The sequence below is a fragment of the Aeromonas sp. s9 genome (assembly GCF_040907765.1).
GTDB classification, from domain to species: Bacteria; Pseudomonadota; Gammaproteobacteria; order Enterobacterales; family Aeromonadaceae; genus Aeromonas; species Aeromonas caviae.
In genome coordinates this window covers 1-111430 of the sequence record NZ_JBFOCK010000104.1, presented here as the reverse complement: position 1 = coordinate 111430, position 111430 = coordinate 1, and the positions used below count along the sequence as shown (strand labels likewise).

The following is a 111430-nucleotide window of genomic DNA, read 5'->3' as shown; positions in this document are numbered from 1 at the left end:
TGAAGCCGGCCGCCACTATCTCCTTGACCGGCACAGCCTGCGCCGCCTCCAGGGCCTCGGCGACATAGTCCGGCTGACTGTAGACCTTCTCTTCGAAGCCGGTACGACCGTGGAAGTCGGCGCGACAGGCATCGAGCAGCTGGGCAAAGCGCTCCGGTCTGCGCCAGGCATCGGCCTTGTCGAATACCTTGAGCAGGGTCGCGGGCTTGAGCTCGAAGGCAATGTGGATATGGGTGTGCAGGTCGCTCACCAGCAGTGCCAGATCGCGACACTCGTTCGGCACCCGGAAGCGCTCGCAAAAATCCCGAATGAGCGGCAACCCCTTCTGACCATGGCCGTGATGGCTCGGCCAGAAGGCGGGCGGGGTCAGCCCCTTGCCAAAGTCGTGGCAGAGGGACGCGAAGCGCACGGTCAGTTCGGGGGAGAGACGACATGCCTGCGCCAGCACCATCATGGTATGGATGCCGGTGTCGATCTCCGGGTGCCATCTGGCAGGGGCCGGCACCCCGAACAGGGCATCGAGCTCGGGGAAGAGCGCCTTGAGGGCGCCGCATTCGCGCAGCACCTCGAAGAAGATCTGGGGTGTCGGCCCCAGCAGCACTTTTTCCAGCTCCTTCCAGACCCGCTCCGGGGTCAGGTGGGCCAGCTCCCCAGCCTCCGTCATCTCGCGCATCAGCCCCAGCGTCTCGGGGGCCACCACGAACCCCTGGGCATGGAAACGGGCGGCGAAGCGCGCCACCCGCAGGATGCGCAGAGGATCCTCGGCAAAGGCCGGCGAGACATGGCGCAGCAACCGCGCCTCCAGATCCTGCACGCCGCCGTAGGGATCGTGCAGTTGCCCGTCCTCATCTTCGGCGATGGCGTTGATGGTGAGATCCCGGCGCAGCAGATCCTGCTCCAGCGTCACCTCGGGGGCGGCATGGCAGACGAAGCCGGTGTAACCCTGCCCCTGCTTGCGCTCGGTGCGCGCCAGGGCGTACTCCTGCTGGGTTTTGGGGTGAAGAAAGACTGGAAAGTCTCGGCCCACCTGGGTGAATCCAAGACCCAGCATCTGCTCCACCGTGGCGCCGACCACCAGGTGATCCCTGTCCCCCTGGGGCAATCCCAACAGGCGATCCCGCACCGCCCCTCCGACCAGATAAATCTGCACGCGCACTCTCCCTCGATAAACTTGCCCCGATGATACCGCTTTTGGCCAAGAGAGACGATGTGCACCCGTCGCACCGGGCTCTCCATCACTCGGCCGGGCGGCTGCTTCCCGCCATCGTCCCGGGCGACTCAGCCCGTGGTTCGAGCCAGCTCCCCTTATGGTATCCGGGTCTTTGACATCCCTTTTGGGAGGCTTTAACCTGCCGCCCATAACAATGGAATGGATCCTTATGTACACACAGTTCTTCGGTCTGTCGGAGCCCCCGTTCTCCATCTCGCCCAACCCCAAATACCTCTATATGAGCGAGCGTCACGGGGAGGCCCTCGCCCACCTCAACTACGGGTTGCAGGACGGTGGCGGCTTCGTGCTGCTGACCGGGGAAGTGGGTACGGGAAAGACCACCGTCTCCCGCTGCCTGCTGCAGCAATTGCCCGCCGACACCGAGATCGCCTACATCCTCAATCCCTCTCTGACCGAGCGGGATCTGCTGGCCGCCATCTGCGACGAATTCCAGTTGCCCTACGGCGAAGAGGCCAGCCTCAAGCAATTGTTCGACCTTATCCGGGATCATCTGCTGGCGAATCTGGCGGCAGGCAAGCGCAGCGTGGTGCTGGTGGATGAAGCCCAGCACCTGCTGCCCGGCGTGCTGGAGCAGTTGCGACTGCTCACCAATCTGGAGACAGACGAAAAGAAACTGCTGCAGGTGGTGCTCATCGGCCAGCCCGAGCTGCAACAGATGCTGCGCCAGCCCCTGCTGCGCCAGCTGGCCCAACGGATCACCGCCCGCTATCACCTGCTGCCGCTGTCGCGCCAGGATGTGGATGCCTATGTCCGCTTCCGGTTGCAGGTGGCAGGCTGCGTCCAGCCCATCTTCACCCCCAGGGCCATCCAGACCCTGCATCGCCTCTCCGGAGGCATTCCCCGTCTCATCAACCTCATCTGCGACCGCGCCCTCATCGCCGCCTTCGCCCGTGGCAGCCACAAGATAGTGCACGGGGACATCAGCCAGTCCGCGTATGAGGTGAGCGGCATTCGCGACGAGGGAAGCTGGCAATCCGGCCTCACGGTCGCCCTGGTGGGCGCCCTGCTGGTCGCCACCGGCTGGTGGGGCTGGCAATTCTTCGGATTCTTCCCAGCCCGCCCCCTGGTCAAGGTCGAGGTACCGGTCAAGGTGGATGACACGCCGGAGCAGCAGGCCCAGCTGACCCGCGCCATCAATCAGGCGCTAGAGCCGGACGTCGCCATGCAGAATCTCTACAAGGTATGGGGCTACCAGGCCGAGCTGGAGGAGGCAACCTGCGACAATGCCCCCCGTGCGGGCCTGCGCTGCCAGGAGGGAGAAGCCTCCCTGGCGCAATTGCAGGCGCTGCAATACCCGGCCCTCATCAGTCTCACCGACGAGACCGGCGGCCTCTATTACGCCACCCTGGTCAGCCTGGGGGCGGACAAGGCTTCCCTGCTCATCGGCAACCAGAGCTGGCAGGTGGACAGGCAGTGGCTCTCCGACGCCTGGGGCGGCAGCTACACCCTGCTCTGGCGCATGCCCAGGGGCAACGTGCCCCTGATAGCGAGCAATGCCGGGGCTGCCCAGGTGCAGTGGCTGGACAACGCCCTTAGCCGCGCCATGCAGCAACCCGATCGCAAGGTGAGTCGATTCGATGCCACCCTCAAGAACAAGCTGCAACAGTTCCAGCGCGAGCAGGGACTGACCCCGGACGGCATCGCCGGCAGCAACACCCTGCTGCGGCTGAATGTGGCCTCCGGCGAACCCATGCCCAGGCTGGAGGATGAATCCCTGCGAGCCAGTACGCCGGTCGATCTCGACAGCGTGGCGGATGATGAGACGGATCCCATGGTCGAGGAGGCCTCCTGATGTCCACCCTGCTCAAGGCCCTGCGCCGGGCCGACCAGCCCCAGTTCACCCCCCATATGCCGCTCATGGGTCTGCCCGTGAGCCAGGAAGAGGAGCCCAACCGCCGCTGGATCTGGTGGGCCCTGGTGCCCCTGGCCCTGGTGATGGGCGCCGCAGCCAACTATGGCTGGCACCTCTATCACCTCAAACCCGTGGAACAGCAGGTCGAAGTGAAGGAAGTGGTGACTCCCCCCTTCGTGCGGGTCGAACCCAGGCCCATGATCACCCGGCCGCTGCCGCCCCCCTTGCCGGAGCCCGTGGTCGCTCCAAGACCTGCCGCAACCCCGGCTGCGACTACCGCAAACCAGGGGGGACAGAGTCTGGCAGAACGGCTGATGGCCGCCCTCAACAACACGCCGCTGGTGGAAGAGAGTGCGCCACAGGCTCAGGTCCAGACCAGTGCCATCCCCCTCGGCGCCCTGGCCCCGCCCCTGAAACAGCAGGTACCGTCCCTGACCTATGGTGCCCACAACTACTCCTCCGACCCGGCCAAGCGGGCCGTCGTGCTCAATGGACGGGAGTGGCGCGAGGGCAATGAGATCGCCCCCGGCGTCATCCTGGCAGCCATCGCCCAGGACTACATCGTCCTGCAGGTCGGCGGCCAGTATGCCAGCCTCAAGGCGCTGCAAGACTGGCGCGGCTGATCTGCCGGCATCCGGTGGCCCTCCCCCGGGAGGGTCACCGCCTATTCAGAGGGAGCCCGAGAGCTCCCCTTTTTAATCAATAACCTACACTCGACCTTTGCCATGCGCCGGGTCGGGGATCGCCCTCCTGATGGCGGGCGGACTTATCATCAGAACATGAGCACACTGTGAGCCACTCAGACAACACCACCTTCGCCACCCGTATTCTGGACTGGTACCAGATCCACGGCCGCAAGACCCTGCCCTGGCAGCAGGACAAGACCCCCTACCGGGTCTGGGTCTCCGAGATCATGCTGCAACAGACCCAGGTTGCCACTGTCATCCCCTATTACGAGCGGTTCATGGCCCGCTTCCCCGACGTGCTGGCCCTGGCCAACGCCCCCATCGACGAGGTGCTGCATCACTGGACCGGGCTTGGCTACTACGCGCGCGCCCGCAACCTGCACAAGGCTGCCCAGCAGATCCGCGATCTGCACGGCGGCCTCTTTCCGGAACAACTGGAAGAGGTGATGGCCCTGCCCGGCATCGGTCGCTCCACCGCCGGGGCCGTGCTCTCCCTCTCTCTGGGCCAGCCCCACGCCATCCTGGATGGCAACGTGAAGCGGGTACTTACCCGCTGGCTGGCGCTGGCGGGCTGGCCGGGCCAGAAGCCGGTCGAGCACGATCTCTGGGAGCTGGCGACCCGCCTCACCCCGCGCGTCGGGGTGGCCCAGTACAACCAGGCCATGATGGACATGGGGGCCACCGTCTGCACCCGCAGCAAGCCCGCCTGCGAGCGCTGCCCGGTGCAGGCCGATTGCCAGGGGCTGTCGCAGGGCAACCCCACCTCCTACCCTCACAGCAAGCCGAAGAAGAGCATTCCGGCACGCAACGGCATTATGCTGATCATCCGCCACGGCGATCAGCTGCTGCTGGAGAAGCGTCCGCCGCAAGGGATCTGGGGCGGGCTTTACTGCTTCCCGCAGGTGGAATCCCTCACCGAGGTGACCGGACGACTGCGGGAGTTGGGGCTGGAGGATGCCGCCTATCAGGAGCTCGCTGGATTTCGTCACACTTTCAGCCACTTCCACCTCGATATCCGCCCTTTGCTGATCGAAATGGCTGTTCCGCCCGCCCCCCTGCTCATGGAAGCGGATACCCGACTCTGGTATAACTTACGCCATCCTGCCGAGGTGGGATTGGCGGCGGCCACGGCCCGTCTGCTCGCCTACCCGGACTTACAACCAGACTTGCAACCACAGAGGTCAACATGAGCCGTACCGTATTTTGCCTGCGCCTGAAGAAAGAAGCGCCGGGTCTCGATTTCCAACTCTACCCCGGTGAACTCGGCAAGCGGATCTTCGACAACATCAGCAAGGAAGCCTGGACCGAGTGGCAGAAGAAGCAGGTCATGCTGATCAACGAGAAGAAGCTGAACATGATGAATCTCGAGCACCGCCAGTTGCTGGAAAAAGAGATGGTCAGCTATCTGTTCGACGCGGGTGAAGTCCAGATCGACGGTTACACCCCTCCCAGCCAGTGAGCGGGAATCGAGTCAAAGGGCCAGCGTCCCCCTGAGTCGTCAATATGCCGCAGGGTGACACCAATCCTGGCTCAGGCCAGTCAGTGACGGGCGGCCCCACCGCCCGGTTTGAGGATCTTATGGGTCGTTTTTTTGGGCTGCTGTGCGCCCTGCTGTTTCTCTCTGCCTGTTCATCCACACCCCAGACCAGCGGGAGTGGCGATGATGACCTGGTCAACGGCAAGGACGTGCGCGGTTTTGAACATATGATCAGTGCGCTCTCCCATAACGTGAACGAGATATGGGGGCGCGAGGCGCTGTTCGCGGGCAAGTTTGACTACGTCAAATACACGGATCAGTACAAGAGCCGCGCCCACATCGATTTCTCCAGCGGTCACATCATGGTGGAGACCGTCTCGGGTCTGGATCCCCGCGCCCACCTGCGTCGCGCCATCATCGAAACCCTGCTGACCCCGGACGATCCGGCAGAGGTCGACCTCTATTCGGACCGTGAGATCATGCCAGGTGGCGAGCCCTTCCTCTATGGCCAGGTGCTGGACAACCAGGGACAAGCGATCCGCTCCAGTTGGCGTGCAGAGCGTTATGCCGACTATCTGATCGCCAACGCGATGAAGAAGCGCACCCTCGGGATCCGCAACATCTTCTTCATCGACATTCCCATGGTGGCCAACCACGAAGACAGGCGCGGCTACAAATACGCCAGCATCATCCGCGACGCCTCCCGCAAGTACGGGGTCGCCGAGAGTCTCATCTACGCGGTGATCAAGACCGAGAGCAGCTTCAACCCCTATGCGGTCAGCCACGCCAACGCCTATGGCCTGATGCAGGTGATCCCGGCTACCGCTGGGCGGGATGTCTATGTGAGGGTCAAGGGCAAGGATGGCCAGCCGACCAGGGAAGATCTGTTCAATCCGGCCTACAACATCGATGTGGGGACCGCCTACCTGCACCTGCTGCAGACCGTCTATCTGGCGGATATCCAGGATCCCCAGTCCCGCCGCTATGCGGTGATCTCCGCCTACAACGGTGGTGCGGGAGGGGTGCTCAACACCTTCTCCAACGATCGCAAGGCGGCCCCCGGCATGATCAACCGCCTCTCCCCCGAGGCCGTCTATCAGGTACTGACCGAACAACATCCCAAGGCAGAGGCTCGCCGCTATCTCTACAAGGTCAATCAGGCCGAGAAGGGGTTCAAGCGAACCGTCGCAAGCCGGGCTGGCTGATGGCATGCAAGAAGGGCGCTCCTGGAGCGCCCTTCTCATTTACTCTGGCCTGAAAGCTTACTTGGCGATGAAGCCGCCCTTGCTCAGGGGCGCTGCCCCCACCTTCTCCAGGTGTTCCACCTCGACTTCGGTCTTGTTCCAGCTGTGGTCCACCTCGCCGCGCACGCGGATCAGATCGTCAGGGCCTACCTCGGTACCGCGCCACACGTCACCGTCCACCTCCACTTCCACCTCGCCGCTGTCGTCACGGAACAGGTAGTTTTCGCCACCCAGGTGTTTGACCAGTTTGCCTTCCAGGGTCACCCACTGATCATCGGCCACGTCTTTCAACTGGGCGACCGATACCTTGTTCTGCTCCTTGGGGCCGGTGTAGGCCGCCATGGCGAAGGAAGAGACGGACATCAGGGCCACCAGGGCGATTGCTTTTGCGTTGTTCATTTCATGCTCCTGTCTTTGCGGTATGAGGGCATCTTGCCCGGGGGCGCGTGAAACAAACGTGAAGCCTCCCCATTCAGGGAGGAGTGATGTGATCGCAAGCGATTAAATGGCCACGGCATGCTGCAAAAATGTATTCGAGTGGATACCTTTTCACCTGGCCATGCGGGTTCCCAGCCCGCCGCCATCGAGGAACAGCCCGCAGGCCCGCCCTGCCCCATCCATGAGAACAGCTACATGAACAAATGGCTTTTGTGTTTATTGGGTCTCTTCGCCCTCACGGCCCATGCCGCCGAGACGCGTCCCCCCTTCTCCCGCATCGTGATGTTCGGCGACAGCCTCTCCGATACCGGCAAGATGTACGACAAGATGCGCGGTTACCTCCCCTCCAGCCCGCCTTACCATCAGGGCCGCTTCTCCAACGGCCCGGTCTGGCTGGAGCAGCTCACCCAGCACTTCCCGGGCCTCGCCATCGCCAACGAGGCGGAAGGGGGCGCCACTGCCGTGGCCTACAACAAGATCTCCTGGAATCCCAAGTATCAGGTCATCAACAACCTGGATTACGAGGTGACCCAGTTCCTGCAAAAGGACAGCTTCAAGCCCGATGACCTGGTGATCCTCTGGGTCGGTGCCAACGACTACCTGGCCTATGGTTGGAACACCGAGCAGGATGCCAAGCGGGTGCGCGACGCCATCAGCGATGCGGCCAACCGCATGGTATTGAACGGCGCCAAGCAGATTCTGTTGTTCAACCTGCCGGATCTGGGCCAGAACCCCTCGGCCCGCAGCCAGAAAGTGGTCGAGGCGGCCAGCCATGTCTCCGCCTACCACAACCAGCTGCTGCTGAACCTGGCGCGCCAGCTGGCACCCACCGGCATGGTGAAATTGTTCGAGATCGACAAGCAGTTCGCCGAGATGCTGCGCGAGCCACAGAACTTCGGCCTGAGCGACACCGAACACGCCTGCTATGGCGGTGGCTATGTGTGGAAGCCGTTTGCCTCCCGCAGCGCCGACACCGACAGTCGGCTGGCCCCCTTCAATCCCGAGGAGCGCCTTGCCATCGCCGGCAACCCTCTGCTGGCTCAGGCCGTCGCAACGCCCATGGCGCGCCGCAATGCGGGCGAGCTGAACTGTGAAGGCAAGATGTTCTGGGACCAGGTTCACCCCACCACTGTGGTACACGCCGCCCTGAGCGAGCGGGCTGCCGCCTTCATCGAACAGGAGTATGAATTCCTCCCTCGATAACGGAGGCCATCCTGCCAGGGCCGGCGCTTCGCCGGCCCTCTTGCCGACAAGGGTAAGCAACCCCATATGACACCCATCACAGATTCGAGTCACGGTTCCCCGGCGGTCTTCTGTCTCCACTATGATGCAGATGGATATCACAATATGTTTTATATCAGTTGCTTGTAGATCGAGAAAAGCGAGCTACGTTTAAACGTGTTGTGGTCGAACACAGGCCCAACCCACGAGGCGAGGCGACATGAATTCGCGCTCCCCACACACAAGATTGCAGAGGCATCTATGAACAAAACACTGATTACCTTGCTGGTTTCAGGCTTGCTTGCGGCCAACGCCCAGGCAGCCGGACAAGACAACACCTGGTATGGCGGTGCCAAACTGGGTTGGTCCAACTTCTACGGTGTCGATGAAAGCAACGCCATCGCCATCACCGACAAAGACGACGATGAAGTCGGCGCCGGTGCGTTCGCCGGTTACCAGATCAACCAGAATCTGGGTGTCGAACTCGGTTATGACTACCTTGGCAAGCTCAAGTACAGCGGCACCCGCAATGGCGCGGCCTTCAATGACTCCGTGCAAGCCCAGTTGGCTCAGCTCACGCTGAAACTGGGCTTCCCGGTTGCGGACAATCTGGACCTTTACGGCCGTGTCGGGGGCGGCTATGGCTGGACCGACAGCGATCAGCTGGAAAACGACAGCCGCTTCACCTTCGTCGGCGCGCTCGGTGCGGAGTATGCCCTGAACCTGGATTGGGCAGCCCGCCTCGAATACCAGTACAGCACCCCGTATGGCAGCCGTGACGATACCGGCCTGCGCATGGACAACGGCCTGCTCTCCCTGGCCGCCGTCTACCGCTTCGGTCAGGTTGCACCGGCTCTGCCGGTCGCAGCTCCCGCCCCCGCGCCCGAGCCCGTGATGGTCGACAAGCAGTTCACCTTGAGCTCGGACGTGCTGTTTGACTTCAACAAGGCCACCCTCAAGCCCCAGGCCGGGCAGGCGCTGGATACCCTCTACAGCCAGATTGAAGAGGAAAGGCCTAAAGACGGGTCGGCCACCGTCATCGGCTATACCGACCGCATCGGCTCCGAGGCCTACAACCAGAAGTTGTCCGAGCAGCGTGCCCGGACCGTGGCCGATTACCTGATTGGCAAGGGCCTGCCGGCCGGCAAGGTCAATGTGGAAGGGCGTGGCAAGCAGTCTCCCGTCACCGGCGACAGCTGCACCAGCAAATCCAAGCGCGAGCTGATCGTCTGCCTGGCCCCGGATCGCCGGGTAGAGGTCAAGGTACAGGGCGTCTCGGAAGTACAGCAATAACGACGACCCCAAACAAAACGGGAGGCCATGGCCTCCCGTCTTTTTTTATGCTTCCTCAGATGCGCGTGCGTACATCCGCCGCAATCTGATCGAGCAACAGTTGCCAGCCCTGTCCCAGCTCGTTCACCAGGGCGCCATACCCATCGGCAGGCAGCACCCGCTCCTGCTGGAAGGGAACATCTCTCAACACGACCCCCTCCTCCGTCAGCAGGCGCCAGCGACCGCTGAGCAGGGCGCGGCCGTCGTGCCGCCCCTGGAAACGCTCGACCGAGATGCTCAGCACAGGCCCCTTGCGGGCCCCGTCCTGACGCACCACCCAGCCAGGCAAGCGGCTGGAGAGGCCATTGAGGGTCAACTGGTTCAACTGGGCATCGAGGGAACCTGCCCAGCGATGGTACTCGGCAAAGTGCAACTCCTTGCCCTCCAGCTGATAGACCAGGCTCATCCGGTCAAGCTGACCGGACAGGGCGACGGGGCGCAGCACCAACTGGTGCTGCGGCTGCGCCGTGGTGACACTCGACGGCGCCGTGTCAGCATCCAGCGAATAGTAATGCAGCGTCGTCGGCGCACTGCCACATCCCGCCAGCAGGCCCAGCAAGGCCAGCGTCAACATCCGTTTTTTCATCATTTTCCTCGCTTGGGCTCGGGATCCCGCGGACGAGCGCGGTCAAAGATCAGCGAACTCGGCTGCTCGTTCAGTGAATGGACCAGAGGTTGCAACTCACTCATCAGCTGGTTGAGTGATTGCACCGACTGACGCAGCTCCTGATTGGTCTGGGAACCGGCATCATAGGTCTGCAACGTCTCCTGCAACTGCTTGAGGCTCTGGTTGAGGGAGGCCGGCAACTGCTGGGTCGACTGCTGACCGGTAAACTGCTCCAGATTCGCACTCACGGCACTGACATGCTTGAGCGTCTTGTCCAGTGTCATCAGGGTGCTGTTGACCTGAGTGAGGGTGGTGGCCATGTCCATGTCGACGAACTTGTCGAGGATGAGGTTCACCTTGCGTTCGATCTGATCCAGCCCGGCCTGGGCGGTCGGGAAGACCTGATAGCCCGCCATCTTGAGCGGCTGATAGACTGGCGCATCCGGATAGAAGTTCAGATCGATCACCTTGCCCCCCGTCAGCAGGCTGGCGGTCTTGAGGCGGGCCCTCAGCCCTTCCTTGAACTGCTTGTTGAACAGGGCCCGCCACTGCTCCTTCTCCGCATTGGCATAACGGTGGGAGAGACGCTGCACCTCGATGCGCGCCAACACCGGGATCTGCCGGCTCTTGAACAGCTGGACGCCCTTGTCGTCGATGAGATAGGGAGCCGAGATGACGGTACCGACCCGGATGCCGCGATATTGTACCGCCGCGCCGGGATGCAGCCCGCCCACATCATTGTCGAACAGGAAGACATAGTCGATGAACTGATCCAGGCTACCGGCCAGCACGCTCTCCTCGTCCTTGAACAGCACGAACTCGTCGTTCTGTTTCACCGGTTCCCCCGGCAACCAGCCGGGAGGCAGCCCCATGGTGATGCCGCCGTTGATCAGGCTCTCCAGCGAGTCCATCTTCACCTTCATCCCCTCGCTGCTCATGGAGACCTCGAAGCCGGGCGTCAACCAGAACCGGGAGTTGCTGCTCACCAGGACGTCATAAGGCGCGTTGATGAAGAGCTGGTACTGCATCTCGCTCTTCTCGGGCAGGAACTTGGCCTCTTCGACCTGACCGATGGTGAATCCCTGATAGCTGATGGGGGAACCCGCGCCCAGCGCGTTGGCATCCCGGCTGGACAGGGATAGCCGCAATCCCCTGGCATCCAGGGATGCCAGGGGCGGCCTGTCCAGCATGGCGTATTCGCTTCGCGCCGTGCCCTTCTTGCCGGGAGAAAGCTCGATATAGGCACCGGAGAGCAAGGTGCCAAGACCGGAAACGCCCTCACGCCCGACCCTGGGCTTGACCACCCAGAACTGGCTGTCTTTCTTGAGCATGCCGGCGGCGGCATTGGTCAGGCGAGCCTTGAGCACGGCATGGCTATAGTCCTCGCTGAGCTCCACCGTCTCGATACGGCCCACCTCCACTTCACGAGAACGGATCACCGTCTTGCCCGCCACTATGCCCTCGGCGGTCGCCACCGTCAGGGTGAAGCTCGGCCCTTGTGAATACCAGTGCTGGAACAGCATCCAGGCGCCGATGAAGAGGGCCAGCAAGGGCACCATCCAGATAGCGGCAGCCGAACTCATGAAATCAGAGCCCGGTTTCCACCTTGTCTTACGCTCACTCACGTTCGCGTTCTCCTTGTTGTAAATCCCAGATCAGGCGGGAATCGAAACTCATGGCAGCCACCATGGTGACCAGTACGACCCCGGCAAAGGCGACGGCCGCAGGGCCAGGGTAGATGGTCATCAGATTGTCCAGGCGGATGAGGCCGGCCAGGATGGCCACCACGAAGACGTCGATCATCGACCAGCGCCCCACAAATTCGGTCATGCGATAGAGCTTGAGCTTGCGCAGCGGCGAGGCCGACTGGCCACTTTGCACCGCAAAGCAGAGCCACAGCAGCGCCAGGATCTTCACCAGGGGTACCACCACGCTGGCGAAGAAGATGACGGCGGCGATGGGGTAGGACCCCATGGCCCACAGCAGTACCACCCCCCCCATGATGGTCGAGGGACTGTCATCCCCCAGAAAGACGGTATCCATGATGGGGTAAAGGTTGGCGGGAATATAGAGGATGATCGAGGTGACGAGCAGAGCCCAGGTGCGGTTCAGGCCACCCGGTTTGCGCTGGTGCAGGTGATCGCCGCAACGCACGCAGGTATGGGCATCCCCCTCATTCAGGGCGCCGCAAATGTGGCACCCCACCAGCCCGGACGCCAGGGCGCTGGCCTCGGGATCCACCTCTCGGGCGGCGGTCGGCCCGAACAGTCGCTGCCACAGCCACATCCGATCCAGAGAGGAGATCATCTTGATGAGCAGCAGGGTGTAGCCAACGAAGGCCCAGAACGACAGCCCCATTTTGATGTCGGCCATCCCCATCAGCTTGACCAGAGAGATGAGCACACCGATGAGGAAGACGTCCACCATCAGCCAGGGCTTGATCCGGCACAGCAGGCGGCCAAGGGAGCGCAGGGCCTTGCTGTGCAGATCATTGTCGAGGCGCCACAGCACCAGCATGATGGAACCGATGTAGACCAGCGGCAGGCCGATCAGGGTCAGGCTCAGCACCACTCCCAGAAACAGGTAACCCTGATCCACCAGGGTGGTGATGCACTGCAGGAAGGTCATCTCCTGCCCCACCCCCTTGGCCGAGAACGACATGAAGGTAAAGGCGTTGGAGAGCACGAACATGATAAGGGCGGCAAAGCCATAGGCGATGGGCCTGCGCTCCTGCTCCGGCAGATGACGAGTCAGGGTATGGCCGCAGCGCGGACAACTGCTCGTCTCCCCCACGGCCAGCTCGGTGGCCGGCACCAGCAGGTCACACTCTTCGCACGCCGTTGCGTCATGGGTATAGGTGGTTGGATGTTGGTGTGAAACCGGATGCAAATTGAGACCCCAGCGTGAGGCCCGCCACGGGGCCAGAACCGCCAATTATTGCAGCTGTTGCCCACGCCCACCAGCCCTGTCGTTGCACCATCCGCGGCGGGGATGAGAATGACTTTGACAAGGCAGTGACCATTTAGCACAATCAAACGCCACTTTTTTTCCGCGGGACAATAATTTATGACAACCGAATCCCCAAGCTACTCCACTATCGAGCAGGCCTTCTCCCTCGGGAACGGGCAAGATTCTGCCCTCAACTGGTTGCGCAAAAACCGTAGCCAGGTCGCCATCTTCCTGGTGAGCGGCATCAAGCTGGAGGGGACCATCAGCGGTTTTGACCAGTACAGCGTGCTGTTGACCGATGCCCATGGCAATCAGCAACTGGTCTACAAGGCCAAGATTTCCACCATTGCCATGCACTCCGGCCGTCCTGCCGTCAGCATCCAGCGGGCCCGCAAGCCACGGGTTTCCATGGCGCCGCGCCCCCATGGCGCACCCAGCCGTTATGACGACAACCAGGGTGGTGGCAGCGAGCAGTAAATCTCGCCCCCGCCCATCCTGACGGTGTCGCTGCGTCAGCCAGTGACATCTGCTCCCCACTCTCATGTTTCGCCTGTCCCGTATGAGAGTGGGGCTTCTCTCCCGAGCAGGTTGTTAACCCGCTCGTCTTCGTTACTCAGTAGGTCAACCCGACCGGTTTTCCCTCTCTGACCATGCAGACCTGCATGCCGGCCGCTTCACCGGCCTGTGCGCCTATGCCCGTGTCCTCGAACACCAGACATTGACCGGGCTCGGCCCCCAGGCGTCGCGCCACCAGCAGGAAGGTGTCTGGATGGGGTTTGTGCAGCTCCACGTCGTCGGCGGTGACCACCACGGGGAAATACCGATCCAGCCCTGTGTTACGCAGCACCGCTTCGGCATTGATACGGGGAGAGCCGGTCCCTATGCCCATGGGGATCCGGCCGTGATAGCGTTCCACCAGATCCAGCATGGCCGGGAAGGAGGTGGCCTTGTGCAGGTTGGCGACATAGTGTTCGGTCTTGCAGCGTGTCACCACCAGGGGATCCAGCGCGATCTGCTGCACTTCGGCCACCAGCAGGGCTATCTTGCGGCTGGGCATGCCTCCCAGCTCATAAAACCAGTCGGCGTCGAACCGAAAGCCAAACTCGCGGGCGGTGTGCTCCCAGGCGGCCAGGTGCAAGGGCATGGAGTCCACCAGAGTGCCGTCGAGGTCGAAAACCAGGCCTTGAAATCCGGATAGGGTCATGGTGCAGGATCTGTCTGTGAAAAATGGGCCCCCATTCTAGCCAGAGCGCGGGCGCATCGCCATGCGCCAGATGGCGAGAAACGCTTGCCACCTCATTTATACAGGGCGGCGTGGATCTGAAAGCCCGCACGTATACAGATCAGCATGGATCTGATGCCGGGCAGGCAGCCTCCACGCAGGTGTCAGCGATAGGCCAGGGTACAGGCCCGCCCTTGGGATTTGGCGTGATAGAGTGCCTGATCCGCCTGCTCGGTCAGGGTTTGCCACTCCTTGTCCGATGACGGGACCAGATAGCTGAACCCGATGCTGACGGTGAGTGTCGCCGCCACCCGGGAGGCCGGATGGGGAATCTGCAAGGCGTCAAGGCCGTGGTGGATCTGCTCCGCCAGCCGCTCCGCCTCTCCCGGCTGCGGTGAACACAGCAGGATGACAAACTCCTCCCCCCCATAGCGGGCCACCAGGTTGGTGCGCCGCCGCTCGGTGTCCTGCAGCAGTGCCGCCACCCGCTGCAGGCACTGATCCCCCTTGCCGTGGCCGAAGTGATCGTTGTAGGACTTGAACTCGTCCACATCGATCATCAGCACCGCCAGCACGCCCTGATGGCGGCGAGCCCGCTCCCACTCCCGTTCCATGGTGATGTCCCATTGGCGGCGGTTGGCGATGCCAGTCAGGGGATCTTCCAGAGACAGCAGAGAGAGGCGCCGGTTGGCCTCCTCCAGCGCCCGGTTGGTATCGGCCAGTTGCCGGGTCCGCTCCTGCACCCTCAGCTCCAGCTCCCGATTGAAGCGCTCAAGCTTCTCCTGGGTGCGCTGGCGGATCAGCAACTGGGAGAGCACGGCGGCATACTGCTTGAAGATCTCGCTCTGATACGCCTTGAGGGGGCGCCGCCAGAGCAGGTTGTCGGCGGCGATCCAGCCGATGGGGGTACTCCCGTCCCAGAGCGACACCATGGCGTTCCAGCCGCGACCCACCTCCTGCTTCTCGTAATAGAGAGGCGTGTCCTCCAGCACCAGGACATAGTCCTTGCGACGCAGCGCCTCCTGCACCGTGGGGTGATCCGGAATGGGGCTGATGAAATGGCGCTCGTCGATGAGCTCACCCGCCTCGTTGGTACCCCAGGTACCGTGCATGGTCTTGAATTCACTGTCAGTCAGGAAGATGGCGATGCGATCGAACTGCAACTCCTGGCGGGCCAGTGCCACCGCGTCGTGCAGCAGACGATCCTCGCTCTCGCAGCGGGAGAGCTTGACCCCCACCTGATGCAGCGCCTGCAGCATGCTGAGGAAGGAGTCCTGCAGGGCCTGGCTGCGCACGAGGTCTGCCTGGGTGTGGAGCCGCTGATCCCGCTCCAGATCCACCTGTCCCGCGAGTCGCCGACTCTCGAGCTCGGCGGCGAGATAATGCATGAGCAGCTGGATGCTCTGTTGCTGGCGTCTTGGCAGGCGATCGAGACGACGGCGGGTTTCCAGATAGACCACGGCCTCCAGCCCCTTGTGACGCTTGAGGGGGAAGCTGGCGCGCAGGCGCGGGATCTCGGGTTCGACGCTCTCCCGCTCCCAGATGGCACGGGTCGGCGCGATGGGCTCCACCAGCAACTGGCCGAGCGCAAGGGAACGTTCGATGAAGAGGATGGGCAACTCGAGGGAAGAGAGGACGTCAGCGCTCAGGCAGAGCAGACCCTGTTCCGGGCGATAGTGATAGAGCTGGGGCGTCGGAGCACGCAGCCACAGATAGATCTGTTCAGCCTCTGTTTTTTCCCTGACCGCAGACAAGGTCACTTCACAGAGATGTTCAAAACTGGTGAAGTGCTCCGGATCCCATTCTTCCATGCCAAATCATCCTTGGTTGTATCCAAGCGAGTATATCGGCAAAGCCCGGCCATTAATTGACCGGGCAATCAAAAGCGAGATCCAGAGCCCAGTTTTTACAACAGATTCAATGCCTGCATGGCACTGCGGATGCGCTCGCGGGTGGCCTCGGAGAGCGGCATCACCGGCAGACGGCACTCTTCGCTGCACAGACCCAGCAGAGAGACCGCATACTTGGCCCCTGCGGGGCTCGGCTCGGCGAACATGGCCTGGTGCAGCGGAATGAGCTTGTCCTGCAATTCGCGGGCAGCTTGCCACTCACCGGCCAGCGCCAGGTTCTGCACCTCGGCCACCAGCTTGGGGGCCACGTTGGCCGTCACCGAGATGCAACCCTGGCCACCACCGATGTTGTAGGCCACGGCGGTGGCATCTTCACCGGAGAGCCAGGCAAACGGCTTCTTGATGAGCTGGCGTTCAACCCAGGGGCGGGCCAGATCACCGGTGGCATCCTTCACGCCGGCAATGCGCGGCAACTCGGCCAGACGGGCCAGGGTCGCCGGCTGCACGTCAACGATGGCGCGGGGCGGAATGTTGTAGACGATGATGGGTTTGGTGGTGGCGTCGTGCACCGCCTTGAAGTGGTGATAGAGCCCTTCCTGATTGGGGCGGTTGTAGTAACCGGCCACATGCAGGGTGGCATCCGCCCCCATCTGCTCGGCATAGCGGGTGTATTCAATGGCTTCAACCGGGTTGTTGGAGCCTGCACCTGCGATCACGGGAATGCGCCCGGCCACCAGCTTGACCACCAGCTCCACCACGCGGCAATGCTCATCGTGGGTCAGGGTCGGGCTCTCCCCGGTCGTGCCGACCGGCACTATACCATGGGTTCCCTGCTCTATGTGCCACTCCACCAGGCGAGCCAGTGCGGCCTCGTCCAGCTGGCCCTGTCGAAATGGGGTGATCAGGGCAACTATCGAACCTTGAAACATGGGATTTCCTTCTCCTAAACAGATGGATTGGTCAATAAAAAGCCCCGGTACGGGAGTCGCTACCGGGGCTTGAATCGTCTCAGGGATGAGAGGTTACGCGCGCACGCCAGCAGGCCCGATTGTCAGGCTGTGTTTATGCTTTCGTTTCGATACGCATGACCGCATTGCATCATCTCTGGGTAAATAAGGCGTCTGGGCATATTTCGGGAACACGGCATAAATGTCAAGGCGAAAGCGGCCATGTATAATGGCCGCCCAAAAATGCGTGGAGAGACCCAATGAGCCGTCCTGTCAGTGCCGTCAGTCAGATGCTGGAACGTAACCAAGCCCTCTTTGTCGGCAAGCGGCTGTTGGTGTGCGGTGCCCTGGAGGATGATTATCCTCGTCAACTGGCCGAGCTGGCACAAAGCCTGACCGTCTTCACCACGGATTACTGCTATTACCGCACCCAGCAGGCCGTTCTGGGAGACGCCATCCTGTTCGATCACCAGCTGGGTGGCGCCCCCCGATTCGATGCCCTGCTGCTGCTGATGCCCAAGGCCAAGGCCGAGGCGCAATACCTGCTGGCCATGATGACGCCGCAGCTCGCAAGCGGGGCCGACCTGTTCCTCGCCGGCGAGAACCGGGGCGGCATCAACGGGGCAGACAAGCTGCTGGCACCTTATGGCGAGAAACCGATCAAACGCGACTCTGCGCGCCGCTGCTCTCTCTACCACGGCACGTTCGACAAACCGGTTGTCCCCTTCGAGCTGGACGCCTGGTTCAGTCGCTATGAGTGCCAGGCGGGCGACACCACCCTGACCGTCATGGCCCTGCCCGGGGTCTTCAGTGCAGACGGCCTGGATCTCGGCACCCAGATGCTGCTGGCGAGCCTCCCCCCCGTGACGGGCAAGCTGCTCGACTTTGGCTGCGGCGCCGGCGTCATCGGTTCCGTGCTGGCCAAGCGCAACCCGGCCCTGGCTGTCACCATGGTGGATATCAATGCCCTGGCACTGGAGTCCAGCCGCCGAACCCTGGCGGTCAACGGTCTGAGCGGACGTGTTCATGCCTCCGATGTCTATTCCGACATTGCCGAAACATTCCAACAGATTGTCTCGAATCCCCCCTTCCATGCCGGGCTCAAGACCTTCTACGCCGCCACCGAAACCTTCCTGGCAAAGGCACCTGAGTACCTGACCGCAAATGGCGCCCTGACCATAGTCGCCAATGCCTTCCTGCGATACCAGCCTATACTCGATGCGCACTTCAAACAGACCGAGGTGATCGCGGGCGATGCCAAATTCAAGGTGTATCTGAGCAAAGCTTAAAGAAGTGCAACGGTTGTAATAAAACAAGTAGAGAGTGCCAGACGGGATCTGTTAAGGTACCAAGAAAACGTTTACCACCCCTTTAGGGGTGTTTTTTTTCGCAGCAACATGAAAACCTTTTCAACATCATGATCTCAGGGAGAGAACGACGATGGCAGGCATACTCACCATGATACTGGCAGGCGGTGAAGGTACCCGACTGCAACCGCTGACCACCACCCGCAGCAAACCCTCCGTACCCTTTGGCGGCAGTTACCGGTTGATCGACTTCGTGCTCAACAACTTCGTCAACGCCGACTTCCTGCGCATCTATGTACTCACCCAGTTCAAGTCCCAGTCCCTTTACCTGCACATGAAGAAGGGCTGGAACATCGTCGGCATCACGGATCGCTTCATCGACCCCATTCCGGCCCAGATGCGAATGGGCAAACGCTGGTATGACGGCACCGCAGACGCCATTTACCAGAACCTGCGCTTCATCGAGATCTCCGACCCCGAGCACGTCTGCATCTTCGGCTCCGATCACATCTACAAGATGGACGTGAGCCAGATGGTGAGCTTTCACAAGCAGAAAGCGGCCGCCCTGACCGTCGCGGCACTGCGCATGCCCATCGAGGAAGCAAGCGCCTTCGGGGTGATCGAGGTGGATCAGGAAGGGCGCATGATTGGCTTTGAAGAAAAGCCCCGTCACCCGAAACACATCCCCGGCGACCCCACCCAGGCCCTGGTCTCCATGGGCAACTACATCTTCGAGACCGAGGCCCTCTATCGGGAGCTCAAGCGGGATGCCGCCGAGGAGAACTCCAGTCACGATTTCGGCAAGGACATCATTCCCAGCCTGTTCCCCCGTGCCCCCGTCTATGTCTACGACTACAGCACCAACGTGATCCCGGGCGAGAAGCCCAACGTCTACTGGCGCGATGTGGGGACGCTCGACTCTTACTGGCAGGCACACATGGACCTAGTGGCCGACGATGCCCCCTTCTCTCTCTACAATCGCAAGTGGCCGCTGCACACCCATTACCCGCCCCTGCCCCCCGCCACCTTCATCGATACCGACGACTGCAAGGTCAAGATCGCCAACTCCCTGATCTCCGGTGGCTGCTTCATTCAGGGCAGCCAGATCCAGCGATCCATACTGGGATTTCGCTGCAACATAGGCCCCTGCAGCCACATCAGTGAATCCGTGCTGCTGGGGGATGTGAAAATCGGCGAAGGTTGCTCCATTCGCCGCGCCATCATCGACAAAAACGTTGAAATTGCACCCGGCACCGTGATCGGTGAGAATCTGGACCATGACAGAGAGCGGTTTACCGTATCCGAAGGCGGTATCGTCGTGGTACCTAAGGGAGCAAGAGTTGGCTATTAACCCACTGAAAATCCTGTTTGTAGCCTCGGAGGTTGAGGGGCTGGTGAAGACCGGGGGCCTGGCGGATGTGGCCAAGGCCCTGCCGCAGCATCTAGCCCGTCAGGGGCACGATGTGCGCATCATTATGCCCTTCTACAAGACCATCAAGCGCCGGGACGAGGCCACCCTCCTCGCCTCGCGCTGGCTCCCCACCCCCCAGGATCGCAGTGATATAAGCTATCGCATCCATCAGCTGGAACTGGACGGGATCTGCGTCTATCTGCTCGATTGCCCGCACTATTTCGACCGCCCCCAGCTCTATGCCGAGAACAACCAGGCCTATCCCGACAACGGTGAACGCTTTGCCTTTCTGGCCGCGGCGGCCCTGCATGCGTGCGAACAGCTGGGTTTCGCTCCCGACATCGCCCACTGCAACGACTGGCACACCGGTCTGCTGCCGCTGCTGCTGAAAACCCGTCATGCCCACAACCCCTTCTTCCAGCGCACCCGGTCGGTCATCAGCATTCACAACGCGGCCTTTCAGGGGGTATTCGATCGCCAGCAGTTCTGGGCCGTGCCGGAAATCCACGACTACGAGCAGCGCATCAACTACGACTATGGTCACATCAATCTGCTCAAGTGCGGTGTGCTCTACGCAGACAAGATCAATGCGGTCAGCCCCAACTACGCCAGCGAGCTGCTGACGCACCTGGGCGCTCACGGCATGGCCAGCGTATTCCAGCAGCGGGCTGCTGACCTGCGTGGCATCCTCAACGGCTGTGACTATCAGGACTGGGATCCCGCCTTCGATCCTCTGTTGCCCGCCACCTATGATGCCGACAACCTGGATGGCAAACACACCTGCAAGCGCATCCTGCAGCAGGAGACGGGGCTCCCCGTCGGCAACCTCCCCATCTATGGCATGGTGTGTCGACTGACCGAGCAGAAAGGAGTACACCTGCTCATCCCGGCGCTGGACAAGTTCTTGCAACATCAGGTCCAGGTAGTGATCGTGGGCTCCGGTGATCCCTCTCTCGCCGCCCAGTTGCAAAGCATTGCCCAGCAGCATCCCGACAAGTTTGCCTTCATCAATGCCTATGACGACCGTCTGGCCCACCTGGTGGAGGCCGGCGCCGACTTCTTCCTGATGCCTTCTCTGTTCGAGCCATGCGGGCTCAACCAGATGTACAGTCTGGCCTATGGCACCCTGCCCCTGGTTCGGGCTGTCGGCGGATTGAAAGATACCGTCGTGGACTGGGATGCCGACCCGACGCACGCGACCGGTTTCTGCTTCAACGATCCCACTGCCAGCACCTTGCTCGATGCCATGCGCCGCAGCCTGCTCCATTATCTGCAGGAGCCGGCACGTTTTGCCCGTGTGCAGCACCACGCCATGAACACCCGCTTCGACTGGGCAGACTCCGTCATCCTGTACGAACAGATGTATCAGGATGCGCTGGCCACCGTCTGACGCCGATTGCTGAAGTTTTGTGCCCTTGGCACGCCTTTATCCGTCAACAGCGAAAAAAGTCCCCTTTGGCTGTTGACGCCCCCCCAAAACTCTATAGAATCCCCCACCGCAGTGATGCGAAGGTGGCGGAATTGGTAGACGCGCTAGCTTCAGGTGTTAGTGTCCCACGGATGTGAGGGTTCGAGTCCCTCTCTTCGCACCATACTGCAACATGCTCTTATCAGACGGCATGTAAATTCAGACTGATAACCCGATGTGCGAAGGTGGCGGAATTGGTAGACGCGCTAGCTTCAGGTGTTAGTGCCCCCCGGGTGTGAGGGTTCGAGTCCCTCTCTTCGCACCATGCTTTTGTCAGACAGCATGTAAATCCAGACTGATAACCCGATGTGCGAAGGTGGCGGAATTGGTAGACGCGCTAGCTTCAGGTGTTAGTGCCCCCCGGGTGTGAGGGTTCGAGTCCCTCTCTTCGCACCATGCTTCTGGCATGTAAAACACAGAAAATGCGCTCCAACCGCATTTAAAAACCAGCTGGAGAAAATCAGTGTGCGAAGGTGGCGGAATTGGTAGACGCGCTAGCTTCAGGTGTTAGTGTCCCACGGATGTGAGGGTTCGAGTCCCTCTCTTCGCACCATCATTCTGCAAAGGCCCGTTACGAGAGTAAGGGGCCTTTTGTGTTTTCATGCCCCATGGCTATGCTGTTGAAGATGCTGCGCCACCACGGGGGTTTTCCCATGATCCTGGATACCGATATTCACAACTTCTATGAGCATCTGGTGCTCAAGGAGATAGAAAAACAGGGGTTGGCTCGAACATTGACCCCCTATCAGCTGGCAGACCTCTGCTGCCTGACACTCAACCAGCTTCCTTCCCACTACATCCGCCACGATGTCGACATGATCTACTTCACGACAGACGCCGAACGCAGCGAAATGGAGAAGAAGGTCATCGCCTCCCTGCGCCAGGCCTACGACAAGATCCAGGCCGTCCCCACTCGCCAGGCTTAATGCCAGCCCTGCTGCCAGAGCAGAGTGACGACCCCTGTCATTCCCGCAACCGGCAGCAGGATCAACACCGGTCTCAGCCTGGGTTCCAGCATGACCCAGGCAGCCAGCAAGAACCCCAGGCTCCAGAACCCGTATTCCTTCTCCTGACCCCAGACCAGCACCGCCAGAAGGGCGGCCAAGAGCAGAGCGCGTGCTATCCAGTTCATTGGCATTGGTCCGAAAAAGATTAATGATAACTATTATCATCTTTGGTGTTGTCATCTGCAATCGAACTTGCCTATGGATCTCCGGCTATCAAACGGTGTCGATTGAACAGTGAAAAATGCCGATTAGATCAACTATTTTGTGGGATTTTAAAATTTTAAAGCTGTTTTGCCGAATGAGCAGGGATTTTACACCTCTGCTTTATGGTAGATTGCGCCCTCTTTTGGTAAGCCTCTCGGGATCGACACATCCGCAGGACGAGAGGGGCTGACCTTGGCGAGCAAGAGTTTAGGGAGCGTCTATGCAAAACCAACAACACCACATCCGATTGCCGGGTATGTCGCAAGTATTTGCCTGCCTGGCCATTTTCCTGGCCCTGGCCTTCTCCTTCACCAGCGTGCTGGATCTGCCAATCCAGCTGGCACTGTTCATCGCCTGGTTCGTCATCATGGGACTCGGCATCAAGCTCGGCCACGATTACAAATCCCTGGAGCAGGCGGCAGTCGACGGCGTCGCCAAGGGGATGGGGGCCATCCTGATACTGATCTCCGTCGGTGCTCTGGTGGGCACCTGGATTGCCGGCGGCATCGTCCCCAGCATCATCTACTTCGGCCTCAAGGTGATACACCCCTCCATCTTCCTGCTGGCGACCCTGATCATCTGCTCTCTCACCTCGCTGGCCACCGGCACCTCCTGGGGCTCGGCGGCCACCGCCGGCATCGCCATGATGGGCATAGGCCACAGCCTGGGGGTACCCGCGCCGCTGGTAGCCGGTGCCGTGCTCTCCGGAGTCTACTTCGGTGACAAGCTCTCCCCGCTCTCCGACTCCGTGGTGCTGGCCTCTACCATGTCCAACGTCGACGTGATGGAACACATCAAGGGGATGCTGCCCATAAGCCTGTTCTCCTACGTCATCACCGCCGCCCTGTTCACCGTGGTCGGCATGCAGTATTCCGGCAACGTCAGCCTGGAGCAGGTCAATCTGGTGATGGACGCCCTCGACAAGCAGTTCAACATCACCCCCATGGCCATAGTGCCCGTTGTGCTGGTGCTGGGCCTGTTGGCCAACCGCAAGCCCGCCTTCCCGGTGATAAGCTTCGGCGCCTTGCTGGGTCTTGTCTGGGCCATCGTCTTCCAGGACATGGATCCGGTGAAGGCAATGCACTCCGCCTACAGCCCGTTTGCCATCACCTCAGGCGTCGACTTCATCGACAACATCCTGGGCCGTGGCGGCATGGAGTCCATGCTGGGTTCCGTGGCCGTCATCATCTTCGGCTTGGGCTTCGGCGGTCTGCTGGAGAAGGTCGGCATCCTGGAAGTGATCGCCAGCGCCTTCGAGAAGCGCATCAACAGCGCCGGCAGCCTGACCAGCCACACCATCGGCACCGCCTTCCTGGCCAACGTGTTCGGTTCCGCCATGTATGTATCGCTGATCCTGACCCCCAAGATCATGGCCAAGAACTACGACAGACTGGGGCTTGCGCGCAAGAACCTCTCCCGCAACGCCGAGTTTGGCGGCACCCTCACCTGCGGCATGGTGCCCTGGAGCGACAACGGCATCTTCATGGCAGGGGTCCTCGGGGTAGCGACCCTCGACTACCTGCCCTACATGTGGCTCAGCTTCACCTGCATCATAGTGACCATCACCCTCGCCTATCTGGGCAAGGGAGTGAACCGTGTACCGGTCACAGAGGCGGTGACAACCCGCTAATTTCCGTAAAAACAACGACAAAGGCGCCATCACGGCGCCTTTTGTCTGGGTGCGATTCGAGGTTAAGCTGGCACCCACCTTGATCCCACGTGGCAGGACGCCCAGATGAACTTCACCTTTCGCCAGATCCGCTATTTCGTGGCGGTGGCCGACAGCTTCTCGGTGAGCCGGGCAGCCGCCGAGCTGCACATCTCCCAGTCGGCGGTCACCAGCGCCATCCGCGAGCTGGAGACCGAGCTCGGCGCCGCCCTGTTCGAGCGCAACCCGCGCGGCGTCAGCCTCACCACCCAGGGCCACCAGTTTCTGCTGCACGCCCGTCGCATCCTAAGCGCCATGACCGAAGCCAGCCACTCCCTCAAGGCGGTGGCCCAGCAGGATCAGGGGCGGCTTACCATAGGCGTAACCCCCCTGGTTGCTGGCTACTACCTGTCGGAAGCGCTCGGCCGCTTTCACCGCGCCTTCCCGGCGGTACAGATCGAGGTGAAGGAGGATGAGCAGCCCTATCTCGAACACCAGATCGTCAACGGCGAGGTGGATGTGGGGATCCTGATGACCAACCGCACCATCCGCCAGGAGGCGTTCGATACCGAGCTGCTGACCCGCTCGCCGCTGCGGGTCTGGCTCGCCGCCAACCCCCCCTCTGCGCCGAGTCGACCCTCTCCCTCAAGGCGCTCGGCGAGGAGCCCATGATCTCGCTGACCGCCGACCAGCTGGACCAGATCATCGGCGGCGGCCTGCGCCGCTACGGCATCTCGCCGCGCATCGTGCTGCGTACCGCCTCGGTGGAAGCGGTGCGCAGCCTGGTGGCGAGCCAGCTCGGGCTCGCCCTCCTGCCGGACTTTGCCTACCGCCCCCCGTCGCTGGAGCAGGAGCGGGTCGAGGCCCGCGCCATCAAGGAGCCCATCCCCGCCATCGACATCGGTCTGGTGTGGCGGCGCGGCTCGCGCCTTGACTGGGCCGCACGCGAGTTCATCGACATCGCCAGAGATCAGAGCCGGCTGCGGGCCCGCCAGCACCTCCCCCGCTAGGACTGAGCCTGAACAGCCGTGACTCCGGCAAAAAAATCAGATTCATCTGCACTCGATATCGATTTTACAGATACCAAAGCCGCTAAAAATTGAAATTCTCATTGCTCACGGCTTCTCCTACGCTCATGACTGGTTAACAGGATGTTAATTGTCAGCGTGGCATCACAACCGTGCCCGCCCCAGCAAGGAGAGCAAGATGAAACTGACCCCCCTCACCCTGGCCCTGATCCCCGCCCTGCTGGCAGGCCAGGTCCAGGCTGCCCCCACCACCCTCGGCAAGGGTGAAGGCCAGCTCAACATCGTGGCCTGGGCCGGCTACGTGGAGCGCGGCGAGACCGACAAGAACTACGACTGGGTGACCGGCTTCGAGAAAGAGACCGGCTGCAAGGTCAACGTCAAGACGGCCGCCACCTCGGACGAGATGGTGGCGCTGATGAACGAGGGGGGCTTCGATCTGGTGACCGCCTCCGGTGACGCCAGCCTGCGCCTCATCGCCGGCGGCAAGGTGCAGGCGCTCAACCTGGCGCTCATCCCGAGCTACAGCAAAATTGATCCCCGCCTGCAGAATGCCCCCTGGCACACGGTGGACGGCAAGCACTACGGCGTGCCCTACCAGTGGGGCGGCAACATCTTGATGTACAACACCAAAGTGTTCCCCAAGGCGCCCGACTCCTGGAGCGTGGTGTTCGAGGAGCAGACCCTGCCGGACGGCAAGTCCAACAAGGGGCGGGTACAGGCGTTCGACGGCCCCATCCACATCGCCGATGCCGCCCTCTATCTGATGAGCCACCAGCCGGCGCTCGGCATCAAGGATCCTTACGAGCCCAACGAAGATCAGTACAAGGCCGCCCTCGACCTCCTGCGCCAGCAGCGCAAGCTGGTGGGACGCTACTGGCACGATGCCTTCGTCCAGATCGACGACTTCAAGAACGAGGGGTGGTGGCCTCCGGCTCCTGGCCGTTCCAGGCCAATACCCTGATCGCCGACAAGCAGCCTATCGCCACGACGGTGCCCAAGGAGGGCGTCACCGGCTGGGCCGATACCAGCATGGTGCACAGCGAGGCGAAGAACCTCACCTGTGCCTATCAGTGGCTGGAGCACTCCCTCAACAACAAGCTGCAGGGGGATCTCGCCTCCTGGTTCGGCTCCGTGCCCGTGGTACCGGCCGCCTGCGAGGGCAATGCCCTGCTCGGGAAAGAGGGGTGCAAGACCAACGGCATCGACAACTTCGATCGGGTTCACTTCTGGCGTACCCCTGTCTCCCAGTGCAAGAGCCAGGGAACCTGCGTGCCCTACTACCGCTGGGTCTCGGACTATATCGCCATCCTGGGTGGCCGCTGAGGTGCCTCAGTAAATGCCGATATGGGGCCGGACAGGAGTCCGGCCCGCTTCCCACACAGACAAGGACGTCCCATGAATGCCGTACAATTTGACCGGGTCAGCCGCCACTATGGCGAGGTGAAGGCGGTCGACGACATCTCCTTCCAGATCCCGGCTGGCGAGTTTTTCACCCTGCTGGGGCCGAGCGGTTCCGGCAAGACCACCTGCCTGCGGATGATTGCGGGCTTCGAATACCCGAGCGAGGGGGAGATCCGGCTGTTCGGCGAGCCCTGCTCCACCGTGCCCCCCTACGATCGCAACCTCAATACCGTGTTTCAGGACTACGCCCTGTTTCCCAACATGGATGTGCGCGACAACATCGGCTATGGCCTGATGCTCAAGGGCGTCGCCAAGGCGGAGCGTTACCGCAAGGTGGACGAGATGCTGGAGCTGGTGCGCCTGCCCGGCGTCGGCAACCGCAAGCCGGGCCAGCTCTCCGGCGGCCAGCGCCAACGCATCGCCATCGCCCGGGCACTGATCAACCAGCCGCGCATCCTGCTGCTGGACGAACCGCTCGGGGCGCTCGACCTCAAGCTGCGCGAGCAGATGCAGCTCGAACTGAAAGCCTTGCAGCGCCAGCTCGGCATCACCTTCATCTTCGTCACCCACGATCAGCAGGAGGCGCTCTCCATGAGCGACCGGATCTGCATCTTCAATCAGGGCAAGATCGAGCAGATCGCCGCGCCGGATACTGTCTACGACGCCCCCGCCACGCCCTTCGTCGTTCGCTTCGTCGGCACCGTCAACCTGTTCGAGGGGGAGCAGGCCCGCCGTCTGTGCGGCGATGAGCGCCAGATGATGGTGCGCCCGGAGCGGATCCGCCTCGCCGAGGCCGGCACACCGGGCTGGTCCGGGGAAGTGCGCGAGGTGGAGTATCTCGGCCCCTTCGTGCGCTACCGGGTCGATCTCGGCGAGCAGCTCGAGCTTATCGTCAACCACCCCAACGAGGGCCAGGCCCGCCTGCCCCGTGGCGCCCGGGTCAGCCTCAGCTGGCCGGAGCAGGCGATCCATCGCCTGCACACCGCCCCTCAGAGAGCTCAACCATGAGCGCCCCCCACAGTGCGAGCCTTGCCATGAGCCAACCCACTGCCCCCCTCTCCTATCGGCCGCTGCGGCGCCTTTCCACCCTGCTCTACGGGCGGCCGGGTCTGTTGCTGGCCGTCCTGCTCGGGCCGCCGCTGCTCTGGCTTGGCATCATCTATGTCGGCTCCCTGCTGATGCTGCTCTCCAACGCCTTCTTCGGGCTGGACGAGTTCAGCGGCCAGATCCGCCACGAACTGGGGCTGCAGAACTTCGTCGCCCTGCTGCGGGCGGAGAACCTGGACGTGATCCTGCGCACCGTCGGCATGTCGCTGCTAGTGACTCTGGCCTGCGCCCTGCTCGGCTTTCCGGTGGCCTACTACATGGCGCGCTACACCAGCGGCAAGACCCGGGCCCTGTTCTACGTCGGCATCATGCTGCCGCTCTGGTCCAGCTATCTGGTGCGGGTCTACGCCTGGAAGCTGATCCTGGCCAAGGAGGGGGTCATCAGCTGGCTGGTAGATACTCTGGGACTGGACTGGCTGCTGGACGCCACCCTCTCGCTGCCGGTGATCGGGGGACCGTCGCTGTCGTTCTCGCGCATCGGCACCTTCATCGTGTTCGTCTACGTCTGGCTGCCCTTCATGATCCTGCCCATCCAGGCGGCGGTGGAGCGGATCCCGCGCTCCCTGCTGGAAGCGAGCGGCGATCTCGGCGCCACCCCGGCCCAGACCTTTCGTACCCTGATCCTGCCGCTGGCCCTGCCCGGCGTGGTGGCGGGCTCCATCTTCACCTTCTCCCTGACGCTGGGGGACTACATCATCCCCGGCATCATAGGCAACTCCACCATGTACATAGGTCAGGTGGTCTACATGCAGCAGGGCACGGCGGGCAACCTGCCCTTCGCCGCCGCCTTCTCGCTGGTGCCGATCCTCATCATCGCCATCTACCTGACCATCGCGAAACGCTTGGGGGCCTTCGATGCGCTCTAATACTTCCATGAAACGGGACCATGGCAGCCAGCCCTCCGGCCTGCTCAAGTACGCGGCCATCGGCGGCCTCTTGTTCCTGCACTTCCCGATCCTGTTCATCTTCCTCTACGCCTTCACCAGCGAGAGCAAGAGCTATCAGTTCCCACCGCCCGGGCTCACCCTCAAGTGGTTCGAGGTGACCCTCAACCGCCCCGACGTATGGCGCGCCATCCAGCTATCGCTGGAGGTAGCGGGGCTGGCGACGCTGGCCGCCATGGTGCTCGGCACCCTGGCGGCGGGGGCCATCGCCCGCAGCCGCTTCTTCGGCCAGGAGGTGGTATCGCTGTTGCTGGTACTGCCCATCGCCCTGCCCGGCATCGTCACCGGCATCGCGCTGCGCTCCGCCTACGGGGTGATGGAGATCCCTTTCAGCTTCTGGACCATCGTGATCGGTCACGCCACCTTCTGCGTGGTGGTGGTCTACAACAATGCCCTGGCGCGCTTTCGCCGCACCAACCAGAGCCTCATCGAGGCGTCGATGGATCTCGGTGCCGACGGCTTCCAGACCCTGCGCTACGTGATCCTGCCCAATCTGGCCACGACACTGCTGGCGGGGGGCATGCTGGCGTTTGCCCTGAGCTTTGACGAGGTGATCGTCACCACCTTCACCGCCGGCCAGCAGACCACGCTGCCGATCTGGATGTATCAGGAGCTGATCCGGCCACGGGACAGGCCGGTCACCAACGTGGTGGCCCTCATCATAGTGGCCTTCACCACCATTCCCATTCTGCTTGCCTACTATCTCACCCGCGACGGCCAGGACGTTGCCGGCAGTGGCAAATAACGACTCAACGCGTGCGCAAGGATGCAACCATGAAACTCTCTACCCAACTTTTGATCGACGGTCAGTTCGTCACCGGTGACGGCCAGGCCGAGCCCATCCTCAACCCGGCCACCGGGGAGTTCATAGCCTCCGTGCCAGAAGCCTCGTTCGAGCAGGTGAACCGGGCGGTGAACGGCGCCCAGCGCGCCTTCGCCCAGTGGAGCCGCACCACCCCGGCCCAACGCAGCACCCTGCTGCTGCGCCTGGCCGATGCCATCGAGCGCCACGCCGAGGAGTTTGCGGCGCTCGAATCCCTCAACTGCGGCAAGCCCTATCTGGCGGTGCTCAATGACGAGCTGCCCGCGGTGGTGGACTGCTTCCGTTTCTTCGCCGGCGCCGCCCGCTGCCTGCAGGGGCCACTGGCGGGGGAGTACATCGAGGGGCACACCAGCATGATCCGCCGCGACCCCATCGGGGTGGTGGGCAGTATCGCCCCCTGGAACTATCCGTTGATGATGGCGGCCTGGAAGATGGCCCCGGTGCTCGCCGCCGGCAATACGGTGGTGCTCAAGCCCTCCGAACAGACCCCGCTCACCGCCCTGCGCCTGGCGGAGCTCGCCAGCGAGCTCTTCCCGCGCGGCGTCATCAACATCGTCTGCGGCCGGGGCGAGAGCGTGGGGGCGCCGCTGGTGGAGCACCCGCTCGTGCGCATGGTGTCGCTCACCGGTGACATCGCCACCGGTCAGAAGATCCTGCAGAGCGCCGCCCGCACCATGAAGCGCACCCACCTGGAGCTTGGCGGCAAGGCGCCGGTCATCATCTTCGACGATGCAGACCTGGAGGCCGTGGTGGCGGGCATTCGCACCTTCGGTTTCTACAACGCCGGCCAGGATTGCACCGCCGCCTGCCGCATCTACGCCCAGGGCAAGATCTACGACAAGTTTGTCGCCGCCATGACCGAGGCGGTCGCCTCCATCAAGGTGGGCGGTCCGCGCGAGGAGGGGGTGGAGATGGGGCCGCTCATCTCGGACCGGCAGCGCAACCGGGTGGCCAGCTTCGTGGAGCGGGCCCAGAGCAGCGGTCACGTGGAGGTGACGGCGGGGGGCAAGATCCGCCCCGGCAACGGCTTCTTCTTCGAGCCGACCCTGATCGCCCACGCCCGTCAGGAGGATGAAATCGTGCGCCGGGAGGTGTTCGGCCCGGTGGTGTCGGTGACCCGCTTCAGCGACGCCGAGCAGGTGGTGCAGTGGGCCAACGACTCGGACTACGGCCTCGCCAGCTCGGTCTGGACCAAGGATCTGAGCCTTGCCAGCAAGGTGGCCAGCCACCTGCAGTACGGCTGCACCTGGATCAACACCCACTTCATGCTCACCTCCGAGATGCCCCATGGCGGCATGAAGATGTCCGGCTACGGCAAGGATCTCTCCCTCTACGCGCTGGAGGACTACACGGTGCCGCGGCATATCATGGTCAAGCTCTAGGCTCCACTCCGTCCCCCTGAAAACAAGATGGCCCCAAGGGGCCATCTTGTTTTGCATCAGGTCTGTGCATCCCTGCTGTGCACCGACGCAGCGTCACCATTCACCCGACCTCGACCCGCATCAACGTCATGACAGCCGCCACAACCAGTGGTGATCCAGAATCAGCAGACCAAACAGCAGCATCAGGTGATAGATGGAGAAACGGAAGGTGCGCATCGCCTGGCCGGGGCGCTTCTCATATTTCAACAACCAGCCATGCCAGCAGAATCCGAGGTTCAGCCCCAGACTGCCGACCAGGTAGACAAGCCCCGACATGCCGATCAGATAGGGCAGCAGACAGACGAGCGTCAGGATCAGCAGATAGAGCAGGATGGCGGTCTTGGTGAAATCGGCGCCGTGGGTGACGGGCAGCATGGGAATGTCGGCACCGGCATAGTCATCGCGCCGATGGATGGCCAAAGACCAGAAATGGGGCGGCGTCCAGGTAAAGATGATCATCACCAGCAGCCAGGGCTCGGCCGAAAGCTGCCCCGTGATGCTGGTCCAGCCCAAGAGCGGTGGCATGGCTCCCGCCAATCCGCCGATAACGATATTCTGCGGCGTGGCCCGCTTCAGCAGCAGGGTATAGACGACCGCATAGCCGAACAGGCTGGCCAGGGTTAGCCAGGCAGTCAGGGGATTCACGCCCCAATGGAGCAGAACAAACCCCGACAGCGCCAGACAGATCGCAAAACTCATCGCCTGCCCCGGCGTGATCCGTCCCATGGCGACCGGGCGCCAGCGCGTTCTTGGCATCCGGGCATCGATGCCGCTATCCAGAGAATGGTTCATGGCCGCCGCCCCGGCAGCGAGCAGTCCAATCCCCGCCAGGCCCAGTATCATTTCGTCCAGAGAGGCGCGTGTCGGCTCGGCCAGCAGCATGCCCACCCAGGCGGTCAGGAGCAGCAGGGCGACCACCTTTGGTTTGGTCAACTGACAATAATCGCGCACCCGACGGAGGGCAAAGCGCTGTGCCCGCCCTCTCCCATTCATGTCCGGCTCCTGACCATCCCAGGGGGTCGCAAGGGGTCGTGATGAGGCACAGAGAGCCTCCCGCGCGCCAGCACACAGCAAACCAGAAGGTGGGCTGCCACCAGATTGTGCGCAAGGGCGTTGGCCAGTGGCAGGGCCAGATGGACGTTCGCCAATCCCAAGGCAATCTGCACGGTCAGCAGACCCAGCAACAACCAGCCAAACCCTCTCAGGGGGGTCCGCTGGCAGAGCAGCGCGAGGGCGAAAGCCCCCACCAGCAAGGCCGTGGTCAGCGCTCCCAGGCGATGGGCGATGTGAATGGTCTGGCGCGCCTCCTTGCCCAGCACGCCGAACTCATAGCTGGCGTGCCCCAGGGGGAGGTGAAAGGCTTGCGCCCAATTCAGCTCTGCCTGCCAGTTGCCCTGGCACAAGGGAAACTCCACACACGCCATGGCCGCATAGTTCGCCGACGTCCAGCCCCCCAGCGCGATCTGCAGCAGCAGCACGCCACAGGCCATGCTGCCAAGCCAGGACACACCCTGGTGTACGGGCGGGGGTGAAGGGAAGCCTGCCAATTCGGCCCGATAGAGCCAAAGCAAGGTCAGGATGGCGAAGCCACCCAGCAGATGAGTGGTCACCACCAGGGGATGCAGGGCCAGGGTCACCGTCCACATACCCAGCGTCGCCTGACCCGCAACCAGCACCAGCAAGATAAGCGAGAGGTGGCGCAGTCGGCCGCCTGTACGCCAGCCCAAGCCGGACAGGAGCACAATCACGCCTCCCAGCACCCCGGCGAAGTAGCGATGCACCATCTCGCTGCGCGCCTTGTGAGGAACAAGCGGGCTGGCCGGATAGCGCTGTGCCGCCAGTTCCGCATGCTCGGCGCGGGGAATGGCAAGGGAACCATAGCAACCTGGCCAATCGGGGCAAGCCAGCCCGGCATCCGTCAACCGGGTATAAGCACCGAGCGCGATGACCAGAACTGCCAGCACAATGGCCGCGGAGGCCAGCCTCTTGTGCATCTTCATATGCCGCCTCGCTGACCGTGCAGTAACCAGAAGATGCGAGTCCCATGCCGGCTGCATCGTCACTGCACCCCACGCTGATACTTGAGCAGTTGCTGCAGATCCGACAGTACCGCCTTGCCAAGCAACGGCCAGGTCGTCGTGCTGCCGGGTACCTCGTAACGCAAGATGGCCAGCCCGCGGGCGTCCACCAGCAGTATATCCCCCTCCCTCATTTCACTGTTTGCCTCGTGAGGTGGCGTCAACTGGACCAGCTCCAGCTTGTCCAGGTTGCGGCCAAGTGCGGCCTGGATGCGCACCATCAGCACAGGGACCTGCCGGCATTGTCCCTCGCAGCGAGGGGCCACCAGATAGACCAGTCGCCATTGGTGCTGATGGGCAGGAAGCGGTTGCAACAGGTAGATCTCCTGGTGCAGCCAGTGCCCCTTGCTGCGCGTGCCGGGTTCATACCAGCCCTGGTGAAGAGTCAGAGCCGCCAGCACCACAGGCAGCAGGATCACCGCAGCAAAGAGCGCTGGCACCCGCCAGCGTCGCCATCCACTCATGGGGAGCACCTCCTTGTCAGCATGACCCCCCCTGACAGAACCACCAGCGCCAAGCCGAGCCATTGCACCGCATAGGCCCGGTGTTTTTCAGGAGGCATGACATTGTGCTGGTAGTGATAGAGGAATGGGGTTCGTCTTTGATAGAACACGGCGTCTGCAAGCGGGGCTCCGATTGCCTGTCGCAGGGTCTCGACCCTGATGGATTGCAGCCGGTTCGGGTAGGGGCCTGGTTCTATGTTCTGTCCCAACAGGAAGCCGCCGGGAGCCATGCGCAGAACACCTTCAAGGGTCATTGCGGCGGGGATGGCGGGATTGGGCAATTGCGACCTGTCGGATGGCGCGGGCACCCATCCCAGGTTGACCAGCAACAGTGAGGATCCCCCCTCTGCGCGTACCGGGATGAGCACGTCATAGCCAACCTCCCCGTTGACGATCTGGTTGTCCAGCAACCAGACATAAGGGCTGACCCACTCGGCTTTCCCTTGCAGAGGCTGGCCATCCAGTGACTCCGGGTGTTGCCAGTCGATCTGGGCCAATGTCCTTGGCCCGGCCTGCTGCATCTTTGCCATCTGCGCCAGCCAGGCCGTTTTTTCCATTCCGCGCTGCCACTGCCAGAACGCCAGCTTGCACAAACCGGCCGTCACCACCAGAGTGAACAACAAGACAAACCAGCGTCTGTGATGCCATGGTCGTCGCTTGTCTCGTGCAGCCGAATCGCGCATATCGAGGAGGATCCCAAGATGTTGATCAAGGTCGTTCTGGTACTCATGCTGCTGCTCATCATCGGCCAGCTGTTTCACGCCCTCTGGCTGATGCTCAGTGCAGGCAATACGCAAAAGATGTCGGTACCTCTGGGCCGGCGCGTCTTCTTCTCCCTGCTGGTGGTCATCATGCTGCTGCTCTCTCTCGCGATGGGCTGGCTGGAACCCAACCCGCGCCCCTACTGAGCACGGCATCAAAGCAGGTAGACAAAGACGAACAGACAGAGCCAGACCACATCGACGAAGTGCCAGTACCAGGCCGCAGCTTGGAAAGCGAAATGACGCTGTGGGGTGAAATGATCCCTCAGCATGATGCGCAGCCAGATGATGGTCAGGAAAAGGGTGCCCAGCAGCACGTGCAGTCCATGGAACCCGGTCAGAATGAAGAAGGTATTGCCATAGATGCCGGAATCCAGCCGCAGTCCGAGATCCCGATAGGCATGCAGATACTCATAGCCTTGAAACCACAGGAATGTCAGCCCGAGCACCACGGTGGCCAGCAACATCCCCTTGAGCCGCATGCGTCTGCCGTTTTCCAGACTCATGTGTGCAAACAGCAGGGTCACGGAGGAGCCAAGCAGGATCAAGGTATTGATGAGGGGGATCCCCTGCCAAGGCATGGCCTGGGTCGTGGCCCCGCCGGGCGTCTTGAGCAGGGGCCAGTGAGCGGTGAAATCCGGCCACAGCAGCTGGCCCGTCATCACCCTGTGGCCCGCACCATCCAGCCAGGGCACCGCAAGCTGGCGGGCATAGAACAGCACTCCGAAAAAAGCCAGAAAGAACATCACTTCGGAGAAGATGAACCAGACCATGCCCTGCCTGAAGGATCTGTCCATCTGGGCGCTGTAGAGCCCGGTCATGGACTCCCGGATGATGTGACGGAACCAGCCAAACAACATGAATGCCAGCAGGGCGACACCAGCCATCATCAGATACCGGCCGAAACCGGTCTGCCCACTCGTCACTTCATTGACCAGATGTCCCGCCCCCAACGCCAGGAAAAACAGTGCAATGGCACCAATGATGGGCCAGCGACTCTGGTCCGGGACATAATAGGTCTGGTTCACCTTGGCCATGGTCATTTCCTCTGTGCGAGTGCCGGTGCAGGTACGGACGCCGTGATGTCATAGAGCGAGTAGGAGAGCGTGATGGTATTGATGCTGTCCGGTAGTGCCGGATCGATATAGAACTTGAGCGGCATCAGCTTGCTCTGCCCTGCCCTCAGCTCCTGGCGATTGAAACAGAAACACTCCACTTTCTTCAGATAGGCCGCGGCGGGACCGGGAGAGACCGACGGGACCGCCTGACCCACCATGGTCCGCTCCGTGGGATTGAACACCCGAAAGTTGACCATCTTCACCTCCCCCGGCCGCACCGACAGCCGAGCCGTCTCACCGCTGAACTCCCACGGCATCCGGGTATCCGCATGAGCAAGAAACTCGATCTGGATGCTCCGCTTGCTGTCGATCACCGCCCGCTCCGTACTGGCCGCTTGATCAGACGTCTTGCCATTGAGGCCGGTGATCCGGCAGAAGACGTCATAAAGCGGCACCAGCGCAAAGGCAAAACCAAACATGGCGAGCACGACCAGACCCAGTTTTCTGAGCAAGGGGGCATGACTGACCTGGGTCATATGACCTCCCTAACGCTCTTCCGACCGGATATCCGGCGGAGTCTGGAAACTGTGACAAGGAGGGGGAGAAGAGAGCGTCCATTCCAGCCCCTCGGCCCCCTCCCATACCCGATCGCTCGCCTTGGCTCCGCCTCTGATGCATTTGATCACGCCCCAGACAAACAGCAATTGGGACAAGCCGAAGGCAAAGCCCCCCAGGCTGATCAGCATGTTGAAGTCGGCAAATTGCAGGGCGTAATCGGGAATGCGGCGAGGCATGCCCGCCAGCCCGACAAAATGCATGGGGAAAAACAGCACATTGACCGAGACGAGCGAACACCAGAAATGCCATTGGCCGAGCCGCTCGTCATACATGTGCCCCGTCCATTTCGGCAACCAGTAGTAGGCAGCGGCCAGGATCGAGAAGACGGCACCGGTCACCAGAACATAGTGGAAATGGGCCACTACGAAATAGGTGTCGTGATACTGAAAATCAGCCGGTGTCATGGCCAGCATCAGCCCGGAGAAACCGCCAATGGTGAACAGAGTGATGAAGGCGATGGCAAACAGCATGGGGGTCTCGAATGTCAGAGAACCACGCCACATGGTGGCAAGCCAGTTGAACACCTTTACCCCTGTCGGCACCGCGATCAGCATGGTGGTGTACATGAAGAACAGCTCCGCCACCACGGGCAATCCGGTAGTGAACATGTGGTGAGCCCAGACCATGAAGGAGAGCAAGGCGATGCTGCTGGTGGCATAGACCATGGAGCGATAACCGAACAGCTTCTTGCGGGAGAAGGTCGGAATGATGCTGGAGACGATGCCGAAAGCCGGCAATATCATGATGTAGACTTCCGGGTGCCCGAAGAACCAGAAAATGTGCTGAAACAGGACAGGATCCCCCCCACCGGCCGCATCGAAGAAACTGGTCCCGAAATACTTGTCCGTCAGCACCATGGTCACCGCAGCCGCCAGCACCGGCATGACAGCGATGAGCAGAAACGCCGTGATGAGCCAGGTCCAGACAAACAGCGGCATCTGCATCCAGTCCATGCCCGGCGCCCGCAGGTTGAAGATGGTCACGATGACGTTGATGGCCCCCATGATGGAGGAGATCCCCATGATGTGAATGGCAAAGACAAACAGGGCCGTGCTGTTGCCGCTGTACTGGGTGGACAGGGGGGCATAGAAGGTCCAGCCAGAACTGGGGCCGCCTCCCTCCATAAACAGGCTCGACAGGAGGATGAGGAAAGCAAACGGCAGGATCCAGAAGCTCCAGTTGTTCATGCGGGGCAGCGCCATGTCAGGGGCCCCAATCATGATGGGGATCAGCCAGTTGGCGAGGCCGGTGAAGGCGGGCATGACGGCACCAAAGACCATGATAAGGCCGTGTACCGTGGTCATCTGGTTGAAAAACAGGGGTTCCACCAGTTGCAGTCCGGGCTGGAACAGTTCTGCCCGGATCACCATGGCCATGGCGCCACCGGTAAAGAACATGGTGAGGGCAAAGCACAGATAGAGAGTACCGATGTCCTTGTGATTGGTGGTGTAGAGCCAGCGCCTCAGACCGGCCGCTGGCTGGTGGACATGTTCGCTGTGCGGGGTATCCGTGATTCCATCACTCATGCCGACGCCTCACTTGTCCTTGTCCGGATTGGCCGGGTTGAGAAGGGACTGCACCTCGGCTGGCTGTACAAGGTCGCCGGTCTTGTTATCCCAGGCATTGCGTTCATAGGTGATGACGGCGGCCAGTTCCTGCGCCGTCAACTGTTTGCCAAAAGGCTGCATCGCCGTGCCGCTCTTGCCATGCAGGACGATGTCCAGATGCTGGGCCCGATGGTCCGCCTGTGTGGTCACCTTGCTGCCATTGAGCGCCGGGAAGATGCCGGGCAATCCGGTACCCGCGGGCTGATGACAGGCCGCACAGTGCCCCAGATAGACTTTCTCCCCCTGCGCCATGGCTTGTGGCAACGTCATGGTCTCCGCTGCCTGCGCCTGTTGCTGTGCCTTGGCAGTTGCCTGCTCGTCTCCCTTTCTGGCAATCCACTTCTCGAACTCCTCTGCGGATTTGGCCACCACAACCACAGGCATGAAACCGTGATCCTTGCCGCACAGCTCGGCGCACTGCCCACGATAGGTGCCCGGCTTGTCGATCCGGGTCCAGGACTCGTTGATGTAGCCAGGATTGGCGTCTTTTTTAACGGCGAAGGCGGGAACCCACCAGGAGTGAATGACATCGTCCGAGGTCATCAGGAAACGGATCTTCTTGCCGACCGGCAATACCAGAGGGTTATCCACCTCCAGCAGATAATTGCCGCCCTTGGGGGCATCACCGGAGATCTGCTGTTTGCTGGTCGCCAGCAGGGAATAAAACGCCACTGGATACTCTAGGTATTTGTAATGCCATTTCCATTGCGAGCCCGTGACGAGGACGGTGAGATCGGCCTTGGAGGTATCCTCCATCTTCAACAGGGTCGAGGTTGCCGGTGCCGCCATCGCGATCAGTATCAACACGGGGATGGCCGTCCACAGCAACTCGATGCGGGTGCTTTCGTGAAACTGGGCGGCTTTGGCACCGCGCGATTTTCGATGGTGCACGATGGACCAGAACATGATGCCGAAGACGAGCAGACCGATGACGCAACAGATATAGAAAATCGTCATGTGCAGGTCATAGACCTGCTGGCTGATGGCGGTCGCCCCGCGCGTCATGTTGAACCGGATCTCATTGGCAAAGGCGCTGCTGCTGATGAACCACATCATCATTCCGGCACCTGCCTGAGCTGCATCGTTTCTCACATTGCACTCCCTGTGCACGTTGGAGAAGATGGCCTGCATTCAATACACCCGACGTTAACCATCTGAAAATAATGCATTTATTAAAATTCATTTCACATTCAAGTATTAGTCCATATTCAGAAAAAACCAAAATGCAGACAGCCCTGACCAGGCTCATCAGAGCAGTGGCAATGGGCAAAACGCGAGCAGGGAAGAGGGAGAAACGGGTCCCGGGGTGGCCGCGCCTTGAACGGAGAGAGCTTCAGCCATGGTGAGTCGAATCGATGTGCAGAACCCGGAGGGTCCATTGGTTCCTCCCGGGCTCCGTGGTTTTCTGCCGTGCCAGAGGCGGGGTCAGCCCGCTGGGGCTTGCTGAGCCAGCAGTCTGGCCAGCAGGGAGCGCAATGCTTTTATCAGGGCGGGTTTGCCCGCGACACCCTGTCGGGCAGCCAGCTCTGACCAGGGCGCATATTGCCAGATGGTGGCAATCAGCAACCGTCGTTCATCCTGACTCAACGCATCCAGCATCATCACTCGCCGGAGTAGCCAGCGTTGCAGTGTCGCCTGGCACAATTCGAATGGCTTGTGATGGTGGGCAAAACAATCGAGTTCCCGATGCTCGAATTCATCCAGATCCGGCACATGAGTGACAGGTCCGCCTCTGAGGGATAGCCAGACCAGTTCGGTATCCAGCCTCTTGAGTTCACCCGCCAGCAGGGCCGGCAACTGGCTCATGAAACGCTGTCGCCATTGCGCCAGCTCGGCGTGATATTCCGATTGCAACGGCATCAGCAGCAAAGCTGCATGACTGCCGCTGGCCGCATCGCGCTGCAGACCAAGACGCAGCACCTTCAATCCCGCCTTGAGCCAGAATGGCAGCAGATCTGGACTGGCGGAGAAGGCAGATCCCAGATAATCGACCCCTAATGCCCGATAATGTGATACCAGCTTGTCCAGCAACCAAGACCCCAGCCCGAGACGATGAAGGGCAGGATGGATGGCGATGCGCATCACCCTGGCATAAGAGCGCTCCCCCGCCGTCACGAAACCGGCGTGGGCCAGCAGCGACTGGGGCAGCAGATGTCCACGAGGGCGCCTTCGTCCGGCCCAGATCGCGTGCGCCAGATCAGGGGGTATATTGCCCTCCCGCGCGACCAGCGCCACCCCGAGCAACTCCTGTCCCTGCTCCATCAGATGAATGTCGAGATCCGGCCCCTCCAGCAAATACCGCAGATCACTGGGGCTGGTCTGGTAGTGAGCCAGTACGAGCAGGCCGAACACCCGATTGAGCAGCGCGTCATCACGGGCCAGTTCATCTTGTCCGACCTGGCGCCAGGTCTGTGATGTCGGGGGATGAGGTGCCGATATGTCAGCATTCAGGCCAAGGAGCCGGAAGATCAGAGGCTCCAGCGGATCGCTCAGGCTCCAGCGAATGGGCTCCACCAGGCGCAGCTCCTGCCAATCCGGGGTTTGCTCATCGAGTACCCTCTTGAAGCGCAGATGAAAGCCGCGCCCCGTCCCCTCATAGCCGTGCTCCGTTGTAGCGAAGACAATGCGACTGTGACGGGCCAGCATGGCCTCCAGCAGTGGGGTCGGGATAGCGGCGGCCTCATCCACCAGCAGCAGATCCGCCAGTACGTCTCCTTGAGCCACCCGATCAGGGGACACATAGCTCAGACCGGCCAGCCGCTCAGGCATCTCTGCCAGCGCGCGCTCTGCATGGGCAAAAAGTGTCGCCACTGTAGCGTGGGAAGGGGCAGTCACCGCTATCGTCAAGGCCGGATCCCGACTCAGCAAGTCGGCGCTCGCCAGCCCCAGCACGGCGCTCTTGCCACGACCGCGATCGGCGCTCAGCACCAGGGGGCGGCGGCGATGACCGTGCAGCACGTTGTGGATAGCGGGCAGCGCACGGGCTTGATCCGCGCTCAACGGCCGGTCCCCGTCGAGAGGCTGCCAGGTAAAATCACAAGAGGCAGTCGTCAGATCTCGTGCCGGATCTTCTGCCAGCAACCGTACCAGACGGGAGATGAACCCCTGCCCGGCACGATCGGCCTCCTCTGGCTGGGCGACCAGCCTCTGACGATCAGGGTCTGGGTAGGTCGGCCATACCTCCCGCGGCGGGGTCAGCAGAAGCAAGAACCCCCCAGCCCTCAATGTCCCCGCCAAGGCACCGAATGCATCGGGATGAAAGCCGCTGAAGGCATTGAATACCAAGGTGTCGCACTCCTGACCGAGCCGTTGAAGCGCCTTGGCGGCAGGCTGCGGAGCATGACGCTCAGGACCCTGCCCCAGCCAGAATACAGCCCCCCACAGCAAGGATTCGGCACGAACGATGCAGTCATCCTCCTCCCCTTCCAGCCAGATCAGACGCCGCTCGCCGGCAGAAGCGATAGCGTGGCGCAAGGCGAGCAGCTCGGCTGACATCATGGAGCTGGGCTGGCGTCTGGCTTCACGCGGGGTTCAAACATGCGCTCCCCCATCTGGTCGATGAAGGTATGGGCCTTTTGCACCATGAAGCGCTCGGCATCCGCCGGGTTGGCAAAGAGATCGGAGCGGATGAAGCGATGGGTCTGTAACTGCCCGTCTATCTCCCTGGTGATGCGACCTGCCAGCCTGTATTGCCCCCCTTCCGCCATGGGCTCGGGATAGATGAGATAGCCCATGTATTCGATGGGCTCAACCTCGGGGCTCTGGGCGATCTCTCCCTTGAACAGGGCATTGAATAGTTTTTTGAACATGTTCGCATCCTCTCTGATAAAGGCATTCTCCCCAAGGGTGGAATCACTGGCAAGCACGGGATCTTATTACCATTCGTTCTTTGCACTACGAACCATTCTCATTTAGATTTCATCTCATTCCAGCATGAGGTCCAGATTATGTACGTGTGTTTGTGCCGCGGCATCACAGATAACCAGATCCGCAAGGCGGTACAGGCAGGCAAGACTGAATTCCGACAGTTGAAACAGTCGCTGGAAGTCGGTGCCCAATGTGGTAAATGTGTGCGCATGGCGATGGAGATCATCGCTACCGAAATCGACAAGATGGAGTCAGAGCAGGCACCGCTCTATTACGAAGTGGCGTAAAACCGCCGACTTCTCGTCTTCATCTCTCCTTCTGCCCTCCAGGGGACGACTTTCCCCATCACGTTATGGTCATGTTTCTGGACTAAGCTCTAGTGATCGTTGCCTAGGCTCGAAAACGAGGAGTAATGTCGATGAAAGGAGATCCCAAAATCATTGCCCACCTCAACAAGGTGCTGGCCAATGAGCTGGTTGCCATCAACCAATACTTCCTGCATGCCCGCATCTATGATGACTGGGGCCTCAAGGGGCTGGGGCACAAGGAGTATCACGAATCCATCGATGAGATGAAACATGCCGACGAGCTGGTCAAGCGGGTGCTGTTTCTGGAAGGGCTGCCCAACTTGCAGGATCTGGGCAAGCTGCGCATCGGTGAGACGGTGGAAGAGATGCTGCGCTGTGACTTGTCTCTGGAGATGGACGCCATCCCCGACCTGAAAGTCGCCATCACCTATGCCGAGTCTGTGCAGGACTACGTCAGCCGCGACCTGTTCCAGGAGATCCTGGAAGATGAAGAGGAGCATGTGGACTGGCTGGAAACCCAACTCGATCTCATCGCCCGTATCGGTCTGGAAAACTACCAGCAATCCCAGCTCCATGCCGAGTCATCCTGAATCGCGATGACATCAAGAGACAATCCCAACCCGCCCAGGCGGGTTTTTTCATGGCACCAGCGGCAGAGATCTTGCCCAACGATACGGTAGCCAACCTGGTTGCTGACAAGGCAGGCCAGAGGCTGTCAAGCTGGCAGGCGCCGGATTGAACCGCCTCAGGGATCACAGTTACGATGCATGGGGCAGCGGCAGGCGCCGCTTTCGATTAGGATACGACCCCATTCCCATCATTTTGCTACGGATGACCTCCATGGAACTGATTGCACGCGAGATGGCGCCCCACAAACGGGTTGCCCTGGTGGCTCACGACAACATGAAAGCCCCTCTGCTGAACTGGGTGCTGCGCCGCAAGGAGGAGCTCAAGCTCCACCATCTCTATGCGACCGGCACCACGGGCACCCTGCTCGGCAAGAAGGCGCAGCTACCCATTACCTGCCTCTTCTCCGGCCCCATGGGAGGGGATCAGCAGCTCGGCGCCCTCATCGCCGAAGGGAAGATAGACGTGATGATCTTCTTCTGGGATCCCCTCAATCCCGCCGCCCACGATCCTGACGTCAAGGCCCTGCTGCGCCTCGCGGCTGTCTGGAACATCCCGGTCGCCACCAACGAGGCGACGGCGGACTTCATCATGGACAGCCCGCACATGCAGCAGGCATTCAGCGTCCAGGTGCCCGACTACGCCGGCTACCTCAAGGCCAGAACCGAATAAGCAACGCCAGACAGCAAAGAGCCGGAACAGATGTCCGGCTCTTTTCTTTCATGGGGGGAGAAGGTCAGCGCTGGAGGCTTTTCTGCGCGAATTTGGGCCTGGCGTTCATGATCTGCTCCACCTGCTCGTCGCTCATCTTGCCCCGCGACAGCCCCAGAACCTTGTAGGTCAGCAGAGGGCGCGCCGGCAGGGCGATCATCAGGGCGCGGATCTGGTTCTCGTCTTCCTTCTCTCGCGCCGGCTTGCCGTAGGCGTAGGTGAGCACGCCGGCATCCATCAGGTTTTTGACGGCGGGTTCGGTGATCGGCAGGTTTATGACGCTTTTCCGTTGCAGTACGAACTCCCGCAGCACCGCCTTCTCGTTGAAGTCGAGGAAGCCAATCATCTGGGCCAGTTGATCCTGCTGGCGGCGGGACTGCCACTCGTCACAGGCCCACTCCCAGGCGATCAGGAAGCCCTGACTGCAGAAATAGGAGATGGCGATCAACATGCCGACCCCAAGCCAGGCCGCATGAGCCGTGGCCCACTGGCTCACGGCGCCTTTCATCAATCCGGCCGGAAACAGCAGGATGATGCTGCAGCAAAGCAGCAGCCAGACCATCAGCCAGTTGAGGCGATTAAGCTGGTAAAAATGTTGGATCCACCGTTTCATCGTTCACCCTTCCCAAGTCAATGTGGACAGTAGCCAACTCGTAGCAATCGCTGTGCCAGCACAAGGATCCCCGTAAAAAGATCAGGATCCCGGACGGGAGAGTCGAGGGGTTGTCACATCCTTTTACAACTTGTCGCGCGGATCATCCCCTGTTGGCCTTGCGCCTCACCGAGCCACTTGGTAAAAAGCCCGCACTGTCACTGGGGAGTAGCAACCCGCCCGAAATCCGGGCAGGGCCCATGTCAACACTCTTGGATCCACAGATCCATGGCATGGGCGGCGATAGCACCTATCGTCCTGCAAGACCTTTGGCCTCGATATGCACGCCAGCCGGGCGAGCCGTATCGGGTCCATCGGTTGTTCTGCTCGCCTGGCGGTTACTCATCATGCTGATCACCCTGCTGTTATTTCTGATCTCTGCCGTCACCATCTATCTGGCCTGCGAATACTTCGTCAACGGCATCGAATGGACCGGCCATCATTTCAAACTGTCCCAAAGCGCCACCGGTTCTCTGCTGGCTGCCCTCGGCACGGCCCTGCCCGAATGCATCGTCACCCTGACCGCCCTGCTGATGGGGGATGCCCCCGCCCAGCAGCAGATAGGCATAGGTGCGGCCCTCGGCGGTCCCCTGGTGCTGGCTACCATAGGCTATGCTGCCGTCGGCGTGACCCTGCTGCTGTGCATGAGCCGGGAGCACAGAGCCATCAATGGCGAGGTGCAGCGGGAGATAGGCCGCGATCAGGCCTGGTTTGCCGGCATCTTCCTGCTGGCCGTGCTGCTTGGCATGGTGGTCTTCACCGGTAAAACCTGGCTGGCCCCCCTGTTCGTGCTGATGTACCTCCTCTATGTGCGACGTGAGCTGAAACAGACCGACAGCCACGATGCCGAATTGCCCTCCCCCCTCAAGCTGGATCCGCACGCCAGGATCCCGGCGCTCGACAATGTGCTGCTGCAAACCCTGGTGGCGCTCGGTGTGGTGGCGCTGGCGGCCCAGCTGTTCGTTCACCAGCTGGAGAGCATGGGCGAGCTGTTCGGTCTCTCTCCGGTGCTGGCGGCCCTGTTGCTGAGCCCGGTGGCCACCGAAATGCCCGAGCTGATGAACGTGCTCATCTGGGTGCGGCAGGGCAAACACCGGCTGGCACTGGCCAATATCTCGGGGGCCATGATGATCCAGGGCACCATTCCCAAGGCGTTCTGCCTGCTGTTCACCCCCTGGCTGCTGGATAGCACCATGATGGCCTCCTCCCTGGTCACTCTGCTGGCGGTCGCGCTGCTGTGGTGGGGGTTCAGTCGTGAGCGGATGACGGCGGGCAGGCTCGCCCTGGTGGGGCTGGTTTACCTGGGTTTCTGCGGCTGGCTGATGATGAGCTGAGGGCCGGCCTCTGCCTCTGGCGCAACAAGAAAGGGCAGGATCCCATCCTGCCCTTCATCTCACGGGGTAGTGTCAATCAGACCGATCCGAGGTCTCAGAACTGCTGGAACCAGCGCTGGATCTGGGCCGGATCCTTGCTCTGGGTCAGGGCGAGCATCAGCAGCACCCGCGCTTTCTGCGGGTTGAGGGTCTCGGCGGCGACGAAGCCGTACTTGGCATCATCGATCTCCGCATCCAGGGTGGTCGAGCCGGTCGGCACGCGGGCGGAGCGCACCACGCGAATGCCGTCCTTGCTCGCCTTGGCCAGGGTGTCGAACAGGGTGTGGTAGAGGTTGCCGTTGCCCACCCCGGCGCTGACGATGCCGTCAAACTTGGCATCCACCAGGGCCTTGGCCGGCAGATCCGAGGCGTTGGCGTAGCTGTAGACGATGCCGACCTGGGGCAACTTGTCGAGCTTGCTCACGTCGAACGGGGTCTTGCTGGTATGCAGACGGGCCGGGCTGCGCTGGTAGTCGATCTTGCCGTTGTGGATGTAGCCGAGCGGGCCGAAGTTGGGGGAGGCGAAGGTCTGCACTCCTGTGGTGTTGGTCTTGGTGACGTCGCGGGCATCCAACACGGTGTCGTTCATCGCTACCATGACGCCACGTCCCTTTGAGGCGGGGTCGGAGGCGGTCACCACGGCGTTGTAGAGGTTCATCGGGCCGTCGGCGCTCATGGCGGTGGAGGGGCGCATGGCGCCCACCAGCACCACCGGCTTGTCGCTCTTGACGGTCAGATTGAGGAAGTAGGCGGTCTCCTCCATGGTGTCGGTGCCGTGGGTGATGACGATGCCGTCCACATCATCCCTGGCCAGCAGCGCGTTGACCCGCTTGGCGAGCGTGAGCCACACCTCGTCGTTCATGTCCTGGGAGCCGATCTTGACCACCTGCTCACCCTGCACGTCGGCCACGTTTTTCATCTCGGGCACAGCGGCGATCAGCGTCTCGATGGCAACCTTGCCCGCCTCGTAGTTGGACTGGGTGGCGGACTGGCCGGCACCGGCGATGGTGCCACCGGTGGCCAGTATGTGCACGTTCGGCAGCGCCATGGCCATGGGGGAGAGGGTCATACCGAGCACGGCGGCGAGCAGGGTCTTGCGGATAGGGAGGGTCATGCTGCAATCCTTCTTATGGGTTGATTGCAGCATTTTTATTCTTTTTAAACGGAATTTAAGTGATCGTTCTCACCAATAAAAAGAATTAAACAGAATATTGGTCTGTTTTTTACCACTTAGGTGATAAGTCATTCCGCGGTGAAGCCACTGGCCTCGACTAGGGCGATCAGCTCCGCCTTGCCCAGCTCGCTCTCGATAACGGCCTTGCGGCTGGCAAAGTCGACGCTGGCGGTGCTGACGGCAGGCTGGGCCAACAACGCTTTTTGCAGGCTGGCGGCACAGCCACCACAGGACATGCCGGAAACGGTGAGTTCGATGGTCATGGGTAATCTCCTCTCTGAATGTCCCCCCAGCCTAAAGCTGACGGCCGCAGCAAGGTCAAGCCCTAGCGGGCCAGTACCGACTCACGCACCACCAGACGCCCCTGGAACTTCTGCGGTTCGTCGGCCGGACGCAGGCCTTGTGCCAGCTGTGCCAGCAGCACGCGCACGCTCTCCTGGGCCAGCCGTTCACTCGGGTATTCGATGCAGGTCAATGGCGGAGTCAGCTGGCTTGCCAGGGTGGCCCCCTCCAGGCTGATGACGGACACATCCTGGGGAACGTGGAGGTTGAACTCACGCAGCAGTCGCATGGCATCGGCCGCCTGGGCATCCTGCTGCACCACCAGGGCGGTGAAGGGCAGATAGCGGTTGAGCAGGCCGAGCAGCGCCTGCTGGTTGTCGGCACCGTCGATCACCAATTGGCCGTTGTAGGGCAGGGATTGCTGCTGCAGTGCCTGCTGATAGCCCGTGATGGCACTCTTGCCCGCCGGCGACAGCTTGTCGTCCAGCATCAGCACCAACTGGCGATGCCCCTTGCCAAGCAGGAAGCGGCAGGCGCTCTCGGTGGCAAACGTCAGGTCGTAGCAGAGATTGAGGTTGTCCGAATCGCTCACCCCATCGAGCTGGATGAGGCGCTCGTCCGGCGCCAGGGATTGCTTGGCTCCCAGCACCAGCACGCCGTCACAACGCCCCCCCAACAGCTCATCGACCGCCCGCTGCTGTTGCTCCGCCTCGTCGGCGAAGCGCACCAGCATGCTCTTGCCCGCCTTGGTCAGCGCCCCTTCCAGCAGTGGCAGCATGCTGGCCAGCCGGTTGCCAAGCTGGGAAGAGAGGATGATCCCCACGCAATCCGTCGCCTGGGTCGCCAGAGAGCGGGCCGTGGCATTGGGTCGAAAATTCAGCTGCTCGGCAGCCTGCAGCACGGCCAGGCGACTCTCTTCCCGCACGCCGCGCGAGCCGCTCAGAACACGGGAAACGGTGGCTTTGGACACATTCGCAAGACGCGACACATCGGTAATATTGGCCATGGGTTCAATTCCGGTAACCGGTTTACAACTGGTTTCATCCTACCATGCCCCCAACGGGGCGGGAACCTCCAGACTCCCGCCCTGTGAGCCAGATGCTATTGCAGTGCGGACGCCGTCTGGCGAATGCCGGCCTCACCGAACACGATGTCATTTCCCCTTGGGGAGAGATCCATGCTGCCGTAGTCGTAGGACATGTCTAGCACCTCCTCTTCCCCGGCACCATTCCCCTTCCAGGACCAGGCGATCCACCCTACCGACTCGCTCTGCGCCTTGCCAAGCAGATAATAGTGATCGACGTTGTTGGGGGCCTGGAAGCGCTTGTCTCCGAACTCGCCAAACAGGAATGCCAGGTTCTGCGCCTTCATCTGGGCAATGGCGGCATCGATCTCGGCAGGCGTGTCCCAGAGCCAGTGGTAGGCGTGCAGGGAGAACAGCAGGTTCTTGCTGGCATCGGCATTGAGCAACTCGCTGCCACGACCCGAGAGGAAGCTCTGCACGTACTGGCCGCAGTGGGCCGCATCGATCACCAGCGGCATGGTATAGCCGCCATCGCGCAGTCCCTTGATGAGCCCCTTGTAGGTGGTGATAAAGTCGGCGTAATTGTTGGTATCCTCACCCCATTCATTGGCGATGTTAAGCAGGATCTTGCCCTTGTACTTGGGATCCTGCATCACGGCCTTCCAGCTGCCGAGCCAGAGCGAGTCGACGGCGGTCTGCAGCGGCTGCGGGTTGCTCTGGCAGGTCACGTCGCTCTCCCAGTACATGGGCATGGCGACCATGTTGCGGGCGACGATGGCATCGAGGACACCGCGCAGCTCCTGGGCCGTGGTGTGCTTGCGCAGTTGCAGTCGCACTATGTTGGCGCCGGTATTGGCGATCGGCGTGATGGCCGCGAAGGCCGCCCCCGGGTTGTCGCCATACTGCAGGTTGATGCCGCGGGCGATGAAGCGCTGACCACTGGCGGAGTAAAGCTGGCCATCCTTCACATACATGTCCCCCGAGCCCGGTGTCGGTGTGGAGCTGGCCACCTGGCAGCTCTGGCCATTCTCCCAGCCCCAGCCGTCACCGTCCGGATCGCTGGCCGCCGAGGCACAGGTCGGGTAAGTGGTCGCGCCGCCCGACCCTGCCACCACCTGGCAGCTCTGGCCATTCTCCCAGCCCCAACCGTCACCGTCCGGATCGCTGGTCGCCGAGGCACAGGTCGGGTAAGTGGTCGCGCCGCCGCCCGACCCTGCCACCACCTGGCAGCTCTGGCCATTCTCCCAGCCCCAACCGTCACCGTCCGGGTCGCTGGCCGCCGAGGCACAGGCCGGGTAGGTGGTCGCGGCCAGGGCCGAAGGGCTCAGCAGCAGAGCGGGCACGGTGCTGCAGCCGAGCAGCAGGGTAGCGATGATCGTCTTTCTCTTCACTTTTCTATCCTTTTATTTATCCAGGGGATAAGCGGTTATTCCATAATCAGGACAGCGATACCGCATCATTCATTGTCACGTCGTGATGGAAATACACCACCGAGGCATTCTCTGTGGCGGACAATAAAATCAGCCACAGAGCATCAGGACCCTTCTTGTTATTTATTTCTGATGGGCGAATAAGGTGGCTGCCGGCTCGCACAGGCAGCCAGGTGTTCGATTATTTGGCCGCGATCTTGATCCATTTCACGAACATATAACCCCAGTCATTGGGCGCCTTGCCGAAGCTGATGCTGTTGCTGCCCTCCTGCAGGGTCACCGGGAGCACCTTCTCTTCACCGGCTTCACCGGTCTGGGGGAAGTCGATCTGCACCGGCTCGCCGCCGTTGACCACCAGGGTGTTCTTCTTGCCGCCCCACTTGGCATTGAAGAAGAGGCGAAGCTGGTACTCACCGGCACTGGGCACCGCAACCGTCCAGGTCACCTTGTCCCCCTCGCTGGCAAAGGGACCGAGAAAACCGTCATCCCCCAGGGTCAGCTGGTCCTTGGCGCTGGTGACCACATTCAGTTGACCATCTCCGGCCGACTGCTCGACCAGATAGTCGGCCGCCATCGCAGACAGGGACAACGCGGGTAGAACCAGCCAGAGAGCACCGAGAAAAATATGTTTCTTCATCTTTATCTCCTTCATGGAGACGGTCGTGCCGCTTTATTTTTGAATATGTGAAAGAGACACCCTGTATCGGGATAAACCGCACAAGGCTATATTTCACACTCGCCAAAAAAGGCCTCCGACGACTCGCTCTCCGATGTGAATGAAACACGAATGAATACGGGCCGCACCATTAGATGCGGCCCGTACTGTTATTCCGCCACGACCTTGACGGACTTCACGAACATATACCCCCAGTCACCGGCGAATTTACCGAAGCTCACCAGGTTCTTGCCCTGCTTGAGCTGCACCGGGACGACTTGCACCTGACCGGCCTCGTCGGTCTGCGGGAATTCGATCGGGTGAATATCGGTGCCATTGATGACGACGCTGTTCTTCTTGCCGCCCCACTTGCCGTTGAAGTGCAGGTGCAGGTTGAAGGCGCCGGACCAGGGGGCCTCGACGTGCCAGGTGATCTTGTCACCCTCGCTGGCAAACGGACCGGCGAAACCGTCGGCCGCCACCTCCAGCTGGTTCTCGGCACTCTTGACCACGTTCAGCTCACCCTCTTTGGCCACCAGCTCGGCAGAGCTGAACTCGCAGTAGCTGACCGGCAGCTCGCCCCTGGCCCGATCCACCTTCACCTTGATGGATCTCGCACTCCGGGCGAGGCCGTCATCGGCACTGAAGGTCAGCTCATACTCGCCCGCCTGAGGGAACCAGGCACGGGTCGAAGCCTTATCGCCGTGGCAGAACCTGGCCTCGAGGGGCCCGGTGCTGCGCCACCCCACCTTGACCTGCGGGGTCGGCAGCTGGTCGTCGCGCCAGACGGCGCTGAGCAGGACACCCTGATCCACCGAGGTGGTCAGATCGCCACCCACTTCGACCACAGGCGGCAGATTCTGCTGGGTGTGTTTGACCGAGATGACGTTGGAGGGTTGGGAGGCACCCGACTCATTTTTGGCGATGACCCTGTAGTAGTAGGTCTGACCCAGCTTGAGCGAGCCGTAGTCGTCGCTGAACAGGCTCATCCTGCTCGGGTCCCACTCGTTGACGCCATCCGAGACATCCTTGCCGACACGGGTCCAGGGACCCTTGGCGGAAGTGGCGCGCTCGATGTCATAGGCACGTCCCACCGGCGCCCCCATCCAGTTGATGGCAAACGGCGAATCGGTCTGGCGCAGCAACGGAGCGTCCGGTGCCGGCAGGGCAGGCGCCTGCGCCAGACCCGCCATCTGGGCCGACGCCTTGCGCACCAGGTCGACGACGTCCATCTCCTGGTTGGCCTTGCCCTCTATCGGGAATCCGGGCAGGTGATAGCTGTAGTGCCCCGTGTACTCCTTGTGCCAGTAGAAGCCCCCGTCGTGACGGTGGCCACGGAAACCCCAGATGAAGCCCCCCACCGCCTTGGCGCCATCCACCTCGGTATGGACGATGGACTGCATGATGTTGTCCAGATCCCGGTGATCGAGCAGGCCGAACTCGCCCACCAGATAGGCCTTCTTGCCGGCGATGGCGGTCAGATCCTTCTTCACCTGATCCGGGTGGTTGTTGCCGGCGTTGGTGTAGTAGTGGTTGCTGATGATGTCGACGTTCGGATCCTTGAGAGAGAAGTCGTTGATCTTCTTGTAGGTGCCGTCGATGACCAGCTGGTGCGGAGCGAACTGCTTGATCCAGGCCGCGGTCCGGGTCAGGAAGGCCTCATTGGAGTTCTCCAGCTCGTTGCCGGTCTCCCAGGCCATGATCGCCTTCTCGTCATAGTAGTGACGGCCGGTGATCGTGTTCTTGCGGGTGATCACCTGGCGGATGATGTCCTGATAGGCCTTGTAGGTCTTGCTCGAGGTGTCGTAGAAGTCGTCTGCCGTCTCCTTGTAGAAGGCTGCCAGCTGCTCGCGCCCGCCCCACCACCACCAGTGATCGATGAAGGGCAGGATGAGCCGCAGCCCCTGCTTGTCGGCCTCGGCAATCATGTTGTCATAGACCACCATGGCCTTTTCATTGAGCACGGGCATGCCGTCTGCCGTGGCAGGGGCCAGAATGTGGGTCTCGCGCTCACAAGCCTGGTCGTTCTCCTGCTGCACCGAGAGGACATAGACCCGCTGGGCCTTGGCGCCAGTCTGCACCATGGCGCGGATCCAGTTGGCCTGCTCCTCGGCGGTCGGCCACTTGAAGTACTGGCCCCAGCCCCGCGGGTCGGCCTTGCACACGCCGCGCGCATCGTCTTCGATGCGGTGCAGCTCGGGGGCGTGGATGCCGGCAAAGCGGAACCCCTGCTTGCCATCCATCAGCGCCGCCCCCTGGCGGGTGATGAAGTGCTCAAAGTGGGAAGGCGCCGCCAGTGTGCTGCCGGCCAGGGCCGACAGCACACAGAAACTCAGGGTATTGCGTAAGAGAGATCTCATGCTCGTGCTCCTTAGAACCACACTTCGCCCTGGACACCGAAGTTCCAGGTATCCGTCTTGCCACTGCGGGAGTAAGCCCCGGCTGAGAGGGTGCCGCTCCCCCAGTCGTAGTTGCCGTCGATGGCATCGGAGACGCCCTCATCCCACTTGGCGTAGGTGGCGAACAGACGCAGCTGCGGACGGCTCCAGAAGCCGGAGTCGAAGGTCAGGGTCGGCGCTATGGTCGCCTTTGTCATGCCCCCCTTGCCCTTGCTGCCCGCCACGCCCTTGTAGTTGTCATCGTCGAGGTACTCGTAGCCGACCTCATACTGCATGGCGAAGTTCCGGGTGATCTGCTGCATGGGACGCACCCCGGCAACCCACATGGAACGGCCCCAACCATCCTGATCCCCGGTCCACCAGCGGTAGCTCTTGTCCTTCTGGTAGAAGGCGAAGGTGGAGACATCCCAACCGTTGTCGAGAGAAGCCAGGCCGTCGAGCACCAGGCGCCAGGACTGGGTGTCATCCAGGTTGGACCAGCCCCAGCCGTTCTTGCCGAGGGAGTCGCCCGCCGCCAAGCCCTTGCCGAGCTGGGCCACGAAGCGGGAGTAACCGCCGGTCAGACCGTAGAAGCCGTCAAAGTTGTAGATGCCGGTGACGCCATAGCCCTTCTCGGCACTCTCCTTCCAGGCGTTGTTCTCGTTCTGGTTCATGTGGTGGGCGACCAGTTGCAGATCGATGGGGCCGCCCCCAATCTTCTTGAACCAGAGGTTGAGGGAGTAGTCGTCCGGATAACCCTGCTCGTTCGCGTCGTGGGGATAGGCCTTGGCCTCGTCGCTCGGGGTGAAGGCGTAGACGCCGACGTCAAACTTGGCGAAACCGATGTCGATGTTGTCCGCCCCGCCCCCGGTGCCGTTGTACTGGATGTACTCCCAGTCGTACTGGTGGCTGGAGGTGTTCGAGCTGCTGTAACGCTTGCCGGCCCAGAACACCACATCCGGTGCGAAGTCGAGCCTGGTCAGCTGGGCAAAGGCCTCGCGTACCTGAATGTCGTGGCCGTCGTCATCCACACAGTTCCAGTCGGACGTGCAGTCGGTCTCATGGGTCAGGTTGGCCTGGATCTTGGCGACCGGGCCGGCATCTGAGGTCAGGGTCACCTGGGGGATCAGCTCGAGCTTGGTGTTGTCCTCGTTACCCAGTCGCCATTTGCCATCCGGCATCAGGCCGACGGAGTCCACCCGGTTGCCATCCTGATTGGCCAGGATGCCTGAGCGGACATAGCCGTGCATGGCGAAGTCATACTTGTCGGCCAACACGGGGCCGCTGAACATGGCCAGGGTCAGCAGGGAAAGGGGCATGACCTTGTGCATTTTTTCCATCTTTGCTCTTCCTTTTTGTAACGTCCTATCGTGGTAAAAAAGGCCCCGGCCACGACATTGAGGGGCGCCGCAGGCAAGGGGCGGCCCCACGGTGCAGCCGGCACCGTGTATGGGTACTGAGGTGAGAGAGTCAGATCAGGGGGGTGGGCAGCCAGGCCGCACCGCGTACGCCGCTGCTGTCCCCGTGCCGTGCCGGCAGCAGCCGGGTCAGACAACGGTCGGTGAACAGCCAGGGGGTGATGGCCGCCGGCAAGTCCTCATAGAGGCGCGTTATGTTGGAGAGGCCACCACCGAAGACGATGACATCCGGGTCCAGCAGGTTGATGACGCTCGCCAGACTGCGCCCCAGGGCATGGAGGAAGTGCTCGTAGTGAGCCTGGGCCTCCTCGTCCCCCTCGGCCGCCGCCGTCAGGATCCCTTTCGGCGACAGACTGCGGCCATGGCGCTCGACGAAGCGCCCCGCGAACCCCGTCCCCGACACGAAGCGCTCGATGCAGTTGCGACGACCGCAGTAGCAGGGTTGGGCCGGGCCATCGCGCACCGGGTCATAGCCGGGCAACGGATTGTGTCCCCACTCGCCAGTGATGGCGTTGGGACCTACCAGCAGGCGCTGATGCGCCACTATGCCCCCGCCGCAGCCGGTGCCCAGGATGACCCCGAACACCAGGTTGGCACCGCTGCCCGCCCCGTCAACGGCCTCGGACAGGGTGAAGCAGTCCGCATCGTTGGCCAGCCAGACCGGCTGGCCGAGGGCGGCCTCCAGATCCGCCTTGAGCGGATGGCCGTTGAGGAACAGGCAGTTGGCGTTCTTGATGCAGCCGTTGTCGGCACGCACCGCCCCCGGCAAGCCGATGCCGATGCTGACCGGCGCACCGGCCTCTTCGGCGAAGCCGCGGATAAAACCGGTCACCACCTCGATGAAGGTCTGGTAACCCTGCTGCGGCGTCGCGATGCGGCGCCGGCACAGCTCGTTGCCCTCGCCGTCGAGCAGCAGCCCCTCCATCTTGGTGCCGCCGATATCCAGTCCCAGTCGCAACATCTCGCGCTCCTCTCTCAGGCGGCCTGACGGCGGTAGAGTTCGATGAGCTCGCACACCAGCTCCTTGGCCAGCATGGAGGTCATCAGGTGATCCTGGGCGTGCACCAATACCAGGGTGACCGGGATCTTGCCCTCCCCCTGATCCGCCTCGATCAGCCTGGTCTGCACCGCGTGGGCGGCGTTGGCCGCCTCGGTGGCCTGCCGCAGCAGGTCGTCCGCCTCGGCAAACTGCCCCAGCTTGGCGCTGCGCAGCGCCTCGTAGCACAGGCTGCGTGACTGGCCGGCGTTAATGATGATGCCCATGACGGTTTCTTCGAGATCAAACATCTTGTACTCCTTGGTGTTGCTGTGATGCCGGCTCAGAAGCCGCCGTTGCGGGATACGTCGGCGAACCACTCGCCACTCTTCTTGATGCGGCGCTCGCCGGTCGCCAGATCGAGGCGGACGAAGCCGTAACGGTTCTTGTAGGCGTTGCTCCACGACCAGTTGTCGACAAAGGTCCAGAGGTGATAGCCAAGGCACTGGCACCCCTCACCTATTCCCTTGTGCATCCAGCTCAGGTGATCGCGGATGAAGGCGATGCGGTAGTCGTCCTGGATCTGGCCCTGCTCGCCGAGGAACTTCTCCTCCCCCTCGACCCCCATGCCGTTTTCAGAGATGAAGCAGGGGATGTTGCCGTAGTGGTCCCGCAGGTTGACCAGGATGTCGTAGATGCCTTTCTCGTAGATCTCCCAGCCCCGGTGCGGGTTCATCTTGCGACCCGGCATCTCGTAGTAGTCGAAGAACCACTCCGGCATGAAGGGGCTGGCAGGATTGACCGCGTTGCTGCGGGCCTTGACCCGGCGCGGCTGGTAGTAGTTGACACCGAGCAGGTCCACCTTGCCGGCGGCCAGCAGCGCGCGATCTTCCGGCTCGCTGGCCGGCAACTGGTCATATTCCCGCAGCAGCGCCACCAGCTCGGTCGGGTATTCACCCTTGACCGCCGGGTCGAGGAAGCTGCGGTTGAAGAAGAGGTCGGCAATGTTGGCCGCCTTCAGATCCGCCGGATGCTGGGAACGCGGATAGGAAGGGGTCAGGTTCAGGATGATGCCGATCTGGCCGTCCTGGCCCTGGGCGCGATAGGCCTGCACCGCCTTGGCGTGGGCCAGCATGGTGTGGTAGGCCACGGTCGCGGCACGGCGGAAGTCCACCACGTTCGGGTAGTGGAAGTCATAGAGATAGCCCCCCTCGACCGGCACGATCGGCTCGTTGAAGGTGAACCAGTGTTTGACCTTGCCCCCGAACAGCCGGAAGCAGGTGGCGGCAAACTCGGCGAAGGCGTCGACCACCTTGCGACTCTCCCAGCCCCCTTGCTCCTGCATGGACATCGGCATGTCGAAGTGGAACAGGTTGATGAAGGGGGTGATGCCACGGGCCAGCAGCTCGTCGAGCATGGCGTGGTAGAAGCGCACCGCCTCCGGGTTGGGTTCGCCACGCCCCTGGGGCAGGAGGCGCGCCCAGGAGATGGAGGTGCGGAAACTGTTGTGACCTATCTCCTGCATCAGGGCGATGTCATCCCGAAAATGCTGGTAGAAGGTGGAGGTATCGGCCGGTCCCACCTGCTGGTGGAAGCGGTTCGGCTCGATGGCAAACCAGTGATCCCAGATGGTCGGGGCCTTGCCGCCCTGGAGGCTGGCGCCCTCGGCCTGAGGGGCGGATGAGGCACTGCCCCACCAGAAGGTGTCGGGGAAACGGAACTGCATGGTGTGTCTCCTGTCAGGCCGCCATGGAATGGCGGCCGATGGTTCGATTAGCGGATGTTCTGACGGGTCGCCATGGCGACGTCGCCGGTGAAGGCTTTTTCAGCTTCTTCTCTCTCCTCTTCCTGCTTGAGCAGGCTGCGCTCGTAGGCTTTCAGGAAGGGGTAATACATGACGGCGGCCGAGCACATGCACAGGATGCACATCAGCGCCGGGCTGATGGCCCAGTTCGCGGCCCAGGAGGCACCGATGGGGGCTGGTGTGGTCCAGGGGGTCAGGGACGCCACCCGTGCCACCAGCCCCAGATCCAGCGCGAACCAGGCCAGGGTGGCGTTCATCATGGGCACCAGGATGAAGGGCAGGAAGAACACCGGGTTCATCACGATAGGGGCGCCAAACAGGATGGGTTCATTGATGTTGAACAGACCCGGCACCACGCCCATCTTGCCGATGGATCTCAGGTGGGCCGCCTTGCTGCGCAACAGCAGGAAGGCCAGCGGCAGGGTGGAGCCAACACCGCCGATGAGCAGGTAGTGATCCCAGAAGCCCTGCAGGAAGATGTGGGGCAGTACCTCGCCCGCCGCCATGGCCGCCTGGTTGTTGGCCAGATTGGCCATCCAGAAGGGGTTCATGATGCCGGTAACGATCAGGGCACCGTGGATCCCGGCAAACCAAAGGATCTGGCACAGCAGCACGGCCAGCAGCATGGCGGGCAGGGTGTCGGAGGCGGCGACCAGGGGCTTGATCAGGGCCATGATGGCCTCGGGCAGGATCATCCCCGTGCTGCTCTCAAGGATCAGATTGAGCGGATGCAGGGTCAGGATGATGAGCAACACCGGGATCAGCACCTCGAACGAGCGCGCCACCCCGGTCGGCACCTGAGGAGGCAGCTTGATGGTGATGTTGTGCTTCTTGAGGAAGGCATAGACTTCGGCGGCATAGATGGCGGTGATCAGGGCCGTGAAGATCCCCTGGCCCGAGAAGTACTGCATCGAGATCTGGCCATCCTTGACGGGCGCGGCCACCAGCATGAAGGCCATCAGGCAGAGCAGGCCCGTGGTGACCGGATCCAGCCCGTTTTGCCTGGCCAGGCTGGCACCGATGCCCACCGAGATGAACAGGGTCATCAGCCCCATGCTGAGCTGGAACGGCAGCAGCAGCTGGGCCTGATAGGTGCCGGCGAAGTCAAGCCAGGCCCGGGCAAAGCCCCACTGGGTCTCTTGCGAGAAGGGGGGGAAGATGAACACCAGCATGAAGCTGCCGACGATCATGAAAGGCAGCGCGGCGATGAAACCATCGCGGATGGCCTGGATGTACTTCTGCTGACCGAGACGGCCGGCCAGTGGGCTTATCTTCTGCTCGATCACCGAGACGAAGCGGTCGTAAAGCGTGTTCATGGACTGTTCCTTGTGAAATGAGCCGGGTTAGCCGATCAGCGACAGCGCATGGTCCAGCACCTTGTCGCCCCGCTGCATGCCGTAATCGATCATGTCGATGGTGGCCACCGGCACGCCGTGCGGTGCCGCACGCCCGGCCAGCTCCGCCTGCATGTACTTGACCTGGGGGCCTAGCAGCACGACCTGGTAGTGGGGCATCTGGTTGTCGAACTCGCTGGCACCGAAGGCGTTGATCTCGGCCTCCAGACCGCGTTTCGCCGCCTCTTCCTTCATCTTCTTGACCAGCAGGCTGGTGGACATGCCGGAGGAGCAGCACAACATGATCTTCTTCATCAGATAATCTCCTTGGGGTGGTATGGGAGGGATTGTGCCGATCTCGGAAATGAATGGAAACCGGTTTCCATTTTGATTCATTTCATTTGTGATCCAGGTCGACCATTCCCTGGAGAAGCGTGCCTTTTTTGTGAGCCAGCTAGAAAAACAGGGAAACTCGGTTGGTGAATACGGACGCTGAGTCCGAAAGAGAGCAGAATGGAGGCACGCCATAGCGCCTGGCGAGAAGAGGAAAGATGCCGCAATGAACATGCAAGTGATGGGGATGCTGGCCAGCATTGTTGAACAAAGAATGATACCGGTCGCCAACTGGCTGACACGCAGTCGGCACGTGATGGCACTCAGAGACGGGTTTCAGCTCGCCATGCCCTTCATCATCGTCGGCAGTCTGCTGGTGCCCATCCTCTATCCCCCTGTCACCAGCGACAACGCCCACCCGCTGGCCATCGCCCTGCGGGACCTCTCCCAGCAGCTGATGCCCTGGCTGTATCCTGTCTACAGCCATACCGCCGGCCTGGTCTCCCTCATCATCGCCTTCGGAGCCGCCGCCAGCCTGGCCAAGGCGTATGAGATGCCGGAGCGCCTCTCCGGCCTGTGCGGCTGCGTCGCCTTCCTGCTGCTCATCGACTTTCGCTCGGCACAGGGAGGGGTCTTCGGCTACCTGGGAGGACTCGGGATTTTCACCGCCCTGCTGGCGGCCTTCTATACGGTGGAGGTCATCCGCCTGTTCCAGCGGGCCGGCTGGATCATCCAGTTTCCCGAGGAGGTCCCCCTGATGACCCGCCAGGGATTCCAGCTGATCATTCCCCTGCTGTTTATCACCCTCTCCCTCAGCTTGCTGCGGCTCTGGCTGCAACAGCATTTCGGGATATCGCTGCCCGAGCTGATGGAGTACCTGTTCCAGCCCCTGGTCACCGGCGCCGATACCTTGCCGGCACTGCTCATCGCCCTGCTGGTGGCACACCTGCTCTGGTTCATGGGGGTGCACGGGGCCCTCATCGTCAACGGCCTGCTCTCCCCGTTCTGGATGGCGGGTCTGAGCGCCAACCAGGGCGCACTGATGGCAGGGGAGCCCCTGCCCCACATCTTCCTGCAGGGGTTCTGGGACTACTACCTGCTGATCGGAGGCATAGGCACCACCCTGCCCCTGGTCTTTATGGCCATGCGCAGCCGCAGCCGAACCCTGCACTCGGTCGGCCGGCTCGGCCTCATCCCCTCGCTGTTCAACATCAACGAGCCCCTGCTGTTCGGTTTTCCCATCATCATGAACCCGCTCTTCTTCCTGCCCTTCATAGGGGTCCCCATGGTCAATGCCACCCTGGCCTGGCTGCTGACCGAGTGGGGCTACCTGGATCGCTTCGTCGCCATGTTGCCCTGGTCCATGCCCTCTCCCCTGGGGGCAGCCTGGGCCGCCAATGGCAGCCTGGCCAACGCCCTCATGGTGCTGGTCTGCATCCTCAACAGCTACGTGCTCTACCGCCCCTTCTTCATCGCTCACGAGCGGATGCTGCTGGCCCAGGAGACGGAGCGCAGGGCTCACTGATCAAGCAGGCCGCCCCGAGGCGGCCTGACTCAACGGTTGCCTGCGCGGGCAAAACTGCCCTGGGCCTGCACCTCATAAGGGCCGAGGCAGGCTGGCAGGAAGGCTGACTGCCCCCTATCCAATACCAGGGGGGGCTGGCCGTCACGGTGCAGGGAGAGGGAGCCATTGATGGCAAACAGGATCTCCGCGCTCGTCGTGACCAGCCTGTGTTCCCCCTCGCCGTAGACACTGAAGGTGAAGTCGGGGACAGGCACATCGAAGTGTTGCGCCCCTTCCTCCGCACGGGGAGAGATCAGGAGCGTCTCGACCGGCTTGGGCCGGCATTTGGTGCAGGCGAGCAGTTCGTCCACGTCCAGATGCTTGGCGGTCAGCCCGGCCCGCAGCACGTTGTCGGAGTTGGCCATGATTTCGAGCCCGGTCCCATGGACATAGGCATGGGGGGTACCGGTATCCAGATACATGGCCTGGCCCGGGGGCAGCGTCACCACATTGAGCAACAGGGGAGCAAACAGACCCACGTCCCCCGGATACTGGGTGAACAGGTCCAGCACTAGGGCAAAAGTCTCGTCCTGACGATCGCGCTCGGCACAGACCCTGAGGGCGGCGAGTGCCGTCTCTTTGCTCTCCCCCTCCAGAGTCAGCAGAGCCCGGAAGAAACGTGCCAGTCCGCCCTCGCTCTGATCGGCGGCGAACACCTCCACCAGCGGCGCCAGACTGGCCGCCGCCACCCGCTCAAACAGCACCAGGATGGCGGCAAAGTCACGAAAACCGTTCATCGCCTGATAGGGGGTCAGGGCGAACACCAGCTCGGGCTTGTGGTTGTCATCGCGATAGTTGCGGTAGGGAGCATCGATGGCGATACCCTCCGCCACCTCGCGAGCAAACCCGGCCTCGGCCTGAGCCTTGCTGGGGTGAACCTGGATGGAGAGCGCCTTCTCGGCACAGAGCACCTTGAACAGGAAGGGCAGCCCCCCGAAGCGGGCGTAGGTGGATTCGCCCAGTATCGCCACGCCGCGCCCGGCGATCAGCTCGGACAGAGGCGTCGGCAGGCCAGCTACCTCGACCTGTGAACAGCCGTTGGGATGAGCCCCCATCCAGAGCTCGGCCTGAGGCTTGCGCTCCGGATTCGTGATCCCGAACAGCCGGGTCAAGGCGTCACGGCTACCCCAGTCATATTCCTGGATCGGGTTTCGCATCAGAAATGCTGTCGATAAATACATGATGGACATCTCATGGTGATGGTGGAAGGGAGATGTCCGGAATGTATCAGCCCAACCCAATTACGGAAACCGGTTTCCACTATTGGAGTGATCCACATCAGATAATGACGCCATGAGAGGGGGGTGGCGACAGGTCGACATAAGGGAAGAAAACCTCTGTCCAGCGCGCCTGCGTATCAAGGGTAGGCGTTGTTCAGGCAGCCACGACCTGGCGTGGTGTCATGATACGGCCCAGGAGGATAAGGACGTCAGCCAGCAGCCAGCTGGGGGAATAATGAGGCGAAAGAGGGCAATACTCGGAGCCTGCCGGCCCATTTGACGGCAAGCGCTTTCCAAAACAGGAGGGTGTGACTGAGGGGGGCGTTCGTCGGAGACGGGTCAGGGCAGACCAGAGAGTTGGGTCTGCCCTGAGTGCCGGGCTAGCCCATCAGCCCCAGGTAGTTCATTAGGGTGGCCCCCAGGCTGGTGGTGACGAGCGAGCCCAGGGTGGTGGTGGCGATGATGTTGGCCGCGAGGGCACTGTCACCCCCCATGGCACGGGTCATCACATAGCTGGCGGCGGCGGTGGGGGTAGAGCTGATGAGAAACAGGATGCCGAGGGCCTGAGGGCTGAAGCCGAGGGCCCAGGCCCCCAGCACCAGCAGCACGGGGATGCAGCACAGCCGGTTGACCGTGGCCCAGCCGGTCAGCATGGCGCCGCCGCGCAGGGCCTTGAGGTTGAGGCTGGCGCCGGTGCAGAGCAGGGCCAGCGGCAGGGTCATGTTGGCGAAATAGTTGCCCGTGCTGATGACCAGCTGGGGCAGTTCGATGCCGAGCAGACCGAAGGGCAGGGCCGCCAGAATGGCGATGATGAGGGGGTTTTTGACTATCCCCTTGAGTATGGGTGTGAGCCCCTTTCCGCCCCCCAGGCTGCGGGTCAGGGTGATCACCGCGAGGATGTTGTAGAGCACTGTGATGGAGCCCACCAGCAGGGCGGCGGCCCCTATCCCCTCCGGGCCGTAGGCGTTTTGCACATAGGCCAGCCCCATGATCCCCATGTTGCCGCGAAAGCTGCCCTGCACGAAGATGCCCCGCAGTTTCTGCTCGCTGATGAAACGGGCCGCCAGCACCTCCAGCACCAGGAAACCAGCGAGGGTGCCGAGCAGGCCGTAGAGGATGAGCCAGGGGCTCGGCATGGTGGAAAAATCGGTGCGCACCATGCTCAGAAACAAGAGGGCTGGCAGGGTGACCTGGAACACCAGACGGGAGGCAGACTCGACGAAGCTGTCGGGCAAAAGACCCAGCCGCTTGAGCCAGATGCCGAGTACCAGCACCAGACAGATGGGGCCCGTGATGGAGAGAGAGAAGTGCAGACTTGCCAACAGATCCATGATGCGCGTCCTGTGCAACGGCGAAGAAAGTCGCCTGGGAAAGGGCATTCTAACGCCATGGGCTTGTATTCACAGGAGTTAATCACAACAATGTCTGCATCCCGGTTGTCGCCCTCCCCTGTCACGGATCCCCCATGGAAAAGAAACTGACCATCCTCGATATCGCTCGCCTCAGCGGGGTCGGCAAGTCGACCGTCTCCCGGGTGCTCAATCAGGATCCCAAGGTCAATGCCCAGACCAGGGCCAGGGTCGAATCGGTGATCGCCCAGCACGGTTTCGTCCCGAGCAAATCGGCGCGGGCCATGCGCAGCCAGAGCCAGCAGGTGGTCGGCATCGTGGTGTCGCGCCTCGACTCCAGCTCCGAGAACCAGGCGGTGCGCGGCATGCTGGAGACCCTCTACCAGCGTGGCTACGACGCCGTGCTGATGGAGAGCAAGTTCTCCCCCGCCAAGGTGAGCGAGCACCTGGCGGTGCTGGAGCGGCGCGGGGTGGACGGCATCATCCTGTTTGCCTTCAACGATCTGGACTATGCCGCCATGGCGCCGCTCAGGGAGAAACTGGTGCTGATGGCCCGTGAGCGCCCCGGCTTCTCGTCGGTCTGCTTCGACGATGACGGGGCGGTGCGCGCCGTGCTCGCCCACCTCGGGGAGCGTGGCCTGACCGAGGTCGCCTATCTCGGGGTGGAACGCAGCGATCTCACCACCGGGCTGCGTCGGCATCAGGCTTACCTCGACTACTGTCGGGAACAGGGGCGCACACCCCGCAGCGCCCTCGGGGATCTCGGTCTGCAAAGCGGCTATCGGCTCGCGGCCGAGCTGCTCACCCCCACCACCCAGGCCATGGTCTGTGCCAGCGACACCCTGGCCATCGGTGCCGCCAAGTACCTGCAGGAGCAGGGGCGCACCGACATCCTGGTGAGCGGACTTGGCAGCAATCCCATGCTGACGTTCCTCTTTGCCAACACCCTCAGCCTGGATTTCGGCTACAAGGACGCCGGCATCCTGGCCGCCAGACAGCTGCTCGATCAGATTGAAGAGGGGCAGCCCCCCAGAGCGACCATCGCCCCCTGTCAGCCCCTGTAGTCTATCTTTTCCTCCATTCCCGGCGTTTTGCGCTTTTTGTGACCAGTGCCACGAATTGGGAACGTTCCCATTGCCGATGCCAGCCACTGGCTTCATGCTGATTGGGAACGATACCAATAAACGGGCGGTCCTTGGCCAGCCGGTAAAGACACGACCATTATTCATGGAGTCACAGAGGGAAGGCTCATGTCAAAAGTCAACACACAGCATCTGGCGCAACTGATCGAGCGGATCGGCGGCAAAGAGAACATCACCACTGTCAGCCACTGCCTGACCCGGCTCAGGTTCGTGCTGGCCGATCCGGCCAAGGCCGATCCCAAGGCCATCGAGACCATCCCTTCGGTGAAGGGGAGCTTCACCCAGGGTGGCCAGTTCCAGGTGGTGATCGGCAACGAGGTGGATCAGTGGTACAAGGCGCTCACCCAGGAGATCGGCGTGAGCGGCGGCAGCAAGGAGGCCGCCAAACAGGCCGCCCGCCACAACATGAACCCGTTGGAGCGCGGCATCTCCCACCTGGCGGAGATCTTCGTCCCCCTGCTGCCCGCCATCATCACCGGTGGTCTGATCCTGGGCTTTCGCAACGTCATCGGCGACATCAAGATGTTCGACGACGGCACCCACACCCTCACCGAGATCAGCCAGTTCTGGGCCCAGGTGCACGCCTTCCTCTGGCTGCTGGGTGAAGCCATCTTCCACTTCCTGCCGGTGGGTGTCTGCTGGTCTGCGGTGAAGAAGATGGGCGGCTCCGAGATCCTCGGCATCGTGCTGGGTGTCACGCTGGTGTCGCCGCAACTGATGAACGCCTATGGCATCGGCCAGCAGACCCCGGAAGTGTGGGACTTCGGCCTCTTCGTCATCCAGAAGGTAGGGTATCAGGCCCAGGTCATTCCGGCCCTGCTGGCGGGTGTCTTCCTCGCCTGGGTGGAAACCAGCCTCAAGCGCATCATCCCGGCCTATCTCTACCTGGTGATTGTGCCCTTCATCTCCCTGCTGCTGGCGGTGATCGTGGCACACGCCCTGATCGGTCCGTTCGGCCGCTGGATTGGTGACGGCGTCGGCTTTGCCGCCAAGGCGGCCATGACGGGTTCGTTTGCCCCCATCGGCGCCGCCCTGTTCGGCTTCCTCTATGCGCCCCTGGTCATCACCGGCATCCACCACACCACCAACGCGGTGGACCTGCAACTGATGCAGAGCATGGGCGGCACCCCCATCTGGCCGCTGATCGCCCTCTCCAACATCGCCCAGGCGTCTGCGGTCGTCGGCATCATCCTGATCAGCCGCAAGGAGAACGAGCGGGAGATCTCGGTCCCGGCCGCCATCTCCGCCTATCTCGGGGTGACCGAGCCGGCCATGTACGGCATCAACCTCAAGTACAAGTTCCCCATGTTGTGCGCCATGGTGGGCTCAAGCTGTGCGGCTCTCATCTGCGGCTTCGCCGGTGTGATGGCCAACGGCATCGGGGTGGGCGGCCTGCCGGGCATCCTCTCCATCCAGCCGCAATACTGGGGCATCTACGCCATCGCCATGCTGGTGGCCATCGTGGTCCCCGCCCTGCTGACCCTGCTGGTCTACAAGCGCCAGCAGGCTGCCGGCAAGCTGGATCTGGCCACGGCCTGATCCACACAACCTCGGCGGAGCCCTGGCTCCGCCCTTTATCGTTGCCCTGTTCCAACTAATCCGGTTTCAACCAATGAGCGAACCAACCATGACACAGACACCCTGGTGGCAAAGCGCCGTGATTTACCAGATCTACCCCAAAAGCTTTCAGGATTCCGGCGCCCGTGGCACCGGTGATCTCAAGGGGATCATGGCCCGCCTCGACTATCTCAAGACGCTGGACGTCGATGCCCTCTGGCTGACCCCGGTCTACGTCTCCCCCCAGGTGGACAACGGCTACGACATCGCCGACTACCTGAATATTGATCCGGCCTACGGCACCATGACCGACTTCGAGGCCCTGCTGGCCGCCGCCCATGATCGCGGCATCCGCATCGTGATGGATATCGTGGTCAACCACACCTCCACCGAGCACGCCTGGTTCAAGTCGGCGCTGGGGGACAAGAACAGCCCCTATCGCGACTACTACATCTGGAAAGATCCGGTGGACGGCGGCGTGCCCAACAACTGGCAATCCAAGTTTGGCGGCAGCGCCTGGGAGCTGGACCCGGCCACCGGCCAGTACTACCTGCACCTCTTTGCCCGCGAGCAGGCGGATCTCAACTGGGAAAACCCGGCCGTGCGCGCCGAGGTGAAGAAGATCATCCATTTCTGGGCGAAGAAAGGGGTCGACGGTTTCCGCCTCGACGTCATCAACCTCATCTCCAAGGCTCAGGCATTCCCTGACGACGAGGTGGGGGATGGCCGCCGCTTCTACACCGACGGGCCGCGCATCCACGAATTTTTGCAGGATGTGAGCCGCGACGTCTTCGCCCCAGTGGGGGCCATGACGGTGGGGGAGATGTCCTCTACTTCTCTGGAGCACTGCCAGCGCTATGGCGCCCTCGATGGCTCCGAGCTCTCCATGGTGTTCAACTTCCATCACCTCAAGGTGGATTACCCGGGCGGCGACAAATGGACCAAGGCCCCGTTCGATTTCCTCGAACTCAAGCGCATCTTCAACCACTGGCAGAGCGGTATGCATGGCAAGGGGTGGTCGGCGCTGTTCTGGTGCAACCACGATCAGCCGCGCATCGTCTCCCGTTTCGGCGATGAGGGCGAGCATAGGGTGGTCGCCGCCAAGATGCTGGCCAGCACGCTGCACGGCCTGCAGGGGACGCCCTACATCTATCAGGGGGAGGAAATCGGCATGACCAACCCCGGTTATGAGCGCATCGATGACTATCAGGATGTGGAGAGCCGCAACATCTTCGCCATCAAGCAGGCGGAAGGGATGAGCGAGGCCGAGATCCTCGCCATTCTCGGCGCCAAGTCCCGGGACAACTCGCGCACCCCGATGCAGTGGAGTGCGGCCCCCAATGCGGGCTTCACCGCCGGCACCCCCTGGCTCAAGCCCGCCGCCAACTACCCCGAGATCAACGCCGAGACGGCGCTCGCCGACCAGCACTCAGTGTTCTGGCACTATCGGGATCTCATCGCCCTTCGCAAGGCGCACCCCATCTTCACTCAGGGGGATTATCAGGAGCTGCTGACCGGGCACCCGCAGATCTGGGCCTATGTCCGCCGCGCCGACGGTCAGACCCTGCTGGTGGTGAGCAACTTCTACGGCGAGCCGGTGGAGTTTGCCCTGCCTGCCGAGCTGCAAAGCGGGGAGGGGCGACTGCTGCTTGGCAACTACCCGGATAGCCCGGCCCGGCCGCAATCCTGCAAGCTGCGCCCTTACGAATCCCTGATCTGGCTGATGGAGCAATGATGACTGACGCAACGACAGTGCAGCGGCCCGCTGTGCGTGGCCCCGAGTGGCAGAAGATGGTGGCGGGAGCGCCCTATGATGCAGGGGACCCCGAACTGCGGGCTGCGCGGGAGCAGTGCCGCGCCCTGCTGGGAGAACTGAACCGGGAGCGAACCGATGCCCCTGGTTGGGATGAGCGCCTCACCCGCCTGCTGGGTGGCCGCGCAGAACGCTGTTTCATCACGCCCCCCTTCTTCTGCGACTATGGCGCCAACATCTTTGTCGGCGAGAATTTCTACGCCAATTTCAACTGCACCATCCTGGATGTGTGCGAGGTACACATAGGCGACAACGTGCTGCTGGCCCCCGGAGTGCAGATCTACACCGCTACCCACCCGGTGGCGGTAGCGCCTCGCATCAAGGGGGTCGAGTTCGGCAAGCCGGTGCGCATCGGCAACAACGTCTGGATTGGGGGCAGCGTCGTCATCTGCCCGGGCGTCACCATAGGGGACAACAGCGTCATCGGGGCGGGGTCCGTTGTCACCAGAGACATTCCGGCAGGCGTGGTGGCGGTCGGCAATCCCTGCCGGGTCTTGCGCCCCATGACGGCAGAGGAGCTGGCGCCCGGGGAACCTGGCTGACACAGAAGGGGCAGGCCGTACCTGCCCCTGTTCCTTTCCCTGACGGCGCTCCCGCAATGCCGGCAAGGCTTCGGCGCAACCTCCTCTTTACCCGGGCAGCAAGGCGCTGCAACGCTTGTGCTGTCCCATGACCACCAGAGTCTTGAAACTGCGCACCTGATCCCTGGCATGGAGCACCCGACGGGTGAACTGCTCGTAACTTTGCATGTCCCTAGCGGCCACTTGCAGCACGAAGTCCTGCTCCCCCGTCACATACCAGAGATCCATCACCTCGGGTTCCCGCTGCAGGCTGGCGATCATCTCATCGACGATGCGGCCATGATCCCGCTCCAGGGTCACCAGCACCAGCATGGTGATGGGCCAGCCCATGGTGGACGGTGCCACCAGCGCCACTTCCCGCTCGATGAGACCGGACTCCCGCAAGGCGCGGACGCGGCGGTAGCAGGCTGGGGCGGAAAGACCGACCCTGTGGGCCAGCTCCGGCGTGGGCAGACGGGCATCCTGTTGCAGCTCGGCGAGGATGAGCAGATCAAATTTGTCGGTCATGGGGTTCATTAGATAAAAATTATCGCACAAGGCCAGTATTAGACCGGTTTTACCCAAGTCTCCAGATATATTTTACTGCTCATCGTCCTGCCCGGTATGAATACCATGCAACCCAACCCCAATGCCCTCTCCTCTCTTCTGGCCGTCCTGCTCGCCATGCTGTCGATCACCCTCGGCGCCTCCCTGGCCAAATCCCTGTTTCCCCTGCTCGGAGCCGCAGGCACGACCCTGTTCCGGCTGGGGTGCGCCGCCCTCCTTCTCTCCCTGGTGTTTCGCATCTGGCGTGCCCCCCTCGACCGATGCACCCTGCTGGGCGCCATCCCCTACGGCCTGTCGCTTGGGGCCATGAACCTGCTCTTCTATCTCGCCATCGCACGCATTCCCCTCGGCGTTGCCCTGGCCATCGAGTTCATCGGCCCCCTGACAGTGGCCCTGCTCTCCTCACGCCACCGGGCAGACTTCATCTGGCTGATACTGGCCATCGCCGGGCTGCTGCTGCTCTTGCCCCTGCGGGCAACACAGCAGGCCATCGATCCCCTGGGGGCCGCACTGGCTCTCGGGGCTGGCCTCTTCTGGGGGCTCTATATGCTCACCGGAAAGCGGGCAGGAGCCTTGCTGGGCGCACAGGCTCCGGCGCTGGGCATGTGGGTGGGCACCCTGCTGGTATTGCCCTTCGGGCTGGAGGGGGCGATCGAGGCGTCATTCACCGTCCCCGTGATCCTCACCATCATCGGGGTGGGGCTGCTCTCGAGCGCCATCCCCTACTCTCTCGAGATGTTTGCCCTGCGCCGCCTTCCCCTCAAGAGCTACGGCATTCTCACCAGCGGTGAACCGGCCATGGGAGCCTTGATGGGACTGATATGGCTGGGCGAGCAGTTGCCCCCGTCCCAATGGCTCGGGATAGCCGCCATCATCGCCGCCTCCATGGGCACCACCTGGCAGGCGGGTCGTCGACAAGCCGGCTCCGCCTGAACCAAAAAAACGGGGCCGGCGATGACCGGCCCCAGGGATGGCACGAGAGCGTCAGGACGAGTAGTCGTAACAGCGTTTGAGCTCGCCGAAGTCATAGAAGAAGCTGCCCACCGCAATGGGGGCGCAACCTGCCTTGAAGGCGAGCTCCTTCTCGTTGTAAAGCATCTTCACCAGCACCCGGCCGGCCTCGTTGCGGTAGACATCCCACTGGATGTTAGCCGCATAGGGAGAGACCCAGCCGCCACGCCATTCGTTGTTTTCCTGGCTCATCAGCACGCCAGGCTGGGCGCTCTGACGACTCCCTGCCAGCTCCATCAGTGCCGCCAGCGGGATCAGGGTCTCCGCATGGGCGAAGCGCAGCTTGGCGACATGCTCGCCCGCCTCTTCCACCACCTGGGTCTGTACCTCGTTGAAGAGGCCGTCAAGCAGGGGCTGGGCCACGGCGTAGGTGGCGCTCTGGCTGGCAAGACTCGGTCCCTTCTCGTAGAAGTCCTCGGCATCGGAAAGGTAGGAGAACCAGGCAGACTCCTCTGGCGTGATGAACTGCTCGAGATCCCAGGACCCGCCTTGTGCCTGCGCCTCCCGGATCATCCCCGGGCCGATGATGAAGAGGTTGTAGAGCATGAGGGCGGCGTCCACCTCGTCGCGCACATGGGTCTTGCCGCCGTCTTCCGGATTCACCGCCACATAATCCACCCCGGCGGCCAGCTCGTCGACGAAGGCTTTACTGTAGAGACGCTCGAGCATCTCGCGGGCCATCACCCGGGTCCTGGGCAGGGCCTTGAGCGCATCGAGGACCTCGGTCAGCTCGGGAGCAGGAGCCACCCCGTTGTCTTCGTCCCCGACAAAGGCCTGATAGGCCTGGAAGGTGGGCAGATACCGGGTGTACTCCCCCTGTGGCTCGGTCTTGTGGAAGTAGAGCTCGAACTTGTTGCGCAGCCCCTTGTCGATCTCGGAAGGGTTCTCCTGGCTGACGTAACAGTCGGGGCGGTCCGTCACTAGAGAGACCCGTTTGGCCAGGCTCTGCATGAAGAAGTAGGCGCTTTCGTTGGCGCGATCCTTGCCCGATGTCTCGACCTTGAGGCAGAGGGGAGTCGATTCAGTGGTCAGCAGGGTGGGCAGCCGTTCGGCGAGCCGGGTCGCCAGGTTGGCGTGCTCCTCCTTGCCGAGCGCACTCAGCAGGCCATAGCCGAGGGTCTGGTTGGCGGCCGTGACGGCGTCCACCTTGGCGCCGAGCCGTTGGCCCAGCTCGGTCAAGGCCCCCTGCCTCGCGGCCTCCTCCCACACCAGCTTGGTCAGCACGTCGTATTTGGGGCTGGACAGCGAGCAGGAGCCGTGGCGTGCCACCAGTTCGGTGAAGACGGGACTAAAGCCTTCAGGGGCAACCTCATAGCTGTTCATTGCCTGACGGGCGGCATAGACCGCCTTGGTGCTGTATTGATAGTCGCCGACGGCAGGCGAGGAAGAGTCATTGCCCGAATGGCAGCCGCTCAGCAGGGTGGCCGCCACGCAGGCGGCAAGGGAAGAAACGCGAAACATAGTCATCCTTGAACCAGTGTGAAAATGAAGCCGCACAGTACGCACCGGATGTGACAATCTGGTGTCAGGTCTGGGACATGCACCTCTCTCCGGAAGGGTGACTCCCCTCCAACCCGTCTATGTCCCCCCACAAAACATCATTCATATTTTTTGAACGTGTAGGCCAGTTTATCTCGCTAACAATGACCGGGTGAGGCGCTTAATATTCACACATCGCTTAGGCAGGAGCGCCAAGCCGCAAAACAACTGGTCGTTCATGGCAGTCCCCCATACATATGGGCGACAAACCTCCGTGACAAAACAACACACCATTTGAATGACCTCTTGCATGGATGCATTGATGCAGGCCTGTCAGGCCTTGCCAATGACATAAAAACCAAGAGAGTGAATGAACATGAAAAACGTGATCAAGATGCTGGCCGTTGCAGGCCTGATGAGTGCCGGTGTTGCCCAGGCTTCCGTCCCCGCCGACTTCAACGCCACCCCGGGTGTGCTGTTCGTGAACTGGCATGCCAGCGCCGCCATGGCCGGCAAAGCCAACCCCATGCTGGAGGTGCGCGATGAATCCGGTGATCTGGTGGCATCGGTCCACGCCAACCTGATGGGCACCCAGCAGGTACAGATCCCGAACCGCGCCCAGGGCAACCTGACCGTCAGCCTCGGCGATCAGAGCAGCGATTACCGCATCCCGTTCGGCATCGGCAGCGGCAATCCCCGCTGATCAACGCAGACGACGTCCCTCCCGGGTCTGGCAAAGACACGCCGACCAGGCGAGAGATCAACGACAAGGGCGCCATCAAGGCGCCCTTGTCGTCGTTGCCGTCGGCATACACGGCTACTGGGTGAAGACGGGACCGAAACCGGATCCCCACAGGATGGCCGTGGCAGCCAGCACGCAGACCAGCAACACCAGGCCGACCGTCACCACTGAACTGGCGTAGATGAATCCCTGCTCCTTGGTGATGTGCATCAGGATGGGCACGCCGATATAGAGCAGGTAGACGGAATAGGTCAGCCCGACCAGACCGATGAGCATCACGAACCAGAGATGCGGGAAGAAAGCGGAGAAGCCCACCATGAAGAGTGGCGTGGAGGTGTAGGCCGCCAGCTCCAGCGAGGTCGTGTAGCTGGGATCCGAGCCGAAGGTATGCCCCATCCAGTGCACCAGATAGGAGAGTGCCAGCACGCCGATGATAAGGGTCACGTACATGGCGACCGACAGCTTGAATGCGCTGTTGGCGGTCAGGGTGATGGGATCGCCGACCCCGATGCTCCAGCCGATGTGAACGGCGGAATAATAGGCGCAGATGGGAGGGATAAGGGCCACGAGCAGGATGTGGGTCAGACTGTTTCTGAAGCTGTCGTGCCGCTCGTCTATGGTATGCCATTCGGTGTGGGGATGGGCATACAATCCCCATAAGTGATTCAATATCATAGCGTTATTCCTTCTCTACATCGGTGGTTGGCGGATCGATACCGGGCTTTCTCCTCTGATTGCGTCATGTCCGGGCGCTGGCGGTGCCATCGCTTGCCATGGCATGCGATGACTTTAAATAAAGTCGCTCCACCGCCGCTGCGTCAAGCGAGGTCGCCGGGCCAGCCGGGAGGGATGGGAAGACAGCAGGAGGGCACCGGAGGCGGGCACTGATGGCACCCGCCGCTGGCACTCCCGTCAATACTGCTTGGTTTTCGAGGCAAAACCCGCGAGGAAGAGACCGGTCAGGAACATGCCGCAGAAGGCCTCGATGGCCGACAGCAGTTGCAGCGGCGAGGAAGTCTGGGAGATGTCCCCATAACCCAGGGTCACGAAGGTGACGATGCTGAAATAGAGGGAGCGCCCCAGATGGCCGTGGGTTGCAGACTCCGGCGCCAGGAAATAGGTCAGGGTCGCCAGCAGGATCACCCCCATCGACATCAGCAGGCTTCTGATGGGACGCTCCCCAAACCCCCAGGTGATGAAGCTGATGAACTTGCCAGCGCACTTGAGATAGCACAGCAGGGAGAGCCAGCACTTCGTCATCGGACCGCTGCGCAACCAGCGCTCCCGGAACAGCTCCCGCGGGCTCGCCAGGGACTTCATCTCGTGCAGCTTCTCCTTGTAGTAACACTCGCCGGCATCGACTGTGTCACCCACGCTGGAGAAGAGACGCTTGGCATTGCGATAGAGTTTGCTCGCCTCGTTGTGGTCGATCCGCCCATTGTCGTTGTAGACCACCTCCACCTTGTCCAGGTTGGTGTGCTCCATGGTGGCATCGAAGTTCTTGGCGCTGACGCTGAAGTTTTTCAGCACCGCCCGGGAGGAGTGGAAGCGGATCTCCTCGCACTCTATGGTGAAGTCCTGAAAGACCCCGTCCTCCAGCGCCAGCTCCCGCTTCTTGGCCCAGGCCCTGTGGTCCCACAGCAGGGAGTCGAACAGATCGAGCCCGATCACCCCGCCATTGACCCTGACCCCCTTGGCCGAGCAGTGCCACAGATAAACCTTGGAGTTGTTGACGGCCCCATCGAGAGAGAGCTCGTCGAGACAGGTAAAATCGAGCAACCGGCCGGAGATGATGGGGCTTTTGAGGGCAACACCGCCGATGTTGAGCAGACGATGCTTGCCCAGCACCTGGGCCTCCCCCTTGTTGTTCTCCGAGACCGAGAGCAGGCTTTGCACCCGTTTCACCTCGTCATTGCCATGTTTTCCCGCCAGCCACATGCTGTAAGGCTCGAAACGGGTCTCCGAGCGGATGAGGCCGCTCTTGCGCAGGGATTCCAGTGCACTCGAGGCGCTCTCATACAGGCGGACCTTGTCGTCGCTCATGTAGACACAAAGGCTCAGCACGCAGCGGGAGCTGATGAAGCGGGCGATGCCGATCTGGAAGATCACGCTTTTTTCTATCTTCTGCTCCGCCATCCAGTCGTCGAAATCGGGCAGCGACGCCACCAGCAGCGCCCAGATACGGGGATAATCGTTCTCACGCCGCCACTCGTTGAATTGCTCGGGGGAAAGCTGCCAAAGCTCTGTTGCATTCATAGATGACCTCAGTAATGGAGATGTTCTCGTCGGTGATTCTCTGTCAAGTGCAACCAATAGAAGCGAGCTTACAACAGCAACGAATGGCCCCTAAGAATCAGGAGAAAAAAAGTTAACCATTTGAAAAAAATGCATAAATGCTTTCTCACACACCAAAAAATGAACGCTCAGAGATAAAAAAAACTCCCGACCGGGAGCTTTTTTTATGGGTAGAACGCGATGGCATTACGCCTCCAGGCTGATGCCGATGTTGGAGACGCCGTCCTGGGCCGCGAAGGCGCGGATGGCAAGGATGCGATCGCTGTCCCGTTCATGGGCCACCCGTTTGAGCAGTTCGACCTGGAACTCCAGCTCGGCCTCCATGTACTCGTGCTCATAGAGCTCCTCATCGCTGAGATCCCGCTCTTCCAGCATCTCTATGAAGCCGGCGACCGTGCCGACAGACGCATGGCTGGCGTCGTTGGCCTCTTCCCCCACCCGGCAGATCACCGAGTTGTAGGCACAACCCAGCGCCACGCAGGCGTCCAGTGCCGGATAGGCGCCGTAGGATTCAAACTTGCGGGGATCGGGAATGTAGACTTCAAACGCTTCCAGAATGGCACCAAGATTGACGCGGGATCCCTTGACCGTCAGGTAGTTCCACATCTGATCCAGCGCGTGACGGAATGCCCTCGCATCCCCGAAACCGGAAGCCTGGGTAAAGAGCACATAGTTGGGGTACATGCGCTCTGCCAGCGCCAGGGTATAGACGGTTTGCTGCCAGGGCTGCAGCTCGGCCAGTCGCTTATAAAACTTGTCACCAAACACTGGAGTCGGATCCTTTGCAAAATGTGGGGCAGATTGTAGCCCACGAGGGCCCCGTCTAAAAATGAAAAAGCTCCCTGCTCGACTATCTTGCCCGATCAACTGGGGTAAGATGGAGACAGCATCCCTCTCGCCTTGCCATAAACACGATAAGGAACAAGAGTATGAGCCAACGTACCCTGCTGCTGTTGAGTCAGGACAACAGCCACTATGAACGCCTGCTCAAGGCGGCCCATCTTCCCCATCTGCACATTCTTCGGGCCGACAATCAGGCCGAGGCCGAACAGCTTATCGGTGACGCTCATATCCTGATGGCCGAGCCTGCCCGGGCCAAGCCGCTGCTGGCCAAGGCCGGCAAGCTCAGCTGGCTCCAGTCGACTTATGCCGGGGTCGATGTGCTGCTGGACGCCAGTTGCCGCCGCGACTACCTGCTCACCAATGTCCGCGGCATCTTCGGCCCCTTGATGAGCGAGTATGTGTTCGGCCATCTGCTCAGCCTGACCCGCCAGTTGCCACTCTATCGCGAGCAGCAGCAACAGGGCGTCTGGCAGAGCCATCCCTATCAGGGCTTGAAGGGAAAGACGCTGCTGCTGCTCGGCACCGGCAGCATAGGGCAGCATATAGCCCACACCGGCAAACATTTTGGCATGAGGGTGCTCGGCATCAGCCACAGTGGCCGTGAACGTGCCGGGTTCGATCAGGTGTACCAGTTGCCGGCACTCAACAAAATGCTGGCCCAGGCCGATGTCATCGTCAGCGTGCTGCCCGCCACCCGCGAGACACGCCATCTCTTCACCGCCGAACGCTTCGGCCACTGCAAACCGGGCGCCATCTTCTTCAACGTCGGCAGGGGCAATGCCGTCCATGAGGGGGAGCTGCTGGCGGCACTGCAAGCCGGCAAGCCCGCCATGGCGGTGCTCGATGTGTTCGAGCAGGAACCCCTGCCCGCTGACAGCCCGCTCTGGCACCAGCCCAATCTCATCGTGACGCCCCACAACAGCGCCTACAGCTTCCCGGAAGATGTGGCCCAGATCTTCATCCGCAACTACATCCGCTTCATCGATGGTCAGCAGCTGGACGGCAGGATCGACTTTGACAAGGGTTATTGAAGCCGTTCTGCAATGAAAAGGCCCCGCCAGTTGGCGGGGCCTTTTTCGTCAGGAGGGAGCCGTTCAGCCCGCCTCCATCTCTTTGCGGTAGCTCTTCACCTTGGCGAGGAACTGACGCTTGTCCTTGCCGGAGAGCGGCTCCGCCATCGGCAGCTTGATCTTCATGGGATCCACCGGGCGGTTGTTGATGCGCACCTCGTAGTGCAGGTGAGCACCGGTGGAGCGGCCCGTGTTGCCGGAGAGGGCAATCTTGTCACCCATCTTCACCTTCTGGCCCGGCTTGACCAGCAGCTTGCTCAGGTGCAGATAACGGGTCATCAGGGTACGGCCGTGCTTGATCACGACATAGGTGCCTGCCAGCGGGTGGCTGGTTGCCTTGAGGACCACACCATCACCGGTCGCCATGATGGGCGTGCCTACCGGCAAGGCAAAGTCGGTCCCCTCATGGGGCCGGACCTGCCCGGTAATGGGATGACGGCGATTCGGGTTGAAACTGGAGCTGACCCGGTAACGGCTGTGAGTCGGATAACGGCGGAAACCGCGCTCCAGGCTGTTTGCCTGACCGTCATAATAGTTGCCATCTTCCGACAACCAGGCTGACACGGCCTTGCCCTGGCTGAACACCTCGACCCCCAGCAACTGGGTATTGCCCGTACTCTTGCCGTCGACCGTCTCCTGACGGACCAGCACCTTGAACTTGTCACCTTTTTTCAAATCCTTGGCGAAGTTGAGGCGCCACTGGAACAGGTTGGCAATCTTCTGGATGTGGTTGGCCGGGATACCGGCATTGCGGGCGCTGACGTAGAAGCTGCCGTTGATGACACCGTCATAGCTCTTCTGCTGCCACTCTACCTCTTCATTGAGCATGTTGGCGCTATAGGTGTCGTCGGTACGCTCCAGCACCAGGGTCTGCTTGATGTTCAGGCGGATCTTCAACTGCTGCAGAATGTTGTCCTGATCGATCAGCAACTCGATGGTCTGACCGGGTTTGAGACGCGCCAGGTTGTTCTTGGCATCCGCATCCAACACCTTGTAGAGGGTGGTGGTGGACAGCCCCAAGTTGTTGAAGATGGTGGTCAGGTTCTCGCCGTTGCGAACCCGGTAATCTTGCCATTGAGGCGTGGCATCGGCCGGGATGTCGTCTTCGGGAGCGGCTGACTCGACCAGCTCGTGATCCGGAATGTCGTTGAAGTCGGTGTTGTCTTCGTTGGTTGCGGTGCCCGTGGTGGCGATCGGCAACTCCAGACGCAATGGCCGCTCCAGGATGTCACCGGGAGCTGGCAATACGGCTACCGCTGACAGCGTCATGGCCGTGAGCAATAGCATGGCATAGAAATGCTTGCGGGGAACCGGGGGTTCCCAATTGGCAGCCTGAGCTACCAAGGGACGGAGACGTTTCATCCGCTATCCTGTTATTAGATCTAAGGGTGGTGGTTGTGGGTCTGTTTTTATGAGTTTTTATTATGAAAACCGAATATCTGGCTTTTAGACCTAAAAACTTACAAAAAGTTCATAGCTCCATGCACGAAACTCACATTTTATGCATAACCTTCCAGCATGGGCAGAAATGATCGTCATTTTCAGCCATTTTTTTCTATTTTTAAGAACCAAGTCCGGTTGTGGTGCTCTCCGGCCCAGAAAATGTTGCAAAAACATCTCCATGGAGTGGGTATGTCATTGGCAAAATTGTTAAATGTAATCATCCTAATCCTCTTCACCATCGGCGCCGCGCTGCTGCTCGTGCTGGAGATCACGACGGTACGACAGTCTATTCTCGACCAGATGTCGGCCAACCTTGAAACCGCCATCACCGCACTGGGGCTGGTGCTGCAGGGCACTCTGCTCAACGATGACAAGGTCCTTGCCGAGACCATAGTGAACGCCATGTTCGACGGAGGCTTCGTCAACTCCGTCGTTCTGCTGGATCCGGATGGCCAGGTGCTGTTCCAGAAGGTGTTCCACACCGCACAGCAAAATGTTCCAGGCTGGCTCCCCTCAGTTATCGACATGCCACCGGTCAAGATTGAGCAGGAGTTGACCGACGGCTGGCGCATTCTCGGTACCCTCACGCTCGAGGGACACAAGGGTTACGCCTACCAGCATCTGTGGAACGCCATCAGTCGTACCGGACTTGCGCTGCTCGCCGGCCTGCTGGTGTTCAGCCTGGTGATCACCTGGGTGTGCCGCCGCCTGCTGCGCCCCCTCGAACAGATCAGTCTGCAACTGGCCCGGATCCGCAAACGCCAGTTCAGCGGCAACCTGCCAACCCCGTGGCTTCGCGAATTGCAGGAAGTCGTTGTCTCCATCAACCAGCTGGTCTCTGAACGCAAGCGGGACCTGCTGCAACAGCGGCTCAAGATCACCCAGCTTGGCAAGCACGACGCTCTCCCGACCCACCAGAAGCTCGTTGGGCTGGTCGACACCGATGGCAACACCTATCAGCAGCATTTCTTCTCCACTCAGGGGAGTATCAGGCTCTACAGCCGCCTGCTACCCAAGCACCCCCCCACCACGGACAGTTCGCCGGATGAAATTCGGGGGCTGCTCAACAACTGGCTGACCCAGAAGGCGGAAGGGCTCCAGCTGCCTCTCAGCCTGCTCGGCCACCCAGACTGGGCGCAGTTTGCCCCCGTGCTGACCAGCGCTCGTGGCAAGACGCTGGACTGGCGCTGGGATCTGGCGATCTTCCCCCCCCTGGCCGAGGAACGACTGACCGCACTCCAGTCCCAGGGGATTGAGCTGGCATTCAGCAACATCCCGATGAACAACGACAATCTGGCCAGGCTCGACCCCATCAGACCCGTCTTCATCAGTTGCCAGCTCACCCAGTCCCCCCTTTATTGGAACCTGCTCTCCCAATGCCTCCATGCTTCCGGCTACACCTTGCTGGCGGAAGCCGGCGACGTAAGCGATGTGGACATGCTGCGCAGTTGGGGCATCGATGGTTATGCCACTCAGGAGAATGCATCATGAGGATCCCGCTGCTGCTGCTCGCCCTGCTGTGGCAACCGACCCTGCACGCGACCACCATGACCATAGGCACAGGGGGAGAGCAAGGCATCTATTACCAGGTCATCAAGGAGTTCTGCAGACTGGCCAAAAAAAGTGACCCCACGATGCCCTGCAAACTACAGGCCAGCTCCGGGTCCATCGAAAATCTCCGCCAGCTGAAAACGGGAGAGGTACCCTATGCGCTCGTCCAGTCCGACTGGCTCTATCAGGCCAGCCAGGGCACCGGGCCTTTCGCTGCCCAGCCACAACCCGAGCTGAGGGCGCTCTTTGCCACCCACGCCGAACCTTTCACCATAGTGGTGCGAGCCGATGGGGATATCACCACCCTGGAGCAGCTCAAGCTGGCCCCCATCGACATGGGCCTGAAGAGTTCAGGGACTCGTCAAACGGCATTGGCCCTGTTCAATGTTCTGGGCGCAAAGGAGCAGGATCTCGATTTGAAGAGCGTCGCCAATCTCTCCGAAGCGTTGTGCAATAAACAGATCGATGCCTATGGCCTTGTCATTGGTCATCCCAACCGCATCGTGCTGGACACCGCCAAGCGCTGCGCCGTGCGCTTCCTGGCGATCGAGGGGCCCGTAAGGGACCAGCTGCTCAAAGGGGTCAGGTATTACCAGCGCAGCCAGGTGCCGGCACGCATCTACCCGGGCAACCTCAAGGCAACCCCCACCTTCGCCATCGCCGCCACCCTGGTGACCAATGCCGCCACTCCCGATGACGAGGTCTATCGGCTGACCCGGGCCATGCTGAGCCAGCAAACCAGTTTCAACGAACAGACCTATGGCTATGCGAACCTGTTTCACAAGGCGCGCAACAAAATAGGCCCGGTGCTGAGTGTCGAACAGCATCCGGGCGCGGGAAAATATTTCGAGGAGTTGAAGGCGGCGGGCAAGTTATAGCTGGCGACGGGGGGAGCGCAGATGCTCGCTGGAGAACCGGCTCTGCATCGAGGTCCACTGGGCCAGGCGATCGGCACTCCCCGCCAGGGTTCCCTCGCGGCGGGATTTCATGATCCAGATGCTTTTGGCATCGAAACTGTAAACCGGCTGCAGATCATTGCGCTTGCTCCCCGGCAGGATGCGGCCATTGATGTTGTCCAGCACCAGGGGATCTGACTTGATGGTCGGGAAGTACAACGTCACCATGTGGAACTGGTTGTAACGAATTGCCTTCACATAGGCTAGCCGCAGCTTCTTCTCGTCGACCCCCAGCTCCATCAGGGTGTAGTACTTGGCGATGCTGTAGTCCTCGCAATCCCCCCCTCTCGCCCCGATGAACTCCAGCGGATTGGCCCAATAATCATCATCCCCCCACAGTCTGGGATCCTCGCTGTAGGTCAGGTTGTTGAAGTAGTTGTTCACCAGCTCCAGCTTCTGCTGGTCCGTCGTTCCGGCCCTTGGCGTCAGCAGACGAGAGAAGGCCTCGGACCGCTGGATCGCTCTGGCGCCATAGACCGCCTGCATTTTTGCCCTGAGTTCCGGGCTGGCGATGTGTTCGGAAAGACCGGATGCCTGTACGCCGGATCCCAGCAGGGTCAGCGTGCAGGCAGAGACGAGCAACCATTTCATGACTGACACTCCATATCAGATGCTGGAGGTCAGTATAGTTGGCCGCACCGCCTCTATCGTCAATGTCGGGCAAGGCCTAGCGGCACTGGGCGAAGGCGTCCGCCAACTGCTGCATGAATTGCGGATAACCGTCCGGACCGAGCGGCACCTGCTCGCCGACTTCGTCCAGCAGCAGCACCTTGGCCCCGGTATTGCGGGCAACCGACTCGATCACCGCCGGGGAGAACTGCGGCTCGGCGTAGATGCAGCTCGCCTTTTTCTCTTCCAGCGCCTTGCGGATGTCAATCAGCGTCTTGGCTCCCGGGCGACGCTCCGGGCTCACGGTGAAGTGTCCCTTGGAGCTCATGCCGTAGTGACGCTCCCAGTATCCATAGGCTTCGTGGAACACGAAGTAGCCCTTCTGATCCACCGCCTCCATCTGCACGGCGATCACCTTGTCCAGGGCGTCAACCTTGCCCTCGAAGGCCGCGAGATTGGCGGCATAGCGCGCCTGGTTGGCAGGATCCAGCTTGCCCAGTTCGGTTGCAATCGCCTTGGCAATCACCTTGGCCTGGGTTGGACCCAGCCAGATGTGGGGATCCACCCCTTCGTGGTGGTGCCCTTCATGGCCCTCGTCGTGCGAGCCGTGGTCATGGGCGGCATGGTCATGATCCTTGTCATCATGGTGATGATCGTCATGCTCCCCCTGGGTCGCATAGTTGTACAGCGACATGCCGGGAACCTGGGTCAGGGTCAATACATGAGGATGCCGGGCAAGGGGTTTGGCCATGAAGCCTTCCAGCTCCGGACCGACCCACACCACCAGATCGGCCTCCTTGATATTGCGCATGTCGGAAGGGCGCAGGGAAAAATCGTGGGGCGACGCGCCAGTGGGCAGCAGCACCCCGGGCTCGCTCACGCCATCGGTGATCGCCGCCGCGATGAAGCCCAGGGGTTTGATGGTGGTCAGCACCTCGAGGGCACGGACAGGCAGACTCACCGCCATCAGGGCAGTGATCAAAGCAAGAATTCGCATAGAGGTCTCGTCAGGGAGTATGTGTGTGATAATATAACAAACCAACGTCGCTGTTATATTATAACTCTCACAGGCTGTAAACCCCGGAGCTGTCATGACCCAACTGGTGGAGCTGAAAGAGGTCTGTCTCTCATTTGACGGACGACTCGTGCTCGACAAGGTCTCCTTTACCCTGAACAAAGGCAAAATCACCACCCTGGTCGGCCCCAACGGGGCGGGCAAGAGCACCCTGAGCAAGCTGGTGCTGGGCTTGCTCCGCCCAGATTCGGGGGACATCGTCCGCCGCCGCGATCTGCGGGTCGGCTATGTACCCCAGCGCCTCTATCTGGACCCCACCCTCCCCCTGACGGTGCGCCGCTTCCTGCAGCTTGGCAAGAACAGCCGCCTCTCCATCGAGGAGGCGCTCAATCGGGTCGGTGCCCAGGATCTGCTGGACAACCGGATGCAGAAACTCTCCGGTGGCGAGATGCAGCGGGTGCTGCTGGCCCGCGCCCTGCTGGTCAAACCCGAGCTGCTGGTGCTGGACGAGCCGGTGCAAGGGGTGGACATCAACGGCCAGATCGAGCTCTACGCCCTCATCAGCCAGCTGGCCGCCGAGTTCAACTGCGCCGTGCTGATGGTCTCCCACGACCTGCACCTGGTGATGGCCAGCACCCACGAGGTGATCTGCCTCAATCGCCACGTCTGCTGCCACGGCGAGCCACAGAGCGTGGCCCGCCACCCGGAATTTGCCCGCCTGTTCGGGCGACCGGAGCGGGAGGTGCTGGCGGTCTATACCCACCATCACCACTGCGATGGCGAACACCATCATCATGAACCGCAGGCTCCCGTCATCCGCCTGCCCTCTCGCAACAACTAGGATCTTCACGTGGACAGCTTTCTGTTATACGCCCTCGCGGCCGGACTCGGCATCGCCCTGCTGGCCGGGCCGCTGGGCAGCTTCGTGGTGTGGCGCAAGATGGCCTATTTTGGCGACACCCTCTCCCATGCCTGCCTCTTCGGCATTGCCCTCGGCATCCTGCTGCAGGTGGACCTCACCCTGGCGGTCGTGGTCTGCTGCCTCGCCATGGCGATGCTGCTGGTCATCATGAGCCGCAACCAGCAGGTGGCCACCGATACCCTGCTCGGCATTCTGGCCCACAGCGCCCTGTCGCTGGGTCTGGTCACCCTGAGCTTCATGGACAATGTGCGGGTGGATCTGATGGCCTACCTGTTTGGCGACCTGCTCTCGGTGCAGCCCATGGACCTGATCTGGATCTACGGCGGCGGCGCCCTGGTGCTGCTCACCCTGTGGCGGCTCTGGGATCCCCTGCTCTCCATGACCATCTCGGAAGAGCTGGCCCGGGTGGAAGGGGTGCGGGTGGATGTGCTGCGCTGCGTGCTGATGCTGCTGATAGGCCTGGTCATCGCCGTGGCCATGAAGTTCGTCGGGGCGCTCATCATCACCTCCTTGCTGATCATTCCCGCCGCCACCGCCCGCCGCTTCAGCCAGACCCCGGAGCAGATGGCCGGCTTTGCCGCCCTGACAGGCTGTCTCGCCGTGCTGGGGGGCCTTGCCCTCTCCTGGTATCAGGACACCCCGGCCGGTCCCTCGGTCGTAGTCTGCGCCACCACCCTCTTTGTACTGAGCCAGTTCAAGCGCACCTGACCCGCTCCTGATGGCCCTGATCTCGCCAGAGCCATCAGGCCTCCCGAATCAGACACCTTCGTCGTGGGCTGCGCCGTCCATTCTGCATAGGGCGCCCAGCCCGTTCAGACGCGCCTGAGAGGCTCGTTTTCCCCGGGTCTCAGGCTCGCCTGCGACTCCTGCCACAGCCACTGACGCAACCGGCTGATGGCGGGTTCATGGGCGCGCGAGCGCTTGAAGACGAAATAGAAGTTGTCGCCGGTCTCGAGGGCGTGCAGGGGCAGCCGCACCAGACGCGGATCCTCCGGCTGCAACATGTAGTCATTGATGAGCGCCATTCCCTGGTCCCAGTTCGCCGCCTCCAGCGCGAGCAGGATATGGCTGAAATGGTGCACCCTCGCCTCGGGGGGAATGGTCAGCCCCCCCATTTCGGCCCAGCGCCGCCAATCTTCCCCCTTCTCGCGGTAGATAGCCTGGATGGAGAGCAGCGGCAACTGCCACAAGGTGGCGGGCCACTCCCCTTCCACCTGCTGCCACATCCGGCGACTGCATACCGGCATCAGCCGCTCCCGATAGAGCAGATCGTGCATGTAGCCCGGCCCTTCGGGGGAGACGGTGATGAAACCGTCCGCCACCCTGTCGGAGAGCTCGGGATCTTCCGCCACCATCTCCAGGCTGAGATCCAGCTCGGGATAGAGCTGACGCAGCCCGGCCAAGCGAGGGATCAGCCACTTCACCGCAAAGGAGCTGTAGACCGCGAGCCGCACACGCATCTCGCCTCCCCCGCGCAACTGCTCGCTGCTCTGGGCAATCTGGACCAGCCCGGCGGCGATCCCCTCGAAATAGATCTCCCCCTGGGGCGTCAGGGAGAGCAGCCGCCCCTGGCGCAGCAGCAGCCGCTCCCCCAGAAAATCCTCCAGCAGACGGATCTGGTGACTGACCGCACTCTGGCTGACATTGAGCTCCAGGGCGGCGCGGGAAAAACTCAGCAGGCGGGCAACCACCTCGAAATATTGAACGGCGCGCAGGGGGGGTAGCTTCATTATCCAAATTTCTCATGCGTGATGATTTTTTATCATTTTACTGGATAACAGACCGCGGGCTACCCTCCCCTCATCTGAATCTGGAGGTGGTATGAATGCAGTCGGGATAGGCATCCTCTATCTGGTGCTCGGCAACATGGTGGCGGTCTTCTCCGATGCCCTGGTCAAGGTGCTGGAGCCGGACCAGCCCATTTTCCAGTTTGTCTTTTTCCGCCAGCTCTCCGCGGCCCTGCTGCTCGCCCCCTGGCTGCTCTGGTCCTGGCGGCGCAACCCGCCGGTAGCCCTCAAGTGGCATCTGCTGCGGGCCCACATCTGGGCCGTCGGCGTCTGCCTGATGGTGGTCGCCCTCACCCGGCTGCCGCTCGCCACCGCCAACGCCCTCTTCTATGCCGCCCCGCTGCTGATGGTGCCGCTCGCGGTCTGGCTGGCGGGGGAGGCACTCTCGCGCCAGAAGGTGCTGACGGCGCTGCTCGGCTTCGTCGGGGTGCTCATCGTGCTGCGCCCGACCGAGGTAAACTGGGCCGCCCTGGCGGCGCTCGGGGTGGCGCTCTCCCTGGCGGTCAACAACCTGCTGATCAAGCGCATCCCGCTCCAGCAGCCCATCGCCCAGACCCTGTTTTTCACCAATGTGCTGAGCATGCCCTTCATCCTGGCGCTGGCCTGGTGGGAAGGGGGCGAGTGGCAATGGCAGATGTGGTGGCCCGCCTTCGGCTCCTCGGCGCTCATCATGGTCTATGCAGGATTGTGCGTGATGGCCTATCGCAAGGCGGAGGCGAGCAAGATCGCCTCGGCGGAGTACACGGGATTGCTGATGGCGGTCGCCATCGGGGTGTGGCTGTTTGACGAGCAGCCCGGCCTGCCGCTGCTGCTCGGGTGCCTGTGCATCATACTGCCGCTCATTGCCATGGCCCGCAAACCCAAGCCCCAGGCCGAACCGGCACTCTAGGAGAAGAGGTTTATCCCAGCAGTGGGGCGACCCTCTGTTGCAGGTGGGGCACCACCTCCTGCTCGAACCAGGGGTTCTTCTTGAGCCAGAGGGTGTTGCGGGGCGAGGGGTGTGGCAGCGGCAACCAGGCCGGGCCATAGTCGGCCCAGCCTCTGACCGTCTCGGTGAGCGACCCCCTGGCCGCCTTGCCCAGATAATAGGCTTGTGCGTACTGGCCGATAAGCAGGGTCAGCTCGACCCGGGGCAGCAGCATCAGCACCTTGTCGTGCCAGGTGGGCGCGCACTCGGGCCTGGGAGGCAGATCCCCCGACTTGCCCCGGCCGGGGTAGCAGAGCCCCATGGGCATGATGGCGATGCGGGATTCATCGTAAAAGGTGGCCTTGTCCACCCCGAGCCACTGGCGCAAGCGATCCCCCGAAGGGTCGTCCCAGGGGATCCCGCTGGCATGGACCCGGGTGCCGGGAGCCTGGCCGATGATCAGCAGACGGGCGTGCTCGCTACCGCGGATCACCGGCCGCGGTCCCAGAGGCAGGTGGGCCTCGCACAGACGGCAGGCCCGGATCTGTTCAAACAGCGTGTCGAGTCGGTTCATGGCCGGATAGTAGCAGAGTTTTCTTCCCGCTCCCGCTTGTGAAAGTGTCAGCGGATACTTATTATGCAGCCGCCATTGTTTAGTTTAATAAACGGAGAGAGATGAAGAACTGGATGGGCACCGGCAGCGCGGCCCTCTCATTCGTGCTGTGGGGCATGCTGCCCCTCTATTACCAGTTCATGCCCGAGATCAACATGTGGGAACTGCTCTCCCACCGGGTACTCTGGTCCGTGGTGCTGCTGGCCGGCCTGTTCCTGCTGCTCGGGCACCGGGTGCCCTGGGCGGCCCTGCGCGGCGAACCCCGCCAGCTCGGCCTCGTTCTGCTGGCCGGCCCCGTGATGTCCATCAGCTGGTGCATGTTCACCTGGTGCCTGACCACGGGCCAGGTGCTGGCCACCAGCCTCGCCTTCTTCATGACGCCCCTGTTCAACATCGCCTTTGCCGTCCTCTTCCTGCAAGAGAGGCTCACCCCGCAGAAGCATCTGGCGGTGGCCCTGGCACTGGCGGGGCTCGCCTACATGCTGTTCTCCTACGGCCAGCTGCCCTGGTTCTCCCTCATCATGGGGGCCAACTTCGCCCTCTACGGCCTCATCAAGAAGCAGGTGAGGCTGGACGCCGGCAGCAGCCTCTATCTCGAATCCCTGGTGCAGCTGCCCGTCGCCCTGATCATCATCGGCTGGCTCTCCCTGAGCGGCGCCAGCCAGTTTATGGCCGGTGACTGGACCGAGCGACTGCTGCTGATGGGCAGCGCCCCCGCCACCCTGCTGCCGGTCGGCCTGTTCTGCTACGCCGTGACGCGCACCCCCATGAGCACGGTGGGGCTGCTGCAATACATAGAGCCGAGCCTCGCCTTCCTGCTCGCCATCCTCTGGTTTGGCGAGATCCCGGATCCGGTGAAGTCGGTGGGCTTTGCCTTCGTCTGGGCCGGCCTGCTGGTCAGCCTGCTCCCCCTGCACCGACTCCGGCGCCAGCGGGCCAGCTGGCGAGCGTCATGACCGCCGCCCCGTCATCCCGCTGGTTTGTCTATCTGGTGCGCACCGGTGCTGGGGCGCTCTATGCGGGGATCAGCACGGATCCCGAGCGGCGCCTGCGCCAGCACCAGAGCGGCAAGGGGGCCAGAGCCCTGCGCGGCAAGGGGCCCCTCTCCCTGGTATGGCAGCAGGAGGTCCCCGGCAAACGCGAGGCGCTGCGCCTCGAGTACCGCCTCAAGCAGCAGAGCAAGGCGTTCAAGGAGCGCCTGGTACACGATCCGGCGTTGTGGCACGGCTGGAGCCTTTCCTGGCTTGCCACCCCGCACACCGACACAGTGTCGCCCCCATAAAAAGGGCCACTGCAAGCAGTGGCCAAGGAAGGATGCGAAATCAGGGAGGCTTAACGGTAGGTGTTCGACTGCTTGCGCCTGTTGCTGAGTAGCCAGCACACCACCAGCACCACCAGCAACCAGGGCGCCAGCTTGATGATGAGGGCAAACATGCCGGCCAGGGCGCCAAACAGCACGAAGACCCCGCTCACCAGCAGCATGGCCAGCACGGTGAATCCGGTCAGCGCCATGCCGATCAGCACCAGGATCAAGACGATAAATTCCAGCATGTTGTGCTCCTCACGGGCTTGCACTTGCCGACGGGGCGATCCGGAGATCACCCCAGCCAGCGTTGAAGTTCACGGCGGGGAGGCATGACGAGCACCCCCACCAGATAGAGCGCCAGGGCCAGCGGCGGCATCAGGATCAGGGCGAGCAGGGCCACCACCCGCACCGTCACTCTGGACACCCCCAGCCCTCTGGCAAGACCGGCGCAGACCCCGGTCAGCTTGCGATGGGCGAGATCCTTGGGCCAGGGTGTCATGGTTAGGCCTCCGCCTTGTGACCTTTCAGACGGGCCAGTTCCCGCTCAATCTCGTCGTTCAGCTCCAGCTCGCGGAACTGGGCCTCGAGGGACGGATTCTGTCCCAGGGTCGCCGCCTCCAGCTGGGCCTCCAGCTGATCGACCCGGTTCTGGAAGCCGTCGAAGCGGGCCACCAGCTCGTGCATGCGCTGGTTGTCCACCTGGGCACGGGCGCGGATGCGACTGTGGGCGGTCTGCTCGCGCAGGGTCAGCATCTTCTGCTTCTCCCGCGCCTCGGTCAGCTTGGCCGCCAGTCGCTCGCTGTCGGCGGTGAGCTGGGCCAGCACCTCGGCCACCCGCGCCTTGTCCTCTTCCAGCCGCTCGCACTGCTTCATCTCCGCCAGCTTCTCGGTGAGGGCGGCACGGGCCAGATCTTCGCGGCCCTTCTGGATGGCGAGTTCAGCCTTGGCTGCCCACTCCTGGATCTGGTTGCGCAGCGCCTGCTGATGGCGCTCCAGCTGTTTCTGTTCGGCGATGACGCGGGCGGCCTGGGTTCTCATCTCGACCTGGACCTGCTCCATCTCCTCGATCATCAGCCGCAGCATCTTCTCCGGCTCTTCGCTCTTGTCGAGCAGGCTGTGCAGGTTGGCATTGATCACGTCGGTCAGGCGGCTGAATACGCTCATGGTCTGGCTCCTTGTTGATGGGGTGTCACTCTCTTCCCATGACATTACAAGAGCCGTGCCAGAATATTTTTTCCTTTATTTACAATTAGATGAAAGTTAACGATGGATGTTCACCGGATACAGCGTGGTGAAAAAAACCAACAAGATGGTGATTTTCACCAATAAGAAAGGGAGCCAGCGGCTCCCTCTCTTCTCTGCAACCGGGCTCAGGCCGCCGGCCGATGGCCAAGCTTGCCATCCAGCTCCGCCAGCTTGGCTTCCATCTTCTCCCGGCAGGTGTCGGAGAGCTCGCGGATGCCGGCGGCGCCGTGCTCCTTGCTGCACACCGGGGCCATCACCTCCAGCAGCACCTCGCCGTTGTCCCAGCGGTTGAGATCGACCTGACCGAAGTAGCTGGAGCAGACGATGGGCACCACGGGCACCTCGGCCTGGACGGCAGTGTGGAAGGCCCCCGCCTTGAACGGCAGCAGACCACGCCCCTGGGAGCGGGTCCCCTCCGGGAACATCCAGATGGAGGTGCCGCGATGCTTGATGCGATCCACCACCTGGCCGATGGTGCCGATGGCGCGGGAGCGGTTGGAGCGGTCGATCAGCACGTTGCCGGAGAGCCAGAAGATGAGACCGAAGAAGGGGAGCCACAACAGGCTCTTCTTGCCCACCGCCACCACGCCGGGCTGCACGGCGCCGGTCACGGTGAAGATGTCGTAGTTGCTCTGGTGATTGCAGACATAGACCGCCGGCCCCACCGATTTGACCTCGTCGGCCACCGTCACCCGGACCTTGAGGCCGATCAGCGGGCAGACCGCATGATACATGCGGGCGAAGACATAGACGTTGTTCGGGTGGCGCGGGCGCACCAGACAAAGCAACAGGCCGAACAGGAACCAGAAGACGAGCAGCAGTGCCAGCAGCAGCACACGGGCAAGTTTGAGCATCGAACACCTCGGAATTTGACTCGGCGCAGTATACTGGTCCCCCTTTTAGCGAACAAGCGTTCGCCAGACAGAACCGACCAGCCCCGGACGCCACCGGCCACCCCGGCTTGCCCCACCCGCCATTGCCCGCTAGGATGTGGCCATCTTGATGAACGGGGCGAGCATGATTTTGCAACAACGCGCGGCGACACGACTCCTGCTGCTGGTCTGCCTGCTGGTGCTCAATTGCGCGGCCCAGCCGCTGGCCCGCCTCGCCCTGCTCGATCACGCCGTGAGTTGCCAGACCCTGCCCCAGTTCGCCTCAGCCGACGACCAGGCTGACAAGGGCACGCCCGCCAGTGTGCAGCCCAACAGCTGCCAGCTCAACGGCAAATGGCTGAGCGCCGCCAGTCTGCTGTGCGTGGAGCAACTCTTCTTCGCCATCGCCTTCGTGATTGCCCTGCTGGTGCCCCTGTCACGGCGCGCGCCGGCACTGCCTCCCCCCATCAATGTCTCGCCGCCGGAGCGGCGACTGTACCTCACCCTCTGCGTCTGGCGGGAATGAGTTCAGCCGCGCTTTTTCAGCCTGCTGTCACTCATTTTTTGCGAGACCCAACACATGTCGAATCTCTTCAAGGCGGCCCTGCTACTGGGCAGCCTGCTGTGGCAATCCAGCGGATTGGCCAGCGATACGGGGTGGCTCACCCGCCCCCAGAACAGTCACGCCAAGGTCAGGCTGCAAGCCGACCGCAGCGTCCCGGATCAAACCCGCATCCTGCTCGATGTCCAGCTGGCGTCAGGCTGGAAGACCTACTGGCACAGCCCGGGTGAAGGGGGCATTGCGCCCCAGATCCTGTGGGATGAGCCGGTCGGCGACTTCCAGTGGCACTGGCCCACGCCGCGCCCCTTCGAGGTGGCCGGGCTCAGCACCCAGGGCTATCAGGAGCAGGTACGCTTCCCCCTGAGCCTGGACTACCCGGCCGGGCAGCCGCTCAAGGGCACCTTGCGCCTCTCCACCTGCAGCAATGTCTGCATCCTGACCGACTACCCCTTCACCCTGGCGGCGGATGGGCAGGCGCCGGCCGGTTTCGACTTCGCCTGGGCCCGGGCCATGAGCACCCTGCCACAGACGCTGCCCGCCGACACCCGGGTCGAGCTCGGCTACCAGCACAACCTGCTGCAACTGCGGGCCGAGCGGGTCGAGGGGTGGCAGGAACCTGCGCTCTTCCTCGATGCGCTGGAGGGGGCCGAGTTCGGCAAGCCCGCGCTCGAGGTAAGCGGCAACACCCTGATTGCCCGGGTGCCGGTCAGCGATGGCTGGCAGGGGGATGCCCCAGACTTGCGCGGTCAATCCCTCGGCCTGCTGCTCACCAGCGGCGAGCAGGCCTGGCAGACCCGCGCCACCATCGCCGATCCCCTCGCCCTGCCGGCCCCGGAGCAGCCACTTCTCTGGCTGCTGGGGGCAGCACTGCTCGGCGGTCTCATCCTCAACCTGATGCCCTGCGTGCTGCCGGTGCTGGCTCTGAAACTCGGCACCGTGTTGCAGCAGCGGGAGCGCGAACAAGGAGGCGTGCGCAAGCAGTTCCTCGCCGCCAGCGCCGGGATAATCACCTCCTTCTGGGTGCTGGCGGCCATGAGCAGCCTGCTGCGCGCCACTCAAGGAGCCGTCGGCCGGGGGATCCAGTTCCAGAGCGCCGGTTTCATCGGCTTCATGGTGGCGGTGACCCTGCTGTTTTGCGCCAACCTGCTGGGCTTGTTCGAGATAAGGTTGCCCAGCAATCTCAGCACTCGCCTCGCCACCCGCAGCGGCAAGGGGCTCGGCGGTCACTTCCTGCAGGGGAGCTTCGCCACCCTGCTCGCGACCCCCTGCTCCGCCCCCTTCCTCGGCACCTCGGTGGCCTTTGCCCTGGCAGCGCCGCTCGGCCAGCTCTGGCTCATCTTCACGGCCCTCGGCCTTGGCATGAGCCTGCCCTGGCTGCTGGTGGCGGCCCTGCCGCGCCTCGCCCTCTGGCTGCCCAAACCGGGGCGCTGGATGGAGCGACTGCGCATCCTGCTCGGGCTGATGATGCTGGGCTCCAGCCTCTGGCTGGCGAGCCTGCTTGGCAACCATCTGGGCAGCACGACCACCGGCTGGCTGATGGCCGCCATGGTGCTGGGGCTGCTGATGGGCATCCTCTGGCGTTATGGCCTGCGCGGCTTCACGCTGGCCCTCTCCCTCTCGGCACTCATCGGCGGCGCCCTGCTGCTGGGGGGCGCCCTCACGGTGAAAGGGGGTGGCAGCGTCGATCGCATCGCCTGGCAGCCGCTCTCCGAACAGGCCATCGCCGACGCCCTGGCCCAGAACAAGCGGGTCTTCGTGGATGTCACCGCCGACTGGTGCGTCACCTGCAAGGCCAACAAATACAACGTGCTGCTGCGTGACGAGGTGCAGCGCGCCCTGTCGGCCCCGGACGTGTTAGCCCTTCGCGGCGACTGGAGCCGGCCGAGCGATGCCATCTCCGCCTTCCTGCGCCAGCGTGGCGCAGCCGCCGTTCCCTTCAACCAGATCTACGGGCCCGGTCTGCCGGAAGGAGAGGTCCTCTCTCCCCTGCTGGACAAGGCCGACTTGCTCGACAGCTTGCACAAGGCCGGCCTCGTTCAGGCCGATGCCACCCATTTCTAAGGAGAATGCCATGAGACTGCGAACCCTGACCCTCTGCACCGCCCTGGTCGCCGCCACCCTGGGCACCCCCACGCTGCACGCCGCCCCCTTCACCCCGGAGCAGGAGGCCCGCATCAAGGAGCTCATTCGCGAGACCCTGATCGCCAACCCCGGGATCCTCGACGAGGCAGCCGAATCCTGGGAGAAACAGAACGCCGCGACCCAGCAGGCCCAGATGGGTGACTTCATCAAGGGCAACCAGGATGTGCTGTTCAACAGCCCCACCAGCCCGCGCCTCGGCGCCAAGCATCCCAAACTGACCCTGGTGCTGTTCACCGACTACAACTGCCCCTACTGCAAGCAGTTCGACCCGGCAGTCGCCAAGCTGCTCGCGGCCTATCCGGACGATCTGGGGCTGGTGATCAAGCTGCTGCCGTTCAAGGGGCAGACCTCCGCCAAGGCAGCCCAGTACAGCCTGACCCTGTGGCAACAGGATCCTGCCCGCTTCCTCCCCCTGCACGACAAGCTGATGAGCAAGCAGGGGATGCTGACCGAGGCGGACATCAACAAGGCGCTGGCCGCCACCGACAACCTGACCCTCAAGCCCGCAGGCAAGGCCACTGAGGAGCTGCGCAACAGCCTGCGCATCGGCACCCTGCTCGGCGTGCAAGGCACCCCGGCGACCCTTATCGGCAACCAGCTGGTGCCGGGTGCCATTCCCTATGACGAGCTGGAGCAGCTGGTGAAAGCCGAGCTGGCCAAGCGGAGCTAAGCCATGGCCGAGGATGCAGGCATAAAGGCCCCCCGCTGGCGCCGCTGGGGCAAGGAGGCGCTCTGGCTGCTGCTGATGGCGCTCGTCATCACCACCCTGGTGGATCTGTGGCGCAGCCCCACCCTGCCGGCGGGGGCCATGGAGGCCCCCTTCACCCTGCAGGACGGCGCCACCACCACGCTGGCCGAGCAGAGCCGCGGCAAGCCCCTGCTGGTCTACTACTGGGCCAGCTGGTGCGGGGTGTGCCGCTTCACCACTCCCACGGTGGAGCAGCTCTGGCAGGAGGGTGAAAATGTGCTGACGGTGGCCCTGCGCTCCGGCAGCGATGAGCCGTTGCGCGCCGGGATGGCGAAGAAGGGGCTGACCTTCCCCACCCACAACGACGAGTCCGGGGATCTGGCCGCCCGCTGGCAGGTGGGGGTGACGCCAACCTTCCTCGTCATCAAGGATGGGGCTCTGGTGAGCAGCACCACCGGCTGGAGCAGCGCCTGGGGGCTCAGGTTGCGGCTGCTCTGGGCAAGCTGGTAGCCCCCTTCATGCCAGAGATGCAAAGAGCCCGGTATCGCTACCGGGCTCTTTTTCATCAGAGGGCTGACAACCCGCCCTATTGGGCGGCCTCCATCGCCCGCTTCTCCAGATTGGCCTTGATGTCGAGACGCTCAGACTCCCCGATCACCCCGTCACCGTTCTTGTCCAGGCGAGAGAAGAGCGCCTCCTGCCGCGCCATGAACTGGGCCCTGGTGGTCTCCCGCGACGGCTTGAGCTGGCTCATCCGCTCCGGGACCGGCTTGCCTGCCTGCTGCATCACGCCAGCCAGGTTGGCCTCTTTCTCGGCAACCGACAGCACGCCGTCACCGTTTTTGTCTTGCAGGGCAAAGCGCTGGGCGGCGCGCTCCATGAACTGGGCCCTGGTGACATCCCCCATCAGCGGCGAGACGGGCAATATGTCGCTGGCAGAGGCGGCACTGCCTGCCAGCGCGAGCACGAAAAACGCGGACTTGACCATGGCGATGACTCCTTGTGACGGCAGAATCCGGATGGTTCGGACAAGAGGGGGTCGGGCAACGCCGGGGCCTGCCGCCCCCCTCTGCCAGTGTAGCCCCGCCGCCATCTCGCACCGCCCGCTCTTTTCGTACAGAAAGACCGCACTTTCATGGCAGAGGCGCCGGCTTTCCGTTAAAATCTCCGGTTTTTGCCGAGCCTGGTTTGCCGACGTTGCGCCACCAGGTCGACACAGGATGAATTCCACCATGCCAGTGAGGCAGGATCCGTCATGAACAACTACTTCCGGGTGTTGGGCGTCAAGTCCAACGCCAGTGAAAACGACATCAAAAAAGCCTATCGACGGCTGTCGAACCAGTACCACCCCGACAAGCTGCACGGGGCGAGCGAAGAAGAGAAAGAGCAGGCAGCCGCCCGGCTGCACCAGGTAAAGCAGGCCTATGAAGTGCTGTCCGATCCGAAACAGCGGGCCGCCTTTATCAAGGATTTCAACAACGTCATCGTGACCGATCCCGCTGCTGCCATGCAGGAGATGTGGGACCAGTTCTACCCCTGAGCCACCAGGCAAGAAGAGCGACTATGCAAAAAAAATGGGACCAGGCACGGCTCAAGGCCCTGCAAAGCGATGCCAGCGAGAACATCGAATCCTACCGGGATCAGGATGACCCCAAGGGGCTCGAGCAGTTCACCGACCAGATGAAGGCCCTGCTGCTGGCTGACATGAGCATGCTGGAGTTCATGCCCGAATACCTGCCGCTTGCCCTCTATGGCCGGGTGCAGTTCCCGCCCAAGGCCAAGTCGCAGTGGAACAAGTGGCTCGCCAGCGGCGAGCAGCCCTCCTGGGACGAGTTCAAGGTGAGCGTCGGTTTCAACAACGCCATCCTGCCGCTGGTCAAGGCGGTGCGGGCCCAGAGCGAAGATCAGCTGATGGAAGCCTGCGCCGTGCTGTTCCTGCTGGACAACCCGCTGCCGCGCGGCAGCCACCGCGGTGATGAGGACTATGAGCTGCGGGACGAAGAAGAGGAAGACGGGGAAGATGCCGACGCCGACTACCATGGCGGCAGTGACCGCTATGGTGATGACGACGGCGATCAGGACATGTACGACGAAGTCCGTTTCTAATTGGGGCAAGGCATGAGCAACAGTCTGATAGAAATTACCGCCATCGAGATCAAAGAGCTGGCCGTCATCGAGCCGAAGCAGGCCAGCGAGAAGTTCGAGCTGATCGCCAAGACCATGTCTGACGACCAGCTCGCAGAAGTGATTGAAAACATTGATATCGTTACCCTGACCCAGATCAACGGCCAGCACGACATCTCCTTCCCCTCCATCATCTCCGAGCTGATGACCCCGGAGCGGATCCGCGACATCGTCTGCCAGCAGCCGCTCTACTGGGAAGAGGCGATCAAGAACAACGCCGACGAGCTGCAGCAGCACACCTTCGACTTCCTCAACTACCTGATCCGCACCCAGGATAGCGAAGCCAAGCAGCGGGAGATCCTGGAATGCGTGGCCGAGGATTCGGCTGGCCTCTTCTACCTCGCCATCCCCTTTATCGAGTTCTATCGCGGCGATCGCTATGAAGAGGACGAAGGCTATCGCGACGTGCTGCACGCCGAAGAGGAAGATCTCGAAGAGTCCCTGCGCTACAGCGAGCGCCAGCAGGCCGAAGACAGCCACGACTACGCGCTGGACGACCCGCGCAGCCTCTTGATGCTCATTCGCGAGCTGGCCCCCGAGGTGGAAAAATCCATCAAGTCGCTGCTGCGCAACGAGCACTCCACCTGGGACGGCATCATCAACAAGTTTGCCGCCGAGCTGGTGATGCAGGCCAAAGAGAAGAACAAGGTCGAGGAAGACGAGTACGGCGACGTCGACGACATGTTCAGCTTTCTGGATTAAGGAGCCCATTCATGCAGTTAGTCATTCGCGATGCCAACCAGGGCCCCTTTCTGACCCAGGTGCTGCGCTTTGGCCGCGACAACGAACTCTTGAGTCAGCAGCAGCTCGCCGCCATCAAGGGCAAGGCGGTGCTGATGAGCCTCAAATTCGCCGACAAGTACTACAACAAGTACAAGATGCACCTGCTGGAGCAGGCCGCCCACGACGTCATCGGCGTGGTAAGCCTCGGTCTGCAGGAGCTCTCGGCGCGGGATCCGGCCAAGGCGCTGGCGCTGTTGCAGGCGCCGGAAGGCCCCATCAAGCCGTTCCAGAAGGGCTGGTCGATGCTCATTACCGTCAGCCCCAAGCAGGCTGGCAACAGCCTCTACGGTGACGTGGATGCGCGGCTCTTGGACAAGATCTCGAGCCCGCCCGATGTGGAGGAGTGGCAAGGGTGGCAGGAGTACGAGAAGGCGCTGACCGAGCACAACAAGAGCCGCCTGATGGCGCTCATCGACCAGCACTTCTTCGCCTGCGAGAGCGACCACCCCACCATGGAGGACAAGCTGGCCGAGGCGCTGCTCTACCGCATCCTCTGCGGCAAGGGCAGTGGCGCCGCCCCCCTCAGGGTGAAGCAGGATCTCAAGCGCAAACTGGCGCGGGAGATTGAGCTCGACGAGGGCTGGTATGACACCGACTACCTCGCCGCCCAGCTCGCCCTGATGCTAAGCGCGCTGCCTGCCGACATGGCCGCCGCCCTGCGTCAGGAGCTGAGCCCCGGCTTTGTGCCCAACCTGCTCCATACCCTCGGCTTTGTGCGCCAGTACCAGCTGCTGCAAAAAGAGAATGCCTCGCCGGAGAAGCTCGACAACATGGAGATGCGCGCCGGGATCCGCCACCCCCTGCTCGGCTGGCCCCTCTACCACGACTTCTGATGACGGGCTTTCCCCTTCACCCTGTCCCAACGCCCGGCTTGCCGGGCGTTGTCATCTTTGCAGCTCGCAGATGGCGGCGCCGACCCTATCGGGCAATGGTCCACATGGCGCTTTGCATCCCGGTCTCCCGAAAATCGATCACCACGGGATAGTCGTTGCCACAGCCCGTCACCGTCCAGCGCTCCTGCCAATGGCGACTGCCCGGCTCCCCCTCGGGAAGTTGCAGCACCACGGGCACGAAGCGCTCCGGCGCGTCACACCCCTTGGTGGCCACCCAGGATGCGACCCCCACCATGGCATCCCGGATCAGCTGCTGATTGGCCAGGGTACCTTCCTGCACGGGTTCACTCGGGCTGGCCTCGGCCTGGCACACCAGGGGGAAAAGCAACAGCAGGGCACAGGGTCTCATCACACCTCCAGAGGGGTCAGTCAAAAAGTGGTTCGTTCGGGGCTTTCATCATGACCCGAAACGGCGCCAGACAGAAGAGGCCACCAGAGGGAAGCTGGCGCAGGATCCGGGGTGCGTTGGCTTGCAAGCAAGGCGGACTACCTCCTAAGCGTCATTGGCCCACATTTTGTCAGGGATATAATGACTCCCCCATACAAGCCGCCGGGGAACGAGCCGTGAGCAGAAAGCCGGACCGCATGACCGCCATGCAGCAGATCATCGACGCCGTGAAGGCGGAATTTCCGCTCTATCAACCGGATACCTTCAAATGCGGGCCGGACAACACCTGCATCGGCTGCCCCAAGAAGCTGATGGAGCTGGTGGATACGGACCTCTGCTACTGGCAATATCAGATCGATCGCGGCATCCCGCCCAGCTTCGACGAGCTCAACCGCTTCGGCAAGATGTGCAAAAATATCCGCCGGGCCCTGGTGCGCAATGGCCGCATTCCCGCCTGATGAGAAGCAATATGCTGTCTTCATCGGTTTTTTTTGATGGTTTTATCCACCAGAATGAATCACCACCTTATTTAATGGCTAGGTTCGCCTTATTCACCGCCTATCGTGCTGATGGCCGACGCAGTTTCATTGCCCCAAGGAGCACAATATGACTCAGGAAAGCATCCAGACCCGCTACACGCTGGATCCCGCCCTTGCCAGCGCCACCGAGCTGGAGCAAGCCATCTCCCGGGCCATCGGGGCCAACAAGCAGGACTTCTTCCCCCTGCTGGAGCGGCTGGTGGACGTGGGGGACAGCCGGGTCAAACTCAGTCAGAAAGATCCGCTGCGGGTGCTGGGAGTAGAACTCGACGAGGCTCGCACCGGCGGCACTGCCAGCCTCAGCTACGAATCCAACTTTTCCGAGAGCTGTCGCCTTATCGACGAATATGACCAGCACCAGACCAGCGTGGCCTTTCGCCTCGACGGGGATCAGCTGATATTCGACCTTGAGTTGCCCATTGCCTGGAACGTCGACAACTAGGGCCACTCCCCGCCTTCGCCCTGCCCATCACAAGAAAGGAGCCTTGCCGGCTCCTTTGTCACTGACTCACCGCATCGCCCGGCTCATCCCGCCCTCTGCGTCACTCCTCAGGTGAGGTAGTTCAGGTGAGGTAGTAACGCCACGACCGGACCGGCTCGGCGTAACCGACCCGGATACAGAAGGGCGCCAGCTCGTGATTGGCCTGCTCCAGACTGAGGGTCTGGTGGGCATCCTGCTCGCACCACTGCACGAACTCGCCGCTGTTGAAGCTGTAGTGATCCCCGTGAAAGACTCCGTGGGCCTCGATCAGTCCGATGGCTTTGTCGATCTCCATGATTGGCCTCCTGGCACTGTGCTGCTCCCTTCAAGCTTAGCGAGCGGGGAGGCGTAGGGTCGATTAGCGAAGCGTAATCGTCCACACCGTTGGCCCCGTGGTGATTGGAATAAAGGGAGATAAGAGGGTGGCAGCGGGACAGTGGAAGCCGGTTTTCGCGAACGTCTGATTATGCTGTGCTAATCAAACCTACGGCCCTCTATATACCTATAAAAAGATGGACACACTTGATTTTTCTAAAGATGATGAGTTTCATCATTACATTCACTACTATAAATTAACTTTCCATTTAATATTTTTACGCGATGCATATAAATTACGAGGAGGTTATATGTTTGGATCTCTGAAAGCTCTTGCTGGCATAAAGTTAGCGGAAAGTTTTATTGACAATTGTGTGAGGGATAAAGTTCCTTATCCAGAAGTCGGCTCTATTGTATACTGTGACCTTGCATTTGGGCATGCAGAGCACTCTGGGATATATGTCGGAGGAAACGAGATCATCCACTTAAATAAAAAAGGTTGGATTGAATATGTAACCCCGCAAGAATTTATATATGGAACTACGGCAATAAGTATCTATACATCATGTCGAAATGGCCGAGCAATCGGAGATAAATATGCTGCCGATAATGCGCGGCGATTCGAAAAGAATGTATCTGTAAAAAGCTACAATGTATTACTTGATAACTGCCACATGTTTTCATCCGCTTGTATTTCAGGAATAATGGATAATAGCGATTCGTTTTTATGGATGTTAAAACATACTGCAGAAAATGAATTGTTGGCCAATGAGTGGCGAGTTTGGGATACATTGCCAAAATACGGGGCATTAGCACACTCTAAGTCAACAGGAGAATTTCATTATTCTTGGGGTGCAGGTTCAACTGAACAGGCAAAGCGCTTGGCATTAAAAAATGCATCTGATGATTCAGAAATCATCTGTTGGACTGGTGGAAGCAAGTGGATTGCCGTTGCAGCAAATGAAATAAATTTTGGCTGGGATTATGATAAGTCTAAGAAAGAAGCTTGCGAAAAGGCTAGAAAAGCATGTGGCGATAATGATGCAAGAGTTATATTGTGTTACTCAACAGAAGATGGTTTCAATTATGAGCCATCATGAAGTGTTCGTTTTTCGACCAAAGCGGTAGTTACCAAAAAACCACCAAATATAAAGGGCGCTTTCGCGCCCTTTATATTTATTACCCTTCCTGATTTTCCCCGGCTACCGGCTCGGCGCCCGCGACGGTTTCAATCTCGATACGATCGACCCGCTGCAGACCGCGGGGCAGCTTGGCACCGCGGCGACCGCGCTCGCCGCGGTAGTAGTCGAGATCGGACGGCTTGAGGGTCAGCTTGCGCTTGCCGGCAAAGAGAGTCACCGACTGGCCTTGCGGGATAACGGCGGCCATCACCACAAACTCCTCCCGCGCCTTCACGCGCGCCGACGGGATGCTGATCAGCTTGTTGCCCTTGCCCTTGCCGAGCACCGGCAGGGTATTGAGCGGGAACAACAGCATGCGCCCCTCGTTGGAAATGGCCATGCAGAGATCGGTGTCCGGCGCGCCTATCCTCTGGGGCGCCATGACGATGCCCCCTTCCGGCACAGTGAGCAGCGCCTTGCCGTTCTTGTTCTTACCGATCAGGTCGTCGTATTTGCAGACGAAGCCGTAACCGGCGTCGCTCGCGATCAGGTACGGCTCGCCCTCGTTACCCATCACCAGATGGCGCACCTCTTCACCGGCCCCCAGCGCGAAGCGGCCGGTGAGCGGTTCGCCCTGACTGCGGGCGGACGGCAAGGTGTGGGCCTCCAGGGAATAGGTGCGCCCCAGGGTGGAGAGGAATACCGCCTGCTGGTTGCTGCGGCCATGGGCGTGGGCGAGGTAGTTGTCCCCCGCCTTGTAGGAGAGGCCCTCCACATCCACGTCGTGCCCCTTGGCGGCGCGCACCCAGCCCTTGTCGGAGAGGATCACGGTCACCGGCTCACTCGGGGTGAGCTCCTTCTCGGTCAGGGCCACGGCGGTGGCGCGCTCCACCAGCGGGGTGCGGCGATCGTCGCCGTACTTCTCGGCATCCGCCAGGATCTCTTTCTTGAGCAATGTGCTGAGACGGCGCTCGGAACCCAGGATCAGTTCCAGCTTGTCGCGCTCTTCCGCCAGTTCATTCTGCTCGGCACGCAGCTTGAACTCTTCGAGCTTGGCCAGGTGGCGCAGTTTGAGCTCGAGGATCGCCTCGGCCTGGGTCTCGCTGATATTGAAACGCTCCATCATCACCCGGCCCGGCTCCTCCTCGGTGCGGATGATCTCGATCACCTCGTCGATGTTGAGGTAGGCAATGAGCAAGCCTTCGAGGATGTGCAGGCGCGCCAGCACCTTGTCGAGGCGATACTGCAGGCGGCGGCGCACCGTCTCACGACGGAAACTCAGCCACTCGGTGAGGATGGTCTTGAGGTCTTTCACCTGGGGCCGGTTGTCCAGACCCAGGATGTTGAGGTTGACCCGGTAGTTCTTCTCCAAGTCAGTGGTGGCGAACAGGTGGGCCATCAGCCCCTCTACGTCCACCCGGTTGGAGCGCGGCACGATCACCAGACGGGTCGGGTTCTCGTGGTCCGATTCATCCCGCAGATCGGTCACCATGGGCAGCTTCTTGGCCACCATCTGGGCGGCAATCTGCTCCATGATCTTGGCGCCTGAAGCCTGATGAGGTAGCGCCGTGATGACGATGTCGCCATCTTCTTCACTCCAGACCGCCCGCTGTTTGATGGAGCCCTTGCCGGTTTCGTAGATTTTGCGGATGTCGCCCTGCGGCGTGATGATCTCGGCATTGGTCGGGTAATCCGGCCCCTGCACATGGGCCATCAGGGCATCCAGGCTGGCATTGGGGTTATCCAGCAGCTCCACGCAGGCGTGGGCCACTTCCCGCGCGTTGTGGGGCGGGATATCGGTCGCCATCCCCACCGCGATGCCGGTCACCCCGTTGAGCAGGATGTGGGGCAGGCGGGCGGGCAGCACCACGGGTTCTTTCATGGTGCCGTCGAAGTTCGGCGTCCACTCCACCGTGCCCTGGCCGAGCTCGGAGAGCAGCAGCTCGGAGAAGCGCGACAGCCGCGCCTCGGTGTAACGCATGGCGGCGAAGGATTTGGGATCGTCCGGTGCCCCCCAGTTGCCCTGACCGTCCACCAGCGGGTAGCGGTAGGAGAAGGGCTGGGCCATCAGCACCATGGCTTCGTAACAGGCGCTGTCGCCGTGGGGGTGGTACTTGCCCAGCACGTCACCCACGGTACGGGCGGACTTCTTGTGCTTGGACAGCGCCGACAGCCCCAGCTCGCTCATGGCGTAGATGATGCGCCGCTGCACGGGCTTGAGGCCGTCGCCGATATGCGGCAGGGCCCGATCCATGATGACGTACATGGAGTAGTTCAAGTAAGCCTGTTCGGTAAAGGTGCGCATTGGCTGGCGCTCTACCCCGTCCAGACTGAGCTCGATAGCATCACTCATGTGATTATCTCTTTCGGTTCGGGAGCCGCCACAGGGCGACTCCGGCTAAATGCTTGCTGGCCCTGTCCGGGCCAGCCGACGGCTTAGATGATGGCGAGGTTGCCCTTCTCTTCCAGCCATTCGCGGCGATCACCGGCGCGCTTCTTGGCCAGCAGCATGTCCATCAGTTGCAGGGTCTCGTCCCCATCTTCCCCTTCTGCCCCCCCTTCCGCGCCCATGGTGAGCTGCACCAGACGGCGGGTGTTGGGATCCATGGTGGTTTCCCGCAACTGCTTGGGGTTCATCTCACCCAGCCCCTTGAATCGGGTCACCATCACCTTGCCCTTCTTCTTCTCGGCTTCGACCCGTTGCAGCACGCCGTTCTTCTCGTCTTCGTCGAGGGCGTAGTAGACCTCCTTGCCGATATCGATCCGGTAGAGCGGCGGCATGGCTACATAGACGTGGCCCTTCTCCACCAGCGCGCGGAAGTGCTTCACGAACAGGGCGCAGAGCAGGGTGGCGATGTGCAAACCGTCCGAGTCCGCATCCGCCAGGATGCACACCTTGCCGTAGCGCAGGCCACTGAGGTCGTTGGAGTCGGGGTCGAGCCCGATGGCGACCGAGATGTCGTGCACCTCCTGGGAGGCGAGCACCTGACCGGCCTCCACCTCCCAGGTGTTCAGGATCTTGCCGCGCAGGGGCATGATGGCCTGAAACTCCCGATCCCGCGCCTGCTTGGCACTGCCCCCCGCGGAGTCACCCTCTACCAGGAAGAGCTCCCCCTGCATGGGGTCGGCGCAGCCGCAATCGGTGAGCTTGCCGGGCAGCGCCGGGCCCTGGGTTATCTTCTTGCGCACCACCGTCTTGGCGGCGCGCATCCGGCGCTGGGCGCTGGAGATGCAGAGCTCCGCCAGCTGTTCGGCCAGCTCGGTGTTGCTGTTCAGATACAGGCTAAAGGCATCCTTCACCACGCCGGAGACGAAGGCCGAGCTCTGGCGGGAGGAGAGCCGCTCCTTGGTCTGGCCGGCGAACTGTGGATCCTGCATCTTGATGGAGAGGATGTAGGCACAGCGATCCCAGATATCCTCCGGGGTCAGCTTGACCCCGCGCGGCAAAAGGTTGCGGAACTCGCAGAACTCGCGCATGGCGTCGAGCAGGCCCTGACGCAGGCCGTTGACGTGGGTGCCACCGAGCGCCGTGGGAATGAGGTTCACATAGGATTCGGCGAGGCACTCGCCCCCTTCCGGCAACCAGCACAGGGCCCAGTCCACCGCCGACTGCTCGGAGCTGAAAGAGCCGACGAAGGGCTGCTCCGGCAGGCAGGTGAATTGCTTGACCGCGTCGATGAGGTAATCCTTGAGGCCGTCTTCGTAGCACCACTCCAGCTTGATGCCGGTGTTCTTGTCGAGGAACTTGATGGTGAGGCCGGGACAGAGCACGGCCTTGGCCTTGAGCAGGTGCTCGAGTTTCGAGACCGAGAAGCGGGGCGAGTCGAAATAGCTCGGCTGGGGCCAGAAGCGCACCCGGGTGCCGGTGTTGCGACGCCCGCAGGTGCCTGTGATGGTCAGATCAGACACCTTCTCGCCCCGCTCGAAGGCGATGTCATAGACCTGTCCGTCCCGGCGCACTGTCACCTCGACCCTATCGGAGAGGGCGTTCACCACCGAGATCCCCACCCCGTGCAGACCGCCGGAGAACTGGTAGTTCTTGTTGGAGAACTTGCCGCCCGCATGCAGCTTGCAGAGGATCAGCTCCACGCCGGAGACCCCTTCCTCCGGGTGGATGTCCACCGGCATGCCGCGACCGTCGTCGATCACCTCGAGGGACTGATCCTCGTGCAGGATCACCTCCAGATTGCGGGCGTGACCCGCCAGCGCCTCATCGACGCTGTTGTCGATGACCTCCTGGCCGAGGTGATTGGGCCGGGTGGTGTCGGTGTACATGCCGGGGCGGCGACGCACCGGTTCAAGGCCATTGAGGACCTCAATGGCATCCGCATTGTATTGAGTGGACATGGAGGGCCTTGCGAATTGACGTTTGGGGGGAATCTTACTCGCTGGGAGGGCCTGGGACAAATGGGGCGCTCGCAAAGGGTGATCCAGAGGGGCTCCGGCCTCCCCGCCCGGGATCAGGCGGGTTCCCCGGGCAGGGCCTGCACAAGCTGGGAGAGGGAGCAGTGGAGTCGCCACACCAGCCCCGCCAGAGCCCGGGCCGCCGGGTCTGCATGTTCCCCCAGCCCCTGGCTGATGCGGTCCAGCTCCGCCAGGGTGCGCCCCAGGGTCTCGTGCTGCACGCCCCCTTCGGTCAGAATGCCTTTCAGGCAGCGCAGACAGCCGTCCCGCACCAGATAGAGGGCCGGATCCCGGCTGCGCCAGAACCTGAGCTGCCAGACGATATGGCTGCAATTGAGCAGCACCACGCCCCAGCGCAGTACCCAGAGCCGGGCCCCCTGATCCTGACTCTGGCTGAGCTGGCTCACCGCGTGATAGACCCGGGATTCAAACTCCCCCTCGCTCTGATGCGGGGCCGGGGCCAGCTGTTCCACGAAATCCCGCCGCAGACGGTGCATCAGGCGGCGGCTCTTGCGCCGATCCGAGCTGGGCCTCAGGAGCTGGAACGCCAGCCCTGCACTCATCACCCCCAGTGCCTGGGCAAGGCTGCTGTTGACGAAGGCGAGGTAGTCGTAGCTCGGCGGATTGGTGATGGCGAGGAAGGAGCCGAGCAGCACGATGAGCTGGCCCCAGAGCGCCGCCCCCTGGGGTCGCTGCAATTTCAGCAGTTGCAGGGTGATGAGAGCGGGGAACAGCAGGGCGCAGAAGATCCAGAAGTCGTCGATGCGGATCATCAGCCCGAACTTGACCCCGAAGCAGATAAAGCTGAGCAGCACAATGGCCTTGAGCATGGTCTGGGCCCCCTTGGCCGGGGCCGGGGTGGCGGAATAGAGCACGCAGCAGATGGCGAGCAGGGTCAGGGCCGCGGCGCCCGCATCCCACTGGGTGTGGATCCAGAAGGTGCAGCCCAGCATCACGCAGAGGAAGGTACGCCCCCCGTTGTAGGCCGCCTCCAGGCCGTCGGTGTGGCTGGTCAGAGAGCTGTGGCGCGGCGGCGCCGGCCACTCCTGGCCATCGTGGCGGGCCAGCCTTTCCAGCCAGCGCTGACACTCCAGGTAGCTCCAGCAGAAGTGGCGCAGCCGCAGCCAGAAGGCCTGACAGCGATAATCGTCCCCCGAACGGGCCACGAAGGGCGCCATCAGGCGGGCGATGCGCAGCTTGTCGCAGCCCCCCTGTCCCAGCTCCCGCAGCACGGCGGCCAGCATGGGGGCCGGGTCGACTGCGTCCTCTGGCCAATGTTGCAGCATGCGGCGCAGCCCCGAGATGAGGCTGACCATCCTCAGCTGGCGATGGAGCAGATAGTTCAGCAACTGGTTGTGGCGGCGCAGGCGGTGGTGGCTCCAGACTGCCTGGATGCGCAGCACGTTCAGGGTGAGGATCTGACCGATCACCCCCTCGTGGGCGGTGCGCACATCGGCGCCCGTCTCCCCGAGCCAGAGCAGTTGGGCATGTTCCAGCAGCCGGGTCTGGCTCTTGCCAAGGGAGTCCAGCAGAGTCTCGCCATCGGAGACACTCGGCAGGATCATCATCATCAGGCCGCCGCAGAGGATGCCGACGATCACCTCGCTCACCCGGGCCTGGGCGATGTCGAAGATATGTTGCAGGTCGGTCAGGTTGACGCAGGAGAAGGCGATGATGGCGGCGGTATAGCCCGCCAGGGCGAAACCGTAGGAGACGTTGTTCTGATGGTGGTTGGATATGTAGGTGCACCCCCCCAGCCAGAGGGCGATAAGCAGGCTGAAGAGCCAGGGATCACCGATGCCAAGGCCGGTGATCATCACCGCCGCCATGGCGCCGATGAGGCTGCCCACCACCCGCCCCAGGCTCTTGCTGATGACGCCCCCCACGGTGGGAAAGCTCACCACGGCGGCGGAGGTCATGGCCCAGTAGGGAGAGTCGAGTTGCAGCACGAACGCCAGCCAGAGCGACAGGCACATGGCCAGAGCATTGCGCAGGGCGTAGCGCCACTGTCCGCCGTTGGCCTTGCCCCAGGGGGTCTGGCGCCAGAGCGAGGGGATCACTCTAGTCCCCTATGGTGATGGTACAGGTCGTGCCCGCGATCAAGACCAGATCCGGGGGAATCGCCAGCAGCCTGATCCGCACCGGCACCCGCTGGGCCAGGCGCACCCAGGGCACGTTCGGCTTGACGTCGAGCAGCAGCCCCTCGCTGCCTTCCAGGCTCTGATCGTGAATGGCGCGCCCTATGCTTTCCACCTCCCCCCTGAGTACCCGATCCCCGCTGTAGAGCACCACCTCGGCCGGTTTGCCGGGGGCGATGTGCCTGAGCTTGGTCTCTTCGAAATAGCCCTGCACATAGAAGGAGTGGGTGTCTATCAGGGCCACCAGGGGCACCCCGGCGGTGGCGTAGTTGCCGACCCTGGCCTGCAGGTTGGTGATGTAGCCGTCGCTCGCAGCATGGACCTCGGTCCGGGCAAGGGACCATCTGGCCTGCTCCAGATTGGCTTGGGCCACCTCATAGGCCGCCTTCATCGCCTGGGCATTGAGCCTGGATTCATCCACCGCCTCGGCGGAGATGACGGTGCGGGAGAGGCTCTGGCGACGGTTCGCCTCGTGCTCCGCCTTGTCGAGATCCGACCTGGCCTTGGCCAGGGCCGCGCTGGCGTTGTCCAGCGCGATGCGATAGGGCTCGGGATCCAGGGTGAAGAGCAGTTCCCCCGCCTTCACCAGCTGGTTGTCCTTGACCCCTATCCTGACGATCTTGCCCGACACCTGGGGCGTGATGCTGACCAGCTCGGCCCTCACCTTGCCATCCCGGGTCCAGGGACCCTGCATGTAGTCGTTCCACAGCCACCAGAGCGACACCAGCGCCAGGGCAAAGACCAGCAGGGTGGAGAAGTATTTGAGGGTCGCAAGGGGTGATTTAGCCATGTAGCAATATCCATAGGGCGCCGCTGACGGCGAGGATGAAGAGGGAGAGATCCATCAGCAGGGGGTGCCAAACCTCGCCGCCGTAGAGCCAGTCCCGCAGCAGATGGTGCAGCGGCAGCCAGCCCAGCAGGCCGAGCAGCACGGCCTTGAACAGGGGCGGAAAGTAGAGAGAGGCCCCGAGGATCAGATCCGGCAGCGCTGAAGCAGTCGTCACGGGTGTGCCCCCTGTTGGCAGAGATGGAATGAAGAGAGAGGCCGGGGTCCGCCGGGAGACGGACAGGGCAAGGTTAACACAGCCATTGCGGGGGCTACACAGGCAGATGACCCCCTGAGGTGTCGTCACGGGAGTGGCACGGCAACACCTCGCCCGTCCTCCCCGCCACCCGTCGGGGCAGTCACCTCGCGTTCAATCGGCCACGGTATCTGCCGGGTGATGCACCCCGTCGCGGGTCGGCACCTCTCCCAGATCGAACGGGTTGACCCCCTCCAGACAGGCGAGGTTGTAGCCATATTCCGCCGGATTGGATCGGCGCTGGTGATGGGTGTAGATGCCGCAGACGCTGCAGAAGTAGTGTTTCGCGGTGCGGGTGTTGAACTGGTAGCAGCGAAGCGCCGCCTCCCCTTGCAGGATGCGGATGCCGGAGAGCGGCACCGAGGCGACGATGGCCCCTCGCCGCCGACAGAAGGAGCAGTCGCAGCGGCGCGGATCCACCACGCCATCCGGCAGGGTCAGCTCCAGCACCACGGCGCCGCAGTGGCAGCTTGCCTTGTGTTTCTTCTGGATGGGGGTATTGCCGATGCGTGTGATCATGCTGCCTCCTTGCCGCAGTGTCAGGCTGCGAACCGGTTAATCGAACAGGGTATCCCCCCGCCCCTGCGACAGATGGTCATGCAGGGTGCGCAACTGGGACGCAACCACCCGGTGGCGGGAGAGTTCGGGCAAGGCGTCGATGGGGAAGTACCCCGCCCCTTTGGTTTCATCGGTGTCGGTAAGCAGAGCGCCGCCCGTCACCTCGCACAGGAAGAAGGCCTTGTGGGCATGGGGCAGCTGCGGGGGATGGGGATGCTTGAGCTTGTCGAACAACGCCAGCAGCTGCACCGCCCGACAGACGAGGCCGGTCTCCTCCACCACTTCGCGCACCACGGCGTCCGCAGGCGAATCGCCGATGTCGCACCAGCCCCCCGGCAGAGTCCAGCAACCGTCACTGCGCTCCTGCACCAGCAGGACATGGCCCGCGTCGTTCTGAATGAAGGCCCGCACATCGAGCTTGGGGGTGGGATAGCCGCTGTCGAGGGCAATCCAGTCGCCGATGGCGTCGGGGGCCAGCTCGCTCTGGCTGGCGATGAGCGTCACCGTGGCCGCTCGCAGCGCCTCGAAGCGGGCGATGTCGAAGGGATCGCGGGAATAGGTGAGCCCCGCCTGGGCCGTGGCCAGCACCTGTTCGAGGAAGGCGGCCAACGGCGGCTGCACGGCTAGAGCCCGAGGAAACGGACGATTTGGGCGGGGTAGCGCTCGAAGCCTGTGAAGGCGTGATCGCCGCCGCACTCCAGGGAGAGACGGGCAAAGCGGTATTCGTCCAGCGCCTTGCGATAGTCGAGCACCTCGTCCTCCTGCTGTTGCAGCACCCAGAGCCGCTCGGGAGCAGTCACCGGCACCGCCAGCGCTCTCAGCTCGTCCATGTGTCCGGGCAACAGTTCATAGCGTTCGCCGCTGTAGGGGTTGGTCTGGGGGCCGAGGTAGTCGCAGAGCAGCTCGTGGGGGCGCACCGCCGGGTTGATGAGGGCGGCGCGGCAACCGTATCGCTCGCTGACCCGGGTCGCCATAAAGCCACCGAGGGAGCTGCCCACGGCGCCCAGTCGCAGGGCGCTGCCGTGGCGGGCCTTCAGGTCGGCGATGGCCTGCTCGATGGCAGCCCAGGCGGCCGCCGGGGTGTTGGGCTGGGCCGGGATCACCACCTCGATATCGGGCCTGTTCTCTGCCACCCAGGCCGCCATCTGCTGCGCCTTGGCCGAGCCGGGGGATGAATTGAAACCGTGCAGATAGAGCAGGACGGGCTTCATGGCAACGCCTCAGTAACCGGTGGCATTGGGGTCGGGCACGAACTGCCCCAGCGGCAGGCGCCACACCTGGCTCGCCACCCGGCCATCCGGGTGCAGGGTGAGATAGCGCCAGCCCGGGCCGGATTCGTCCAGTGCGAAACCGTCGGAGAGCGGCTTGAACTGGATGCAGGTAGAGGGGCTGGCGATGAGCCGCACTCCGTGGTGCACCTCGTCAAACTCCTGATGGACGTGGCCGAACAGGATGGTCTTCTGCTGCGGGTGGCGGGCCAGCACGGCGAACAGGTCGTCGGCATTCTTGAGGTTGTGCTGATCCAGCCAGGCGCAGCCCACCGGCACCGCCTGATGGTGCAGGGCGATGAGGGCATGGCGCTCGGGATGCTGGCGCAGGGCCTGATCCAGGGCCGCCAGCTGGTGATCCCCCAGCACCCCGTGGGGTTTGCCGCGCACCTGGGTATCCAGCAGGATCACCTGCCAGTGATCCCCCACCAGTTGCTTGGCCTCGCTGATGCCGGCCGCATGGAGGTATTCGGTCATCAGGGGGCCGTCGTCGTGGTTGCCGGGCAACCAGTAGATGGGGCGAGCCAGGGGCGCCATCATGGAGGCGAAGCGCTGGTAGGACTCCGGGCTGTGATCCTGGGAAAGATCCCCGGTGGCGAGGATGAGATCGAACGGGTGCTCGTTGGCCTGCACCCGCTCCAGCACGGCGGCCAGACTCTGCGCCGTGGGCACGGCCAGCAGCCGCCCCTCGGCACTGGCGAAGAGATGGGTATCGGTAATCTGTAACAGGCGCACACTGCCGTCCGGCGCCTGAGGTAGCTCTGTTTCCAAAATCACGCTTCTTTTTTATGGGTTCGACTAGAGGATGTTAATCAGGCTGGTGCCGTGTTTGAGACAAAATCTCAACCAATCGGCCAAGAATAGATTTACCTGCTCCTTTTCATCCCTGTGATGCATTTTTTGATTGGGATAATCATAACGTGGTTGCAACATTGAAATCTGTTGCGCCGCACACACTTCCGCCATTCGCACATCATGATACAAACGAATCTCTATCCGGGCTTGCAAGTAGCTCGGCAATTCGGGGTTGTGCTGGGCCAGGATCACCTGGCTGGTGAAGCGGCTCTCCTCGGTCACCGTGAGCTGGAACTGCAGGCCGTTGCCGACCTGATAGCGGCGCTCGGCACCCACGCTGCCACCGGGCGGCAACAGTTTCATCAGCGCCATGTAATTGACCTCGCAGGTACGCTGCAAGGACATCAAATCAGGCACATAGCGCTTCATCGGGCTCTGGACTAATGACATGTCGCGGCTCCCTCAATCAGGGTCCATGAAGGCTGGACCCACTGCACAGTGTTCCAGTCGGACACAGGGCACCTGACCCGGGTCTGAACGAGCGCCACCTCAGCGCCCCGCCAGCCAGCGTGCCCGCAGCTCGCCGTGATTCAGGGCCAGCCACTGCAGGGCGATGACGGAGGCGGCATTGTCGATGCGCCCCTCTTTGAGCCAGGCATAGGCCTGCTCGCGGCTCACCACGTGGACCCGGATGTCTTCCCCCTCTTCCGCCAGACCGTGGATCCCCTTGGCCTGACTGGCATCCACCTCGCCCACGAACACCTCGATGCGCTCGGTGCTGCCACCCGGGCTCACCAGATAGCTGATGGCGTGTTCGCAGCGTCCCACCTCGATCCCTGCCTCTTCCACCGCCTCGCGCCGCACCACTGCCTCGGCGGTCTCCCCTTCATCGATGATGCCGGCCACCAGCTCCAGCAGCCAGGGGGTGGCGCTGGTCTCCATGGCGCCGATGCGAAACTGCTCCACCAGCACGATCTCGTCCCGCACCGGATCATAAGGCAGCAGGGCGGCGGCATGGCCACGTTCGAACAGTTCCCGGACGATGGGGGCGTTCCAGCCACCGGCAAACAGCCTGTGTTGCAGGCGGTAGACATTCACCTTGAAGAAGCCATTATATCCAGCTGATTTTTCAATGATTTTCACATCATCGCTGGAGTAGTGGCAGGTTTGAGGCAAGGCTTGCTGTGACATTCGAGACTCCTGCCAGCTTGACTTGGCTTGGTTTGACCATAATATTCGGGGGCATGAATGAACATTCATTCACTCGCTCTCGCCGACGATGAGGGAAGGATTTTAGCAGCCACAGGGCATTTGGCTAGGCGCGTTGCCGAGAAAACTCGCCCCGGACCTTGACGTTTCCGCAGCTGGAAAAGAGACAGTTCGCAATGAAATCTGCTTATAGTAGAGTGGTTAAGCTGAAATCAAGCTTGGTCGGTGACAATCCCCCCTTCATCCAGCGGACAGCTTTGGGTTGATACAAAAGGTTAAAACTATCATATGAAAAGAACACTCTTGTCAGTCATGGTGATGCTGGGTGTGAGCGGCGCCGCTCATGCCGAAAACCTGCTCGATATTTACCAACAGGCCCAGATCAAGGACACCCAGCTGCTGGAATCCAAGGCCAAGCGGGACCAGGCCTTCGAGAAGATCAACGAATCCCGTGCAGCCCTGCTGCCCCAGATCAACCTGGGCGCCGGCCTGAACTACCTGCAAAACAAGAACGACACCATGACCAACACGGGCGCTACCGGCTCCGTGACCCTGGATCAATCCATCTACCGTCGCAGCAACTGGGTCAACCTGGATCTGACCGAGAAGAGCGCCACCCAGTCCGACGTGGCCTACAACCTCGAGTACCAGAACCTGATGCTGCGTACCGCCCAGGCCTACTTCGACGTGCTCAAGGCCATGGATACCCTGGAATTCGTGCGTGCCAACAAGACCGCGGTCGAGCGTCAGCTTGAACAGACCCAGCAGCGCTTCGAAGTGGGCCTGACCGCCATCACCGACGTGCACGAGGCCGAGGCCGAGCGCGATCAGGCGCTGGCGGACGAGATCAATGCCGAGAACACCCTGGACAACAGCTACGAGAGCCTGCGCGAGCTGACCGGTATCGACCACCGTCAACTGGACGTGCTCAACACCGATCGCTTCAGCCCGCAGAAGACCGCGTTCAACTCCGACAAGTGGCTGGAACTGGCCCTGGACAAGAACCTGGAGCTGCACAGCGCCCGCATCGGCAAGGACATCGCCAAGGAGCAGATCGATCTGGCCAAGACCGGTCATGAACCGACCCTGGATCTGGGCGCCGGCCTGAACGCCGGTTACAACGATTACAAGGACGAGATCCGCAACCCCGAGAGCAACAGCAATCAGGGCAACATCGGCCTGAACTTCAAGCTGCCCATCTACACCGGCGGGGCCACCACCTCCCAGGTCAAGCAGGCACAGTTCAACTACGTGGCCGCCAGCGAACAGCTCGAACGCAGCTTCCGCTCGGTACAGAGCACGGTCCGCTCTTCCTACAACAACGTGAACGCCAGCATCGGCTCGGTCCGCGCCTACAGCCAGTCCGTCATCTCCGCCGACAGCGCCCTGAAGGCGACCGAGGCCGGTTACGAGGTGGGCACCCGCACCATCGTCGACGTGCTGGACTCCACCCGCAAGCTGTATCAGGCCAAGCAGAAGCTCTCCGAGGCCCGCTACAACTACATCCTCAGCATCCTCTCCCTCAAGCAGGCCGCCGGCATCCTGGAGCAGAAGGATCTGGAAGAGGTGAACCAGGGTCTGATGCCCGCCGCCCAGGTCACCAAGAAGTCCTGAGCCAGGCGCACACCATGAGAAAAGGCGACCCA

110 protein-coding genes, 4 tRNA genes, 3 pseudogenes and 1 riboswitch (1 of these 118 cut by a window edge) are annotated in these 111430 nt (G+C 62.0%); of the genes and pseudogenes, 55 read left to right on the top strand and 62 right to left on the bottom strand.

What is annotated here, in order from left to right; genetic code table 11:
- On the bottom strand, positions 1–1150 hold the 5' portion of the coding sequence (locus tag AB5Y54_RS20650; protein ID WP_045522083.1) for a multifunctional CCA addition/repair protein. It extends 89 nt beyond the left edge of the window; the window shows 1150 of its 1239 coding nt (coding positions 1–1150); the start codon lies at positions 1148–1150; its stop codon lies beyond the left edge, outside the window.
- A gap of 229 nt (positions 1151–1379) precedes the next feature.
- On the opposite strand from AB5Y54_RS20650, the gene AB5Y54_RS20645 reads away from it, so the two are divergent.
- The 5 genes from AB5Y54_RS20645 (at position 1380) to mltC (ending at position 6451) form a co-directional block, all read left to right on the top strand.
- Positions 1380–3023, top strand: a complete 1644-nt coding sequence (locus tag AB5Y54_RS20645; RefSeq protein ID WP_010675739.1) for an ExeA family protein — start codon at positions 1380–1382, stop codon at positions 3021–3023.
- Positions 3023–3706 (top strand): GspB family T2SS assembly factor variant ExeB, encoded by a 684-nt coding sequence (exeB, locus tag AB5Y54_RS20640; protein ID WP_201890339.1) that lies wholly within the window; start codon positions 3023–3025, stop codon positions 3704–3706. The genes AB5Y54_RS20645 and exeB overlap by 1 nt, the downstream gene beginning before the upstream one ends.
- A 167-nt stretch (positions 3707–3873) precedes the next feature.
- Positions 3874–4959 carry an A/G-specific adenine glycosylase gene (gene mutY, locus AB5Y54_RS20635; protein ID WP_143237053.1) on the top strand — a complete coding sequence of 362 codons (1086 nt, stop codon included), beginning with the start codon at positions 3874–3876 and terminating at the stop codon, positions 4957–4959.
- Positions 4956–5228 carry an oxidative damage protection protein gene (locus AB5Y54_RS20630; RefSeq protein ID WP_010675742.1) on the top strand — a complete coding sequence of 91 codons (273 nt, stop codon included), beginning with the start codon at positions 4956–4958 and terminating at the stop codon, positions 5226–5228. Before mutY ends, AB5Y54_RS20630 begins: the two co-directional genes overlap by 4 nt.
- A gap of 119 nt (positions 5229–5347) precedes the next feature.
- Positions 5348–6451, top strand: a complete 1104-nt coding sequence (gene mltC, locus AB5Y54_RS20625; RefSeq protein ID WP_010675743.1) for a membrane-bound lytic murein transglycosylase MltC — start codon at positions 5348–5350, stop codon at positions 6449–6451.
- Positions 6452–6508: 57 nt separating this feature from the next.
- Here the strand turns inward: mltC and AB5Y54_RS20620 are convergent, their stop codons facing one another.
- The gene (locus tag AB5Y54_RS20620) at positions 6509–6889 is read right to left on the bottom strand and encodes a YgiW/YdeI family stress tolerance OB fold protein (RefSeq protein WP_039040598.1); all 381 of its coding nucleotides are present in this window, start codon (positions 6887–6889) and stop codon (positions 6509–6511) included.
- A 234-nt stretch (positions 6890–7123) separates the two neighbouring features.
- Here AB5Y54_RS20620 and AB5Y54_RS20615 point away from each other — a divergent pair, with 234 nt between their 5' ends.
- Positions 7124–8131: an SGNH/GDSL hydrolase family protein gene (locus AB5Y54_RS20615; protein WP_143237052.1), complete on the top strand. Its 1008-nt coding sequence runs from the start codon at positions 7124–7126 to the stop codon at positions 8129–8131.
- A gap of 279 nt (positions 8132–8410) precedes the next feature.
- Positions 8411–9442 (top strand): porin OmpA, encoded by a 1032-nt coding sequence (gene ompA, locus AB5Y54_RS20610; RefSeq protein ID WP_103261519.1) that lies wholly within the window; start codon positions 8411–8413, stop codon positions 9440–9442.
- 55 nt (positions 9443–9497) lie between these two features.
- Here the strand turns inward: ompA and AB5Y54_RS20605 are convergent, their stop codons facing one another.
- The 3 genes from AB5Y54_RS20605 to AB5Y54_RS20595 are packed head-to-tail and all read right to left on the bottom strand — an operon-like array spanning position 9498 to position 12977.
- The gene (locus tag AB5Y54_RS20605; RefSeq protein ID WP_010675747.1) at positions 9498–10067 is read right to left on the bottom strand and encodes a membrane integrity-associated transporter subunit PqiC; all 570 of its coding nucleotides are present in this window, start codon (positions 10065–10067) and stop codon (positions 9498–9500) included.
- Entirely contained in the window at positions 10067–11713 is a 1647-nt protein-coding gene (gene pqiB / locus AB5Y54_RS20600) for an intermembrane transport protein PqiB (RefSeq protein WP_109422421.1), read from the bottom strand. The genes AB5Y54_RS20605 and pqiB overlap by 1 nt, the downstream gene beginning before the upstream one ends.
- Positions 11706–12977 (bottom strand): PqiA/YebS family transporter subunit, encoded by a 1272-nt coding sequence (locus AB5Y54_RS20595; protein ID WP_368154268.1) that lies wholly within the window; start codon positions 12975–12977, stop codon positions 11706–11708. The genes pqiB and AB5Y54_RS20595 overlap by 8 nt, the downstream gene beginning before the upstream one ends.
- 177 nt (positions 12978–13154) lie before the next feature.
- On the opposite strand from AB5Y54_RS20595, the gene hfq reads away from it, so the two are divergent.
- The gene (gene hfq / locus AB5Y54_RS20590; RefSeq protein WP_039040603.1) at positions 13155–13514 is read left to right on the top strand and encodes an RNA chaperone Hfq; all 360 of its coding nucleotides are present in this window, start codon (positions 13155–13157) and stop codon (positions 13512–13514) included.
- A gap of 136 nt (positions 13515–13650) precedes the next feature.
- Here the strand turns inward: hfq and AB5Y54_RS20585 are convergent, their stop codons facing one another.
- From AB5Y54_RS20585 to dapA, 3 genes are all read right to left on the bottom strand, one after another.
- Positions 13651–14241, bottom strand: a complete 591-nt coding sequence (locus AB5Y54_RS20585; protein ID WP_103261522.1) for an HAD family phosphatase — start codon at positions 14239–14241, stop codon at positions 13651–13653.
- Positions 14242–14423: 182 nt separating this feature from the next.
- Positions 14424–16070, bottom strand: a complete 1647-nt coding sequence (locus AB5Y54_RS20580; protein ID WP_041213957.1) for a diguanylate cyclase — start codon at positions 16068–16070, stop codon at positions 14424–14426.
- A 95-nt stretch (positions 16071–16165) separates the two neighbouring features.
- Positions 16166–17038, bottom strand: coding sequence for a 4-hydroxy-tetrahydrodipicolinate synthase (gene dapA / locus AB5Y54_RS20575; protein ID WP_039040606.1), 873 nt, complete (start codon positions 17036–17038; stop codon positions 16166–16168).
- A gap of 278 nt (positions 17039–17316) precedes the next feature.
- Between dapA and rsmC the strand changes: the two genes are divergently transcribed.
- The 8 genes and pseudogenes from rsmC to AB5Y54_RS20535 all read left to right on the top strand — a co-directional run bounded on the left by rsmC (position 17317) and on the right by AB5Y54_RS20535 (position 22168).
- The gene (gene rsmC / locus AB5Y54_RS20570; RefSeq protein ID WP_368154267.1) at positions 17317–18345 is read left to right on the top strand and encodes a 16S rRNA (guanine(1207)-N(2))-methyltransferase RsmC; all 1029 of its coding nucleotides are present in this window, start codon (positions 17317–17319) and stop codon (positions 18343–18345) included.
- A gap of 148 nt (positions 18346–18493) precedes the next feature.
- Positions 18494–19714: pseudogene (glgC, locus tag AB5Y54_RS20565) on the top strand (glucose-1-phosphate adenylyltransferase); the annotation flags it as partial.
- Positions 19704–21164, top strand: coding sequence for a glycogen synthase GlgA (gene glgA, locus AB5Y54_RS20560; protein WP_039040607.1), 1461 nt, complete (start codon positions 19704–19706; stop codon positions 21162–21164). The pseudogene glgC and the gene glgA, both read left to right, overlap by 11 nt.
- A gap of 116 nt (positions 21165–21280) precedes the next feature.
- Positions 21281–21366, top strand: a tRNA-Leu gene (locus AB5Y54_RS20555).
- A 55-nt stretch (positions 21367–21421) separates the two neighbouring features.
- A tRNA-Leu gene (locus AB5Y54_RS20550) sits at positions 21422–21507 on the top strand.
- 45 nt (positions 21508–21552) lie between these two features.
- Positions 21553–21638, top strand: a tRNA-Leu gene (locus AB5Y54_RS20545).
- A 71-nt stretch (positions 21639–21709) separates the two neighbouring features.
- Positions 21710–21795: transfer RNA gene (locus AB5Y54_RS20540), tRNA-Leu, on the top strand.
- Between the two features lie 100 nt (positions 21796–21895).
- The gene (locus tag AB5Y54_RS20535; RefSeq protein WP_029314828.1) at positions 21896–22168 is read left to right on the top strand and encodes a late competence development ComFB family protein; all 273 of its coding nucleotides are present in this window, start codon (positions 21896–21898) and stop codon (positions 22166–22168) included.
- On the opposite strand, the gene AB5Y54_RS20530 is transcribed toward AB5Y54_RS20535, so the two are convergent.
- The gene (locus AB5Y54_RS20530) at positions 22165–22374 is read right to left on the bottom strand and encodes a hypothetical protein (RefSeq protein ID WP_010675758.1); all 210 of its coding nucleotides are present in this window, start codon (positions 22372–22374) and stop codon (positions 22165–22167) included. The two genes, AB5Y54_RS20535 and AB5Y54_RS20530, sit on opposite strands and share 4 nt — an antisense overlap.
- A 299-nt stretch (positions 22375–22673) precedes the next feature.
- Between AB5Y54_RS20530 and nhaC the strand changes: the two genes are divergently transcribed.
- From nhaC to AB5Y54_RS20495, 7 genes and pseudogenes are all read left to right on the top strand, one after another.
- The gene (gene nhaC / locus AB5Y54_RS20525; protein ID WP_263308339.1) at positions 22674–24083 is read left to right on the top strand and encodes a Na+/H+ antiporter NhaC; all 1410 of its coding nucleotides are present in this window, start codon (positions 22674–22676) and stop codon (positions 24081–24083) included.
- 105 nt (positions 24084–24188) lie between these two features.
- Positions 24189–25111: pseudogene (locus tag AB5Y54_RS20520) on the top strand (LysR family transcriptional regulator).
- 196 nt (positions 25112–25307) lie between these two features.
- Positions 25308–26452 (top strand): annotated as a pseudogene (locus AB5Y54_RS20515) (ABC transporter substrate-binding protein).
- Between the two features lie 72 nt (positions 26453–26524).
- Positions 26525–27538 carry an ABC transporter ATP-binding protein gene (locus AB5Y54_RS20510; RefSeq protein WP_368154266.1) on the top strand — a complete coding sequence of 338 codons (1014 nt, stop codon included), beginning with the start codon at positions 26525–26527 and terminating at the stop codon, positions 27536–27538.
- A complete protein-coding gene (locus AB5Y54_RS20505; protein WP_368154265.1) occupies positions 27535–28503 on the top strand; it encodes an ABC transporter permease in 969 nt (322 codons plus the stop codon). Before AB5Y54_RS20510 ends, AB5Y54_RS20505 begins: the two co-directional genes overlap by 4 nt.
- A gap of 7 nt (positions 28504–28510) precedes the next feature.
- Positions 28511–29326 carry an ABC transporter permease gene (locus AB5Y54_RS20500; protein ID WP_368154275.1) on the top strand — a complete coding sequence of 272 codons (816 nt, stop codon included), beginning with the start codon at positions 28511–28513 and terminating at the stop codon, positions 29324–29326.
- Positions 29327–29355: 29 nt separating this feature from the next.
- Positions 29356–30786 carry a gamma-aminobutyraldehyde dehydrogenase gene (locus AB5Y54_RS20495; protein ID WP_270671947.1) on the top strand — a complete coding sequence of 477 codons (1431 nt, stop codon included), beginning with the start codon at positions 29356–29358 and terminating at the stop codon, positions 30784–30786.
- Positions 30787–30912: 126 nt separating this feature from the next.
- On the opposite strand, the gene cyoE is transcribed toward AB5Y54_RS20495, so the two are convergent.
- The 4 genes from cyoE to AB5Y54_RS20475 are packed head-to-tail and all read right to left on the bottom strand — an operon-like array spanning position 30913 to position 34029.
- The gene (gene cyoE, locus AB5Y54_RS20490) at positions 30913–31818 is read right to left on the bottom strand and encodes a heme o synthase (protein ID WP_368154264.1); all 906 of its coding nucleotides are present in this window, start codon (positions 31816–31818) and stop codon (positions 30913–30915) included.
- Positions 31815–32825, bottom strand: coding sequence for a heme A synthase (locus tag AB5Y54_RS20485; RefSeq protein WP_368154263.1), 1011 nt, complete (start codon positions 32823–32825; stop codon positions 31815–31817). Before AB5Y54_RS20485 ends, cyoE begins: the two co-directional genes overlap by 4 nt.
- A gap of 59 nt (positions 32826–32884) precedes the next feature.
- Entirely contained in the window at positions 32885–33367 is a 483-nt protein-coding gene (locus AB5Y54_RS20480) for a hypothetical protein (RefSeq protein ID WP_368154262.1), read from the bottom strand.
- Positions 33364–34029 carry an SURF1 family protein gene (locus AB5Y54_RS20475; protein WP_235713153.1) on the bottom strand — a complete coding sequence of 222 codons (666 nt, stop codon included), beginning with the start codon at positions 34027–34029 and terminating at the stop codon, positions 33364–33366. The genes AB5Y54_RS20480 and AB5Y54_RS20475 overlap by 4 nt, the downstream gene beginning before the upstream one ends.
- A gap of 78 nt (positions 34030–34107) precedes the next feature.
- Here AB5Y54_RS20475 and AB5Y54_RS20470 point away from each other — a divergent pair, with 78 nt between their 5' ends.
- The gene (locus AB5Y54_RS20470) at positions 34108–34314 is read left to right on the top strand and encodes a DUF2909 family protein (protein ID WP_103243764.1); all 207 of its coding nucleotides are present in this window, start codon (positions 34108–34110) and stop codon (positions 34312–34314) included.
- An 8-nt stretch (positions 34315–34322) separates the two neighbouring features.
- Here AB5Y54_RS20470 and AB5Y54_RS20465 read toward each other — a convergent pair whose 3' ends face one another.
- The 6 genes from AB5Y54_RS20465 to AB5Y54_RS20440 form a co-directional block, all read right to left on the bottom strand.
- Positions 34323–35204, bottom strand: coding sequence for a cytochrome c oxidase subunit 3 (locus tag AB5Y54_RS20465; protein ID WP_368154261.1), 882 nt, complete (start codon positions 35202–35204; stop codon positions 34323–34325).
- A gap of 2 nt (positions 35205–35206) precedes the next feature.
- Positions 35207–35761, bottom strand: a complete 555-nt coding sequence (locus AB5Y54_RS20460) for a cytochrome c oxidase assembly protein (RefSeq protein ID WP_368154260.1) — start codon at positions 35759–35761, stop codon at positions 35207–35209.
- A gap of 9 nt (positions 35762–35770) precedes the next feature.
- Positions 35771–37369, bottom strand: a complete 1599-nt coding sequence (ctaD, locus tag AB5Y54_RS20455; RefSeq protein ID WP_368154259.1) for a cytochrome c oxidase subunit I — start codon at positions 37367–37369, stop codon at positions 35771–35773.
- Between the two features lie 9 nt (positions 37370–37378).
- Entirely contained in the window at positions 37379–38509 is a 1131-nt protein-coding gene (coxB, locus tag AB5Y54_RS20450) for a cytochrome c oxidase subunit II (protein WP_223931077.1), read from the bottom strand.
- Positions 38510–38875: 366 nt separating this feature from the next.
- Positions 38876–40948, bottom strand: a complete 2073-nt coding sequence (locus AB5Y54_RS20445; RefSeq protein ID WP_368154258.1) for a tRNA(Met) cytidine acetyltransferase TmcA — start codon at positions 40946–40948, stop codon at positions 38876–38878.
- Positions 40945–41259, bottom strand: a complete 315-nt coding sequence (locus tag AB5Y54_RS20440) for an HlyU family transcriptional regulator (protein ID WP_041211748.1) — start codon at positions 41257–41259, stop codon at positions 40945–40947. The genes AB5Y54_RS20445 and AB5Y54_RS20440 overlap by 4 nt, the downstream gene beginning before the upstream one ends.
- A gap of 138 nt (positions 41260–41397) precedes the next feature.
- On the opposite strand from AB5Y54_RS20440, the gene AB5Y54_RS20435 reads away from it, so the two are divergent.
- From AB5Y54_RS20435 to AB5Y54_RS20425, 3 genes are all read left to right on the top strand, one after another.
- Positions 41398–41604 (top strand): bacterioferritin-associated ferredoxin, encoded by a 207-nt coding sequence (locus tag AB5Y54_RS20435; protein WP_010675777.1) that lies wholly within the window; start codon positions 41398–41400, stop codon positions 41602–41604.
- Between the two features lie 131 nt (positions 41605–41735).
- Complete coding sequence (gene bfr, locus AB5Y54_RS20430; RefSeq protein WP_010675778.1) at positions 41736–42215, top strand: bacterioferritin; 480 nt, start codon at positions 41736–41738, stop codon at positions 42213–42215.
- A gap of 250 nt (positions 42216–42465) precedes the next feature.
- The gene (locus tag AB5Y54_RS20425; protein ID WP_041211864.1) at positions 42466–42924 is read left to right on the top strand and encodes a methylglyoxal synthase; all 459 of its coding nucleotides are present in this window, start codon (positions 42466–42468) and stop codon (positions 42922–42924) included.
- Positions 42925–42988: 64 nt separating this feature from the next.
- Here the strand turns inward: AB5Y54_RS20425 and AB5Y54_RS20420 are convergent, their stop codons facing one another.
- The gene (locus tag AB5Y54_RS20420; protein ID WP_041213974.1) at positions 42989–43576 is read right to left on the bottom strand and encodes a superinfection exclusion B family protein; all 588 of its coding nucleotides are present in this window, start codon (positions 43574–43576) and stop codon (positions 42989–42991) included.
- A 190-nt stretch (positions 43577–43766) separates the two neighbouring features.
- Positions 43767–43873, top strand: a riboswitch (yybP-ykoY riboswitch).
- A gap of 89 nt (positions 43874–43962) precedes the next feature.
- Here AB5Y54_RS20420 and AB5Y54_RS20415 point away from each other — a divergent pair.
- Positions 43963–44949, top strand: a complete 987-nt coding sequence (locus AB5Y54_RS20415) for a sodium:calcium antiporter (RefSeq protein WP_368154257.1) — start codon at positions 43963–43965, stop codon at positions 44947–44949.
- A gap of 94 nt (positions 44950–45043) precedes the next feature.
- On the opposite strand, the gene ansB is transcribed toward AB5Y54_RS20415, so the two are convergent.
- The 12 genes from ansB to AB5Y54_RS20355 all read right to left on the bottom strand — a co-directional run bounded on the left by ansB (position 45044) and on the right by AB5Y54_RS20355 (position 57778).
- Complete coding sequence (gene ansB / locus AB5Y54_RS20410; protein WP_201996608.1) at positions 45044–46102, bottom strand: L-asparaginase 2; 1059 nt, start codon at positions 46100–46102, stop codon at positions 45044–45046.
- A 128-nt stretch (positions 46103–46230) separates the two neighbouring features.
- On the bottom strand, positions 46231–46425 hold the full coding sequence (locus AB5Y54_RS20405) for a heavy-metal-associated domain-containing protein (RefSeq protein ID WP_128312930.1): 195 nt from the start codon (positions 46423–46425) through the stop codon (positions 46231–46233).
- Positions 46426–46487: 62 nt separating this feature from the next.
- A complete protein-coding gene (locus tag AB5Y54_RS20400) occupies positions 46488–47450 on the bottom strand; it encodes a LacI family DNA-binding transcriptional regulator (protein WP_041211752.1) in 963 nt (320 codons plus the stop codon).
- A gap of 95 nt (positions 47451–47545) precedes the next feature.
- Positions 47546–48859 carry a carbohydrate-binding domain-containing protein gene (locus tag AB5Y54_RS20395; RefSeq protein WP_201996610.1) on the bottom strand — a complete coding sequence of 438 codons (1314 nt, stop codon included), beginning with the start codon at positions 48857–48859 and terminating at the stop codon, positions 47546–47548.
- A gap of 220 nt (positions 48860–49079) precedes the next feature.
- Entirely contained in the window at positions 49080–49535 is a 456-nt protein-coding gene (locus AB5Y54_RS20390; protein ID WP_041211754.1) for a CBM35 domain-containing protein, read from the bottom strand.
- A gap of 188 nt (positions 49536–49723) precedes the next feature.
- A complete protein-coding gene (locus tag AB5Y54_RS20385; protein ID WP_128341829.1) occupies positions 49724–51913 on the bottom strand; it encodes a CBM35 domain-containing protein in 2190 nt (729 codons plus the stop codon).
- A gap of 11 nt (positions 51914–51924) precedes the next feature.
- On the bottom strand, positions 51925–53271 hold the full coding sequence (locus AB5Y54_RS20380) for a carbohydrate porin (RefSeq protein ID WP_134996939.1): 1347 nt from the start codon (positions 53269–53271) through the stop codon (positions 51925–51927).
- A gap of 130 nt (positions 53272–53401) precedes the next feature.
- The gene (locus AB5Y54_RS20375; RefSeq protein ID WP_182976311.1) at positions 53402–54310 is read right to left on the bottom strand and encodes an ROK family protein; all 909 of its coding nucleotides are present in this window, start codon (positions 54308–54310) and stop codon (positions 53402–53404) included.
- 14 nt (positions 54311–54324) lie between these two features.
- On the bottom strand, positions 54325–54636 hold the full coding sequence (chbA, locus tag AB5Y54_RS20370) for a PTS N,N'-diacetylchitobiose transporter subunit IIA (RefSeq protein WP_041211758.1): 312 nt from the start codon (positions 54634–54636) through the stop codon (positions 54325–54327).
- A gap of 32 nt (positions 54637–54668) precedes the next feature.
- Positions 54669–56051, bottom strand: a complete 1383-nt coding sequence (locus AB5Y54_RS20365; protein WP_143237037.1) for a glycoside hydrolase family 1 protein — start codon at positions 56049–56051, stop codon at positions 54669–54671.
- 47 nt (positions 56052–56098) lie between these two features.
- Positions 56099–57445 (bottom strand): PTS sugar transporter subunit IIC, encoded by a 1347-nt coding sequence (locus AB5Y54_RS20360; protein ID WP_143237036.1) that lies wholly within the window; start codon positions 57443–57445, stop codon positions 56099–56101.
- Between the two features lie 27 nt (positions 57446–57472).
- Positions 57473–57778: a PTS sugar transporter subunit IIB gene (locus tag AB5Y54_RS20355; protein ID WP_041211761.1), complete on the bottom strand. Its 306-nt coding sequence runs from the start codon at positions 57776–57778 to the stop codon at positions 57473–57475.
- Positions 57779–58022: 244 nt separating this feature from the next.
- On the opposite strand from AB5Y54_RS20355, the gene AB5Y54_RS20350 reads away from it, so the two are divergent.
- On the top strand, positions 58023–59321 hold the full coding sequence (locus tag AB5Y54_RS20350) for a PTS sugar transporter subunit IIC (RefSeq protein ID WP_143237035.1): 1299 nt from the start codon (positions 58023–58025) through the stop codon (positions 59319–59321).
- Positions 59322–59350: 29 nt separating this feature from the next.
- Here AB5Y54_RS20350 and manA read toward each other — a convergent pair whose 3' ends face one another.
- Entirely contained in the window at positions 59351–60550 is a 1200-nt protein-coding gene (gene manA, locus AB5Y54_RS20345; protein ID WP_368154256.1) for a mannose-6-phosphate isomerase, class I, read from the bottom strand.
- A 410-nt stretch (positions 60551–60960) separates the two neighbouring features.
- Complete coding sequence (locus AB5Y54_RS20340; RefSeq protein WP_010675784.1) at positions 60961–61911, bottom strand: AEC family transporter; 951 nt, start codon at positions 61909–61911, stop codon at positions 60961–60963.
- Positions 61912–62045: 134 nt separating this feature from the next.
- Here AB5Y54_RS20340 and treR point away from each other — a divergent pair, with 134 nt between their 5' ends.
- From treR to AB5Y54_RS20320, 4 genes are all read left to right on the top strand, one after another.
- Complete coding sequence (gene treR / locus AB5Y54_RS20335) at positions 62046–62993, top strand: trehalose operon repressor TreR (RefSeq protein ID WP_041211765.1); 948 nt, start codon at positions 62046–62048, stop codon at positions 62991–62993.
- 186 nt (positions 62994–63179) lie between these two features.
- Positions 63180–64610 (top strand): PTS trehalose transporter subunit IIBC, encoded by a 1431-nt coding sequence (treB, locus tag AB5Y54_RS20330; RefSeq protein WP_010675786.1) that lies wholly within the window; start codon positions 63180–63182, stop codon positions 64608–64610.
- Positions 64611–64698: 88 nt separating this feature from the next.
- The gene (gene treC, locus AB5Y54_RS20325; protein ID WP_201984840.1) at positions 64699–66363 is read left to right on the top strand and encodes an alpha,alpha-phosphotrehalase; all 1665 of its coding nucleotides are present in this window, start codon (positions 64699–64701) and stop codon (positions 66361–66363) included.
- The gene (locus AB5Y54_RS20320; protein ID WP_029314833.1) at positions 66363–66983 is read left to right on the top strand and encodes a sugar O-acetyltransferase; all 621 of its coding nucleotides are present in this window, start codon (positions 66363–66365) and stop codon (positions 66981–66983) included. Before treC ends, AB5Y54_RS20320 begins: the two co-directional genes overlap by 1 nt.
- A gap of 87 nt (positions 66984–67070) precedes the next feature.
- Here the strand turns inward: AB5Y54_RS20320 and AB5Y54_RS20315 are convergent, their stop codons facing one another.
- Complete coding sequence (locus AB5Y54_RS20315) at positions 67071–67529, bottom strand: Lrp/AsnC family transcriptional regulator (RefSeq protein ID WP_010675789.1); 459 nt, start codon at positions 67527–67529, stop codon at positions 67071–67073.
- A gap of 96 nt (positions 67530–67625) precedes the next feature.
- Between AB5Y54_RS20315 and AB5Y54_RS20310 the strand changes: the two genes are divergently transcribed.
- Positions 67626–68501, top strand: a complete 876-nt coding sequence (locus AB5Y54_RS20310) for a DMT family transporter (RefSeq protein WP_080560586.1) — start codon at positions 67626–67628, stop codon at positions 68499–68501.
- 51 nt (positions 68502–68552) lie between these two features.
- Here the strand turns inward: AB5Y54_RS20310 and AB5Y54_RS20305 are convergent, their stop codons facing one another.
- A complete protein-coding gene (locus AB5Y54_RS20305; RefSeq protein WP_368154255.1) occupies positions 68553–70046 on the bottom strand; it encodes a histidine-type phosphatase in 1494 nt (497 codons plus the stop codon).
- Positions 70047–70428: 382 nt separating this feature from the next.
- Between AB5Y54_RS20305 and AB5Y54_RS20300 the strand changes: the two genes are divergently transcribed.
- Positions 70429–70761, top strand: coding sequence for a hypothetical protein (locus tag AB5Y54_RS20300; RefSeq protein ID WP_041211768.1), 333 nt, complete (start codon positions 70429–70431; stop codon positions 70759–70761).
- Between the two features lie 114 nt (positions 70762–70875).
- On the opposite strand, the gene AB5Y54_RS20295 is transcribed toward AB5Y54_RS20300, so the two are convergent.
- From AB5Y54_RS20295 to AB5Y54_RS20285, 3 genes are all read right to left on the bottom strand, one after another.
- Positions 70876–71475 carry a Yip1 family protein gene (locus AB5Y54_RS20295; RefSeq protein ID WP_029314835.1) on the bottom strand — a complete coding sequence of 200 codons (600 nt, stop codon included), beginning with the start codon at positions 71473–71475 and terminating at the stop codon, positions 70876–70878.
- Between the two features lie 237 nt (positions 71476–71712).
- Positions 71713–73056 (bottom strand): potassium channel family protein, encoded by a 1344-nt coding sequence (locus AB5Y54_RS20290; RefSeq protein ID WP_041211769.1) that lies wholly within the window; start codon positions 73054–73056, stop codon positions 71713–71715.
- A 225-nt stretch (positions 73057–73281) separates the two neighbouring features.
- Positions 73282–73863: a YjaG family protein gene (locus AB5Y54_RS20285; protein ID WP_042864483.1), complete on the bottom strand. Its 582-nt coding sequence runs from the start codon at positions 73861–73863 to the stop codon at positions 73282–73284.
- Between the two features lie 161 nt (positions 73864–74024).
- On the opposite strand from AB5Y54_RS20285, the gene AB5Y54_RS20280 reads away from it, so the two are divergent.
- Positions 74025–74969, top strand: coding sequence for a D-2-hydroxyacid dehydrogenase (locus AB5Y54_RS20280; protein WP_045523137.1), 945 nt, complete (start codon positions 74025–74027; stop codon positions 74967–74969).
- Between the two features lie 63 nt (positions 74970–75032).
- On the opposite strand, the gene mepM is transcribed toward AB5Y54_RS20280, so the two are convergent.
- Positions 75033–76370: a murein DD-endopeptidase MepM gene (mepM, locus tag AB5Y54_RS20275; protein WP_041212320.1), complete on the bottom strand. Its 1338-nt coding sequence runs from the start codon at positions 76368–76370 to the stop codon at positions 75033–75035.
- Positions 76371–76640: 270 nt separating this feature from the next.
- Between mepM and AB5Y54_RS20270 the strand changes: the two genes are divergently transcribed.
- Positions 76641–77942, top strand: a complete 1302-nt coding sequence (locus tag AB5Y54_RS20270) for a LapD/MoxY N-terminal periplasmic domain-containing protein (protein WP_128296806.1) — start codon at positions 76641–76643, stop codon at positions 77940–77942.
- On the top strand, positions 77939–78880 hold the full coding sequence (locus AB5Y54_RS20265; protein ID WP_368154254.1) for a TAXI family TRAP transporter solute-binding subunit: 942 nt from the start codon (positions 77939–77941) through the stop codon (positions 78878–78880). The genes AB5Y54_RS20270 and AB5Y54_RS20265 overlap by 4 nt, the downstream gene beginning before the upstream one ends.
- Here the strand turns inward: AB5Y54_RS20265 and AB5Y54_RS20260 are convergent.
- Together AB5Y54_RS20260 and znuA are read right to left on the bottom strand one after the other, a co-directional pair.
- Entirely contained in the window at positions 78875–79549 is a 675-nt protein-coding gene (locus AB5Y54_RS20260; RefSeq protein WP_109111743.1) for a transglutaminase-like cysteine peptidase, read from the bottom strand. The genes AB5Y54_RS20265 and AB5Y54_RS20260 overlap by 6 nt on opposite strands.
- 76 nt (positions 79550–79625) lie before the next feature.
- Positions 79626–80564 (bottom strand): zinc ABC transporter substrate-binding protein ZnuA, encoded by a 939-nt coding sequence (gene znuA / locus AB5Y54_RS20255; protein WP_368154253.1) that lies wholly within the window; start codon positions 80562–80564, stop codon positions 79626–79628.
- A gap of 94 nt (positions 80565–80658) precedes the next feature.
- Here znuA and znuC point away from each other — a divergent pair, with 94 nt between their 5' ends.
- Positions 80659–81423 (top strand): zinc ABC transporter ATP-binding protein ZnuC, encoded by a 765-nt coding sequence (gene znuC, locus AB5Y54_RS20250; protein ID WP_368154252.1) that lies wholly within the window; start codon positions 80659–80661, stop codon positions 81421–81423.
- A gap of 9 nt (positions 81424–81432) precedes the next feature.
- On the top strand, positions 81433–82212 hold the full coding sequence (znuB, locus tag AB5Y54_RS20245; RefSeq protein WP_041214396.1) for a zinc ABC transporter permease subunit ZnuB: 780 nt from the start codon (positions 81433–81435) through the stop codon (positions 82210–82212).
- 104 nt (positions 82213–82316) lie between these two features.
- Here the strand turns inward: znuB and AB5Y54_RS20240 are convergent, their stop codons facing one another.
- Complete coding sequence (locus tag AB5Y54_RS20240; RefSeq protein WP_042014956.1) at positions 82317–83234, bottom strand: LysR substrate-binding domain-containing protein; 918 nt, start codon at positions 83232–83234, stop codon at positions 82317–82319.
- A gap of 91 nt (positions 83235–83325) precedes the next feature.
- Here AB5Y54_RS20240 and AB5Y54_RS20235 point away from each other — a divergent pair, with 91 nt between their 5' ends.
- On the top strand, positions 83326–84180 hold the full coding sequence (locus AB5Y54_RS20235; protein ID WP_368154251.1) for a DMT family transporter: 855 nt from the start codon (positions 83326–83328) through the stop codon (positions 84178–84180).
- Positions 84181–84190: 10 nt separating this feature from the next.
- Here the strand turns inward: AB5Y54_RS20235 and AB5Y54_RS20230 are convergent, their stop codons facing one another.
- Positions 84191–84772 carry a uracil-DNA glycosylase family protein gene (locus tag AB5Y54_RS20230; protein ID WP_368154250.1) on the bottom strand — a complete coding sequence of 194 codons (582 nt, stop codon included), beginning with the start codon at positions 84770–84772 and terminating at the stop codon, positions 84191–84193.
- A 101-nt stretch (positions 84773–84873) separates the two neighbouring features.
- Here AB5Y54_RS20230 and rarD point away from each other — a divergent pair, with 101 nt between their 5' ends.
- Positions 84874–85767, top strand: coding sequence for an EamA family transporter RarD (gene rarD, locus AB5Y54_RS20225; RefSeq protein ID WP_368154249.1), 894 nt, complete (start codon positions 84874–84876; stop codon positions 85765–85767).
- Positions 85764–86093, top strand: coding sequence for a GIY-YIG nuclease family protein (locus AB5Y54_RS20220; protein ID WP_368154248.1), 330 nt, complete (start codon positions 85764–85766; stop codon positions 86091–86093). The genes rarD and AB5Y54_RS20220 overlap by 4 nt, the downstream gene beginning before the upstream one ends.
- A gap of 50 nt (positions 86094–86143) precedes the next feature.
- On the opposite strand, the gene pspG is transcribed toward AB5Y54_RS20220, so the two are convergent.
- From pspG to AB5Y54_RS20200, 4 genes are all read right to left on the bottom strand, one after another.
- Positions 86144–86362, bottom strand: coding sequence for an envelope stress response protein PspG (gene pspG / locus AB5Y54_RS20215; protein ID WP_010672797.1), 219 nt, complete (start codon positions 86360–86362; stop codon positions 86144–86146).
- 47 nt (positions 86363–86409) lie between these two features.
- On the bottom strand, positions 86410–86616 hold the full coding sequence (locus AB5Y54_RS20210; RefSeq protein ID WP_010672796.1) for a PspC domain-containing protein: 207 nt from the start codon (positions 86614–86616) through the stop codon (positions 86410–86412).
- A gap of 2 nt (positions 86617–86618) precedes the next feature.
- Positions 86619–87281 (bottom strand): phage shock protein PspA, encoded by a 663-nt coding sequence (gene pspA, locus AB5Y54_RS20205; protein WP_368154247.1) that lies wholly within the window; start codon positions 87279–87281, stop codon positions 86619–86621.
- A 206-nt stretch (positions 87282–87487) separates the two neighbouring features.
- Entirely contained in the window at positions 87488–88216 is a 729-nt protein-coding gene (locus tag AB5Y54_RS20200) for a 1-acylglycerol-3-phosphate O-acyltransferase (RefSeq protein ID WP_039039739.1), read from the bottom strand.
- Between the two features lie 163 nt (positions 88217–88379).
- On the opposite strand from AB5Y54_RS20200, the gene AB5Y54_RS20195 reads away from it, so the two are divergent.
- The 4 genes from AB5Y54_RS20195 to AB5Y54_RS20180 are packed head-to-tail and all read left to right on the top strand — an operon-like array spanning position 88380 to position 92136.
- Complete coding sequence (locus AB5Y54_RS20195; RefSeq protein ID WP_368154246.1) at positions 88380–88760, top strand: hypothetical protein; 381 nt, start codon at positions 88380–88382, stop codon at positions 88758–88760.
- Between the two features lie 54 nt (positions 88761–88814).
- The gene (locus AB5Y54_RS20190; RefSeq protein WP_368154245.1) at positions 88815–90857 is read left to right on the top strand and encodes a protein-disulfide reductase DsbD family protein; all 2043 of its coding nucleotides are present in this window, start codon (positions 88815–88817) and stop codon (positions 90855–90857) included.
- A gap of 10 nt (positions 90858–90867) precedes the next feature.
- The gene (locus tag AB5Y54_RS20185) at positions 90868–91608 is read left to right on the top strand and encodes a DsbA family protein (RefSeq protein ID WP_368154244.1); all 741 of its coding nucleotides are present in this window, start codon (positions 90868–90870) and stop codon (positions 91606–91608) included.
- Positions 91609–91611: 3 nt separating this feature from the next.
- Positions 91612–92136: a protein disulfide oxidoreductase gene (locus tag AB5Y54_RS20180; RefSeq protein WP_368154243.1), complete on the top strand. Its 525-nt coding sequence runs from the start codon at positions 91612–91614 to the stop codon at positions 92134–92136.
- A gap of 76 nt (positions 92137–92212) precedes the next feature.
- On the opposite strand, the gene AB5Y54_RS20175 is transcribed toward AB5Y54_RS20180, so the two are convergent.
- Positions 92213–92614 carry an EF-hand domain-containing protein gene (locus AB5Y54_RS20175; RefSeq protein WP_368154242.1) on the bottom strand — a complete coding sequence of 134 codons (402 nt, stop codon included), beginning with the start codon at positions 92612–92614 and terminating at the stop codon, positions 92213–92215.
- Between the two features lie 267 nt (positions 92615–92881).
- On the opposite strand from AB5Y54_RS20175, the gene AB5Y54_RS20170 reads away from it, so the two are divergent.
- The 4 genes from AB5Y54_RS20170 to AB5Y54_RS20155 are packed head-to-tail and all read left to right on the top strand — an operon-like array spanning position 92882 to position 95426.
- A complete protein-coding gene (locus AB5Y54_RS20170) occupies positions 92882–93166 on the top strand; it encodes a DnaJ domain-containing protein (protein WP_024943298.1) in 285 nt (94 codons plus the stop codon).
- A 23-nt stretch (positions 93167–93189) separates the two neighbouring features.
- Complete coding sequence (locus AB5Y54_RS20165; RefSeq protein ID WP_368154241.1) at positions 93190–93732, top strand: hypothetical protein; 543 nt, start codon at positions 93190–93192, stop codon at positions 93730–93732.
- 12 nt (positions 93733–93744) lie between these two features.
- Positions 93745–94512 carry a hypothetical protein gene (locus AB5Y54_RS20160; RefSeq protein ID WP_368154240.1) on the top strand — a complete coding sequence of 256 codons (768 nt, stop codon included), beginning with the start codon at positions 93745–93747 and terminating at the stop codon, positions 94510–94512.
- Positions 94513–94523: 11 nt separating this feature from the next.
- Positions 94524–95426 (top strand): hypothetical protein, encoded by a 903-nt coding sequence (locus AB5Y54_RS20155; RefSeq protein WP_368154239.1) that lies wholly within the window; start codon positions 94524–94526, stop codon positions 95424–95426.
- 85 nt (positions 95427–95511) lie between these two features.
- On the opposite strand, the gene AB5Y54_RS20150 is transcribed toward AB5Y54_RS20155, so the two are convergent.
- A complete protein-coding gene (locus AB5Y54_RS20150; RefSeq protein ID WP_045523112.1) occupies positions 95512–95835 on the bottom strand; it encodes a hypothetical protein in 324 nt (107 codons plus the stop codon).
- Positions 95836–96080: 245 nt separating this feature from the next.
- Here AB5Y54_RS20150 and AB5Y54_RS20145 point away from each other — a divergent pair, with 245 nt between their 5' ends.
- Together AB5Y54_RS20145 and AB5Y54_RS20140 are read left to right on the top strand one after the other, a co-directional pair.
- Complete coding sequence (locus AB5Y54_RS20145; RefSeq protein WP_039039818.1) at positions 96081–96332, top strand: hypothetical protein; 252 nt, start codon at positions 96081–96083, stop codon at positions 96330–96332.
- Between the two features lie 148 nt (positions 96333–96480).
- A complete protein-coding gene (locus AB5Y54_RS20140) occupies positions 96481–96855 on the top strand; it encodes a hypothetical protein (RefSeq protein ID WP_368154238.1) in 375 nt (124 codons plus the stop codon).
- 121 nt (positions 96856–96976) lie between these two features.
- Here the strand turns inward: AB5Y54_RS20140 and AB5Y54_RS20135 are convergent, their stop codons facing one another.
- Complete coding sequence (locus AB5Y54_RS20135) at positions 96977–97189, bottom strand: hypothetical protein (RefSeq protein ID WP_368154237.1); 213 nt, start codon at positions 97187–97189, stop codon at positions 96977–96979.
- Positions 97190–97406: 217 nt separating this feature from the next.
- Here AB5Y54_RS20135 and AB5Y54_RS20130 point away from each other — a divergent pair, with 217 nt between their 5' ends.
- Positions 97407–98309, top strand: a complete 903-nt coding sequence (locus AB5Y54_RS20130; protein WP_368154236.1) for a DUF4189 domain-containing protein — start codon at positions 97407–97409, stop codon at positions 98307–98309.
- A 79-nt stretch (positions 98310–98388) separates the two neighbouring features.
- Here AB5Y54_RS20130 and parC read toward each other — a convergent pair whose 3' ends face one another.
- The 11 genes from parC to nudF form a co-directional block, all read right to left on the bottom strand.
- Positions 98389–100683 carry a DNA topoisomerase IV subunit A gene (parC, locus tag AB5Y54_RS20125; protein WP_368154235.1) on the bottom strand — a complete coding sequence of 765 codons (2295 nt, stop codon included), beginning with the start codon at positions 100681–100683 and terminating at the stop codon, positions 98389–98391.
- An 83-nt stretch (positions 100684–100766) separates the two neighbouring features.
- Positions 100767–102677 carry a DNA topoisomerase IV subunit B gene (gene parE / locus AB5Y54_RS20120; protein WP_368154234.1) on the bottom strand — a complete coding sequence of 637 codons (1911 nt, stop codon included), beginning with the start codon at positions 102675–102677 and terminating at the stop codon, positions 100767–100769.
- 113 nt (positions 102678–102790) lie between these two features.
- Positions 102791–104794, bottom strand: a complete 2004-nt coding sequence (locus AB5Y54_RS20115) for an FUSC family protein (RefSeq protein WP_368154233.1) — start codon at positions 104792–104794, stop codon at positions 102791–102793.
- A gap of 1 nt (position 104795) precedes the next feature.
- Positions 104796–105662 carry an HlyD family secretion protein gene (locus AB5Y54_RS20110; RefSeq protein WP_010672778.1) on the bottom strand — a complete coding sequence of 289 codons (867 nt, stop codon included), beginning with the start codon at positions 105660–105662 and terminating at the stop codon, positions 104796–104798.
- On the bottom strand, positions 105655–105897 hold the full coding sequence (locus tag AB5Y54_RS20105) for a DUF1656 domain-containing protein (protein WP_039039819.1): 243 nt from the start codon (positions 105895–105897) through the stop codon (positions 105655–105657). The genes AB5Y54_RS20110 and AB5Y54_RS20105 overlap by 8 nt, the downstream gene beginning before the upstream one ends.
- A 171-nt stretch (positions 105898–106068) precedes the next feature.
- Positions 106069–106473, bottom strand: coding sequence for a GFA family protein (locus AB5Y54_RS20100; protein ID WP_039039754.1), 405 nt, complete (start codon positions 106471–106473; stop codon positions 106069–106071).
- A gap of 36 nt (positions 106474–106509) precedes the next feature.
- Positions 106510–107133 carry an NUDIX hydrolase gene (locus AB5Y54_RS20095; protein ID WP_113069050.1) on the bottom strand — a complete coding sequence of 208 codons (624 nt, stop codon included), beginning with the start codon at positions 107131–107133 and terminating at the stop codon, positions 106510–106512.
- A gap of 2 nt (positions 107134–107135) precedes the next feature.
- Positions 107136–107723, bottom strand: coding sequence for a YqiA/YcfP family alpha/beta fold hydrolase (locus AB5Y54_RS20090; RefSeq protein ID WP_041214383.1), 588 nt, complete (start codon positions 107721–107723; stop codon positions 107136–107138).
- A gap of 9 nt (positions 107724–107732) precedes the next feature.
- A complete protein-coding gene (gene cpdA / locus AB5Y54_RS20085) occupies positions 107733–108551 on the bottom strand; it encodes a 3',5'-cyclic-AMP phosphodiesterase (protein WP_039039757.1) in 819 nt (272 codons plus the stop codon).
- A 27-nt stretch (positions 108552–108578) separates the two neighbouring features.
- On the bottom strand, positions 108579–109025 hold the full coding sequence (locus AB5Y54_RS20080; RefSeq protein ID WP_039039758.1) for a DUF1249 domain-containing protein: 447 nt from the start codon (positions 109023–109025) through the stop codon (positions 108579–108581).
- A gap of 99 nt (positions 109026–109124) precedes the next feature.
- The gene (nudF, locus tag AB5Y54_RS20075) at positions 109125–109766 is read right to left on the bottom strand and encodes an ADP-ribose diphosphatase (RefSeq protein WP_010672772.1); all 642 of its coding nucleotides are present in this window, start codon (positions 109764–109766) and stop codon (positions 109125–109127) included.
- A gap of 306 nt (positions 109767–110072) precedes the next feature.
- On the opposite strand from nudF, the gene tolC reads away from it, so the two are divergent.
- Complete coding sequence (gene tolC / locus AB5Y54_RS20070) at positions 110073–111398, top strand: outer membrane channel protein TolC (protein ID WP_029313618.1); 1326 nt, start codon at positions 110073–110075, stop codon at positions 111396–111398.
- Positions 111399–111430 lie beyond the last annotated feature (32 nt).

Excerpts from the sequence above, each read along its gene's own strand:
- AB5Y54_RS20470 (WP_103243764.1), top strand. The coding sequence starts at position 34,108 with ATGTTGATCAAGGTCGTTCTGGTACTCATGCTGCTGCTCATCATCGGC.
- ansB (WP_201996608.1), bottom strand. The coding sequence starts at position 46,102 with ATGACCCTCCCTATCCGCAAGACCCTGCTCGCCGCCGTGCTCGGTATG.
- manA (WP_368154256.1), bottom strand. The coding sequence starts at position 60,550 with ATGTCCATCATGTATTTATCGACAGCATTTCTGATGCGAAACCCGATC.
- AB5Y54_RS20390 (WP_041211754.1), bottom strand. The coding sequence starts at position 49,535 with ATGAAGAAACATATTTTTCTCGGTGCTCTCTGGCTGGTTCTACCCGCG.
- AB5Y54_RS20305 (WP_368154255.1), bottom strand. The coding sequence starts at position 70,046 with ATGACTATGTTTCGCGTTTCTTCCCTTGCCGCCTGCGTGGCGGCCACC.
- AB5Y54_RS20375 (WP_182976311.1), bottom strand. The coding sequence starts at position 54,310 with ATGTTGCGACTGGGACTGGATATCGGCGGCACCAAGATGGAGGGGCTG.
- AB5Y54_RS20380 (WP_134996939.1), bottom strand. The coding sequence starts at position 53,271 with ATGGAAAAAATGCACAAGGTCATGCCCCTTTCCCTGCTGACCCTGGCC.
- AB5Y54_RS20585 (WP_103261522.1), bottom strand. The coding sequence starts at position 14,241 with ATGACCCTATCCGGATTTCAAGGCCTGGTTTTCGACCTCGACGGCACT.
- pspG (WP_010672797.1), bottom strand. The coding sequence starts at position 86,362 with ATGCTGGAATTTATCGTCTTGATCCTGGTGCTGATCGGCATGGCGCTG.
- treC (WP_201984840.1), top strand. The coding sequence starts at position 64,699 with ATGACACAGACACCCTGGTGGCAAAGCGCCGTGATTTACCAGATCTAC.
- nudF (WP_010672772.1), bottom strand. The coding sequence starts at position 109,766 with ATGTCACAGCAAGCCTTGCCTCAAACCTGCCACTACTCCAGCGATGAT.
- chbA (WP_041211758.1), bottom strand. The coding sequence starts at position 54,636 with ATGTTTGATCTCGAAGAAACCGTCATGGGCATCATCATTAACGCCGGC.
- AB5Y54_RS20295 (WP_029314835.1), bottom strand. The coding sequence starts at position 71,475 with ATGATATTGAATCACTTATGGGGATTGTATGCCCATCCCCACACCGAA.
- mltC (WP_010675743.1), top strand. The coding sequence starts at position 5,348 with ATGGGTCGTTTTTTTGGGCTGCTGTGCGCCCTGCTGTTTCTCTCTGCC.
- AB5Y54_RS20500 (WP_368154275.1), top strand. The coding sequence starts at position 28,511 with ATGAAACGGGACCATGGCAGCCAGCCCTCCGGCCTGCTCAAGTACGCG.
- cyoE (WP_368154264.1), bottom strand. The coding sequence starts at position 31,818 with ATGAATGGGAGAGGGCGGGCACAGCGCTTTGCCCTCCGTCGGGTGCGC.
- AB5Y54_RS20355 (WP_041211761.1), bottom strand. The coding sequence starts at position 57,778 with ATGAAGAAGATCATGTTGTGCTGCTCCTCCGGCATGTCCACCAGCCTG.
- AB5Y54_RS20400 (WP_041211752.1), bottom strand. The coding sequence starts at position 47,450 with ATGGCCAATATTACCGATGTGTCGCGTCTTGCGAATGTGTCCAAAGCC.
- AB5Y54_RS20465 (WP_368154261.1), bottom strand. The coding sequence starts at position 35,204 with ATGGCCAAGGTGAACCAGACCTATTATGTCCCGGACCAGAGTCGCTGG.
- pspA (WP_368154247.1), bottom strand. The coding sequence starts at position 87,281 with ATGAGCGTATTCAGCCGCCTGACCGACGTGATCAATGCCAACCTGCAC.
- AB5Y54_RS20175 (WP_368154242.1), bottom strand. The coding sequence starts at position 92,614 with ATGGTCAAGTCCGCGTTTTTCGTGCTCGCGCTGGCAGGCAGTGCCGCC.
- AB5Y54_RS20420 (WP_041213974.1), bottom strand. The coding sequence starts at position 43,576 with ATGAAACGGTGGATCCAACATTTTTACCAGCTTAATCGCCTCAACTGG.
- AB5Y54_RS20645 (WP_010675739.1), top strand. The coding sequence starts at position 1,380 with ATGTACACACAGTTCTTCGGTCTGTCGGAGCCCCCGTTCTCCATCTCG.
- znuA (WP_368154253.1), bottom strand. The coding sequence starts at position 80,564 with ATGCGAATTCTTGCTTTGATCACTGCCCTGATGGCGGTGAGTCTGCCT.
- AB5Y54_RS20320 (WP_029314833.1), top strand. The coding sequence starts at position 66,363 with ATGACTGACGCAACGACAGTGCAGCGGCCCGCTGTGCGTGGCCCCGAG.
- AB5Y54_RS20180 (WP_368154243.1), top strand. The coding sequence starts at position 91,612 with ATGGCCGAGGATGCAGGCATAAAGGCCCCCCGCTGGCGCCGCTGGGGC.
- AB5Y54_RS20615 (WP_143237052.1), top strand. The coding sequence starts at position 7,124 with ATGAACAAATGGCTTTTGTGTTTATTGGGTCTCTTCGCCCTCACGGCC.
- AB5Y54_RS20270 (WP_128296806.1), top strand. The coding sequence starts at position 76,641 with ATGTCATTGGCAAAATTGTTAAATGTAATCATCCTAATCCTCTTCACC.
- AB5Y54_RS20290 (WP_041211769.1), bottom strand. The coding sequence starts at position 73,056 with ATGAATGCAACAGAGCTTTGGCAGCTTTCCCCCGAGCAATTCAACGAG.
- AB5Y54_RS20265 (WP_368154254.1), top strand. The coding sequence starts at position 77,939 with ATGAGGATCCCGCTGCTGCTGCTCGCCCTGCTGTGGCAACCGACCCTG.
- AB5Y54_RS20630 (WP_010675742.1), top strand. The coding sequence starts at position 4,956 with ATGAGCCGTACCGTATTTTGCCTGCGCCTGAAGAAAGAAGCGCCGGGT.
- tolC (WP_029313618.1), top strand. The coding sequence starts at position 110,073 with ATGAAAAGAACACTCTTGTCAGTCATGGTGATGCTGGGTGTGAGCGGC.
- AB5Y54_RS20425 (WP_041211864.1), top strand. The coding sequence starts at position 42,466 with ATGGAACTGATTGCACGCGAGATGGCGCCCCACAAACGGGTTGCCCTG.
- AB5Y54_RS20185 (WP_368154244.1), top strand. The coding sequence starts at position 90,868 with ATGAGACTGCGAACCCTGACCCTCTGCACCGCCCTGGTCGCCGCCACC.
- rarD (WP_368154249.1), top strand. The coding sequence starts at position 84,874 with ATGAAGAACTGGATGGGCACCGGCAGCGCGGCCCTCTCATTCGTGCTG.
- AB5Y54_RS20165 (WP_368154241.1), top strand. The coding sequence starts at position 93,190 with ATGCAAAAAAAATGGGACCAGGCACGGCTCAAGGCCCTGCAAAGCGAT.
- AB5Y54_RS20280 (WP_045523137.1), top strand. The coding sequence starts at position 74,025 with ATGAGCCAACGTACCCTGCTGCTGTTGAGTCAGGACAACAGCCACTAT.
- AB5Y54_RS20440 (WP_041211748.1), bottom strand. The coding sequence starts at position 41,259 with ATGTTCAAAAAACTATTCAATGCCCTGTTCAAGGGAGAGATCGCCCAG.
- AB5Y54_RS20155 (WP_368154239.1), top strand. The coding sequence starts at position 94,524 with ATGCAGTTAGTCATTCGCGATGCCAACCAGGGCCCCTTTCTGACCCAG.
- znuC (WP_368154252.1), top strand. The coding sequence starts at position 80,659 with ATGACCCAACTGGTGGAGCTGAAAGAGGTCTGTCTCTCATTTGACGGA.
- AB5Y54_RS20505 (WP_368154265.1), top strand. The coding sequence starts at position 27,535 with ATGAGCGCCCCCCACAGTGCGAGCCTTGCCATGAGCCAACCCACTGCC.
- AB5Y54_RS20190 (WP_368154245.1), top strand. The coding sequence starts at position 88,815 with ATGTCGAATCTCTTCAAGGCGGCCCTGCTACTGGGCAGCCTGCTGTGG.
- ompA (WP_103261519.1), top strand. The coding sequence starts at position 8,411 with ATGAACAAAACACTGATTACCTTGCTGGTTTCAGGCTTGCTTGCGGCC.
- ctaD (WP_368154259.1), bottom strand. The coding sequence starts at position 37,369 with ATGAGTGATGGAATCACGGATACCCCGCACAGCGAACATGTCCACCAG.
- AB5Y54_RS20170 (WP_024943298.1), top strand. The coding sequence starts at position 92,882 with ATGAACAACTACTTCCGGGTGTTGGGCGTCAAGTCCAACGCCAGTGAA.
- AB5Y54_RS20090 (WP_041214383.1), bottom strand. The coding sequence starts at position 107,723 with ATGAAGCCCGTCCTGCTCTATCTGCACGGTTTCAATTCATCCCCCGGC.
- AB5Y54_RS20605 (WP_010675747.1), bottom strand. The coding sequence starts at position 10,067 with ATGAAAAAACGGATGTTGACGCTGGCCTTGCTGGGCCTGCTGGCGGGA.
- treR (WP_041211765.1), top strand. The coding sequence starts at position 62,046 with ATGGAAAAGAAACTGACCATCCTCGATATCGCTCGCCTCAGCGGGGTC.
- AB5Y54_RS20315 (WP_010675789.1), bottom strand. The coding sequence starts at position 67,529 with ATGACCGACAAATTTGATCTGCTCATCCTCGCCGAGCTGCAACAGGAT.
- AB5Y54_RS20150 (WP_045523112.1), bottom strand. The coding sequence starts at position 95,835 with ATGAGACCCTGTGCCCTGCTGTTGCTTTTCCCCCTGGTGTGCCAGGCC.
- nhaC (WP_263308339.1), top strand. The coding sequence starts at position 22,674 with ATGCAAAACCAACAACACCACATCCGATTGCCGGGTATGTCGCAAGTA.
- AB5Y54_RS20080 (WP_039039758.1), bottom strand. The coding sequence starts at position 109,025 with ATGTCATTAGTCCAGAGCCCGATGAAGCGCTATGTGCCTGATTTGATG.
- coxB (WP_223931077.1), bottom strand. The coding sequence starts at position 38,509 with ATGATGATGTGGTTCATCAGCAGCAGCGCCTTTGCCAATGAGATCCGG.
- AB5Y54_RS20445 (WP_368154258.1), bottom strand. The coding sequence starts at position 40,948 with ATGATGTCAGCCGAGCTGCTCGCCTTGCGCCACGCTATCGCTTCTGCC.
- AB5Y54_RS20530 (WP_010675758.1), bottom strand. The coding sequence starts at position 22,374 with ATGAACTGGATAGCACGCGCTCTGCTCTTGGCCGCCCTTCTGGCGGTG.
- AB5Y54_RS20480 (WP_368154262.1), bottom strand. The coding sequence starts at position 33,367 with ATGAGTGGATGGCGACGCTGGCGGGTGCCAGCGCTCTTTGCTGCGGTG.
- AB5Y54_RS20620 (WP_039040598.1), bottom strand. The coding sequence starts at position 6,889 with ATGAACAACGCAAAAGCAATCGCCCTGGTGGCCCTGATGTCCGTCTCT.
- AB5Y54_RS20200 (WP_039039739.1), bottom strand. The coding sequence starts at position 88,216 with ATGCTCAAACTTGCCCGTGTGCTGCTGCTGGCACTGCTGCTCGTCTTC.
- AB5Y54_RS20310 (WP_080560586.1), top strand. The coding sequence starts at position 67,626 with ATGAATACCATGCAACCCAACCCCAATGCCCTCTCCTCTCTTCTGGCC.
- AB5Y54_RS20415 (WP_368154257.1), top strand. The coding sequence starts at position 43,963 with ATGCTGATCACCCTGCTGTTATTTCTGATCTCTGCCGTCACCATCTAT.
- AB5Y54_RS20360 (WP_143237036.1), bottom strand. The coding sequence starts at position 57,445 with ATGAACACGCTTTACGACCGCTTCGTCTCGGTGATCGAGCAGAAGATA.
- exeB (WP_201890339.1), top strand. The coding sequence starts at position 3,023 with ATGTCCACCCTGCTCAAGGCCCTGCGCCGGGCCGACCAGCCCCAGTTC.
- AB5Y54_RS20235 (WP_368154251.1), top strand. The coding sequence starts at position 83,326 with ATGAATGCAGTCGGGATAGGCATCCTCTATCTGGTGCTCGGCAACATG.
- AB5Y54_RS20510 (WP_368154266.1), top strand. The coding sequence starts at position 26,525 with ATGAATGCCGTACAATTTGACCGGGTCAGCCGCCACTATGGCGAGGTG.
- AB5Y54_RS20350 (WP_143237035.1), top strand. The coding sequence starts at position 58,023 with ATGAACATGCAAGTGATGGGGATGCTGGCCAGCATTGTTGAACAAAGA.
- AB5Y54_RS20230 (WP_368154250.1), bottom strand. The coding sequence starts at position 84,772 with ATGAACCGACTCGACACGCTGTTTGAACAGATCCGGGCCTGCCGTCTG.
- mepM (WP_041212320.1), bottom strand. The coding sequence starts at position 76,370 with ATGAAACGTCTCCGTCCCTTGGTAGCTCAGGCTGCCAATTGGGAACCC.
- AB5Y54_RS20405 (WP_128312930.1), bottom strand. The coding sequence starts at position 46,425 with ATGACCATCGAACTCACCGTTTCCGGCATGTCCTGTGGTGGCTGTGCC.
- AB5Y54_RS20195 (WP_368154246.1), top strand. The coding sequence starts at position 88,380 with ATGATTTTGCAACAACGCGCGGCGACACGACTCCTGCTGCTGGTCTGC.
- AB5Y54_RS20580 (WP_041213957.1), bottom strand. The coding sequence starts at position 16,070 with ATGGAAGAATGGGATCCGGAGCACTTCACCAGTTTTGAACATCTCTGT.
- AB5Y54_RS20365 (WP_143237037.1), bottom strand. The coding sequence starts at position 56,051 with ATGCAGTTCCGTTTCCCCGACACCTTCTGGTGGGGCAGTGCCTCATCC.
- AB5Y54_RS20460 (WP_368154260.1), bottom strand. The coding sequence starts at position 35,761 with ATGACCCAGGTCAGTCATGCCCCCTTGCTCAGAAAACTGGGTCTGGTC.
- AB5Y54_RS20220 (WP_368154248.1), top strand. The coding sequence starts at position 85,764 with ATGACCGCCGCCCCGTCATCCCGCTGGTTTGTCTATCTGGTGCGCACC.
- AB5Y54_RS20535 (WP_029314828.1), top strand. The coding sequence starts at position 21,896 with ATGATCCTGGATACCGATATTCACAACTTCTATGAGCATCTGGTGCTC.
- AB5Y54_RS20100 (WP_039039754.1), bottom strand. The coding sequence starts at position 106,473 with ATGATCACACGCATCGGCAATACCCCCATCCAGAAGAAACACAAGGCA.
- AB5Y54_RS20135 (WP_368154237.1), bottom strand. The coding sequence starts at position 97,189 with ATGGAGATCGACAAAGCCATCGGACTGATCGAGGCCCACGGAGTCTTT.
- bfr (WP_010675778.1), top strand. The coding sequence starts at position 41,736 with ATGAAAGGAGATCCCAAAATCATTGCCCACCTCAACAAGGTGCTGGCC.
- AB5Y54_RS20160 (WP_368154240.1), top strand. The coding sequence starts at position 93,745 with ATGAGCAACAGTCTGATAGAAATTACCGCCATCGAGATCAAAGAGCTG.
- dapA (WP_039040606.1), bottom strand. The coding sequence starts at position 17,038 with ATGTTTCAAGGTTCGATAGTTGCCCTGATCACCCCATTTCGACAGGGC.
- AB5Y54_RS20140 (WP_368154238.1), top strand. The coding sequence starts at position 96,481 with ATGACTCAGGAAAGCATCCAGACCCGCTACACGCTGGATCCCGCCCTT.
- AB5Y54_RS20300 (WP_041211768.1), top strand. The coding sequence starts at position 70,429 with ATGAACATGAAAAACGTGATCAAGATGCTGGCCGTTGCAGGCCTGATG.
- AB5Y54_RS20110 (WP_010672778.1), bottom strand. The coding sequence starts at position 105,662 with ATGGCTAAATCACCCCTTGCGACCCTCAAATACTTCTCCACCCTGCTG.
- AB5Y54_RS20340 (WP_010675784.1), bottom strand. The coding sequence starts at position 61,911 with ATGGATCTGTTGGCAAGTCTGCACTTCTCTCTCTCCATCACGGGCCCC.
- parE (WP_368154234.1), bottom strand. The coding sequence starts at position 102,677 with ATGTCCACTCAATACAATGCGGATGCCATTGAGGTCCTCAATGGCCTT.
- AB5Y54_RS20435 (WP_010675777.1), top strand. The coding sequence starts at position 41,398 with ATGTACGTGTGTTTGTGCCGCGGCATCACAGATAACCAGATCCGCAAG.
- AB5Y54_RS20145 (WP_039039818.1), top strand. The coding sequence starts at position 96,081 with ATGCAGCAGATCATCGACGCCGTGAAGGCGGAATTTCCGCTCTATCAA.
- AB5Y54_RS20485 (WP_368154263.1), bottom strand. The coding sequence starts at position 32,825 with ATGAAGATGCACAAGAGGCTGGCCTCCGCGGCCATTGTGCTGGCAGTT.
- AB5Y54_RS20385 (WP_128341829.1), bottom strand. The coding sequence starts at position 51,913 with ATGAGATCTCTCTTACGCAATACCCTGAGTTTCTGTGTGCTGTCGGCC.
- AB5Y54_RS20240 (WP_042014956.1), bottom strand. The coding sequence starts at position 83,234 with ATGAAGCTACCCCCCCTGCGCGCCGTTCAATATTTCGAGGTGGTTGCC.
- hfq (WP_039040603.1), top strand. The coding sequence starts at position 13,155 with ATGACAACCGAATCCCCAAGCTACTCCACTATCGAGCAGGCCTTCTCC.
- rsmC (WP_368154267.1), top strand. The coding sequence starts at position 17,317 with ATGAGCCGTCCTGTCAGTGCCGTCAGTCAGATGCTGGAACGTAACCAA.
- treB (WP_010675786.1), top strand. The coding sequence starts at position 63,180 with ATGTCAAAAGTCAACACACAGCATCTGGCGCAACTGATCGAGCGGATC.
- AB5Y54_RS20495 (WP_270671947.1), top strand. The coding sequence starts at position 29,356 with ATGAAACTCTCTACCCAACTTTTGATCGACGGTCAGTTCGTCACCGGT.
- AB5Y54_RS20210 (WP_010672796.1), bottom strand. The coding sequence starts at position 86,616 with ATGACACCCTGGCCCAAGGATCTCGCCCATCGCAAGCTGACCGGGGTC.
- AB5Y54_RS20130 (WP_368154236.1), top strand. The coding sequence starts at position 97,407 with ATGGACACACTTGATTTTTCTAAAGATGATGAGTTTCATCATTACATT.
- parC (WP_368154235.1), bottom strand. The coding sequence starts at position 100,683 with ATGAGTGATGCTATCGAGCTCAGTCTGGACGGGGTAGAGCGCCAGCCA.
- AB5Y54_RS20260 (WP_109111743.1), bottom strand. The coding sequence starts at position 79,549 with ATGAAATGGTTGCTCGTCTCTGCCTGCACGCTGACCCTGCTGGGATCC.